General features: G+C 40.3%; 114 protein-coding genes and 8 pseudogenes (2 of these 122 cut by a window edge). 51 read left to right on the forward strand and 71 right to left on the reverse strand.

Annotated elements, in window-relative coordinates:
• The 5 genes from flgF to flgB all read right to left on the reverse strand — a co-directional run.
• A protein-coding gene (gene flgF / locus JEU79_RS23800) for a flagellar basal-body rod protein FlgF (RefSeq protein ID WP_198266424.1) crosses the window boundary here: on the reverse strand, positions 1–460 show its 5' portion. The gene continues 281 nt to the left of window position 1, outside the view; the window shows 460 of its 741 coding nt (coding positions 1–460); its start codon is at positions 458–460; its stop codon lies off the left edge, out of view.
• A 205-nt stretch (positions 461–665) separates the two neighbouring features.
• Positions 666–2,051, reverse strand: coding sequence for a flagellar hook protein FlgE (gene flgE, locus JEU79_RS23805; RefSeq protein WP_198266425.1), 1,386 nt, complete (start codon positions 2,049–2,051; stop codon positions 666–668).
• A 36-nt stretch (positions 2,052–2,087) separates the two neighbouring features.
• Positions 2,088–2,759, reverse strand: a complete 672-nt coding sequence (locus JEU79_RS23810) for a flagellar hook assembly protein FlgD (RefSeq protein ID WP_198266426.1) — start codon at positions 2,757–2,759, stop codon at positions 2,088–2,090.
• A 71-nt stretch (positions 2,760–2,830) separates the two neighbouring features.
• On the reverse strand, positions 2,831–3,244 hold the full coding sequence (gene flgC, locus JEU79_RS23815; RefSeq protein ID WP_198266427.1) for a flagellar basal body rod protein FlgC: 414 nt from the start codon (positions 3,242–3,244) through the stop codon (positions 2,831–2,833).
• 23 nt (positions 3,245–3,267) lie between these two features.
• The gene (gene flgB, locus JEU79_RS23820; protein WP_198266428.1) at positions 3,268–3,684 is read right to left on the reverse strand and encodes a flagellar basal body rod protein FlgB; all 417 of its coding nucleotides are present in this window, start codon (positions 3,682–3,684) and stop codon (positions 3,268–3,270) included.
• A gap of 241 nt (positions 3,685–3,925) precedes the next feature.
• Here flgB and JEU79_RS23825 point away from each other — a divergent pair, with 241 nt between their 5' ends.
• From JEU79_RS23825 to JEU79_RS27865, 5 genes and pseudogenes are all read left to right on the forward strand, one after another.
• The gene (locus JEU79_RS23825; protein ID WP_198266429.1) at positions 3,926–5,926 is read left to right on the forward strand and encodes a bifunctional aldolase/short-chain dehydrogenase; all 2,001 of its coding nucleotides are present in this window, start codon (positions 3,926–3,928) and stop codon (positions 5,924–5,926) included.
• A 251-nt stretch (positions 5,927–6,177) separates the two neighbouring features.
• Entirely contained in the window at positions 6,178–6,549 is a 372-nt protein-coding gene (locus JEU79_RS23830; RefSeq protein WP_198266430.1) for a hypothetical protein, read from the forward strand.
• 31 nt (positions 6,550–6,580) lie between these two features.
• Positions 6,581–7,741, forward strand: a pseudogene (locus JEU79_RS23835) (IS3 family transposase).
• A 358-nt stretch (positions 7,742–8,099) separates the two neighbouring features.
• Entirely contained in the window at positions 8,100–8,513 is a 414-nt protein-coding gene (locus JEU79_RS27860; RefSeq protein WP_281401111.1) for a DUF3047 domain-containing protein, read from the forward strand.
• Positions 8,510–8,776 carry a DUF3047 domain-containing protein gene (locus JEU79_RS27865; protein WP_281401115.1) on the forward strand — a complete coding sequence of 89 codons (267 nt, stop codon included), beginning with the start codon at positions 8,510–8,512 and terminating at the stop codon, positions 8,774–8,776. The genes JEU79_RS27860 and JEU79_RS27865 overlap by 4 nt, the downstream gene beginning before the upstream one ends.
• Before the next feature lie 275 nt (positions 8,777–9,051).
• Here JEU79_RS27865 and JEU79_RS23845 read toward each other — a convergent pair whose 3' ends face one another.
• The 6 genes from JEU79_RS23845 to JEU79_RS23870 all read right to left on the reverse strand — a co-directional run bounded on the left by JEU79_RS23845 (position 9,052) and on the right by JEU79_RS23870 (position 14,662).
• Positions 9,052–10,929 (reverse strand): methyl-accepting chemotaxis protein, encoded by a 1,878-nt coding sequence (locus tag JEU79_RS23845; protein WP_198266431.1) that lies wholly within the window; start codon positions 10,927–10,929, stop codon positions 9,052–9,054.
• Between the two features lie 137 nt (positions 10,930–11,066).
• Positions 11,067–11,750 (reverse strand): hypothetical protein, encoded by a 684-nt coding sequence (locus JEU79_RS23850; RefSeq protein WP_198266432.1) that lies wholly within the window; start codon positions 11,748–11,750, stop codon positions 11,067–11,069.
• Positions 11,751–11,934: 184 nt separating this feature from the next.
• Positions 11,935–12,492: a flavin reductase family protein gene (locus tag JEU79_RS23855; RefSeq protein ID WP_198266433.1), complete on the reverse strand. Its 558-nt coding sequence runs from the start codon at positions 12,490–12,492 to the stop codon at positions 11,935–11,937.
• 12 nt (positions 12,493–12,504) lie between these two features.
• Positions 12,505–13,422: an oxygen-dependent coproporphyrinogen oxidase gene (hemF, locus tag JEU79_RS23860; protein WP_198266434.1), complete on the reverse strand. Its 918-nt coding sequence runs from the start codon at positions 13,420–13,422 to the stop codon at positions 12,505–12,507.
• Between the two features lie 232 nt (positions 13,423–13,654).
• Positions 13,655–14,083: a hypothetical protein gene (locus JEU79_RS23865; RefSeq protein ID WP_198266435.1), complete on the reverse strand. Its 429-nt coding sequence runs from the start codon at positions 14,081–14,083 to the stop codon at positions 13,655–13,657.
• 168 nt (positions 14,084–14,251) lie between these two features.
• Complete coding sequence (locus JEU79_RS23870; protein ID WP_198266436.1) at positions 14,252–14,662, reverse strand: HIT family protein; 411 nt, start codon at positions 14,660–14,662, stop codon at positions 14,252–14,254.
• A 297-nt stretch (positions 14,663–14,959) separates the two neighbouring features.
• Between JEU79_RS23870 and JEU79_RS23875 the strand changes: the two genes are divergently transcribed.
• Complete coding sequence (locus JEU79_RS23875) at positions 14,960–15,955, forward strand: IS30 family transposase (RefSeq protein ID WP_198266437.1); 996 nt, start codon at positions 14,960–14,962, stop codon at positions 15,953–15,955.
• Here the strand turns inward: JEU79_RS23875 and JEU79_RS23880 are convergent.
• The 3 genes from JEU79_RS23880 to JEU79_RS23890 all read right to left on the reverse strand — a co-directional run bounded on the left by JEU79_RS23880 (position 15,946) and on the right by JEU79_RS23890 (position 21,168).
• Positions 15,946–19,101 carry an efflux RND transporter permease subunit gene (locus tag JEU79_RS23880; protein WP_198266438.1) on the reverse strand — a complete coding sequence of 1,052 codons (3,156 nt, stop codon included), beginning with the start codon at positions 19,099–19,101 and terminating at the stop codon, positions 15,946–15,948. The genes JEU79_RS23875 and JEU79_RS23880 overlap by 10 nt on opposite strands.
• The gene (locus tag JEU79_RS23885; protein ID WP_198266439.1) at positions 19,098–20,387 is read right to left on the reverse strand and encodes an efflux RND transporter periplasmic adaptor subunit; all 1,290 of its coding nucleotides are present in this window, start codon (positions 20,385–20,387) and stop codon (positions 19,098–19,100) included. The genes JEU79_RS23880 and JEU79_RS23885 overlap by 4 nt, the downstream gene beginning before the upstream one ends.
• 208 nt (positions 20,388–20,595) lie before the next feature.
• Positions 20,596–21,168, reverse strand: coding sequence for a 2-thiouracil desulfurase family protein (locus tag JEU79_RS23890; protein ID WP_198266440.1), 573 nt, complete (start codon positions 21,166–21,168; stop codon positions 20,596–20,598).
• A gap of 206 nt (positions 21,169–21,374) precedes the next feature.
• Between JEU79_RS23890 and purT the strand changes: the two genes are divergently transcribed.
• The gene (purT, locus tag JEU79_RS23895) at positions 21,375–22,553 is read left to right on the forward strand and encodes a formate-dependent phosphoribosylglycinamide formyltransferase (RefSeq protein ID WP_198266441.1); all 1,179 of its coding nucleotides are present in this window, start codon (positions 21,375–21,377) and stop codon (positions 22,551–22,553) included.
• Positions 22,554–22,590: 37 nt separating this feature from the next.
• Here purT and JEU79_RS23900 read toward each other — a convergent pair whose 3' ends face one another.
• The 6 genes from JEU79_RS23900 to JEU79_RS23925 all read right to left on the reverse strand — a co-directional run bounded on the left by JEU79_RS23900 (position 22,591) and on the right by JEU79_RS23925 (position 27,118).
• Positions 22,591–23,205 carry a transglycosylase SLT domain-containing protein gene (locus JEU79_RS23900; protein WP_198266442.1) on the reverse strand — a complete coding sequence of 205 codons (615 nt, stop codon included), beginning with the start codon at positions 23,203–23,205 and terminating at the stop codon, positions 22,591–22,593.
• Positions 23,205–23,435: a DUF350 domain-containing protein gene (locus tag JEU79_RS23905; protein WP_198266443.1), complete on the reverse strand. Its 231-nt coding sequence runs from the start codon at positions 23,433–23,435 to the stop codon at positions 23,205–23,207. The genes JEU79_RS23900 and JEU79_RS23905 overlap by 1 nt, the downstream gene beginning before the upstream one ends.
• An 89-nt stretch (positions 23,436–23,524) precedes the next feature.
• A complete protein-coding gene (locus JEU79_RS23910) occupies positions 23,525–23,785 on the reverse strand; it encodes a PilZ domain-containing protein (protein ID WP_198266444.1) in 261 nt (86 codons plus the stop codon).
• A 44-nt stretch (positions 23,786–23,829) separates the two neighbouring features.
• Positions 23,830–24,561: a tRNA (adenosine(37)-N6)-threonylcarbamoyltransferase complex dimerization subunit type 1 TsaB gene (gene tsaB / locus JEU79_RS23915; RefSeq protein ID WP_198266445.1), complete on the reverse strand. Its 732-nt coding sequence runs from the start codon at positions 24,559–24,561 to the stop codon at positions 23,830–23,832.
• Positions 24,562–24,657: 96 nt separating this feature from the next.
• On the reverse strand, positions 24,658–26,655 hold the full coding sequence (gene yoaA / locus JEU79_RS23920; protein ID WP_198266446.1) for a DNA repair helicase YoaA: 1,998 nt from the start codon (positions 26,653–26,655) through the stop codon (positions 24,658–24,660).
• Positions 26,656–26,761: 106 nt separating this feature from the next.
• Positions 26,762–27,118, reverse strand: a complete 357-nt coding sequence (locus tag JEU79_RS23925; protein ID WP_198266447.1) for a hypothetical protein — start codon at positions 27,116–27,118, stop codon at positions 26,762–26,764.
• A 123-nt stretch (positions 27,119–27,241) separates the two neighbouring features.
• On the opposite strand from JEU79_RS23925, the gene JEU79_RS23930 reads away from it, so the two are divergent.
• On the forward strand, positions 27,242–27,703 hold the full coding sequence (locus JEU79_RS23930) for a hypothetical protein (protein ID WP_198266448.1): 462 nt from the start codon (positions 27,242–27,244) through the stop codon (positions 27,701–27,703).
• A gap of 130 nt (positions 27,704–27,833) precedes the next feature.
• On the opposite strand, the pseudogene JEU79_RS23935 reads toward JEU79_RS23930, so the two are convergent.
• A pseudogene (locus JEU79_RS23935) lies at positions 27,834–28,989 on the reverse strand (IS3 family transposase).
• A 108-nt stretch (positions 28,990–29,097) separates the two neighbouring features.
• Here JEU79_RS23935 and JEU79_RS23940 point away from each other — a divergent pair.
• Positions 29,098–29,391: a hypothetical protein gene (locus JEU79_RS23940; protein WP_198266449.1), complete on the forward strand. Its 294-nt coding sequence runs from the start codon at positions 29,098–29,100 to the stop codon at positions 29,389–29,391.
• Positions 29,392–29,471: 80 nt separating this feature from the next.
• Here JEU79_RS23940 and JEU79_RS23945 read toward each other — a convergent pair whose 3' ends face one another.
• Both JEU79_RS23945 and JEU79_RS23950 read right to left on the reverse strand, forming a co-directional pair.
• Positions 29,472–30,236 (reverse strand): PP2C family protein-serine/threonine phosphatase, encoded by a 765-nt coding sequence (locus tag JEU79_RS23945; protein WP_198266450.1) that lies wholly within the window; start codon positions 30,234–30,236, stop codon positions 29,472–29,474.
• A 116-nt stretch (positions 30,237–30,352) separates the two neighbouring features.
• Positions 30,353–31,417 carry a methyltransferase domain-containing protein gene (locus tag JEU79_RS23950; RefSeq protein ID WP_198266451.1) on the reverse strand — a complete coding sequence of 355 codons (1,065 nt, stop codon included), beginning with the start codon at positions 31,415–31,417 and terminating at the stop codon, positions 30,353–30,355.
• A 414-nt stretch (positions 31,418–31,831) separates the two neighbouring features.
• On the opposite strand from JEU79_RS23950, the gene JEU79_RS23955 reads away from it, so the two are divergent.
• A complete protein-coding gene (locus JEU79_RS23955) occupies positions 31,832–32,959 on the forward strand; it encodes a hypothetical protein (RefSeq protein WP_198266452.1) in 1,128 nt (375 codons plus the stop codon).
• A gap of 173 nt (positions 32,960–33,132) precedes the next feature.
• Here JEU79_RS23955 and mutM read toward each other — a convergent pair whose 3' ends face one another.
• The 7 genes from mutM to JEU79_RS23990 all read right to left on the reverse strand — a co-directional run bounded on the left by mutM (position 33,133) and on the right by JEU79_RS23990 (position 38,758).
• A complete protein-coding gene (mutM, locus tag JEU79_RS23960; protein WP_198266453.1) occupies positions 33,133–33,948 on the reverse strand; it encodes a bifunctional DNA-formamidopyrimidine glycosylase/DNA-(apurinic or apyrimidinic site) lyase in 816 nt (271 codons plus the stop codon).
• Between the two features lie 45 nt (positions 33,949–33,993).
• Positions 33,994–34,284 carry a hypothetical protein gene (locus JEU79_RS23965; RefSeq protein WP_198266454.1) on the reverse strand — a complete coding sequence of 97 codons (291 nt, stop codon included), beginning with the start codon at positions 34,282–34,284 and terminating at the stop codon, positions 33,994–33,996.
• Between the two features lie 152 nt (positions 34,285–34,436).
• Positions 34,437–35,369, reverse strand: a complete 933-nt coding sequence (locus JEU79_RS23970) for a DUF4340 domain-containing protein (protein ID WP_198266455.1) — start codon at positions 35,367–35,369, stop codon at positions 34,437–34,439.
• Positions 35,369–35,620, reverse strand: coding sequence for a hypothetical protein (locus tag JEU79_RS23975; protein ID WP_198266456.1), 252 nt, complete (start codon positions 35,618–35,620; stop codon positions 35,369–35,371). The genes JEU79_RS23970 and JEU79_RS23975 overlap by 1 nt, the downstream gene beginning before the upstream one ends.
• Positions 35,620–36,852 carry a GldG family protein gene (locus JEU79_RS23980; protein WP_198266457.1) on the reverse strand — a complete coding sequence of 411 codons (1,233 nt, stop codon included), beginning with the start codon at positions 36,850–36,852 and terminating at the stop codon, positions 35,620–35,622. Before JEU79_RS23980 ends, JEU79_RS23975 begins: the two co-directional genes overlap by 1 nt.
• A gap of 11 nt (positions 36,853–36,863) precedes the next feature.
• Positions 36,864–37,637 carry an ABC transporter permease subunit gene (locus JEU79_RS23985; protein WP_198266458.1) on the reverse strand — a complete coding sequence of 258 codons (774 nt, stop codon included), beginning with the start codon at positions 37,635–37,637 and terminating at the stop codon, positions 36,864–36,866.
• Positions 37,634–38,758: an ABC transporter ATP-binding protein gene (locus tag JEU79_RS23990; RefSeq protein WP_198266459.1), complete on the reverse strand. Its 1,125-nt coding sequence runs from the start codon at positions 38,756–38,758 to the stop codon at positions 37,634–37,636. The genes JEU79_RS23985 and JEU79_RS23990 overlap by 4 nt, the downstream gene beginning before the upstream one ends.
• 191 nt (positions 38,759–38,949) lie before the next feature.
• On the opposite strand from JEU79_RS23990, the gene JEU79_RS23995 reads away from it, so the two are divergent.
• From JEU79_RS23995 to JEU79_RS24005, 3 genes are read left to right on the forward strand one after another with little or no spacing between them, the layout of a single operon-like run.
• Entirely contained in the window at positions 38,950–39,591 is a 642-nt protein-coding gene (locus JEU79_RS23995) for a 5-oxoprolinase subunit B family protein (RefSeq protein WP_198266460.1), read from the forward strand.
• Positions 39,585–40,277 (forward strand): LamB/YcsF family protein, encoded by a 693-nt coding sequence (locus JEU79_RS24000; protein WP_198266461.1) that lies wholly within the window; start codon positions 39,585–39,587, stop codon positions 40,275–40,277. The genes JEU79_RS23995 and JEU79_RS24000 overlap by 7 nt, the downstream gene beginning before the upstream one ends.
• Complete coding sequence (locus JEU79_RS24005) at positions 40,270–41,034, forward strand: 5-oxoprolinase subunit C family protein (protein ID WP_198266462.1); 765 nt, start codon at positions 40,270–40,272, stop codon at positions 41,032–41,034. Before JEU79_RS24000 ends, JEU79_RS24005 begins: the two co-directional genes overlap by 8 nt.
• Positions 41,035–41,050: 16 nt before the next feature.
• Here JEU79_RS24005 and JEU79_RS24010 read toward each other — a convergent pair whose 3' ends face one another.
• The 5 genes and pseudogenes from JEU79_RS24010 to JEU79_RS24025 form a co-directional block, all read right to left on the reverse strand.
• The gene (locus tag JEU79_RS24010; RefSeq protein WP_198266463.1) at positions 41,051–42,175 is read right to left on the reverse strand and encodes a TIGR00341 family protein; all 1,125 of its coding nucleotides are present in this window, start codon (positions 42,173–42,175) and stop codon (positions 41,051–41,053) included.
• A gap of 114 nt (positions 42,176–42,289) precedes the next feature.
• Positions 42,290–43,444 (reverse strand): annotated as a pseudogene (locus JEU79_RS24015) (IS3 family transposase).
• Positions 43,445–43,558: 114 nt separating this feature from the next.
• Positions 43,559–43,867, reverse strand: coding sequence for a hypothetical protein (locus tag JEU79_RS24020; protein WP_198266464.1), 309 nt, complete (start codon positions 43,865–43,867; stop codon positions 43,559–43,561).
• Between the two features lie 27 nt (positions 43,868–43,894).
• Positions 43,895–43,990, reverse strand: a pseudogene (locus JEU79_RS27180) (IS1595 family transposase); the annotation flags it as partial.
• Between the two features lie 95 nt (positions 43,991–44,085).
• Positions 44,086–44,622 carry a hypothetical protein gene (locus JEU79_RS24025; RefSeq protein ID WP_198266465.1) on the reverse strand — a complete coding sequence of 179 codons (537 nt, stop codon included), beginning with the start codon at positions 44,620–44,622 and terminating at the stop codon, positions 44,086–44,088.
• A gap of 435 nt (positions 44,623–45,057) precedes the next feature.
• Here JEU79_RS24025 and JEU79_RS24030 point away from each other — a divergent pair.
• Positions 45,058–45,297 (forward strand): annotated as a pseudogene (locus tag JEU79_RS24030) (redoxin domain-containing protein); the annotation flags it as partial.
• On the opposite strand, the pseudogene JEU79_RS29040 reads toward JEU79_RS24030, so the two are convergent.
• From JEU79_RS29040 to JEU79_RS24055, 7 genes and pseudogenes are all read right to left on the reverse strand, one after another.
• A pseudogene (locus tag JEU79_RS29040) lies at positions 45,280–45,498 on the reverse strand (S4 domain-containing protein); the annotation flags it as partial. The pseudogenes JEU79_RS24030 and JEU79_RS29040 overlap by 18 nt on opposite strands.
• A 746-nt stretch (positions 45,499–46,244) precedes the next feature.
• Positions 46,245–46,472 (reverse strand): PhzF family phenazine biosynthesis protein, encoded by a 228-nt coding sequence (locus tag JEU79_RS29045; RefSeq protein ID WP_425511202.1) that lies wholly within the window; start codon positions 46,470–46,472, stop codon positions 46,245–46,247.
• Between the two features lie 349 nt (positions 46,473–46,821).
• Positions 46,822–47,583 carry an IS21-like element helper ATPase IstB gene (gene istB / locus JEU79_RS24045; RefSeq protein WP_425511204.1) on the reverse strand — a complete coding sequence of 254 codons (762 nt, stop codon included), beginning with the start codon at positions 47,581–47,583 and terminating at the stop codon, positions 46,822–46,824.
• 13 nt (positions 47,584–47,596) lie between these two features.
• Complete coding sequence (locus tag JEU79_RS28215) at positions 47,597–48,367, reverse strand: Mu transposase domain-containing protein (protein WP_343074942.1); 771 nt, start codon at positions 48,365–48,367, stop codon at positions 47,597–47,599.
• A gap of 14 nt (positions 48,368–48,381) precedes the next feature.
• Positions 48,382–48,972, reverse strand: a pseudogene (gene istA, locus JEU79_RS28220) (IS21 family transposase); the annotation flags it as partial.
• Complete coding sequence (locus JEU79_RS28225; protein ID WP_343074944.1) at positions 48,947–49,123, reverse strand: hypothetical protein; 177 nt, start codon at positions 49,121–49,123, stop codon at positions 48,947–48,949. The gene JEU79_RS28225 and the pseudogene istA, both read right to left, overlap by 26 nt.
• 223 nt (positions 49,124–49,346) lie before the next feature.
• Positions 49,347–49,511, reverse strand: a complete 165-nt coding sequence (locus tag JEU79_RS24055; RefSeq protein WP_198266467.1) for a hypothetical protein — start codon at positions 49,509–49,511, stop codon at positions 49,347–49,349.
• A 515-nt stretch (positions 49,512–50,026) separates the two neighbouring features.
• Here JEU79_RS24055 and JEU79_RS24060 point away from each other — a divergent pair.
• The 3 genes from JEU79_RS24060 to JEU79_RS24070 all read left to right on the forward strand — a co-directional run bounded on the left by JEU79_RS24060 (position 50,027) and on the right by JEU79_RS24070 (position 51,472).
• Complete coding sequence (locus JEU79_RS24060) at positions 50,027–50,680, forward strand: transposase family protein (protein WP_198266468.1); 654 nt, start codon at positions 50,027–50,029, stop codon at positions 50,678–50,680.
• Positions 50,677–50,919 carry a hypothetical protein gene (locus JEU79_RS24065; RefSeq protein ID WP_198262510.1) on the forward strand — a complete coding sequence of 81 codons (243 nt, stop codon included), beginning with the start codon at positions 50,677–50,679 and terminating at the stop codon, positions 50,917–50,919. The genes JEU79_RS24060 and JEU79_RS24065 overlap by 4 nt, the downstream gene beginning before the upstream one ends.
• Before the next feature lie 88 nt (positions 50,920–51,007).
• On the forward strand, positions 51,008–51,472 hold the full coding sequence (locus JEU79_RS24070; protein WP_198266469.1) for a hypothetical protein: 465 nt from the start codon (positions 51,008–51,010) through the stop codon (positions 51,470–51,472).
• Here the strand turns inward: JEU79_RS24070 and JEU79_RS24075 are convergent.
• On the reverse strand, positions 51,464–51,706 hold the full coding sequence (locus tag JEU79_RS24075) for a hypothetical protein (protein ID WP_198265406.1): 243 nt from the start codon (positions 51,704–51,706) through the stop codon (positions 51,464–51,466). The two genes, JEU79_RS24070 and JEU79_RS24075, sit on opposite strands and share 9 nt — an antisense overlap.
• A 25-nt stretch (positions 51,707–51,731) precedes the next feature.
• Here JEU79_RS24075 and JEU79_RS24080 point away from each other — a divergent pair, with 25 nt between their 5' ends.
• Together JEU79_RS24080 and JEU79_RS24085 are read left to right on the forward strand one after the other, a co-directional pair.
• Positions 51,732–51,872: a hypothetical protein gene (locus JEU79_RS24080; protein WP_198266470.1), complete on the forward strand. Its 141-nt coding sequence runs from the start codon at positions 51,732–51,734 to the stop codon at positions 51,870–51,872.
• 72 nt (positions 51,873–51,944) lie between these two features.
• The gene (locus tag JEU79_RS24085) at positions 51,945–53,027 is read left to right on the forward strand and encodes an IS4 family transposase (RefSeq protein ID WP_198266471.1); all 1,083 of its coding nucleotides are present in this window, start codon (positions 51,945–51,947) and stop codon (positions 53,025–53,027) included.
• A gap of 18 nt (positions 53,028–53,045) precedes the next feature.
• Here the strand turns inward: JEU79_RS24085 and JEU79_RS24090 are convergent, their stop codons facing one another.
• From JEU79_RS24090 to JEU79_RS24115, 7 genes are all read right to left on the reverse strand, one after another.
• The gene (locus JEU79_RS24090) at positions 53,046–53,504 is read right to left on the reverse strand and encodes a PhzF family phenazine biosynthesis protein (protein WP_198266472.1); all 459 of its coding nucleotides are present in this window, start codon (positions 53,502–53,504) and stop codon (positions 53,046–53,048) included.
• A 91-nt stretch (positions 53,505–53,595) separates the two neighbouring features.
• Positions 53,596–53,838 carry a CopG family transcriptional regulator gene (locus JEU79_RS24095; RefSeq protein ID WP_198266473.1) on the reverse strand — a complete coding sequence of 81 codons (243 nt, stop codon included), beginning with the start codon at positions 53,836–53,838 and terminating at the stop codon, positions 53,596–53,598.
• On the reverse strand, positions 53,816–54,106 hold the full coding sequence (locus tag JEU79_RS24100) for a BrnT family toxin (RefSeq protein ID WP_198266474.1): 291 nt from the start codon (positions 54,104–54,106) through the stop codon (positions 53,816–53,818). The genes JEU79_RS24095 and JEU79_RS24100 overlap by 23 nt, the downstream gene beginning before the upstream one ends.
• Before the next feature lie 875 nt (positions 54,107–54,981).
• Entirely contained in the window at positions 54,982–55,443 is a 462-nt protein-coding gene (locus tag JEU79_RS24105; RefSeq protein ID WP_198266475.1) for a MarR family winged helix-turn-helix transcriptional regulator, read from the reverse strand.
• On the reverse strand, positions 55,436–55,567 hold the full coding sequence (locus JEU79_RS27870) for a hypothetical protein (RefSeq protein WP_281401112.1): 132 nt from the start codon (positions 55,565–55,567) through the stop codon (positions 55,436–55,438). The genes JEU79_RS24105 and JEU79_RS27870 overlap by 8 nt, the downstream gene beginning before the upstream one ends.
• An 84-nt stretch (positions 55,568–55,651) precedes the next feature.
• Positions 55,652–55,921 carry an SRPBCC family protein gene (locus JEU79_RS24110; RefSeq protein WP_198266476.1) on the reverse strand — a complete coding sequence of 90 codons (270 nt, stop codon included), beginning with the start codon at positions 55,919–55,921 and terminating at the stop codon, positions 55,652–55,654.
• A 305-nt stretch (positions 55,922–56,226) separates the two neighbouring features.
• Positions 56,227–57,054: a rhodanese-like domain-containing protein gene (locus tag JEU79_RS24115; RefSeq protein WP_198266477.1), complete on the reverse strand. Its 828-nt coding sequence runs from the start codon at positions 57,052–57,054 to the stop codon at positions 56,227–56,229.
• Positions 57,055–57,256: 202 nt separating this feature from the next.
• Between JEU79_RS24115 and JEU79_RS24120 the strand changes: the two genes are divergently transcribed.
• The gene (locus JEU79_RS24120) at positions 57,257–57,925 is read left to right on the forward strand and encodes a YkgJ family cysteine cluster protein (protein ID WP_198266478.1); all 669 of its coding nucleotides are present in this window, start codon (positions 57,257–57,259) and stop codon (positions 57,923–57,925) included.
• Positions 57,926–57,932: 7 nt separating this feature from the next.
• Here the strand turns inward: JEU79_RS24120 and JEU79_RS24125 are convergent, their stop codons facing one another.
• Positions 57,933–59,222: a hypothetical protein gene (locus JEU79_RS24125; RefSeq protein WP_198266479.1), complete on the reverse strand. Its 1,290-nt coding sequence runs from the start codon at positions 59,220–59,222 to the stop codon at positions 57,933–57,935.
• Between the two features lie 194 nt (positions 59,223–59,416).
• Between JEU79_RS24125 and JEU79_RS24130 the strand changes: the two genes are divergently transcribed.
• Positions 59,417–60,310: a LysR family transcriptional regulator gene (locus JEU79_RS24130; RefSeq protein ID WP_198266480.1), complete on the forward strand. Its 894-nt coding sequence runs from the start codon at positions 59,417–59,419 to the stop codon at positions 60,308–60,310.
• 6 nt (positions 60,311–60,316) lie between these two features.
• On the opposite strand, the gene JEU79_RS24135 is transcribed toward JEU79_RS24130, so the two are convergent.
• The 4 genes from JEU79_RS24135 to JEU79_RS24150 form a co-directional block, all read right to left on the reverse strand.
• Positions 60,317–61,426, reverse strand: coding sequence for a serine hydrolase domain-containing protein (locus JEU79_RS24135; RefSeq protein ID WP_198266481.1), 1,110 nt, complete (start codon positions 61,424–61,426; stop codon positions 60,317–60,319).
• A 15-nt stretch (positions 61,427–61,441) separates the two neighbouring features.
• Positions 61,442–62,599, reverse strand: a complete 1,158-nt coding sequence (locus JEU79_RS24140; protein ID WP_198266482.1) for an NADAR family protein — start codon at positions 62,597–62,599, stop codon at positions 61,442–61,444.
• Between the two features lie 174 nt (positions 62,600–62,773).
• Positions 62,774–63,745 (reverse strand): chemotaxis protein, encoded by a 972-nt coding sequence (locus tag JEU79_RS24145; RefSeq protein WP_198266483.1) that lies wholly within the window; start codon positions 63,743–63,745, stop codon positions 62,774–62,776.
• A gap of 157 nt (positions 63,746–63,902) precedes the next feature.
• On the reverse strand, positions 63,903–65,441 hold the full coding sequence (locus tag JEU79_RS24150; RefSeq protein ID WP_246540706.1) for a cobyric acid synthase: 1,539 nt from the start codon (positions 65,439–65,441) through the stop codon (positions 63,903–63,905).
• 58 nt (positions 65,442–65,499) lie between these two features.
• Here JEU79_RS24150 and cbiB point away from each other — a divergent pair, with 58 nt between their 5' ends.
• The 4 genes from cbiB (at position 65,500) to JEU79_RS24170 (ending at position 70,327) form a co-directional block, all read left to right on the forward strand.
• Complete coding sequence (gene cbiB, locus JEU79_RS24155; RefSeq protein WP_198266484.1) at positions 65,500–66,486, forward strand: adenosylcobinamide-phosphate synthase CbiB; 987 nt, start codon at positions 65,500–65,502, stop codon at positions 66,484–66,486.
• Between the two features lie 125 nt (positions 66,487–66,611).
• Positions 66,612–67,559: an IS1595 family transposase gene (locus JEU79_RS24160; protein WP_198262526.1), complete on the forward strand. Its 948-nt coding sequence runs from the start codon at positions 66,612–66,614 to the stop codon at positions 67,557–67,559.
• Positions 67,560–67,571: 12 nt separating this feature from the next.
• The gene (gene cobD / locus JEU79_RS24165; protein ID WP_198266485.1) at positions 67,572–68,729 is read left to right on the forward strand and encodes a threonine-phosphate decarboxylase CobD; all 1,158 of its coding nucleotides are present in this window, start codon (positions 67,572–67,574) and stop codon (positions 68,727–68,729) included.
• Positions 68,730–68,812: 83 nt separating this feature from the next.
• On the forward strand, positions 68,813–70,327 hold the full coding sequence (locus JEU79_RS24170) for a right-handed parallel beta-helix repeat-containing protein (RefSeq protein ID WP_214660671.1): 1,515 nt from the start codon (positions 68,813–68,815) through the stop codon (positions 70,325–70,327).
• Between the two features lies 1 nt (position 70,328).
• Here JEU79_RS24170 and JEU79_RS24175 read toward each other — a convergent pair whose 3' ends face one another.
• From JEU79_RS24175 to JEU79_RS24185, 3 genes are all read right to left on the reverse strand, one after another.
• Complete coding sequence (locus JEU79_RS24175; RefSeq protein WP_198266487.1) at positions 70,329–71,627, reverse strand: eCIS core domain-containing protein; 1,299 nt, start codon at positions 71,625–71,627, stop codon at positions 70,329–70,331.
• Positions 71,628–71,808: 181 nt separating this feature from the next.
• Positions 71,809–72,234, reverse strand: a complete 426-nt coding sequence (locus JEU79_RS24180; RefSeq protein ID WP_198266488.1) for a hypothetical protein — start codon at positions 72,232–72,234, stop codon at positions 71,809–71,811.
• 35 nt (positions 72,235–72,269) lie between these two features.
• Entirely contained in the window at positions 72,270–74,426 is a 2,157-nt protein-coding gene (locus tag JEU79_RS24185; protein ID WP_198266489.1) for an FAD-dependent oxidoreductase, read from the reverse strand.
• 363 nt (positions 74,427–74,789) lie between these two features.
• Between JEU79_RS24185 and JEU79_RS24190 the strand changes: the two genes are divergently transcribed.
• On the forward strand, positions 74,790–75,230 hold the full coding sequence (locus JEU79_RS24190) for a hypothetical protein (protein ID WP_198266490.1): 441 nt from the start codon (positions 74,790–74,792) through the stop codon (positions 75,228–75,230).
• 36 nt (positions 75,231–75,266) lie between these two features.
• Here the strand turns inward: JEU79_RS24190 and JEU79_RS24195 are convergent, their stop codons facing one another.
• On the reverse strand, positions 75,267–76,787 hold the full coding sequence (locus JEU79_RS24195; protein ID WP_198266491.1) for a fumarate hydratase: 1,521 nt from the start codon (positions 76,785–76,787) through the stop codon (positions 75,267–75,269).
• Positions 76,788–76,934: 147 nt separating this feature from the next.
• Here JEU79_RS24195 and JEU79_RS24200 point away from each other — a divergent pair, with 147 nt between their 5' ends.
• From JEU79_RS24200 to JEU79_RS24210, 3 genes are all read left to right on the forward strand, one after another.
• Positions 76,935–77,798 (forward strand): HDOD domain-containing protein, encoded by an 864-nt coding sequence (locus tag JEU79_RS24200; protein WP_246540707.1) that lies wholly within the window; start codon positions 76,935–76,937, stop codon positions 77,796–77,798.
• A gap of 212 nt (positions 77,799–78,010) precedes the next feature.
• On the forward strand, positions 78,011–78,814 hold the full coding sequence (locus tag JEU79_RS24205) for an MBL fold metallo-hydrolase (RefSeq protein WP_343075028.1): 804 nt from the start codon (positions 78,011–78,013) through the stop codon (positions 78,812–78,814).
• Entirely contained in the window at positions 78,811–79,056 is a 246-nt protein-coding gene (locus JEU79_RS24210; protein WP_198266492.1) for a TIGR02647 family protein, read from the forward strand. Before JEU79_RS24205 ends, JEU79_RS24210 begins: the two co-directional genes overlap by 4 nt.
• A 97-nt stretch (positions 79,057–79,153) precedes the next feature.
• Here JEU79_RS24210 and cobO read toward each other — a convergent pair whose 3' ends face one another.
• The gene (cobO, locus tag JEU79_RS24215) at positions 79,154–79,756 is read right to left on the reverse strand and encodes a cob(I)yrinic acid a,c-diamide adenosyltransferase (RefSeq protein WP_198266493.1); all 603 of its coding nucleotides are present in this window, start codon (positions 79,754–79,756) and stop codon (positions 79,154–79,156) included.
• A gap of 239 nt (positions 79,757–79,995) precedes the next feature.
• Between cobO and queC the strand changes: the two genes are divergently transcribed.
• The 12 genes and pseudogenes from queC to JEU79_RS24275 all read left to right on the forward strand — a co-directional run bounded on the left by queC (position 79,996) and on the right by JEU79_RS24275 (position 90,572).
• Positions 79,996–80,691 carry a 7-cyano-7-deazaguanine synthase QueC gene (gene queC, locus JEU79_RS24220; RefSeq protein WP_198266494.1) on the forward strand — a complete coding sequence of 232 codons (696 nt, stop codon included), beginning with the start codon at positions 79,996–79,998 and terminating at the stop codon, positions 80,689–80,691.
• A gap of 30 nt (positions 80,692–80,721) precedes the next feature.
• Positions 80,722–81,867, forward strand: a complete 1,146-nt coding sequence (locus tag JEU79_RS24225; RefSeq protein ID WP_198266495.1) for a 6-carboxytetrahydropterin synthase — start codon at positions 80,722–80,724, stop codon at positions 81,865–81,867.
• Between the two features lie 229 nt (positions 81,868–82,096).
• Entirely contained in the window at positions 82,097–82,756 is a 660-nt protein-coding gene (queE, locus tag JEU79_RS24230; protein WP_198266496.1) for a 7-carboxy-7-deazaguanine synthase, read from the forward strand.
• A complete protein-coding gene (locus JEU79_RS24235) occupies positions 82,756–83,076 on the forward strand; it encodes a hypothetical protein (protein WP_198266497.1) in 321 nt (106 codons plus the stop codon). Before queE ends, JEU79_RS24235 begins: the two co-directional genes overlap by 1 nt.
• Positions 83,077–83,097: 21 nt before the next feature.
• Complete coding sequence (gene trmJ, locus JEU79_RS24240; protein WP_198266498.1) at positions 83,098–83,853, forward strand: tRNA (cytosine(32)/uridine(32)-2'-O)-methyltransferase TrmJ; 756 nt, start codon at positions 83,098–83,100, stop codon at positions 83,851–83,853.
• Positions 83,854–83,922: 69 nt separating this feature from the next.
• Entirely contained in the window at positions 83,923–84,072 is a 150-nt protein-coding gene (locus tag JEU79_RS24245; RefSeq protein WP_198266499.1) for a hypothetical protein, read from the forward strand.
• 42 nt (positions 84,073–84,114) lie between these two features.
• Positions 84,115–85,064 (forward strand): annotated as a pseudogene (locus tag JEU79_RS24250) (IS1595 family transposase).
• Positions 85,057–85,725 (forward strand): hypothetical protein, encoded by a 669-nt coding sequence (locus JEU79_RS24255; RefSeq protein WP_198266500.1) that lies wholly within the window; start codon positions 85,057–85,059, stop codon positions 85,723–85,725. Before JEU79_RS24250 ends, JEU79_RS24255 begins: the two are co-directional and overlap by 8 nt.
• A gap of 285 nt (positions 85,726–86,010) precedes the next feature.
• Complete coding sequence (locus JEU79_RS24260; RefSeq protein ID WP_198266501.1) at positions 86,011–86,475, forward strand: peroxiredoxin; 465 nt, start codon at positions 86,011–86,013, stop codon at positions 86,473–86,475.
• A gap of 140 nt (positions 86,476–86,615) precedes the next feature.
• On the forward strand, positions 86,616–86,936 hold the full coding sequence (locus tag JEU79_RS24265) for a hypothetical protein (RefSeq protein WP_198266502.1): 321 nt from the start codon (positions 86,616–86,618) through the stop codon (positions 86,934–86,936).
• A gap of 47 nt (positions 86,937–86,983) precedes the next feature.
• Positions 86,984–87,715 (forward strand): 5,6-dimethylbenzimidazole synthase, encoded by a 732-nt coding sequence (gene bluB, locus JEU79_RS24270; RefSeq protein WP_198266503.1) that lies wholly within the window; start codon positions 86,984–86,986, stop codon positions 87,713–87,715.
• 160 nt (positions 87,716–87,875) lie between these two features.
• Complete coding sequence (locus JEU79_RS24275) at positions 87,876–90,572, forward strand: EAL domain-containing protein (RefSeq protein WP_198266504.1); 2,697 nt, start codon at positions 87,876–87,878, stop codon at positions 90,570–90,572.
• A gap of 65 nt (positions 90,573–90,637) precedes the next feature.
• Here JEU79_RS24275 and JEU79_RS24280 read toward each other — a convergent pair whose 3' ends face one another.
• Positions 90,638–91,366 (reverse strand): glutathione peroxidase, encoded by a 729-nt coding sequence (locus JEU79_RS24280; protein WP_198266505.1) that lies wholly within the window; start codon positions 91,364–91,366, stop codon positions 90,638–90,640.
• A 193-nt stretch (positions 91,367–91,559) separates the two neighbouring features.
• On the opposite strand from JEU79_RS24280, the gene JEU79_RS24285 reads away from it, so the two are divergent.
• The 5 genes from JEU79_RS24285 (at position 91,560) to JEU79_RS24305 (ending at position 98,280) form a co-directional block, all read left to right on the forward strand.
• Complete coding sequence (locus JEU79_RS24285; RefSeq protein WP_198266506.1) at positions 91,560–92,519, forward strand: hydrogen peroxide-inducible genes activator; 960 nt, start codon at positions 91,560–91,562, stop codon at positions 92,517–92,519.
• Between the two features lie 4 nt (positions 92,520–92,523).
• Positions 92,524–94,890, forward strand: a complete 2,367-nt coding sequence (locus tag JEU79_RS24290; RefSeq protein ID WP_246540708.1) for a DNA polymerase II — start codon at positions 92,524–92,526, stop codon at positions 94,888–94,890.
• Between the two features lie 371 nt (positions 94,891–95,261).
• Complete coding sequence (locus JEU79_RS24295) at positions 95,262–96,005, forward strand: carbonic anhydrase (protein ID WP_198266599.1); 744 nt, start codon at positions 95,262–95,264, stop codon at positions 96,003–96,005.
• A gap of 100 nt (positions 96,006–96,105) precedes the next feature.
• Positions 96,106–96,561, forward strand: a complete 456-nt coding sequence (locus tag JEU79_RS24300) for a YaiI/YqxD family protein (protein WP_198266600.1) — start codon at positions 96,106–96,108, stop codon at positions 96,559–96,561.
• A gap of 231 nt (positions 96,562–96,792) precedes the next feature.
• On the forward strand, positions 96,793–98,280 hold the full coding sequence (locus tag JEU79_RS24305; protein WP_214660672.1) for a hypothetical protein: 1,488 nt from the start codon (positions 96,793–96,795) through the stop codon (positions 98,278–98,280).
• Positions 98,281–98,298: 18 nt separating this feature from the next.
• Here JEU79_RS24305 and JEU79_RS24310 read toward each other — a convergent pair whose 3' ends face one another.
• Positions 98,299–98,907, reverse strand: coding sequence for an NADPH-dependent FMN reductase (locus JEU79_RS24310; protein WP_198266508.1), 609 nt, complete (start codon positions 98,905–98,907; stop codon positions 98,299–98,301).
• 158 nt (positions 98,908–99,065) lie between these two features.
• Between JEU79_RS24310 and JEU79_RS24315 the strand changes: the two genes are divergently transcribed.
• Positions 99,066–99,956, forward strand: coding sequence for a phosphoribosylaminoimidazolesuccinocarboxamide synthase (locus JEU79_RS24315; RefSeq protein WP_198266509.1), 891 nt, complete (start codon positions 99,066–99,068; stop codon positions 99,954–99,956).
• 60 nt (positions 99,957–100,016) lie between these two features.
• Complete coding sequence (locus JEU79_RS24320; RefSeq protein WP_246540709.1) at positions 100,017–101,348, forward strand: DUF1015 domain-containing protein; 1,332 nt, start codon at positions 100,017–100,019, stop codon at positions 101,346–101,348.
• Positions 101,349–101,385: 37 nt separating this feature from the next.
• Here JEU79_RS24320 and tsaA read toward each other — a convergent pair whose 3' ends face one another.
• From tsaA to JEU79_RS24365, 9 genes are all read right to left on the reverse strand, one after another.
• Positions 101,386–102,102, reverse strand: coding sequence for a tRNA (N6-threonylcarbamoyladenosine(37)-N6)-methyltransferase TrmO (gene tsaA / locus JEU79_RS24325; protein ID WP_198266511.1), 717 nt, complete (start codon positions 102,100–102,102; stop codon positions 101,386–101,388).
• An 11-nt stretch (positions 102,103–102,113) separates the two neighbouring features.
• The gene (locus JEU79_RS24330) at positions 102,114–103,244 is read right to left on the reverse strand and encodes a 5-(carboxyamino)imidazole ribonucleotide synthase (protein WP_198266512.1); all 1,131 of its coding nucleotides are present in this window, start codon (positions 103,242–103,244) and stop codon (positions 102,114–102,116) included.
• Positions 103,245–103,310: 66 nt separating this feature from the next.
• Positions 103,311–103,814 carry a 5-(carboxyamino)imidazole ribonucleotide mutase gene (gene purE / locus JEU79_RS24335; RefSeq protein WP_198266513.1) on the reverse strand — a complete coding sequence of 168 codons (504 nt, stop codon included), beginning with the start codon at positions 103,812–103,814 and terminating at the stop codon, positions 103,311–103,313.
• Between the two features lie 107 nt (positions 103,815–103,921).
• Complete coding sequence (gene fba, locus JEU79_RS24340) at positions 103,922–104,986, reverse strand: class II fructose-bisphosphate aldolase (protein ID WP_198266514.1); 1,065 nt, start codon at positions 104,984–104,986, stop codon at positions 103,922–103,924.
• 66 nt (positions 104,987–105,052) lie between these two features.
• Positions 105,053–106,504, reverse strand: coding sequence for a pyruvate kinase (gene pyk / locus JEU79_RS24345; RefSeq protein ID WP_198266515.1), 1,452 nt, complete (start codon positions 106,502–106,504; stop codon positions 105,053–105,055).
• 73 nt (positions 106,505–106,577) lie between these two features.
• A complete protein-coding gene (locus JEU79_RS24350; protein ID WP_198266516.1) occupies positions 106,578–107,759 on the reverse strand; it encodes a phosphoglycerate kinase in 1,182 nt (393 codons plus the stop codon).
• A 212-nt stretch (positions 107,760–107,971) separates the two neighbouring features.
• Positions 107,972–108,976: a type I glyceraldehyde-3-phosphate dehydrogenase gene (gene gap / locus JEU79_RS24355; protein WP_198266517.1), complete on the reverse strand. Its 1,005-nt coding sequence runs from the start codon at positions 108,974–108,976 to the stop codon at positions 107,972–107,974.
• 88 nt (positions 108,977–109,064) lie between these two features.
• Positions 109,065–111,056 carry a transketolase gene (gene tkt, locus JEU79_RS24360; protein WP_198266518.1) on the reverse strand — a complete coding sequence of 664 codons (1,992 nt, stop codon included), beginning with the start codon at positions 111,054–111,056 and terminating at the stop codon, positions 109,065–109,067.
• Positions 111,057–111,319: 263 nt separating this feature from the next.
• Positions 111,320–111,883 carry a thioredoxin family protein gene (locus tag JEU79_RS24365; protein WP_198266519.1) on the reverse strand — a complete coding sequence of 188 codons (564 nt, stop codon included), beginning with the start codon at positions 111,881–111,883 and terminating at the stop codon, positions 111,320–111,322.
• Positions 111,884–112,077: 194 nt separating this feature from the next.
• Here JEU79_RS24365 and metK point away from each other — a divergent pair, with 194 nt between their 5' ends.
• From metK to metF, 3 genes are all read left to right on the forward strand, one after another.
• On the forward strand, positions 112,078–113,238 hold the full coding sequence (gene metK, locus JEU79_RS24370) for a methionine adenosyltransferase (RefSeq protein ID WP_198266520.1): 1,161 nt from the start codon (positions 112,078–112,080) through the stop codon (positions 113,236–113,238).
• A 69-nt stretch (positions 113,239–113,307) separates the two neighbouring features.
• A complete protein-coding gene (gene ahcY, locus JEU79_RS24375; RefSeq protein ID WP_198266521.1) occupies positions 113,308–114,714 on the forward strand; it encodes an adenosylhomocysteinase in 1,407 nt (468 codons plus the stop codon).
• A gap of 115 nt (positions 114,715–114,829) precedes the next feature.
• Positions 114,830–115,343, forward strand: the 5' portion of a protein-coding gene (metF, locus tag JEU79_RS24380) for a methylenetetrahydrofolate reductase [NAD(P)H] (protein ID WP_198266522.1). Its footprint extends 338 nt past the window's final position; 514 of the gene's 852 nt are visible here — the first part of the coding sequence; it begins with the start codon at positions 114,830–114,832; the stop codon falls past the right edge of the window.

Genomic DNA, 115,343 nt, shown 5'->3' on the forward strand with positions numbered 1-115,343 from the left:
TATTTTCAGCACCTTCAGGTACAATAGAAATCGTGCCGTCAGCCATAATATCAATTTTTTTTGCCGGTGGAATCACAACGGGGCCACCATCACCTAACACAGGATGACCGGCTCCAGTCGTTAGCATGCCAGTTTCATTTATTTTAAAATTACCAGCGCGGGTATAAGTTTCATTACCATTTTTATCAAGCACGGCAAAAAAACCCTCACCCGTTATGGCCACATCCAAATTATTGCCTGTGCTAATCATACTACCTGATTTAAAATCAGTACCCGGATTTTGTGTCATTGAATAAACCCGTGTTGGTAGACCCGGCCCAAAAACAGGCTGACTGCGTGCCGCTGCAAAATCAGCACGAAATCCGGCAGTACTGGCATTGGCAAGATTGTTCATATGCAGTTGTTGATTCAGCATATTCTCTTTTGCCCCTGACATGGCTACAAATATAAAATTATCCATCGTTTACAGCACCCTATTTCATCATGACTTTTTTTTGACACTTATTCATTAGCTATTATTTATAATGCATGATTCAGGCCAACCAACAACAATAATCAGGCAAAAAAAAACGAATAATTCAACTCTACTGCGCTGCTACTATCTGTAACATCAAGTAAAGAAAAATTATTCGTCAAAAAAATTATACTGAGAGAGAAATGAAAATTTACAACTGAATAACCGTTTGAGTAATGGTATCAGCGGTAGTAATTGTCTTGGCATTTGCCTGGAAATTACGCTGTGCCGTAATGAGATTAATAAGCTGTGCTGTCAAATCCACATTGGAATCTTCCAAAGCCCCTGAATTAATCAATCCCGCATTACCATTGCCAGGCGCATTAATAATGCCCTGTCCAGAAGAAAAGGATTCCCCCCAATAATTATCACCTAATTGAGAAAGACCCTGAGTATTCGTAAAGGTTGTTAAAAAAACTTGTCCTAAGTTGTTTGATTGGCCATTAGTAAATCGTGCCGAAATAATACCCGACTGATCCACACCAATACCTGATAACTGTCCTGTGGTATAACCGTCCTGGGTCAAGTTCGTCACGCCAAAGTTAGCACCGTATTGCGTTAAACCATTGAGGTCAACTGAGATAGGCTGGGTCTGCAATGCCCCACCTGTCGGTGTCATAACAGGATTGGTCAAATCGCTACTGGCTAAATCCACAGTAAATGAAAAAGTACCGCTCGTACCACTTAATGAAGACGAATCAAGTGTACCATTGTTTAAAAAAGTAATACTTTCTAAGGGACTAATCGTCACATCAAGCGCAGGTACAGATACAGCACCATTATAGAGCATTTGTGGCTGGGTTGGCGAACCAGCCTGAGTCGCACCGGCATCAATATTTTGAAAAATATTACCATTGGCATCCACTTGTTTAATACCCACATCCCAAGTATTCGTCGCTGTTTTTCTAAAAAATAGCGACGTTAGCATTGGATTACCCAAGGAATCATAGGAAGTAAACGATGTCGTATGATTATAACTTTGTGGATCGACCGTACCTGCTGAATTCATAGAAAAAACATTAGCTGGCACACCACCACCTGAGTCAATATTAGCGATAAGCGTACTTGCAGTCGTTGGGTTAGGGGCAATATTGGTAGAAATAATCTGCAAATCGACAATTGAGCCCGTATTGATATTATTCGTCACCGGATCAACACCATAACCTTTTAAACTTGAGCCACTATTATCAACAATCACGCCATTTTTATCTGTTTTAAATTGACCATTACGGGTATAAATTCGATTACCTGAGACGTCATCCATGGAAAAAAAACCTTCCCCGGTAATCCCTAAATCTAAATTATTTTCAGTGAAAATAATATTGCCCTGAGTAAACTGCTGAGATGCAGCTGCCAATCTGACACCACTACCAATCGCAGTACTGACTGAACCAAATTTACTGGTGGCATAAACATCGGCAAATTCTGCCCGCGATTGTTTGAAACCAATAGTGCTCACGTTAGCAATATTATTGCCGGTAATTTTTAAATCTGCCTGAGCTGCATTTAAACCACTTAAACCAATACGAAACGGCATGATAAACCTCCTGCCTTTATTATTTAGAAAGCATTTCTATCTAATTTCTTTAACTGCTGAAAAATCAATACTGCCCAAACCGGCAAGATTCAATTTCATACCCTGTCCATTCTGTCCTATTGTCACACTATCCACTTTAGCACTCACCAATACTTCTTGAGCCACTTGCTCACTGCCAACATCTGCTGTTGCTCTGACACGATAGCCTCCCGGTGGCAAAGAATTGCCGTTTTGATCCGTGCCATCCCAAGTAAAAGCAATTTCACCAGCGGCTTGAGTGCCCATTGGAATAGTTTTTACCACTTGTCCGGCAGCATCGGTGATTTCAAGTGATAGATTTGTCGTCGAAGAGCTTAGATCTATTTGACCTTTCACTATCTGACCTGTTTCCAATTGTGCAATGCCACCGGGAGCTAATACACTCCGACCTACGAGACTAGAAGCTTGTAAGGCAGAAGATGACATCATGTTCTGACTGAAACTATCAAATGATTTTTGTAATTCTTCTGCGCCAGCTGCTGTTTCAAATTGTGCCAACTGACTTAAGAACTCACCATTTTCCTGTGGTTCCAAAGGATCCTGGTTTTTAAGCTGTGCTATGAGCAGTTGCATAAATTGATCTTCTTTTGACGGCTCAACTTTTGGCTCATTGACTCGACTTAAACCCAGATTATCATAAAGTTTTACATCGCTATTAATTGCTGGCATTTTCATTCCCCTTGCCCTGACAAGCTAGGCCGTCATTCAGTATGTAAAGTATTGCTTCAAGCATCATATTCTTACTTGCCTAAATTAATCGTTTTCATTAATAATTGTTTAGTCGTATTCAGTACTTCAACATTGGTTTGATAAGACCGTGAAGCATCAATCATATTTGCCATCGCTTCAATCGGATTGACATTGGGCATATACACATAACCCTCATCATTTGCATTGGGATGGTTAGGTTGATATTGCGCTTTTAAGGGCTCTTCACTTTCAACAATACGATCAACCTTCACTTTGGCAATCGCAGGGTTATTGGAATATTGATCCACGACGGTTTTAAATATAGCCTGACGCGATTTATAGGTGCCTTCGACACTACTGGCGGCACTATTCACATTGGCCAGATTGCTGGCCACTAAATTCATGCGCACAGTTTGTGCAGTCATGGCCGAACCGGAAATTTCAAACGTATTAAAAAGTCCCATAATATTTTCCTGATTTATCCAGCCTATTGGCCTTTAATTGCTTTTGTTAAGCCCTGAAACTTACCACTCAAAAAACGTAAGCTGGCATTATAATGTATCGCATTTTTAGTAAATTCTGTTTTCTCTATCGCTGCATCAACGGTATTGCCATCCAACGAGGGCTGAGTGGGATTGCGGTATAAAATATCATTTGAAAATGCCCCCCCTTGAGTTATTTGTATATGCTTACTATTGGTTGTTGCCATTTTCAGGGTTGATTTTTTAAACTCAGAACCCGTTCCCATGGCATTCGCCATTGCCCCTTTAAAATCAATATCCTTGGCTTTGTAACCCGGGGTGTCTGCATTGGCCAAATTGGATGCAATGATCTCTGAACGTTTGGAGCGCAAAATAAGCGCATCATCAAAAGCACCTAAATAATTATCAAAGCTGATTGGCATTGTCCTGTCCTACTGACTATTTTTTTCCTGATAGCCTAGCCGTTGCAAATGACATACCAGTTTTAATTATTTATTAATTTTCAATAAGTTAACTTTTATAGGACTATTTTAAAGCGCTATTTTAAAGAGAACAACGGCAAGCAATGTCCACCTGACGGCAAAGCGGTAATTGACAATTTTTTTCATTTCTTTATGCTCTTCTCTGAGCCCAATTTTTACTCGTCACTAAACGGAAAAATTTATGCACAATCGCTGGAATGAACAAGACGCAAGCAAACAAACTGATGGTATCCATCCTGATCTAGCCCTACGGGTTTACAGCTCCAGACTATTGGGGCAGGACAAAACATTGGTGCTTCATGGTGGTGGCAATACTTCTGTTAAAATTGAGCAAACAAATATTCTCGGTGACAAAGAAAACATTCTCTATGTCAAAGGCAGCGGCTGGGATTTAGAAAGCATTGAAGCCCAAGGCTATGCTCCAGTACAAATGTCGCATTTATTAAAACTCGCCCAGCTCAAAGAACTCACTGATGCACAAATGGTCAATGAATTAAAAACCCATTTGACCAATGCCAGCGCTCCGGGACCTTCAGTTGAAACCATCCTGCATGCTTTACTACCCTACAAGTATGTTGATCATACCCATGCTGATGCCGTAGTGAGCATCACCAATACCAAAAACGGCTTAGAACGCATTAAAAAACTCTATGGCAATAAAGTGGTCATCATCCCTTATGTCATGCCTGGCTTTGACTTATCCCGACTCTGTGCAGAAAATTTCCCCAAAGAAGTGACCAAGGACACCATTGGCATGGTTCTTATGAATCATGGTATTTTTTCTTTTGGTGACACCGCTAAACAATCTTATGAGCGTATGATCGATCTCGTTGCTATGGCGGAGGATTATCTCAGTAGCCAGCAAGCTCTGGATGTGAGCAGTCATTATGCAGAAACTTCATTAAATGATGATGACTTAGCCCCCATAGACATTGCCACGCTACGCAAAAATCTCTCCACAGAACTACAGCAGCCTATTGTTATTCATCAACAACGCACGCAACAAACACTGGCTTTTGCCAATCACCCCAAAATACAACAGATCAGCCAGCAAGGGCCTGCTACGCCTGACCATGTAATTCGCACCAAACAACTCCCCATGCTTGGGCTGGACTATCAATCCTATACCTCCGCTTATAAAGAATATTTTACCCAGGCAGCAAAAACACCTCATGACGGGCAGACAAAAACCATGCTTGACCCGCTACCTCGAATTATTCTCGATGCCAAAGGCGGTATGCTGACACTGGGGAAAAACATCAAAGAAGCCAATATTGTGGCTGATATCTATGAACACACTATTGATATTATTTTACGATCCACACAATTAGGTGGTTTTCAGGCACTGCCCGCTCAAGATATTTTTGATGTGGAATATTGGGAACTGGAACAGGCAAAGCTTAAAAAAGCAGGTACTTCTCCCCTATTTTCAGGTGAAGTTGCCCTCGTCACCGGGGCGCTTACCGGCATCGGCAAAGCCTGTGTGGATTCACTTTTGGCTCGCGGAGCCTGTGTCGTTGCACTGGATATTCAAGCAGACATTGAAACGGCCTATCAAGGCCCTGACTATCTTGGAATTACCTGCGATGTCACCGATGAAGTAGCCTTAGAACAAGCGCTTGAGCGTACTGTCCGTGCCTTTGGCGGCTTGGATATGCTCATTCTCAATGCCGGTATTTTCCCCGGTGGCTGTCGTATTGAAGATCTAAAACTCGCTGAATGGCGTAAAGTGATGAATGTAAATCTGGATGCCAATTTATCGCTACTGTCTAAGGTGCATCCCTTATTAAAATTGGCACCCAATGGTGGCCGCATCGTTGCTATGGGTTCTAAAAATGTGCCTGCTCCCGGCCCGGGAGCCGCCGCCTATTCATCTGCCAAAGCGGCATTAAATCAACTCGCTCGTGTAGCCGCTTTAGAATGGGGACAGGATAATATTCGCATCAATACCTTACACCCCAATGCCGTCTTTGACACTGCCATCTGGACACCTGAAGTCCTCGCCGCCCGCGCAGAGCATTATGGTATGAGCGTTGAAGCTTATAAAACCAATAACTTATTAGGCACAGAAATCACTTCTCATGATGTCGCCGAACTGGCAGCAGAAATGTGCGGCCCTTTATTTGCCAAAACCACCGCCGCCCAGCTCCCTATTGATGGCGGTAATGATAGAGTCATCTAACTCATGAAGAGTCATCTAACTCATGAAGAGTCATCTAACCTATAAAACGGTAGGGTGGGCACGGCTTTATCTGCCCACGCTGAAAGCAGGATAAAACTTAGACCCAGAGCTAATATCGAGACAGCGTGGGCAGATAAAGCCATGCCCACCCTACGATTTCGAGTAATTACCTGTCATCTAAACGTGCATTATAAAGACGGCCTCGGTATAATTAATTATCTTAAATCAACAGCATAATGGAAATAATATTCATGAAGTATTTTCCCGCAAAAAAAATATTCTTTGCCAGTATCAGTCTATCCTTATCACCACTAATAATGGCTGATGCCACGGTTATTTACGAACAAATCAGCAATACCCAAAAATCAGTTAATACCATGCAGCTTAAAGACGGTAAAATCCGTTTTACCCCTCCCAGTCAAAATAAAAACTATAGCTTATACGACAGCCAAACAGGTACTTTGACCCATGTTGACGTGGCTAATAAACAATATCTAAAAATGAATGAAGATGATATTGCCCAACAAGCCAATCAAGCTAAAATGCAAATGGAAAAAATGCGTCAGCTCATGTTGGAAAAAATGAAAGTAATGTGGCTATACTTAACCGGACACACAACTTAAAATAACTAAAAGATAAAAAGTGTGACCTAAAATGAATGATCAAACAAAAAAACCGAATAAAAGCTATACATCAGAATTTAAAGAATCAGCTGTCAAATTAGCTAATGAGACGGATCAACCCGTTTCTCAGACTGCCAGGGAGCTAGGTGTTAATGTAAATACTCTACATACCTGGATCAGTAAATATTCCAAACCGGTGAAGACGGTAGCCAATAGAAGTGATGAACACATTTATGATGAAGTAAAACGTCTGAAAAAAGAATTGGCAAAAGTGATTCAGGAGCGTGATTTATTAAAAAGGCCACAGCGTACTTTGCAAGGGAAACTTTGTGAAGTACGCATGGATAACTGATCAGGCTAAAGATTACCCGGTAACGATTCTGTGCCGTTTTATGGATGTTTCCCGTAGTTGCTATTATGATTGGGTTAGCTCTCCTAAAACGGATAGAGAGAAAGAAAATGAAGCGCTTACTGAGCAGCTAAAAAACTGTTTGAAGACAGTCGCAAGACTTATGGAACCCGTCGTCTTAAAAGAAAACTGGCTGAAAAAGGCGTTCATATAAGCCGCCGGAGAATTGGTCGATTAATGAAAAAAGCCGGTTTGTTTTGTAAAACGAAGAGACGCTTTAAAGCGACGACTAATTCCAAGCATAATAAGCGTATATCTCCAAATTTACTGGAAAGAGAGTTTACTGTCTCTCAACCTGATCGCTACTATGTGGGTGATATTACCTATATTGCCACCAAGGAAGGCTGGTTATATTTAGCGGTTGTCATTGACTTATTCTCTAGGCAAATTGTTGGCTGGTCGATGGATGAGCGAATGAAAGCCAAGCTAGTCAATGATGCTTTACTGATGGCCATATGGAAGCGTAAACCAATGGATGGATTGCTTTGGCATACTGACCGAGGTAGCCAATATGCCTCTGATAGTCATAGAAAAATATTGTCGGATCATAACATAATTCAGTCTATGAGCCGCAAAGGAAATTGCTGGGACAATGCTGTATCAGAGAGCTTCTTTCATAGTTTGAAAACTGAATTGACGCACCATTGTCGATTCAAAACCAGAGTAGAAGCAAAGCAGGCAATATTTGAATATATTGAGGTATTTTATAATCGGGAGCGACTTCATTCGGCTAATGATTATTTGTCACCAGTCGATTATGAAATACAGCAGGAAATAGCTTAAATCGATTGATTGAAGAGGGGTAAAAGGCGACATAAATGCCGCCCATTACCGTTGACGGCCATCGGCTCCTCAGCCTGTGCCGTGAAGATATTGTAACAGGATCATTACCGTTGTGAAAATACCTTGGGTGAATGGAACGGCTCTATCGTTCCAGAGGGCAAAGCCCTTTCTCTTCTTCATCTATTTAAAGTTAACATGAGAAACTAAAATGATAGGAAATACAAAATGACAAAAATCACTTGAAACAGCCAAAAAAATATTTAGAAAACTGTCCGGAAAAGTGTTGACACATCAAATTGACAGCCTGTAGTTTATAGAGGACTATTGAATTTTCCTCTTTCAAATTAAAAGAATCACAATGTCTTTATTTATATTTTTTATACTACTTTACTCAAGCAGCACATTTGCTCAAACAAACAACAATGTAATCAATGCAAACGAAGCAGTAAATAAGTCCCAAAAAGTGATTATTGGTGAGTTTTCTCAACAGTCTTTAACAGGCTGGGAAGAAAAAGAATTTGCCGGAAAAACACGTTATAAACTGATTAAAATCGCCGGTCAATATGTCCTTAGCGCTCGAAGTCAACAGGCTGCTTCCGGTTTATTTAAAACAATCCATATTGACTTGAATAAAACCCCTTATCTCAACTGGTCTTGGTCAATTCAATCCTCACTGAACAATATTAATGAGCAAAGCAAGTCCGGTGATGATTATGCGGCACGCATCTATATTGTTAAGAAACATTTTTTTTCTGGAAAACGAAAGCCCTGAACTATGTCTGGTCAAGCAATCAAGCAAAGCTATCCCATTGGGATAATGCATTTACTTCACAAGCAAAAATGCTAGCTATACGCGGAAAACAAAGCCTGTTAAATCATTGGTATACAGAAAAAAGAAATGTAAAAGAAGATTTTAAGCGTTTTTTTGGTGAAGAAATTGATTCGATTGATGTGGTTGCTCTCATGTCAGACACAGACAACTCTAAACTCTCTGAGCAGGCATTATATGGGGATATATATTTCACTGCGGAATAACTTAATTAGCCTGAGTTCTGAATAATCCTAAAATAATCAGTTGAATCGTAGCGAGAGTGACTTAGGTGCTGAAGATTAAGGGTTTTACAGGTTATTTTGGCTTTATTCGTAGTCACCCTAAGGGTGAAGTCAAAATATTCTGGAAAATCCTTAAGATTCAGTGCATAAGGCGGTCGCAGTAGGTTCAACTGATTTTTTTAGGATAATACATACGAGCAAGTTAGTTATTATCCAGAACACTGGTTAATTGGATTTTTCTTTTTAGAAATAATCACTTATACTTTAAATTGCTCAATCAAAGCATGTAAATCAACGGCTAATCGAGCTAGATTATCACTTGCCTGAGCCGTTTCATCTGAACGATGCGACGATTGTAAAGAGATATCATGAATAGTATCAACATTGCCATTAATTTCTTCTGCAACACCACTTTGTCTCTCAATGGATGCGGCAATGATATTATTCATACTTTCTATATTTTCTACCGAAGAAACAATACCCAAGATAGCATCACCCACCATTGAAATTTGTTCGACGCCATCATTTGATTGCTCTCGACTCGTTGCCATTAATTTCACTGCATGCTTAGAGCCCGACTGTAGCGTTTCAATCATCTGTTGAATTTCTTGGGTGGCCTCTTGAGTCCGTCCTGCAAGTGTTCTTACCTCATCGGCAACCACCGCAAAGCCTCGACCTTGTTCACCGGTTCTGGCCGCTTCAATGGCGGCATTCAGCGCCAATAGGTTTGTTTGCTCTGCAATGCTACGGATCACCGCTAACACCGAGCCTATTTGCTCACTATCTTGCTCAACTTTATTAATAGCATCTGACGCATTTTTAATACCATCAGAAAGGGTATTTATTATCTTTGTAGAGGCATTAACGATTTCTGCACCATTTCTTGATTTGGTCTTGGTTTCTGTTGCAGAATCCGCAGCAACCGAAGCATTTTCTAACATTTCCAGCACACAGTTTTTCATTTTTGCAATAGCCGATGCAACTTCTGATGTTTGTACCTGTTGTTCTTGAGACCCCTTATGCGTTTCCAGAGTAATTTTAGATAATTCTTCTGAGGTCACATTAATTTGTTGGGCGGAACTATTAATTTCACTAATAATGACTTGAAAACGTTCTAACATAGTATTAAATGCATGACCGGTTTGACCAATTTCATCTTCTGATTCAACCTCAACTCGTAAGGATAAATTGTTTTCCGTCGTTGCCTGATTCATAGTTTTTGCCAAACTATGCATAGGTTTAAGAATTCCATTGGCCAACCAGGCCAAAACAAACATCACCAATAATGCTAAAGCAATGCCAATAATGTTCGTAGTCAGAATAAAGTTATCCAGATCACCCACTTCTTCTTTAATCGTCGCATTTAATTCCTGTGAAAGCTTCTCTAGTATTGTTTCACTATCATGAACACTGGCACGCATGGCGCCCAACAAGCCCTCTTTACTATTAAGGCCTTTAATTTTTGAATTATTAACAAAATTAGTAAATTCACTTTTATATGATGCCATTAATGCCTTTAGTTTTTCTTTGACTGCATCCGAATAATTACTTTTTTCCAAGGTTTGAGAAAAAACACCAACATTTTTTTCAAACTTTGCCAGATATTTTAGATCTAGGCGCAACATAAAATCTTTTTCATTACGTCTGAGTTGCAACATATCGGCTCTTAGTGCCGCATCAGATAAGGTTTTTATCTCACTTTCCACCTGATGCACTGATTTACGTAACAAACCATAAAGCCCGTCTTTGGGATGCAGTCCAATTTTTTGCTGGATTGAAATGAGTTCCAGAAAATTATTTCTGTATTGATTAAATGAGTCTTTAATCGTGACGACCGAGCTAGTATCTAAACCCGCATTATCGACTGCTATGGTAAGCTCTTTAACCTGATCATTAACAAGGTTTGAGAAGTTTTTCTCAAATTTATCCTTATATTTTATGTCATTACGCGCCAGAAAATCCTTTTCATTACGCCGCAACATGAGCATGCCGGCCTGAACCTTAGTAATTTCAAGACTCACCTTGTCAAAAATTTCTAATTTATGAACGGTAAATTGACCTAATAGCAAAATTCCAATCATTGAGACTAAGGTCAATGCACTGGCAAATATAAATTTTTGTTTTATTGTAAGCATAATAAGCATTTCTTAATTAATAGAGAGATAAGAAGTATATCGGCAAGAAACTAAAGATCTTGAGCGATATTTAGCAAATTTTAAAAAGCGATCAACTCCCCTTGCAGCCATTATATTCTGAGTGATGGGCTTATGCATTAAATATTCTGACAGGTCTTTTTTATGACGCGGTTTAAGGCTTCATTGGGATTTATTTTTCGAGCGATTAAGCCCGTTTGTGTCATAAAAACCTGATAAGAAACCTTATCAATCATAGGTAAATAAACTGACTGCCCATATTCGGCATCCAGCATGGGTAGCCATTGATAATTTCTTTTAAATGCCCATAAATCAAACACTTCTTCGGCTTCCAGGGCAAATACACTGGGTAGATTATTACGTTGCTGGCGTATATCTCGGTAACGACCGGCAATACGATCTAATTGATAATTGGCATCTAAGCCTAATACATTTGCCCAAGCGTGCCATTTTATAATCCGTGCTTCCATTTGCCATTCATCACCTTGCAGGACAAATGACTTTTTCTGACAGCCTTGTAATTGTAAAACCTGAACCTGGAATTGCTGCTTTTGCAATGCTTGTACTGAGACCAGTGCAATCGGTGCTTCGTGGCTGAGACGGTGATAAATCAAGACATTACTGGCGACTAAAGAGAGGCTGATAAAAAAGAACAGAACTAAGAGCAAATAACTACTATTACGATAAGTCGCCCAAAGTTTTTTCTTTTTTATCAGGCGAAAAGTACGCACAATGAGGAATATCAGGAGCGCAAAAACAATTGCCAGAGCAATAAAGTAATATGACTCGTATGATAAATTCATGGTTAACCTAATGTGGAATGACTTAAGTATGGAAAATGAATATTAGCGTGCTTAACAATTGATGCGCTTCGTGCCTCAGCAGCATCCTACAGTAAATCACTCAATATATACATGATGGTGCTCAACGTAGGATGCTACTGAGGTGCGAAGTGCATCGTTAGCACTATAACTCAAGCCAATGACTTTATTTATACGGATCGCCTGCTGGCTTAACCAATTCAGCTTCTGTCTTGGCAGGATAATGGTATTTGCCACCAAAAAAAAGTAATGGTTCTGCTTGTTTATCTTGCTTATAAAGATCCAAAACTTCACCCACGACAATCCAGTGGTCACCACCATCATATTGTTTATTTATTTTACAAGAGAAAGAGGCGAGGCAGTCTTTTAAACGCGGGGCGGCATCGGTATCTGAAAAAAGATGTTCATAATGTACCTGACTTTCATCCATATCCATTTTTGCACCCGCAAAATAATTAGACACATCTTCTTGATGAATACCTAAAATATTGACTGAAAAACGAGTACCTTCTTTTAACAAATCTGAAAAAGCCGCTTTTTTTGACGGACAGACTAATAATTGAATAGGATCAAGAGACAAGGAACTCACTGCATTGGCTGTCATGCAACGTACATCCCCCTCATGCTCGATAATAAGCACGGTAACACCCGTGGCAAAAAGACCGATATTATTTCGATAGCCTTGAATCAACTCAGACTTTATTTGTGCAACATCTTTACTCATATATTTCTCTTTTTATTCCAGGCCTAGCCAATCTTGTGGTTTCAGGTAGCGATCATATAGGCGCGCTTCATCAGAACCCTTTTCAGGTTGCCAGTTATAACGCCATTTCACCAAAGGCGGTAATGACATCAGGATAGATTCAGTGCGTCCACCGGTTTGCAAGCCAAACAAAGTGCCACGATCATAAACAAGATTAAATTCTACATAACGTCCGCGACGATACAATTGAAACTCACGTTCAGATTCACCAAAGGGTGTTGCCTGACGTTTTTCTACAATGGGTAAATAGGCCGGAACAAATTGTTTGCCCACGCTTTGCATAAAAGAAAAACAATGCGCAAAGCTCTTTTCATTGAGATCATCAAAAAACAAACCACCGACACCACGCGTTTCATTACGATGGGGTAAGAAAAAATATTCATCACACCATTTTTTATATCTGCCATAATAATCAGGGTCAATTGCATCACAGGCCTGCTTGGCTTGTTCATGCCAGTGAATAACATCGTCTTCAAAAGGATAGTATGGGGTTAAATCAAAGCCACCACCAAACCACCAAATGGCGTCTGAGCCTTCTTTTTCAGCAATAAAAAAGCGCACATTGGCATGGGTTGTCGGAATGTAGGGATTATTGGGATGAATCACTAGAGAAACGCCCATCGCTTCAAAAGAGCGCCCTTCTAATTCTGGGCGTTTAGCCGTTGCCGAAGCAGGCATTGAATCACCGGTTACATGAGAAAAATTAACGCCTGCCTGTTCAAAGATAGCGCCACTTTCTAAAACACGCGTGCGCCCACCGCCACCGCCCTCACGTTGCCACTCTTCCTGAACAAAGTGCTTACTCTGATCGGCATTTTCCAATGCCTGACAAATATCATCTTGTAAAGACAGTAAAAATTGCTTTACTGCATTCGTATCCGGCTGACTCATTAATATCCCAATGTAGATTAATTTCTTTATAGCTCATAACCAACCTAATTTTAGATAGTTATCGCTTAATGTAAATAGTTATCTTTCTTATTTATATGTAAATAAGGGTGATGAGCAGCAAATTCAAATAAAATCTGCAATGCCATAACAAAAAAATGCCAGTTCGGCATAACCGAGACTGGCATTTTTAACAAAAATAATGATTGCTCAGCTTATTAAGCGAGCCGTATTATTATTGCTGTGGTGCAGGTGCTGCTGGAGCAACAGGTGCTGGCGCAGCGTATGGATTACCATAATATGGCTGCTGTGGCGCGTATTGCTGAGGTGCATAACCATAAGGTGCTGGTGCATACTGCTGAGGTGCATAGCCATAAGGCTGCTGATAGCCGCCGTATGGTTGTTGGTAGCCGCCGCCGTATGGTTGCTGATAACCATTACCATTACCATAACCACCACGATAATCATCATCGTCGTCCATCATGTCTTCCATTTCTTCCATCCAGTATCTTGGATCCCACTCATCGTAGGGATTACAGTTTGGAATTTTACCGTATGGGCCATAACATTCAGAATCGTTATTGTTACCCCAAAAAGCAGATGCATTTGAAGCAGCACCCAGGACAATTGCTGAAAAAACTGATATTGCGATTAACTTTTTCATTTTCTATACTCCCTACTCGGTTTTTTATTCTATCTAATACAATATTAATGTGTTAACACACTATAACATTAAATATCCGCCTTGTTCATTATGGTTTATAACCAATTTCCATGCGAATAATAGGTTAACTACTTATAGTATATCATAATATATGGCTTTTCTAATAAACTATGATAATAAAATGTATTTTAGCTGCAATTTTATCTTAGTCACTTCACTCTCTTCATAACTTTCTTTGGGTTCTGCGCCCCAAACCACGCCCGGCCAAAAAGCATCGTTTTCATAACGACCAATAATATGGATATGTAATTGTGAAACGATATTGCCAATCGCAGCGATATTGATTTTATCCACCTTAAAATCTGTTTTCAGTAATTGGGATAATTTATTACTGATCAGTGCAATGTTCTCTGACACACTCGACTCTAATTCATACAATTCTGTTTTATCTACTTTGGGAACCAAGATAAACCAGGGAACCAAGGCGTTATTCATGAGCAAGAGTAAAAAATCATCCGACTCTGATAAAATAAAACAGTCATTCGCTAAACGTGAATCTAGGGTGAATTTTTTTGCCATGCGTATAGCCTTATGTGGAATAACTTTATGTGAAATAAACTAAAATTTAAATATCTTAGATTCAACTCATAAGTGCAACACTATTTGGTTGTATTTGTGATATTTGCTGGTTTATCGCTGGCTCATGAAATTCCCGGGGTGGCCGAGCGTAGCGATGGCCACCCCGGGAATTTCATGAGACAGCGACGCGCCTGACGGCGCTACTAAAAAAATCATAAGTACAGCAATGATTTGCTCGAAAAAATGGCCAATTGCTTGTAAAATCGGCCATTTTCTCCTGCAAGAGTAAAGTGACTTATGAGAACTTACAAGCAATTGACACAAGAACAAAGATACTACATTTCGACTGAGATTAAAAATGGCATTTCCCAGTCTAAAATTGCTCAGGCGATTGAGGTGAGTAAATCTACTATATGCCGTGAAATTAAACGCAACGCTGGTTTACGTGGCTATCGATTTAAGCAAGCTCAAGAAAAAGCCGTTAAGCGTCGCTACAATGCTTCTAAAGCAATTAAAATGACGGATGACATGATTGCCCTTATTGATGAAAAGCTTTCACAGCACCAGTGGAGTCCTGAACAGATATCAGGTTGGTTACTGAATGACAAAATGCTACTTCTTAGCCATGAACGTATTTATCAACACATATGGGATGATAAGAAGCAAGGTGGTGATTTACATCAGTATTTAAGGCGTCAGGGAAAGAAATACCAAAAGCGTGGTAGTAACGGTAAAAGCAGTCGAGGACAAATAATTAATCGAATTTCCATTGATGACCGTCCTAAGATTGTTGATGATAAACGTCGTGTTGGTGACTGGGAAATTGATACAGTGATCGGTAAAGGACACAGTGGTGCTCTGGTCACGATTGTAGAAAGAAAAACGCTTTACACATTAGTAGCAAAAGTGAATGGCAAACAGGCTGATTGGGTGACACAAGCAACAATACAATTGCTTAAACCCTTTAAAGACAGGCTTCATAGTATTACCGCAGACAATGGTAAAGAGTTTGCTTATCATGAGCAGGTAAGCAAAGCTCTTGATACAGCATTTTATTTTGCCCACCCTTATTCTTCATGGGAGCGAGGGTTAAATGAAAATACTAATGGACTGATTAGACAATATTTTCCTAAAGATACAGACTTTAAAGAAGTGACTGATAAAGAGGTTTACAACATGATGGAAAAACTTAATAATAGACCTAGAAAGGCACTCGGCTTTCAAACACCATTCCAGGCAATGAAAAAATCATTTGCAAGAACTGGAATTTCCTGCGTTGCACTTCAGAGTTGAATCCGCGTATTACTTAATAGAGCATTCTGTCCATGAACCAATCGGTGCAATTTGAAATGTATTGACTCATGAATAGACAGAAATACTGGAATAATAATGAGTACCAACACCGTGGCGAATGCCAGTCCAAAAGCAATTGAAACCGCCATCGGGATCAAAAATTGGGCTTGCAAGGAGGTTTCAAATAGCAAGGGCGTCAACCCAGCAATGGTGGTTAACGAGGTCAATAAAACAGCCCTAAGACGTTGTACAGAAGCTTCAATCAACGCTTCTTGTACTTGCATTCCCTGATCCCGTAGACGTTTGTAAAAACTCACCAAAATAATTGAATCATTCACCACGATACCCGATAGACCAAAAATACCAAAGACCGATAATAAGGTCAGGTCAATGCCCTGAATCCAATGCCCCCACAATGCACCAACGAGTCCAAAGGGAATAATTGACATAACCACTAAAGGCCAACCATAGGAAGAAAACACCCAGGCCAAAACAATATAAATTAACATCAAGCCCAGAATACCACCCCATTTCATGTGTGCAATGGTTTCTTTTTGATCTGCAGAACGTCCTTCAAAACTATAATCAACCCAGTATTTTTGTTTCAGTTCCGGTAAGATTTTTTCTTCTAACGAGCTTAGAATTTGATTGGCATTATTCACTTGAGAATTAACTTCTGCTGAAACTTCCAACGCCAACTCACCATCTGCATGGCGTATCACTTCAAAGCCCTGTCTCACGGTCCATTGTGCAACACTCGCAAGAGGTACAAATTCACCCGCCGGAGTACGAATATTGATACGCTCTAGGGTATTGATTTGATCCCGTTCCTGCTTGGGCAATTGCACTCTTACTTCAACTTCATCAGCACCGTCTTGAAAAATCTGTACCAAATTACCATCAAATGCCGTTCTTAGTTGCTGGCCAATATCGGTCACCGTCAATCCCAGAATTTCACCAACAGGTTTAAGCGTATAAATTAATTGCTCTTTACCATAGGGCATATCATCATCAACACCATACACGCCCTCGATACTTCTCAATGCCTGTGATAATGAGGTGGCCGCTTGCTTTAATTGCTCACTATTTTTGCCATTGAGGCGGATAGCAATATCACTTCCCTGCGGCCCGGTTTTGCGTGACAAAATGGTAAGATTATCCATCCCAGCAACGTCTTTTAATTTACTTCGCCAGCGTTGAATAAATTCTGTATTGCGTACCTCACGATGATCCGGCTCCACTAATTGCAAGAAGATTGCCCTTAGTTGATCACCGCTTTTTCTGGTACTACCGCCGCTAAATGAACTGCCACTGATCATCACTGCCATATCAATATTTTTGCCACCAAACTCCTTATCGGTTTCGATAAGTTTATCTTCCATGTGCTTTAAATAGGCTTCCGTCGTATTTCTTGAGGTACCGGAAATAAAGCTCACATTAGCATAAACAATTTGTGCTTCCGGTGAGGGGAAGAAGGTAAAATTAATGCGTCCGCCTGCGACTAGGCCAATCGTCATCACTAAACTGGACAAAACCATAGACACGGTAATCGTACGATGACTTAAACACCAGCTAATGACCGGACGAAATTTTTTCTGGCGAAAAGAATCAAAGCCCGCATCCAAACGCTGTCGAATTGTAGGTGAGGTATTCTTTTCCATGGCAGATTCCGAAACTGATTGCCGTTTGATATTGGCAAAGGCATGGCGTAAATGACCGGGTAAGACAAAAAAGCTTTCCACTAAAGAAGCAAAAATAACACAGATAACAATTAATGGAATATCAAATAAAATATTGCCCATAATGCCGCCAATCATCATCAGCGGTAAAAATGCCGCGATAGTGGTCAGTGAGGAGGCAATCACCGGCACAAACATACGTCTTGCGCCACCCTCTGCCGCCATAAGCGGTGCTTCACCCGCCTGATAGTGCGATAGCGCATCTTCACCCACCACAATGGCATCATCAACAATGATGCCCAATGCCATGATCAGACCAAATAGACTGATCATATTAATCGTGCCGCCCACTGTGTACAAAACCGCCAAGGTCGCCATAAACGAAATCGGGATGCCTACCGCCACCCAAAAAGCCACCCGGGCATTGAGGAATAAATACAGGATCAGTACGACTAAAACCAATCCACCGCCACCATTTTTAAGCAATAAATAAATACGGTCACGAATCATTTGCCAACTGGCATCAAACACTTCTATTTTAATACTCGGAGGTAAGGTCGCCCGTTTTTCTTCTAACCACGTATTCAAAATATCAGCAGCTTTGAGCGCATTACCATTTTCCGTGCGCTTCAAGGCTAACTCAACGACTGGCAAGCCATCTTTTAAACGCAAAACACCTTCTGCATCGGGCTGGCGTTGAATCGTTGCGACATCACCCAAGCGTACAAAATCGGTGCTATTGGCAACGATAGGAATTTGTGCAAATTCCATTTCACTACGCGCCTGTTCTAAACTGCGTAACTCTTTAGCATTGTGTTGTCGCCCCAAGGTACCAGCAGGCATATCCTTGCTGAAAGCATTAATTCGAGCGCTCACTTCATCCAAAGTCAGTTCCAAATATTGTAGCTGCTCAATGGAGATTTCAATATTCACTTCCTCATCAGGCAGACCGTTAATTTCAACCTTATCAATACCACGCTTACTCAGCTCACGTTCAAATTGATTGGCCAGCACTCTCAGTTCTGATAAAGTGTCTACACCGGAGACCAGTATTTTCGCAACGCCTTCATAGCGAGTCAGGTTTTCCACCTGAGGTTTTTGCGCATCCTGTGGTAGATTGCGAAATTCATCAACTTTTTGTTTGACCTTGTTTAAAGCCAGGATCATATTACTGCCATCATGGAATTCTAACTGAATAGAAGACACATTTTGTGCTGATGTAGAGGTCATATTTTTAACATCATCTACATTTTTTAATGCCTGTTCTAGGGGAATAGTAATACCTTGCTCGATGTCTTCCGCACTAGCACCCGTCCAAATTACACGCACACTAATACGATCCAATTCAAAGGTGGGAAAAAACTGGACATTAAGGCGTGACAAAGCAAAAACACCGGAAAGAATCATCATCAGCATTAATAAGTTGGCAGCCACTTTATGATGGGCAAAAACAGATAAGATGGTCATTTTGCAGTACGGTCTCTGGCATCAGAAAGCACATCTTTTAGACCGCTCTCAACCTTTAGACCACTAAAGGCATTAGGCAAATGGGTAGCAAGAATCGCATCACCTTGCTTAAGCTCGGCGCTTTGGATTAATAACAATGGCTTTTGCAACGCATGGCCTGCAACGGGTTCATTGTCCGGATGATATTCACCCACTGTTTTGACCCGTACCAACTGCAGACGATTATCCTTAATGCGATACAGTCGATCACGTCCATACATCGCCTGATAAGGGACTTTAATTAAATTGTCGCGCTCAGGTCTTTGTAAGTGTACAACGACAATGGCTCCCATTCTAAAGTGAGCTTTTCCCGCACTCATAGAAAAAATCGCATCAACACCACTGGCCTGAGCCTCACCGGAGATACGATTTAAGCTAATAACCGTCTGATGACTACCATTATTGGCAGTACCACTCAAACTCTGACCGGCTTGCATACTTTGCTGGATCTCTGAGAGAATATTCACCGGCAATTTGGCACGAATTTCCAAATGTTCAGTGGAGTAAAAACTCAATAATTTTTCATTACTATTAACCCGATCGCCTTGGGCAACATTCACTTTTGCCACCAAGCCGGTAAACGGGGCAATAATCTGACTGCGCTCTAAGGCCAGACGATTTTTAGCTAAGTCTGCTTGTGCTTGCATCAAACGTGCTTCTATTTGCTCCTGCCGAGAGGGATGTTCAGCCACCAAAAACTGCACTTTATTATAAGATAAACGACGTAGCTCAACCTGTTGCATGGCTTGTTCAGTTTCAGAAATTGAGCCCAGTTTCTGACGTTTTACTTTCTCTGCCCGGGATAAGGCTTTTTCACTGAGGTGTAGTAATTTCTTTTCATTCACCAGTGAATCTAAATTGGTTTTATGCCGCAGGGCTTCACTTTTGAGTAGTGCCTGTAATTCTTTAACACGGCCTTCAGACTGTAACAGCAATGGTTCAAAGTCTGCAGGGTCCAGGGATAGCATTAATTGACCGGCTGTCACATAATCCCCTTCTTTTACTTTTACCTGAGCCACTTGACTCGCACCAGGCGCTGCTGCATTAAGTAATTCAGACGTTTCTACCCGACCATACAAGGTAATAGTGGGTGACAACGTTTGCTTATCGACCAAACTATGCTCAACACGCCAAACGTGTTCATCAATGGTAATTTCGGGAGTTTTATCTTTGGTTGCTATCATGGTTTTAAAAAACACCATGGCCAGCACAAAAATAATGATGGGGATAAATAATTTTTTTAACATATTTTCTTTTAACTTATTTTGTAACTATTCAGTAAATTATAAAGTACATATTTAGTATCAGGTTTTATCAGCATCAACTAGGGTGGGCATGGCTTTATCTGCCCACGCTGACTTTATACCCTTTACACTTTCAGCGTGGGCACAAAAAGCGTGCCCACCCTACCGTTTTGTACTAAGTAAGATGAATAAACGGATGAACGCTAAATAGTTATCTGTTTTTTAAACAAGTCATTAAACTATTCAGCAAAGTGAGGCAATCACTTTCATTTTTCAAATCAGCCTCTTCAATAATTTTTATTTCCGGCTTCAAGATCAATAAAGACTGCACAAAAAATCCGGATGATAGTTCAATTTGTTCATACTGCTGTTCCGTTTGATCATTCTCTTGTACCGTAAAGAGAGGCGTTGAGCGAAAACCACAACTCGGTGATTTAGACTTCACTATCAATGCACTTAGATCAGGGTATTGTAACAAGAATGTCTGAGCATAGGATTTTAACGCATCCGTCACATCCAATGTGTGATTATTGACACCAAGAACACGAATTTGTTCGCTTTTATTGCCAGATGACAGTTTCATCAATTGGATCTTAGGCCTAGGCACTCCCAACCCAATGGCGACTTCGGGGCAAAATGGTATTAATTCTACATTATTAGCAATGTTTGCAAACTGTTGCAAAAACACTTCAACAATCAATGCATGCTTCTTTTCCTTGCCATCATAACGAACCTTTTGCCCCAAAAGACAGGCACTCACCGCAATTTTTAATTTATCTGGCATAGCCCCCAATATACCCCGTTTACAAGCACTTTTCCACAAGCTAAGATTTCACCAAAAAAGCACCTAAGCCTTACAAATATGATAGAATTTAACGAGATTTAGAACACAAGTTTTAGAGCTCTAGGATACTGCTGAGGAACGCAGCACATCATCCTCATTAGCTTAACTGAATAACATTGACAGCAACTGAAAAAAAGGCATTCAACATGAAAATTGGCACTCCACTTTCCCCTTCAGCCACCCGCGTTTTATTTTGCGGTGGCGGTGAATTAGCCAAAGAAGTCGTGATTGAATTACAACGTTTGGGTGTTGAGGTCATCGTGGTTGATCGTTATGACAATGCGCCAGCCATGCAAGTCGCACATCGTAGTCATAGCATTAACATGCTGGATGGTAAGGCCTTACGTGAAGTCATAGAAAAAGAACAACCGCATTTGATCGTGCCAGAAATAGAAGCCATTGCCACCGCCACACTGGTCGAACTGGAACAAGCAGGCTTTAATGTCATTCCTTCGGCTCGGGCGGTTCATCTCACCATGAACCGTGAAGGGATTCGCCGTTTAGCGGCTGAAGAACTGGGTATAAAAACGTCTCATTTCAAGTTTGCACAAAGTAAACAAGACTATCTGGCCGCAGTTAAAGAAATTGGTATTCCCTGTGTCGTCAAACCCATTATGAGTTCATCGGGCAAGGGGCAAAGTACCATCCGTTCTGAACAGGACATTGAAAAAACCTGGCAATATGCTCAAGAAGGCGGTCGCACTGGCGAGGGCAAAGTGATCATTGAAGGCTTTGTGGATTTTGATTATGAAATCACCTTACTGACCATACGCCATGCCAATGGAACGGCATTTTGTGAACCGATTGGGCACAAACAAATTGACGGGGACTACCGTGAATCTTGGCAACCACAAGCCATGTCAGCCATTGCTAAAGAAAAATCCATACAAATTGCCCAAGCAGTAACCGACAGCTTAGGCGGCTGGGGTTTATTTGGTGTCGAGTTTTTCATTAAGAGTGATGAAGTGTATTTCAGTGAAGTATCCCCTCGCCCACATGATACTGGCTTAGTGACACTCATTTCTCAGGATCTATCCGAATTTGCCTTACATGCCAGAGCCATTCTTGGCTTGCCAATACCCAACATTCGTCAATATGGCTCCAGTGCCTCATCAGTCATTTTGGTTAACGGGGAATCTTCACAAGTTGAATTTTCAGGCTTAGAGACCGCCTTAGCTGAAACAGACACTCAGCTCAGACTCTTCGGTAAGCCCAAGGTAAAAACCCAACGGCGCATGGGAGTCGCATTAGCACTCGATGAAAGCATAGAAAAAGCACGTGCCAAGGCCGTACGTGCTTCCAAAGCCGTACAAATAAAATTATAAACAGATTTATAAGCTACAACTTAGGATTTTTTGGGTACTAGGATTTTTTGGGTACTACGCTCATCTTCATCAGGCGATCAATTCGACGGATATAAAAACGCGTTTCAAGTGGGGTGAAGGGAGAAACTTTATCCCAATCATTCATTGCATCGGAATGCTCTATTTTTTTACTTTTATTGATCGCACGGAGTTTTTTACGCGCTTTTAACACTCGAGCAAAACCAGCATTGTAACTGGCAAAGGTGAAGTTTAAACGCTCTTCCACTGACACGTTTTTCTTTTTCCAGCGTTTATATAATTGACGATTATAATAAATTGCAGCCGCTATATTCCAACGAGGCTGATCTATTTTACCAAAATTAGGCTGTTTTTTGAGGATTTCTTGATAGGTTGAGGGCATGATCTGCATGATGCCAATCGCACCGACCCGACTTTTTGCTTTCGGGTTTAAGCCTGATTCGGCAATACCCTGAGCTTTAAACCAATGCCAATCGACATCGGGGCCAAAGTAATGCTTGGCATTTTTTTTAAAATGCCGATCATATTTATTCGTCCAGTGTTTATGTTTTACGTGCTTATGAGTTCCAGCCAAAGCAATGGCAGGAATCAAAATAAGCAGTAAGCACAAAAAACTGCTTTTAAGCGCAGGCATTAATTCAGCCCTAAACCAATCACTAAGCCTAATGCAGTGCCGATGCCAATAAACATCCCCATCAGCATCAAACCAACGGCAATATTGCCCTCGGCAAGTTGTTCGGGAATACTAAAACTCACAATATGACTAAAAAGTTTACACCCAAACCACATAAAAAAAAGGGTCAACACCCCACCCATACAAGCGTATAAAACATTAAGAAACATAGGATCAATATTATCGGTCATGCAATTACCCATTTTTATTTATTATTATTTTTATTCGTAGAATCAATTTAACGCATTCAATTCAGCTCAGTCAAATTTATGTGCTCATTTTAAATAAACTTTAAGCCGATACCATTATCTCCAAGGCGAACAATGATCATATCTAGAATGGGAGCTTCAAAGGGGGTGTCAATTAATTGAACTTTTACCTGACTGCCAACCGGCGGTAGATTAGTCGTTTTTGACAGTAAATAAATGCCACCATCGGAAATGTCCTTTGTTTTCACTTCAACCGTACCTACATCCGGATGCGTTAGTTTAACGCTGGACATTAAATGTGTTCGAACAGATTTTCTTTGATTTTCACTCATTTTTTATCCTGTTAGCTCATTCTTTTGCTAATGATTTTAGCCATTTACACCATGGCTTTCTTGGTTTTTTTGGCCACATTGTCTCTTAAATAAATAGGGCTGACCTGCTCTGCACTCACTAAGTTAGCAGACTCCACATCCCTGAGCGCCAAATAGGCAACATCCCTTGCATGAGGATAAAAATACTCATTGCCCAGTTCAGAGCATTGCTCTCGAATAGTGCTTAGTGCCTCATCATAAACAGTCCAGCCATTGCCTATAGTAGTCCAACTAGAATCCAGACGAATGGATGCATCCAGTACTGACTCTAATGCCTCAGGCTTTAACACCCGCTCCTGATGATTAAGCGTCATAAATCCCGTTTTTATCTCATAACGACCAAAATAGATTTCATCCATTCGCGCATCATTAGCCACCAATAATTGACTATATTGTGCTGCATATGCTTGCTCTCGATAAACACCTTGCGCTAATGCTGCCAGAGAAGAAATTTGTGCGACAGGTAAATCAGCCCCATAAGCAATGGCCTGTATCACACCCGTTGCGACTCGCACACCGGTAAAAGCCCCGGGACCAATACCAAGCGCCAGAGCATCCATTTGTTTGATATCATATCCGGCCTCTGCCAGAACAGAATCAATCATCGGTAAAATCAATTGAGTATGTTGCCTAGGCGCCATTTCAAAACGTTCGACACAGGAAAAATCCTGTTGCTCTCCCTCTAATAATACGGCAGAACAGGCATTAGTGGAGGTTTCGATGGCAAGTATTTTCATGCAATTATTTCATAGCTTATTAATTTTAATCAGTATTGTTTTTTATTTTAGCAGAAATATGGGAATAACCATCGATGTTAGCGCATTTATTTACACTTAAACGCTAGAATTTGACTGCATACCCATGAATTTTTCCTGTAATTGCCTAAAATCAGTTTCTATGGGCATTGGTGGTAATGTTTCTCGCAAATAATACCCATAGGCTTGGGTAAAAAGTCGGGGATCCGCAATGACTAAAATACCCACATCGTCACTATCACGAATCAAGCGCCCTGCCCCCTGCTTCAAAGCAATACCAGTTTGTGGCAGTTGGTATTGATAAAAAGCATTTACACCCTGCTCTTGCATGGCCTTGATACGTGCTTGCAATATTGGCTCATACGGTGAGGCAAATGGTAGCTTATCAATGATCACGCAGGACAAGGCTTCACCTTTGACATCCACACCTTCCCAGAAACTACTTGTGCCTAATAATACCGCTTTGTTGGTATGTTTAAATTGTTCAACAAGTTGCTGTCTGGGGGCATCCCCCTGAACAAATAAATTAAAGTCCATTGTTTGCAATATTTCTTTGGCCTCTGCCATAGCACGATAGGAAGTAAAGAGAATAAAGGTTCGCCCTTCTAACCACTGAATAATCGGTAACACACTACGGATGAGTGCTGAGGTATAGAGTGCGTCATTAGGCAAGGGTAAATTTTGAGGTGCGTACAGAATGGCCTGAGTTGAAAAATCAAAGGGGCTCTCCAGCTTCAATACTTCACAATCATCCAAGGCCAATTGCCGAGAAAAATAATCAAATTCAGACTTATCCTGCTCTTCCGCAAACTCTGTATTCATCGCATTATGCGACTTAATGCTTAAGGTCGCCGAAGTAAAAATCCAGTGTGCATCCGTGCTATGTAATTGTTGCTTAAATTCTTCACCCACCGACATGGGCGTTAGCTGAATCATCAAAGAACGTCCCTGGCATTCAAACCAATGAACCATATTATCGGGTGTACTACCGGTTAATAACTCAAAATTAGTCAATAGTTGTTCACTACGTTTAAAGCAGCTTTCTAATTCTGCACTGCTTTTTTCCAAACCGGTAGCAGTAGACTCAAGATAGAGTTTTAGTTTTTTTAAGCCATAGAAAATTTCATCACATAAGGGCTTAATTGATTCACTGATTGCAGACCAACTTCCCCGTTGCTGGTAGCGATTTAACACCATAAACAAATCATCCAGCATACGTTTAATATCATCACTCAAAGCAATAAATCGCGGCAGGGGCAAGGATAATTGCGCAATGTGTTTACGCGAGTCCTGTAATAATTGTTTAATTTGTCGGGCTGATATTTGCCGGGAAAAAAAGTGCGAAGCAATATCCGGCAATTGATGGGCTTCATCAATAATATAAGTTTGCGCAGCAGGCAGTAACTCACCTAATGAATCGGTTTTTAATTTGAGGTCGGCCATCAGCAAGTGATGATTAACGACAATAATATCAGCATCAAAGGCTTGCTCTCTGGCTTTTAAAACATAGCATTCATCATGAAACGAACAGTTATTACCCAGACAGTTATCACTATTGGATGTCACTATAGACCAGGTCATTGAATCTTCTTTAACTTGGGCAAATTCAGCAATATCAGCAAATTCAGTCTGCTCTAATTGCTGCTGTATAGACATTATTTCTAACTGCGTTGACTCATCATACCAGGCCTCTTCACGGGCTTTTTCAAGGCGATAAAGACACACATAATTGCTACGGCCTTTGAGTAAACTAAAGTTTAATTGACGTTGTTTGACGGGTTCGAGCATCGCTGCTATCAGAGGTAAATCTTTACGGTATAATTGGTCTTGAAGATTTTTTGTTCCCGTACTAATAATAATTTGTTGAGATGACAAAATAGCGGGAATCAAATAGGCAAATGTTTTGCCCGTCCCTGTACCGGCCTCACATAATAAAATACTTTTATGTTGCTTGGATTGCAGACATTGCTCAATTTTCTGCGCCATAAGCAATTGTGCATCGCGGGGAGAATAGTGCTGTAATTGTTGAGCCAATAGCCCATCGGAGGAAAAAATATGCGACAGGTCGATGGTCATTTTTGAGTGCGTTTCTGAGTGCGTTTCTGACTACATTTCTGAGTACGTTTTTGACTACATGGTTGAGAGAGAAGGCACTTTTTCAATTTGTTTTTTTCTATTTGAATTATGCTTCGCCCGACCAATCAAGACTCCAGGCTAGGGTGGCTATTTTTTTAAAACGAGCCAGAGTCATCGCACCTTTTTTAGCTTTTTTACTTTGTTTGTCAATGACATTTTCTGACAATGTTGCTCGGTCAATTTCATAAATTTCAAATGGTTCGTAGTCATCATTCAATAATACTAATACAACACTATCCCAGTCTTGTTCAATTTTAAGCTGGCCAATACGGTGAGTATTTTTAGCATCGCTAAAAATAGTACGGCCTTTAATTTGAATTTTATCACCCTGCAAGTCACCGGATTGTTCGGTGCCTATGGCTTCATAACCAATTTGATCCGCTGCAGGTGCGAGATGTAACAAACGTATCGCATCGTAGGTAGAAAGTTCCCCACTGACACCAGCAAGCCGATAAACAAAGGTGTTGATAAATGCGATAAATTAAGCTATTATTCTTGTAAAATCAACATTTAAGGGGATATCTAAATGGATAAAATATCTTCTGATATAAAACAACCAAGAATTCCAGTTGAAATTAACGATATTCAGGTTAATTTTTGCAAAAATCCATTGTGCCAAAATTATGGTGTTCCTGCCAGCACAGAAAGCCAAGTTAAACTCCATAAATCACAAAAAGACTGCTACAAATTATCAAGTGGTAGTCGAAAGCCAGTTACTAAACTGATTTGCAAGTCTTGTAATGAGTTATTCCCAGTTAAGAGCAATCAAGGAATTTGGGATGAATTACAGCGAATTGAAGAATATTTAAAAGAAACTCCAGAGGTGTCATGCCCTGATAATTCATGTAAAAATAATCTCATTAGTATTAAGTTAGGAAAAGAATTTTACCAGTCTTTTGGGAAAACAAAATCAGGTTCTATACAGTGGACCCCATTGTCAAGACAGCTTTCTCAAATATTAAGATATAATTCTGTTGGTTATTTATAGTATTAGTCTTATCCACATATCCACAGGTCTGCCAGTAGTCCAGAGACGCTTGCGATATATCTCAGGGCTACTGGCTTGGCCTGTGGATATGTGGACAAGGCGGTTGCCAGTAAAGTTGATTATCCTCTCATCATGCTGCCCGTTTTAAGTCTGGAACAACTTCTTTCATCACGCCATAGATCTCTGCAGGCGTTTTTCCACCGTGTGTACTGTGTGGTCGTTCATGGTTGTAAAACTCAAAATATTCCTTTAATGAGCTCTTTAGCTCATCAATACTTTGGTAATCCTTGAGGTAAATTTCCTCATATTTTACACTTCGCCAGAGTCGTTCAATCATAATGTTATCCATTGCTCTGCCTTTGCCGTCCATGCTGATTTTTATATCATTGGCCTTTAGAACACCTGTAAATGCTCTGCTAGTATATTGAGCACCTTGATCCGTATTGAAGATTTCTGGCTTTCCATATCGTCGCAGTGCTGTTTCCAGACTACTGATACAAAAGCTTTCTTCCATGCTGGTTGACACTTCCCAGGACAGCACAAAACGGCTACTCCAGTCCATAACAGCACTTAGGTAGACAAATCCATGTGGCATCCGTAAATACGTGATATCTGTGCACCAAACCTGGTTATTCCTATTAATATCAATTCCTTTGAGCAAATATGGATAGAGGTTATTTACTTTGCAAGGCTTGCTGGTATTGGGTTTTGGTGCCACTGAAACCAATCCCATGATCCGCATAAGCCGTTGAACTTTTTACGATTAATTTTATAACATTTCAATCTTAATGCATTACGAATTTGACGACTGCCATAGAATGGATGTTTTATGTACAACTCATCAATCAAATTCATTAATGTTAAATCTTTATTTTGCAGAGGCTTTTTAGGTTGATAGTAATAGCTTGAACGGTTCAGGCCGATAAGCTCACATTGTTTTTTGATGCTCAACTGAGGGTGCTCTTTTTCTATGCAACACCGCTTTTCTGCTCTACTCAGTTGAACATCTTCAACTTTTTTGACAGCCAGTCAGCCTCTACTTTTAGTTGACCTATTTGGCTGTACAGGTGTTCTTTTTCCTTTTCATGTTCAGCATCTTTATTCTCTAATTTTTTTGAAAAAGTATCGGCTGCACCATCAAGCATCTGCTTTTTCCAGCTATTGACCTGGGTGGTGTGCACTTCAAATTCTGACGCAATTTCTGCGACTGTTTTTTGACCTTTCAAAGCCTCAATGGCTACTTTTGCTTTAAATTTGTTGTTGAATGTTTTTCTTTTTGTGCTCATTTTTTTGTTCCCCGTTAGGTTAGCTCTTATATCTTAACCTATTGTCCAGTTTTCGGGGTCCACTATAATGGCATCAATAATGAATTTTTAACTCAGTTTCAATTTAGCATGAAATATAAGCCGGATGTATTCCATCTGGCATTAGAAAAAGGGGCAGATATTTTTATTGAGGATACCAGAGATGATAAAATTCTAAAAAAAATCCCTGCCTGGCATCAGCAGATTATTGATGCAGAAACCTTTATTGTCTTACCTGTATTGGTAAAGAAAAAAGCCATTGGCCTATTCTATGGTGATCGTTTTAAGTCTGGTGAGCTGACTATTAAAACAGAAGAATTGAAGTTGATGCAAAAATTAAAATTTCTAGCGTCAGAAGCCTTAATAAAAAGATATAAGTGCTAGAGGGCGTAGGGTGGGCATGGCTTTATCTGCCCACCCTACGGTCAAAATTATCAAATAATTCTAGAATAAACGAATAAACACTAACTAAAAGAAATAAGAATCACTGAAATATTATCTTCGCCACCCGCTGCATTCGCTGCATTAATTAAATGTTCAGGAATGCTTTCAGCTGAGTTTTCATATTTGATAAGAATGTCCAGGACTTGCTCATCACTGACCATTGTGGTCAGGCCATCCGAACATAATAATATTTTCTCACCCTTTTTTGCTGGGTGCAAAGAAACATCCGGAGCAACTTCAGGATAGGGGCCAAGTGCCTTAGTTAATACATTGGCTGGGGGTTCATCACCTTCAAAACATTTATCTTTCCAAAGCTGTAATAGCGAATGATCAGTGCTGAGTTGCGTCAGTGATTGCTTGTGATAGGTGTAAGCACGACTATCGCCGACATTGAAAATAATAGACATTTTACGTTCAGGCAGATACCAGCAACCGACAATAGTCGTTCCCATGCCCTTGCCCTTAAGCATACCGCGATCCGTATTGGCCTGACAAATCTTTAAATTGGTTTTTTCAATGGCGGCTGTGACGGCTGAAACTTCAGCAAACTCTACATCACTGCGGCTGGGTTGAGCTTGGCTTGGTTGGGTTAATGCTTGCTCAACGGTGTCAGCAGCCATTTTGCTGGCAACTTCACCGGATTGATGTCCACCCATGCCATCAGCGAGAATAAAAAGATTATTATCTGAATTCAGGCGTATATTATCTTCATTATGCTTTCTGGATCGACCCGTGTCAGTTTTACCATGAGCCTTACATTTTATGGATAGGAAACGTGATAGCATAAATTAGTTTAATATTCCTTAAGTTAAAGAAGGTAAGTTAAAATTCATTAGTAAAACAATCATAGTCTAGTTTGAAAAATATGCACGGATTTCTTTGTTCTCTGATGAAGATTATATTAACAACAGCCTCCACTGGAATCATTGCTCGTGGCGTTTGTACCTGATTGACTACTCTCAAAGGGAATATTGGTGCCACAACCTGCAAAAATTCCAAAGTGCTTGCTCATATCGCCATAAAATTTAAAGTGAGGTTTAAAGCGAGTTTCCTGTAACATTCTCCAGGTATTGCCACAAACGGGAAAGTGGCGTCCTTTTTCAATGGCATGATGAGCATCCAGGACAAATATCTCTTCGTGATGTGGAATGCCCCCTTGATAGACAACACTTTGACCATAATCTTCACAGGCACTTTCCAGATTATCCAACTTAAATAAACGATAAGTGGCAGAATAAAAATTAATATGGCCGATGAGTGTTTCGATTTGGGCATTATCAATGGCCAGAGGCCGATCTTCCACCAGACGTGGATCTTTAAATCCACACTGTTTGGCCAGATTTAAAAAATCATTCCAATATAAGGCACCGCTTAGGCATTCTCCATAGAGCACAGGATCTTTAACCAATGCTTCAGGAACACGACGATCACTATAAACATCAGAAAAATATAACTCACCACCGGGCTTTAATACTCGATAGGCTTCTTTTAAAACGGCTTCTTTATCCGGTGATAAATTGATCACGCAATTAGAAACAATGATATCAAAGCTATTATCTGCTAAATCTAATTCATCAAGACGTTCAATGTAACCTTTTTTAAAGGCGATATTAGCTTGCTTGTAGCCGAAGACCTCGGTGTGATAATCGATGTACTGATTAGCGATATCAAGTTGTTCATCGGTCATATCAATGCCCAGAACATAGCCTTCTTCACCCACTAATTGCGAGAGAATATAGCAATCACGACCTGAGCCACTACCTAAATCCAATATGCGCATGCCCTCAAGCTTTTGTGGTCGTACTAGTCCGCAGCCATAATAACGAGAGGCAACCTCGGCATGGATCTTACTCATGGCCTGTTTTAAATGCTCGGGGAGATCAGTGTCGGTGCAACAGGCATCTGTTTTCAAATCACCTGAGGACTGCAATACCTTACCATAATAATCTTTTACTTCATCAAACATACCAAGCTACCCTACCGCCATTAAAAAGGAAGTGGAAATCATATACAAAAACGCCTTATAAAGAAAGTAGCAGGTGACTAATCAGCCTTGTGTGGCTTGAATAAAGTGCAATGCTCTTCTATTCTTAATAGAGGTTAAAGTAAAAAAATCTTACGTCGATAAATTAATTCAATGTACACAGTGAAGGTTAGACAATAGTGAAACAATATTTATGACAATCCCTCCATTTTATTGGACTCTTTTAGGTGAAATTGGTTTAGTTATTATTGGTGTTTTAGTGACAGTGATTATCTTTGTCATAAAAGATCGGAAAAAACTACGTGAATACTCGTTTTATCTTAAAAAAGTCATCAAAAAATTAAAGAAAAACTTCAGGATAAAGAAAGTGACCAGGATCAGGAGCGCGTTCTTGAATTGCTACAGGCTCTGGTTGAATACGTGCGGGAACAGTATCAGATAAAATTTGGCAATGCGATTGTCGTAGCCGCTGAAGAAGATAGTGAAGGAAATATTGAAGGAAACAGTGAAGAAGCTGTAAAGGCAATAGATGATAAGCCATCAGTTGACAAATTTGTCTTTATTGCTGGCTTTCAAACGATGATTGCAGAACTCAGCGCACTGGAAAACAGTAACGATCCTGAGACAACCTGGCATAAAATTCAAAGTGAATTAACCCCGCTATTTGAAAATTATCTTGAGCCTATTCTTGCTCAAAGTGATATGTCAGGGGCATCAGGTGGTGACTTTAAGGAACAATTGGATAATGCGCTTAAGCGTGTTGATAATCTGGAACAGTTTAAGCAATTATATTTTGAATTACAGGCTAAGCTCAGTAAGAGTTTGGCAGATATCGAATCATTAAATCAACAAGTTATTGAGCAGGCTGAGGGCAGTGATAATTTTGATGCAATAAGACAGATCATCGAAAAAAATAAAACCCATTATGTTGAAATGGGTCAAATGATTGGCATGGATAAAGAACAACACCATGAAAGTGTTGCGGGTTCGATGGATTATAGTGAGGCGATTATCAATGAGCGCAAGGATGAAATTAAGCGCCTTAAAAATAAGATTGCCCAGCAGTTTGAAGACATTTGGAAGTTACAAAATAGGGCATCAGGCAATGCAGAAGGCGATAATTCTACACCACCTGATGTGGCAGAACTCAGTGCCGGAATTGACACGATTTCACGCAACCTAAAAGATGCGGAAATGTGTATTGAAACAATGGATATGGAAATTCAAACCCTCACGGCTGAAATTACTAGCCTGAAAAGCCAATTGAAAGAGTCCGGTGGTGAACAAACGACAGATCAGTCTGCTCAAGAAGCAGAAGCCGTCATTGCTAGACATGCTCAGGAAAGCAAGGAGCTGATGAGTTGTATCACCGGTCTGGAAGATGATAATCAGGAGCAATATAATCGCATTAAAGCCTTGGAGGAAGAGTTGGGCAGTAGTGCGGAGTTTAAGGAAAAATACCTGAAATTAGAAGCAGAGTATTCGGCAATGGAAGCAAAATATCTTGAGACAATGTCTAAATAATAGTGTATTTTGTTTCTCAATCTCCCCCCTACGTTTGTGTAAGTGATAGATTGTAGAACAGTAGGATGCTGCTGAGGAACGAAGCGCATCACAAATAGTACAAACAGAATAATACCGTTAATTATTACCCAGAACTTAGGTCATGCACACTTATGACTTGAATTTAGGAATCATTAGTTCTGACATTGTGTGCAATACACAGTACTACGATTGCCTAGGCGGATTTCTTTGAGAGGTTTTTCACAGCGTATACAGGGCTGATCTTTACGGCCATAGACCAAAAGTTCTTGTTTAAAATAACCCGGCTTTCCCGTTCCCCCAACAAAATCCTTGAGTGTCGTCCCCCCTTGCGAAATAGCCTCTGCTAGGATGCGCTTGCTCTCACGGCAGAGTATTTCATAACGTTTCATGCTGACTTTTCCCGCTGCTCGCTTGGGGTGAATACCACTGGCAAAGAGTGCTTCATTGGCGTAAATATTGCCAATGCCCACGACAATTTTACTGTCCATCAGAAATTGTTTAACCGCGACTCTTTTATTGCGCGAGAGCTGAAATAATAGCTCAGGACTAAAGTCTTCTGATAGTGGTTCAGGGCCAAGATGGTTTAATAAGGAATGCGCTTCAATGGGCTCACTTGTCCACAAAACTGCACCAAAACGGCGTGGATCTTTTAAACGCAGTGTATTGCCATTGGCAAAGCAGATTTCTACATGGTCATGTTTGTCATAAGCTATTTCAGGTGAAACAATACGCAGGCTACCGGACATACCCAGATGAATGATCAAAGTACCGGAGGCGGTGCTGAGTAATAAATATTTGGCGCGACGATGAATGGCGATAAATTGTTGTTGCAGTAATTGTTTGGGTAAATCGCTAGGCACTGGCCAACGCAGGCGAGGATTGCGAATATTAACACGGGTAATGGGTGAATTTAATACGTGCGCTGAAATGCCCCGGAGTGTGGTTTCAACTTCAGGCAGTTCAGGCATAGAAAACTAGAGTAAATTGATTCTGAGAATAACTAAAACCTACTCTTACTCTTCAAAGCGACCTAAAGGACGATTGAAAGTATAATTAAGTGGCTCTTCGACTAGAACTTCACCCGTTTCACCAAAATTCTCGCCTGGCACACTGAATAATAAGCCAATACCCTGTGTTGCCATTCCTAATACACTGCCTACAGCGCCTAATGGTCGGGCAAGAAATAAATCGACAATGATTTCCTGATCGGTAACACGTTCATCATCATAATAGCCATATTCAGCAAAACTAGTAGATGATAGAGAGATTAATAGTGCGAACAGCATAGTATTGATTGTTTTCATTGTCTTTCCTGGCCTTGGTTTTCTCAGAGGAGCTCTTTTATAGAGATTGTTGCTTTATTATACACCAATATTAGTCAAGTCATTTCTCTAAAGCAAGCTTAAGAGCTTGAAAGTATTAAATCATTCACGTTTTTTGGCAAAAAAGTTGATAATTAGGGGCTTAAGGGGAGAAATTCGCTTAATTGTTTGAGTGTTTTGGCGCTGATCCAATATGCAATTTGTAGATCAGTACGTAACAGCTTAATTTGTTTGTCTTCCTGGATAATTAAATATTGAATCGCCCCACTTTTAGCCGGATTAGCATTATTTTCTGCCAGCTCATAGCGAATGATAATGCGGGGGCTATTTAATAACTCGGCATTAGTAAGGCTAAGATTGACATGAGTCTCAACACGCCTAGCCTGTGCATGCTGCCAAAACTGAATCAGTTGGACAATGCTATCAGAAGAGGTATCAGGTAAATCAGGAGTGAGTACCCACTTACCCTCCTTTATTTGTAATTGCTTGTCTGACCATTCGATGCGGGTGAGTTTAGCTTGTGGTGGTAATAAATGGGGAGAAACAAAAGAGTCCAGATTAGCTCTCAGCTGATAGAAAATAGCAGCATTAATGAGGTGTACGTTATTATCACCCGTGTTGATATTAGCCGTTATATTCATGGCATAGCGTTGCTTTTTGATTGGGTCGTCGCTACCCAGTATCAATTGTGTTTCGTTGAGCCAAACGGAAATAAGTGGCTTATCGAGTTGATAACGGGATAAGTCCTGTTCGCTACTTTGAAATTGTGTATAGCTGCGCTTTTCTGCTAAGGCAAGCACCGTATTGACGCGCAAAGGATTGGCGGGTAGGTAATAAGGTTCTTGTAAGTACCAGCCGGACTTTTTTTTGCTTAACTTAATACTGTCCAGATCCTTGCGCTCGATAATAATGGTATTAATCTCAGCACTTTTTAAGTCGCTCAGATAATGCAGAACGGTGGTTTTTAGCCCCGGCTGAAACCAGGCAATTAAGGATAAGCCAATAACTATCAGCAATAAAATAATATTGGTTCGGGCAAGCTTGCTGGAAAGAATGGCTACAGACATTAGCGATTACGCCTTTTAAACCAGATAAGGCTGCCACTGAGGACTAATAAGCCTGGAATCACAAAAAGAAAAAATGCGCCTAATAGGGACAGCTTTGCCGGTGACATCTCCAGAATAATGTCATCTTTGACCTGAGTAGGAATGTTGATAAATTGCTCATCATGGCTCAGCCAATTAAAAATATTCATGCCCATGGCCAAGTTACCGGCATTGCCTAAAAAGGTGTTCGATAAAAAGTCACCATCACCCATCACAACAATACGTTGCTCTTTAATATTGCTAGTGAGTGGGGTTTGGTCAGCATCTTTAAATTTTGTTGCGGTCTCAATTTGACGGCTGAGTACCATGCCGATGGTGATCGGACCGATAATATCGAGTAAATCACTGAAATGCACTTTTTCTTAAGTGGAGAGGTTTCTATCCAGCTACGCTCGATCGTGCTTAAGAACGGTAGCATTGTGAAGCTTTTATTTAAGGAGATATTCAAGCTATTGCTTTCATCTAGCGCTTTATCTTGTTCATTGGCTTGTTCTTCTTCATCCAAATAAGTGGGAAGTCGCTCAATGCCGGCAGCTTGAGGGTAAAGTGTTACCGTGGTGAAGCCATTGTTAATGGGATGTTGAGGATATTCAGTGACAATCGCATAATCAGGCTGAGTAATACCGTATTGTTGGGTGGTGGGATCAACGACAACGCCATCGAGAAACTCAATACCTAATAATTCGGATAAGGGTAATAAGCCGTGCATGGGCTGATTTTTTTCAATGTTTAAGGGCTCGCCCAGCCAAAGCAAGTTACCTCCTGCCTTGACATAATCAATGAGTAAGCGCACTTCACCGGGTAAAAAAGCAGCCTGAGGTCCGGCAATGACCAGCACCGAAACATTGTCCGAAATGTGCATCTTTTTGGCCAGATTCAGTTGTTCAATCAAAAAGCCCTGTTTGATTAAATGATTACTAAAGCTACTGAGATCAAAGTTAGCCTCGCCATCGGGACTGCGTTCACCATGTCCCTGAGTAAAAACAATTTTTCGTTCCTGGGCACGCATCAGGCGGTGTATCGTGTTACTGAGATCTTGCTCTGATAGTTCAGTGAGGTGTTCCTCACGCCCTTGATAAGAAACGATCATTTCACCATCGACAACAATATTTAAGCGCCGGATTTTTTCCGGATCAGCATTGGGATTGACGAAACTGAGGCTCATGTCTTTTTTAAGGTGCTGGTAGCGACCGACTAACTCACGTACGGATTGTTTAATTCGAGTATTAGAAGTATATGAAACAATATCAATCGGTGCTTCGAGGGAATCCAGTAATTGTAAACTCACTTCGTTCAGTGAGTTTTGATTGTTAATGGTCCAATCTGCCAAGTAGACATAGCGATTGCTTAAATAAGCCAGTAGACCAATGATGATCAGAAACAATACCATGAATAAACGGTTTTGCCAGATCAAGTTGCGTGTTGAATTGTGGTTAATTTCCATAAAATTTATCGTTAGTGAGGCAGGCGTAAACGTTCAAGACGACGAATAGCCAGTACCAGAAAAAGTCCAATAAAGAGCAGATAATAAGCAATGTCTGCGCTGGAAAACACCCCTTTAAGCAAGGGTTCAAAATGGCCTAAAATTGAAAACCAGCTGAGAACATTGAAGCCATTTTCAGCCAGTGCTAATTCAGCCTCAGCGCCATTGCCTGCCCAATTAATAATCCATAAAAACAACAGTAAGCCGAAACTACTCACAGCAGCAATAGCCGGTTGCCGAGTGAGTGTAGACATGTACAAACCGGCTGCTGCAAAAGCAGATAGCACAAGCAATAGACCTAATAGAGCAGAAAATAACTGTCCTAAGTCAATCGCAGCGCCTAAGAGTAATGACAAGGGCATGAGAGCAATCATAAAGACTAGAATAAACAAGAAGCCCAGAATACCCAGATACTTGCCTAAAATAATTTGTGTCATGGAGATTGGCGCACTGAATAAAAGTGTTAGGGTTTGGTTTTTTTGTTCCTCACTGACCAGCCGCATGGTTAACAAAGGTACAATCAGCAATAAAACAATCGCAACACCACCTAGTAGGGGAGCAATGACAAGATCGGTAATGCCGGGAGAGTTGTCCAGTACCGATAATTTGGCCTGTAGCTGCATATAAGTTTCTAATTGACTCAGAAATTGATAGCAGGTAATCAATTGCATGACGGTGAGCATTGCCCAGGCAAGTGGTGATAAAAATAAACTTTTTAATTCCCGAAGGGCAATCAGTTTAATCATGGCGCAGCACCTGAGAGAGCATCTGAACTGATGTCTGAACTTGGCACCTGAGATGATTTGTTATTGGCTTGCAGACTCTTATCAACACCAGTGAGAGACATAAAAATATCTTCCAGCGTTTGTTTTTGTGGATATAATTCATACAAGCCCCATTGCTCTTGCTGAGCTAAGGCCACTAATTGCTGGGAAGTATGAATAATGGCGTTTTGATTTTCTGTGCTTGATTCTGTGCTTATTTCTGCTCTTGTTTCAGTAGAACTGGGAAAAGCACAATCCAGAGTGAATATATTCCCTTGTTGTTCTACCTTGATGATGCTGTCTAAAGCAGTAATCTTGGCTATGTCTACGGGATTACTACAACGCATCTGTAGCGTCTGAGTTTGCATATGCTGATTGAGTTGGGCAATAGAGGCATTAAATACCAGTTTACCCTGATTTATAATTTGCACATGATCACAAATAGCTTGAATTTCAGGTAAAATATGGCTGGATAGCATGACACTATGGGTTTTACCTAGATCTTTGATCAGTTTGCGAATTTCAACCATTTGAATAGGATCAAGGCCTACCGTGGGTTCATCCAGAATAACAATATCCGGTGAGTGGATAATTGCCTGAGCAATGCCGACACGTTGCTGATAGCCCTTGGAAAGATTGTTGATGACTCGCTGGCCATGTTTTGTCAGACCACAACGCTCCTTAGCCATTGCGAGTGCTGCACTTATTTGAGGTTTAGCGACTTGATTTAATTGTGCGCAGTATTTCAGGTATTCATCAACGGATAATTCTTTGTATAGTGGTGGTGTATCCGGTAAATAGCCAATTTTGGCCTTGGCCTCAATGGGCTTGTCCATTAAATCCATGCCGGCGATTTTAATCTGACCATGAGTGGGTGCCAGATTGCCGGTGAGCATTTGCATGGTGGTGGATTTGCCAGCACCATTGGGACCCAAAAAGCCCAACACCTCACCCCGATGCAAGTTAAAACTGATGGCATCGACAGCAATAATCGCTGCGTTATTTTTATTGGTATTAGAAAAATGTCGCGACAGCTGATTTACTTCAATGAGGATTTCATTGTGGCTATTATCACTATCTGTTGGGGTGTTTAATGCTGGCATTATGGTTATTTTCAGCGTGTTATTATTTTATAGGTTAATATTGTAGCATGAATTTATCGGTCTAAATGGGATGCTGCTATACTTTTCACCAGAGCAAATTGTAAAATACTTTTGGTAAAGCCACCTGGTGGTCTTTTTGCCCGAAATTCAGGCCGATTATGGCTCATTTTTGTTTTGAGTAGTAAAAAAATATGCACTTAACGATTATAAACGAGACAGTGATTGAATATAAATTTTCAAACACAATATCTTTGGATCTCAGCGAAACAATTTTAAAGATTTATCGCTACTTAATGGAACATTTAGATTTTCAAACGCTGGGGCTGTTAAAAATCACTCCTTGTTTTAACTCCATAGCCATTGCTTTCACCAGCAGTAGCCCTCTTTTTGATGCACCGGATTTTTTGCGTGAAACCTTGTTACAAGCCCACGAATCAACAGAAAAAAATATTTATAAAACCCATACGATTAAACTGATTTATGATGGCCTAGATCTTGATTATGTTTGCCAAACACTCAAACTAAGCCAAAAAGAATTTATCCAACGCCATCAAAAAAACACTTATACCATTGCCATGCTAGGCTTTAAGGGTAACTTTCCTTACTTGCTGGGTTTGGATAAAGGCTTAGTACTACCCAGAAGAGCGAGTCCTAGAAATCGGGTGAGTAAAGGCTCAGTTGCTATAGGTGGCGATCAATGTGGTATTTATGTCGAGGATTCACCCGGAGGCTGGCATATTATAGCCAATACCCATTTTACTGATTTTGCTTGCCTCGAAGCGGGTGATAAAATTGTTTTCAAGGCAATTATTACAGAAGGAAAAAAATGCTGATTAATTGTGACATCGGAGAGCGAGGCCTTGCTCATGAAATTGATGATCAACTGATGGCGGTCATTGATATTGCTAATATTGCTTGTGGTGGTCATGCTGGTGATGAACAAAGTATTGCTTATTATTATTCACTGGCAAAAGAGCATGGCGTGAAGCCGAGTGTGCATCTGAGTTATCCCGATAGAGAAAATTTTGGTAGAAGGGTTATTTCCATTGACGATCAAGCACTTTTAAAATCTTTAGATCAGCAATATACACGTCTCTATGAGGTTAAAACCTTAAAGCTTCATGGTGCGCTTTACAATGAAGCCAATAGTAATAAAAAGCTTGCGCTGTTAATCATTAATTGGGCAAAAGAAGCAGGTATTAATGAAATTCTTTGTCCACAGCACTCTGAAGTTGCTCGCTATTGTTCAGCAGGTGAAGATGATCCAATTGCAGTTATGCATGAGGTCTTTTTGGATCGGCGCTATGTTTATGAGCACAATCGATTAACCTTAAAAAGTCGCAAAGAGCAGGATGCCTTGCTGAATGATGTAGATGAAGCTATTGAGCAGTTTAAAAACTTTCAGCAGAATCGTTTAGTGATTGATAAGCAAGTCCATAAAGTTAATGCTGATACAGGTTGTATACATTCTGATTCAGAACATGCCCTAGACTTACTTCGAGCAATCAAAGGTGTTTAAACTGGCAAAAAATTCACTCGCCTTTGAAGGTGGTCATAGTGATGAATTATCTTTTCAAACTTGTAAAATATTATTAGACCAGCCCGAACACTTTAAGGCAATGGAAATCATCTATGCAGATGAAGCAGTATTTTCACAGACGTGTATATTTGTTCTCGGTGGCGCTCACTATCGTGATATCACCTTAAATGGTGTGACAATAGAGCAAAATACGGTCTATGCTGCCAATGAAAATGATGTTTTGAGGTTTATTCACCTTGAACAAGGTTTTCGCCTGTATTTAATAGCCAGTGCTTATGAGCAGAGGCAAATTGGACGAAACCGTAGAGAGTTTACCCATTGTTTTGCTCCAGCACCAGAGAAAATCAGGCTGATAAAAGGACCTGAATATGACTATTTAGCCGATCCAGAAACATTTTTGGCTAGTTCCTTTGTCATATCTGCAAATTCAGATTTAGGTGGACTGAGGTTAGAAACTGCGACAAAAGGAGTTGCGAAAATCCAAGCCAGACAATTTGATATTACTTCTTCAATTGTGGATGACGGCCTTATTCAATTAACTGCCAATGGCCCGATTGTATTATTGAGAGAAAGACAAGTCACGGGTGGTTATCCGAGAATTTTTAGTGTGATTAAAACCGATCTTGATTTTTTAGCACAATATAAAATTGGCTCAGTGGTGCATTTTGAATTAATAAAACTTTCAACAGCCAAAGCATTATTGCAGCAAAGAGAACAAGAATTATTAAGCTTATAGGGACACAGCTTGATTATCATAAAACAAATTTCATACTAATTCTGATCTGATGTTTGCTGGAAAATTGCTGTTCAATTTTTGCTTTCAATAGTTGTAATTCCTCATTACTCAAGGTCTGTTTTAAAACAATGGTCAGATTGATAATATTCATATTATTCTGATATTCTATGACGGCATTTTCTACTAATATTGGCTTTTTATTAATTACTATTTCTTGATTTTGTAAACTTTTTGAAAATTGATAACGCTGCAGGCTATCACTATAGGTACGATACAAGGGATAGGAAAGCAGAATTAAACTGATAACAATAAAACCAAGACTTTTTTTATTTTTTACTGTATTTGAAAAGCCAAGAAATTGAAAAGTGAGCACACTTGATAGCGTAATACCAATCAGGTTAGTAATGAACAGTAACAAAGCCCCTTCAAAAATATAAAGTTCACCACGACCCAGTCCAATACCTGCAACTGCCAATGGTGGTACTAATGCAACCGCTATGGCAACGCCTGCAATGCTATTTAAAAGTTCTTTATGTGCTTTAGTATAAGCAGCCGCAATACCGGAAATAATTGCTACTCCCAGATCGATCAGGTTCGGATGAATACGTGATTTAATCTCGTTGCTTAAGTCAACCTGAGGTAACACTAGCGTTAATAATGATGAGGCTAATACTGCCAGACTAATGCCTATAACAATTTTTATCATAGAGTTTATTAATAGCTTATTTTCACCTCTTAATAAACCCATTGAAAATGAAATGAGCGGTGACATCAATGGTGCTAACAACATGGCTCCAATGACGATTGCGACACTATTTGCAAACAAGCCTAAACTTGCCAGCAACGTACTTAGCAGTATTAAAACAATATAAAGTGAATTAATCTGGGCATCTATTCGTAATTGTAAAAAAAGATCTTTAAAACGCTCTTCAGAAGCCACTGAGAAAAAGGGTAAACGTTGCTTGAAATATTTCCCCCTTTCATTCTCATCAGGTAAATTATCAATGCGAATAGCTTCTTTGTCAGTATTTAAAATAGGGTTAAGTTGCCAGAATTTTACAGTGGACCCCATTGTCAAGACAGCTTTCTCAAATATTAAGATATAATTCTGTTGGTTATTTATAGTATTAGTCTTATCCACATATCCACAGGTCTGCCAGTAGTCCAGAGACGCTTGCGATATATCTCAGGGCTACTGGCTTGGCCTGTGGATATGTGGACAAGGCGGTTGCCAGTAAAGTTGATTATCCTCTCATCATGCTGCCCGTTTTAAGTCTGGAACAACTTCTTTCATCACGCCATAGATCTCTGCAGGCGTTTTTCCACCGTGTGTACTGTGTGGTCGTTCATGGTTGTAAAACTCAAAATATTCCTTTAATGAGCTCTTTAGCTCATCAATACTTTGGTAATCCTTGAGGTAAATTTCCTCATATTTTACACTTCGCCAGAGTCGTTCAATCATAATGTTATCCATTGCTCTGCCTTTGCCGTCCATGCTGATTTTTATATCATTGGCCTTTAGAACACCTGTAAATGCTCTGCTAGTATATTGAGCACCTTGATCCGTATTGAAGATTTCTGGCTTTCCATATCGTCGCAGTGCTGTTTCCAGACTACTGATACAAAAGCTTTCTTCCATGCTGGTTGACACTTCCCAGGACAGCACAAAACGGCTACTCCAGTCCATAACAGCACTTAGGTAGACAAATCCATGTGGCATCCGTAAATACGTGATATCTGTGCACCAAACCTGGTTATTCCTATTAATATCAATTCCTTTGAGCAAATATGGATAGAGGTTATTTACTTTGCAAGGCTTGCTGGTATTGGGTTTTGGTGCCACTGAAACCAATCCCATGATCCGCATAAGCCGTTGAACTTTTTACGATTAATTTTATAACATTTCAATCTTAATGCATTACGAATTTGACGACTGCCATAGAATGGATGTTTTATGTACAACTCATCAATCAAATTCATTAATGTTAAATCTTTATTTTGCAGAGGCTTTTTAGGTTGATAGTAATAGCTTGAACGGTTCAGGCCGATAAGCTCACATTGTTTTTGATGCTCAACTGAGGGTGCTCTTTTTCTATGCAACACCGCTTTTCTGCTCTACTCAGTTGAACATCTTCAACTTTTTTGACAGCCAGTCAGCCTCTACTTTTAGTTGACCTATTTGGCTGTACAGGTGTTCTTTTTCCTTTTCATGTTCAGCATCTTTATTCTCTAATTTTTTTGAAAAAGTATCGGCTGCACCATCAAGCATCTGCTTTTTCCAGCTATTGACCTGGGTGGTGTGCACTTCAAATTCTGACGCAATTTCTGCGACTGTTTTTTGACCTTTCAAAGCCTCAATGGCTACTTTTGCTTTAAATTTGTTGTTGAATGTTTTTCTTTTTGTGCTCATTTTTTTGTTCCCCGTTAGGTTAGCTCTTATATCTTAACCTATTGTCCAGTTTTCGGGGTCCACTATATTTCTCAGGTGCATTTATTTTCACAGCATGTTTAATGACCTTAAATTTCAAGGGAAAGTTGCATGACTTTGCTCATCAAGGATTACATCGGGTGTTTTCTTGCTGGCGTCAGTGGGAGAATTTTCTACATCAATAATTACTTGCTTACTTTTTATATTAGAAACTGCATGAGGCAGAGAATCTTCTTTGTTAATATTAAACACCAGCGAAAAAAGAAAAAGAAAATATTCGACAGCTGAAAATGGCGACAGAATAATTAATGATAATTGCTCAGAACGCATCGAACTGGTTTGCTGGAGTACTCTTGAAAGGCGACTACCGCGATTTTGATTAACAATAAAGAAACCACTGGCCACGGTTTTTATTTGCTTTTCTTTTCATTTAAATAAGGCTTGTCGGCACTGTTTGTCAGTGCCATAATCATTAAAAAGCTCAAATAAACTATAACCTTCTTGAAACTGAATTTTATTTTTTGACATCATTCTACTCCACACATAATCTATACTTTAATTATAGTATAATTATAGTATAATTATAGTATAATTATCGAAATATGGCGGAGCTTTGTGGGTAATCAAGTTTCTTTTTCTGTTTCAATGCTCAACTTATCTAGGGACAGTGAAAAAAACTGTTTAAGACCCAGAAAAATATTTTGTATGAATGCACCGACTGATGGACTGGGTTGCCAACTTTCAAGCAATGGAATCATACCGATCACCGCTTTAAATTGAATGATTTTCCCATTACACTCAAGTAAATTTATAGCCTGTGTGTCATCTCTTAAAGCCACTTCAATATTATCTTGCAAGTTGCTTGATAACTGGTAGGAGTGACGTAATAATTTTTGTGTTGGCAAAGGCAGGAATGCCAGAGTACATTGCTGACCATTAGCACTATGGGTATAGGCAAATTCAAGTAGCTGATTCACGAGCATCATATCACCACAAAGAATCAGGTGATTCGCAATTGAAAAATATTCTAAGGGATTGTTGAGAAATTTACTCTTTTCTATTGAAACAATTTCAGTGCCAAAATCGTTGTTTGTAATCGTTTCGATGATATCGATTGAAAGTTCATCAAAAATAAAGAGCGCCTTATGTAAATATTTCATATTGAACTGTACTTTATAAGTCCTTAGTCAAAGAAAAGCCAACAATGACACAGTCATTATTGGCTTTCAAGGAGTTTTAATCCTAAAATAATCAGTTGAATCGTAACGAGAGCGACTTAGGTGCTGAAGATTAAGGGTTTTACAGGTTATTTTGACTTTATTCGTAGTCATCCTACGGGTGAAGTCAAAATGTTCTGGAAAAAATCCTTAAGATTCAGTGCATAAGGCGGTCGTCGCAGTAGGTTCAACTGATTTTTTTAGGTTAATACTGTCAGACTATGATCTGATAGCCAAATCAGTATTCCCTTCATCTAAAATAACGATTACAACAATCGCTATTTGTCGATTTACTATATTAGTCTTTGGTTATATTCTAAAGACAACTTAAAGATAAAAATTTCTTTAAAACTTAGACAAAATTATTGGAGAACTATTATGGAAAACTCAAATGAAACAATGATTCAATTTCCTCGTTTAAATGAACCTGCTCCAGCTTTTAATGCAGTAACAACACATGGCCATAAAAGCAACCAGGATTATCTGGGAAAATGGTTGATTCTTTTCTCTCATCCTGCTGATTTTACACCGGTCTGTACCACAGAATTTATTGCTTTTGCAAAACGTGCTGAAGAGTTTAAATCAATCAATACCGAACTCCTAGGACTGTCCATTGACATCTGAAATCAAATCTCGATCTGAATACAAAATCTCTAATAATTTGTTGCCACGTGAAATACCTTTTGCAGAAGCCCTAACTTCCACCAGACTGCCGACGTTTAGCTTGTAGTTATACTGAGTAACTGACTGACCATCAACAAATACACATCCTGTTTTAAGCCGTTGTTTAATCTTACTGCGAGTCCAGCCCTTTAGCTGTGTATCGAGAAAAGGGAGGAGAGTTGTTTTTTATTTGCTGTAAATCGGTCAGACATGGTAGGTCAATCTTTCTTTTTAAATTAAAGGGGACGGAGGGATAAAAGTTTATTTCCCCTTTCCCTCTTTGATAGGAATAGGGTTAAAAATTACAATCGTACTTAATTTCTTGACTGCATAACGTCTTTAATAAGCGGATTTCCAAAAGAGAAGCGCAGCGCCTCTTTTGGAAAGTCCGAGTGAGCTTGCGAACGGCTTAATTTTCTTGTTAGAAATTTTTTGCATTTAAAAACAGCATGATTATTGAAAGAAACATAAAAATAATTGTGGCGTTTTGCGCTTCTTTTTTGTATTTCTTTCTAATGCTATACCAATAAATGAAATTTACAATCACTAAAAACAACACCATGATAATATTTATATTTTTAAACATATTTTTTAAAGCTGGTGTTGTTAGATATATAACTGATCCATAGATAATTTACGCTATAAGCGCAGATAGAAGTATTTTAATTGTTTTTCTGCTTTCTTTTTCCATGCTTTTTCTGGTTTTAGTTCTAATAATTTTGGATGCGTGTTTATTCTATTTTGTATTTCTAACGCCTTGCTCAGCGGCAATTTAAAGTGGCACGTTTTTGCACAAGCAAAAAAAGTGACGCTTTAAATTATCCGCTGGAGCTATTTGTTATGTTTATATTTCTATTTTACCAACCATATATTTAGCTGCTTTACCAGATATGCAAACTCTATCATTTAAATAGATGCAATTTACTTCCCCGCCTCGAGTGGATACTTGCTTTGCAAACATTTCTTTTTACCTGTTTTTTAGACCAATAGGGTATAAGTTGTGTGAATGCCGAACCTGTTACTGGATCTTCATTGATTCCATATTTCGGCGCAAAAAATCTTGTAATAAAATCATATTGACTCCCCAGGGCTGTAATAGCCACACCCCTCAAGTCTAATTCAGAAAGCAACGATAGATTGGGCTTGGCTTTTAATATTTCTTCTTCATTTTTAAAGCTGAGTTATCCCCACGAATTTTTTAGTAACTCGTTGAAATTTTAGAAATTGATCGACTTTCATGGCGAACTATGATCAAATTAGTTCACCACAAAGCAATTTGGAGAACGCCATGAAAGCAACACAATTATTACATAAAAAATTATTATCTGCATGCCCTGATATGCATAAAATCAGATTAAAGGCACTCATTGACAGCGGTCTCGTGAATTTGTAAAGAGTTGGCCATTTGAAATTGTTTCGGCCAGATCACCTCAATGACTCCCAGATCAAGTCATGATCTGGGATTTGAATGACTTCCCTTTAACTTTCAATCTGATCTTTCATACGATAGCTTTTTCCTTCAATAACCACTGTCTGAGCATGATGCAGTAATCTATCCAGCAATGCTGAGGTCAATGTGCTGTCATTGTTAAAGATCTCTGGCCAGTCCTTAAAGGCACGATTGGTGGTGATCACCGTTGAGCCCACTTCATAACGACCAGAGATGATTTGAAACAGCATATCGGCTCCATTCTTATCAATGGGTAAGTAGCCCAGTTCATCTAAAATGAGGATTTCAGGTTTAATGTATTTGCGCATTTCCAGTTTCAAACGACCCGATTTCTGTGCCACAATGAGTGAGTTAATGGCATCCACCGTATTTGTAAACAAGACCCGTTTTCCATTGAGACAGGCATGATGACCTAAGGCGGTGGCCAGATGCGTTTTTCCTAAGCCAACGCCACCCAGTAAAATAATATTAGTGTGTTGCTTTAAAAACTGTAGCCGAAAGAGATCCTTGATCTGCAGTTGATTAATTTTCTTTGGCCAGTTCCAACTGAACTGCTGTAGTGTTTTCACAAATGGGAATCGAGCCGTTTTCACTTTACGTTCAATTGCTCTTTCCTGTCGCCTATTATTTTCCAACTCAATTAACTGAGTCAGGTAATTAACATGAGACCAACTGTCTTTATTAGCCTTTAAAGCCGTCTCTTCATAATGCTCGGCAATACCAGGCAACTTAAGGTATTTCAACTGTTCAAGTAGTCTTTCGACTTCTTTATCAGTGGGCATATCAAGCATCATTTGAATGGCTTCACTTTTCTTCTTTGTTTGATTGTTTTGTTTCAAACTGGATGGTTGAGTCATAAGTTGTTCCTTTGATTTCTTTAGGTTGATAAATATTGATGTCGGGTTTTTCTAACGTAATGTCGAGTAAGTCTTCACTGCGGGTTAAATGCAAAGCACCTGCTTCGGGTAATTTGTTGAGTCGCTGTTCCAATAAATTGGCCACATACTCACTACTGAAGGCTTCAAAGACAAAGGCATCCAGCATGGCTCGTTCAGTGGCTTCAATGCCATAGATTTCACTGAGGCCAACAATCTTTCGCACATGAACTTTAGGGTTTAAACGCTTCTGAGCCAGCTTTTGATAGTAATCACTGGCACGAGGTGACAGTGCAATAAAGCGTTGAAACAGTTTTTGATCTTCTGAACGTCTGCGCTGGGCTAGCAATTCTTTGGGATGGTCCGGATCTTCAAAATCACGATGGCGCTCAAAGCTGCGAATGTGTCGGGCAATGAGTTTTTCCTGATCATAAACACAAAGTCGCTCGGGATAGATTTTTAAGGTCAGAGACTGGCTGGCATATTCTGCGGGCACTGAATAGCGGTTAGAATCCAGACTGATGCGAAACAGTTTGGTCGAGCGGACGGTTTCAATCCGTGCAATGTCATATCGGTTAATGGGCAAAGAGCGCATGGCCTGCACATCTTCAGGCAAACAATCCACTGGCTTTTTTCGGGTTTCGCCATGGATGCGCACATTAGCAATGTCAGCCATCCAGATTTTAATGGCTGGATTCAAGATCTCAAACTGAGTCAACTCCAGGCCATTGAGGAAGTTTTTTTGACATAACCCACCCCGTTTTCAACCCGACCTTTTTCATTGCCCTTACGAACGCCACAGGCTTTAATTCTAAAATCATAATGATGTGCAAAGTCTAAGTATTTAGGGTTAAAAACAATATCTTCTCCTGCAGGGCGAGAGAGAACGCCCGTCTTCAAATTATCAATCATGACTTTTTCCGGCACGGCACCAAAGAACTCAAAAGCATGTTGATGACAGGCCAGAAAGTGTTCCATGCTTTGTGATAAAGTGAATTCTACGTACATCATTCTGGAATGGCATAACACCATCACAAAGAAGTTCAGCTTGCGAGTGGTTTCACCCACTTGAATGGTTTTGTACAGGCCCCAGTCAACCTGAGCAGCTTCACCTGGTGCAAAGGCTAAGGTTAAAAAAGCGGGCTTTCGTTTGGGTCGAACCTGATGAACATAACGTTTGACCACAGAGTAGCTCCCGTCATAACCCTCCTCCTGTACTCGTTGAAAGAGCTGAGTCGCCGTATAAGCATGCTTTTCCAGCAAACTGACAATATCATCCTTATAGGGATCGAGTTTGCTGTTTTGTGCTGCCGGTTTCCGTGGTCGATAATGTTTTTCCTGTAGCCAGCTCTCTACTGTGCGGTGATCTCAGATCCATCTTTTGTGCAATCTGACCTACGTTCAGCTTATCCTGTTGATACTGTTTCATACGGCACCAGGCTTCATAATCAATCATGATGGCCTCCAGCATTTAATTGTTTGAGTATTTGTTTTATGTGGACAGGTGAAGATGAGGTTTGTCTAACGGGGTCAGATTTGGCTGATGGGGATAAAGATAGGACTTGATACAAAGGATGTTTATAAGTGATTAGTTTGGCCTGTGAGTTCTGTTCGTGCCTGAGTGAACTTTAATGTCCCTATATTCAACTGTTTCATTAAGCTCGGTTGTGAGTAATAACTCAGCCCATTTTGATCGGCAACGGTAAGTAAAAATAAATAAAATGCCATTGATTCACAAGAGCAAGACTCAAAGTGGCCATCACGAACCAGGCGGTGATCGATCCAACTGAACTGAGAGGGATTTGACGTAATTGCCCTGGATTGGGCATAGGATGCTCGGTCATTGTTTTCTCCTTGTTTTAGGTGAGTGTTGAGTAAAAGATCCTCGCCTAATTCTCGCAGTTTCAGACCACTCTCGACTATGTCATCTTGTAACGTACTACCGATAAGATGTGCAATTAATCCTATTAAAACAGTGGGTTGAGACTTTAAGATCTCTTGTAACGCATTGGCGTTAAGATCGTCTGTTTTTCTCTTTTATATCAATCGCTTGCGTGATTAAGGTATCTTGTAACGGTAATGGGTTATCCAATGATTGTTGTACTATTTTCCAGTATTTTGGATTTTGGGAACGCCATTGCTGAACACCAGCAATTCTCGCTGAGATGAACAATTGAGTTGTAGTGGTGCTTACCAAGCAGAAATAAAAAAACTTTTCGCAGTAACTTTAGCAAAATTAAAAAAATCGAATAAAAAGCTTGCATTTTGAGAAACAAGAGATCAAACTCTTGTTTTTCAATTGGTTGAATGACTTCATGTTAAAAAATATTTCCCTTTTATATGCTTGGTACTGTGAATTTTGGCCTCTTTAAGTCAGCAAAAAAAACATTTAAGTTTTTCTGCCCTGAAACAGGCCATCTCACTGCACTTTCATGCAATCAAAGATAGCCGAGTACAAGGAAAGTGTGATTACAGTCAACATGATGTGCTTATGAGTGCTTTTGCCTGCATGTATTTTCAAGATCCCTCTTTAAGTGAATTTCAGAAACAGATGGAAGAGGAACAGAATCAAAATAATTTACGCACTCTTTTTAATGTTGAAAAAATTCCTAAAAATAGTCAACTAAGAGACATTTTGGATCTCATACCCTCTAAAACATTTGCACCTGCATTTAAAGATTTATTTGAACGACTCAGACGACATAAGCATCTTGAAGAGTATGCCATATTACCCAACACATTGCTTTGTGTTATTGATGGCACGCAATATTATTCCTCTAAGCAAATCCATTGTGACTGTTGTCTTCATAAAGAACATAGAACGGGTGAAATAACCTACAGTCATGCTGTTTTACAAGGTGCCATTATGCACCCCGATAAAAAACAAGTGCTCCCTGTCATGCCTGAAGCAATACAAAATACGGATGGTACAAAAAAACAGGATTGTGAAAGTAATGCAGCCAAACGTTTTATAGCCAATCTAAAAAAGCACATCCAAGACAAGGATTTATGATTTGTGGTGATGGTTTGATGTCACATCAACCTATGATAGAAGATATAATTGAAGAAATGATGCATTATTTATTGGTTGCCAAACCTGGTGATCACACATATTTATTTGAATGGCTTGAAGCATTTTCTGAACTCCCATCAATGGACTGGATTGACGAAAAAGGGCACCAACATCATTATCGATGGAAAAATAATGTCCCTTTACATGGCGAAAAAATGCCATTGAAGTTAACTTTTTGAATATACCCTCACCAATACCGCAGGGAAAATTATCTACCGAAATAGCTGGGTCACCGACATAAAGATCAGTGAACATAATATTCAAACAATGACCCAGGCGGGTCGATGTCGTTGGAAAATAGAAAACGAATGTTTCAACACATTAAAGAACCAAGGCTATCACATTGAGCATAATTATGGTCATGGGAAGAAGCACCTGAGCTTTAATATGTATCTGTTAACCTTGCTGGCTTTTTATTTCCATCAAATTTTTGAATTAACCGATGGGGCTTATCAAGCTTGTCGTAAAAAGTTTGGCTCTAAAAAATTAATGTGGGAAAAGTTCAGAGGGGTTATTACCTTTTTTGTGATGGACTCCTGGGAACATTTAATGGATTTTTTATTGTACAGAGACGATTATGAGGAGATGAGACCTGTAAAAATAAGAAAACAAACCTATTTTAGGGAAAATGCGTCGATTAAACGCAGCATCTCCCGTGCCTGCTATTTAGAAAGAAAGAACAAAAAAATTTTAAAAAGCATCAGGCAAACAAAAATGCTGTTTTCAGCTTAATTCATAAGAATAAGTTACTTCACCGAGTTTTGCTGGCTGAACACGCTGGACATTGACAGTGCCACAGAAGTAGTTTTTATTTTGAGGTTTTTGCAGCCATTTTTTTTGACTGGCGGCCTTACTGGCTTGTCGACACTCAGGTGCTGAGCAGAATTTCTGACGACCTTTAGAGCGGGGGTTGGGTTTGAAAAAAGTGTGGCAGTGCAAGCACTTGCAAGTTCCTGAACGTGGCATTGAGTATTTCCTCTACCTGAGATAGTTGAGGAAAAGCAAGAAAAAGTACAGCAAAGAAAAACGGAAGAAGAAGACAGAAGAAAATCCAAGTAGAACAAAAGATTTTTTTAAAAATTGGGAAGAAAAAGCAGAAGAAGAAATGACATTTTCAAATGGCCAAGATTAGGACACTTTCAGGAGACCCCTGACAGCACTCATCGCAGGTGTTAATTCAGCAATATCTGAGCATCAGGTAACAGTGACTGGCTTGGGCAGAAACTTGAGGGCTCATTCAAAAACGAAAACAAAGCATGATATCAAAAGAATGGACAGATTAATTGGCAATATACACCTGCACAATGAACGTAAAGATCTCTATCAGTATTTGACATTGCAATTGGTTGGTGAACAAAAGCACCCTGTTCTTATAGCTGATTGGTCGCCAATACCAGGTAGTGAAATTTTTCAACTACTCAGAATATCCATACCAATGGGTGGTCGTTCACTTACTATTTATGAAGAATGTTTCGAAGAAAAGAAATTGAATAATACTCAGGTTCATAATACTTTTCTGGATGAACTTGAAGCAATATTGCCAGAGGGTTGCCAACCCATTATCTTATCCGATGCAATTTTTAAAACACCCTGGTTTGAAACAATTGAAGCAAAGGGATGGTTTTGGGTTGGTCGAGTTCGGGGCAATGTACAGATCTCATTAGAGGGTGAAAAATTTGAAGGTTGTACTACTATAATGAAGCAAGCGACCACAACGCCAACAGGATTAGGTACGATCTTCTATAGCAAAAGCACAGCATTTCCTTGTGAGGGTACTTTATTTCATGGGACTGAAAAGGGAAAACATAAAAGAAAAAAACGTGGAGGAATTTCTCAAGATGCAAAGAGCCTTTACTATTCTAAAAAAGCAAAACAACCCTGGCTATTAGTTTCTCATTTACCTAAAGAAATCAACAAGCCAAAGAAAGTCGTTAGGCTGTATAAATTTCGCATGCAAATTGAAGAAGGTTTCAGAGATACAAAAAATCAACAGTATGGTATTGGTCTTGCACAAGCAAAATCTAAATCTGCAAAGCGATATAATAATTTATTATTAGTCGCAGCACTGACACAGTTTTTACTTTGGTGTATTGGCAAAGTTGCTGTGAATAAAAAATATCACTATGACTTACAAGCCAATACAATCAGGCATAGAACTGTGCTTTCTAACGTTTATATTGGGATTCAAATTATTCGAGATAAACGGTATAAAATTAAAAAGAAGGAAATTAAAATGGTTTTTGAAAATATTTCAAATTTTACGCAACAAGTTGTTGACATTTGTTAAAAAATTCGTGGGGATCCCTCAGTTTTTAAAGACCACAATATAGTCTTCTGATTTCAGGCTCTCAACAGGTTCTATTTCAAATGCCTTTATTATTTGTTCAGGTGTTGCACATATTTCTGGTTCTTGAGATGGGAAATTCATTTCCAGCCAGTCATTATTTTTTATAACTGTTAAATCTCCGCTTTTTGATGAAAATGAAATTGTATTTTCTTTGTAACTCAATATATTAAATATGACATATGCTGATGCTAGTGTTGCATGTCCGCACAGATTTACTTCATGAGCTGGTGTAAACCACCTTATTTCATAACCCGTATCAGTTGGGATAAAGTAAGCTGTTTCTGACAAATTATTTTCGACTGCTATTTTTTGCATTAGCTCATCAGGTAGCCACTCTTTTAATGGACATATTGCAGCGGGGTTCCCTTCAAATTGTTGATTTGCAAATGCATCAATTTGATATAGTGTTATTTTCATTTTTCACTCTTTTTTAACATAACGCTCATGCTAACCGGCCATTTATACAAAGTGCAGCGAAGCGAAACGGCGTATAAATGGTCGGGTTGAGCTACTTGTTAGCACTTTTTTGGTGAGCCACATACTCATCGAGTAATTGCCGAATTATTTTTTGATACTGCATGTGATGTTTTTTTGCAGTGTCTTTAAAATAAGCAACACTCTCCGAACTAAGTGAGATTGTGACTTTAGTGTTTTGTTGTTTGAGTGCAAGTTCTGCCGGTGATGGTAAAAAATCAGGTATTAGATTTAAATCACCGATTGGCTCGTTACTATATTGAATTGTTTTGTTCATAGATCTTTTTACCTTTGCGCCAATAACCTGCACCAAATATACGGATGCAACCAGACCGATAAGTAAACCTAACCGTAAGAATGCCACTGCCTTGTTCATTTAAGCCGAAACAATAATATCGTTTTTCAGCTTGGCTATGCTCCAAATCCTCAGCAATAACACGGTTTGTATCTAAGAAAGCATGTTGCGCCTCGTAGAATGTAACACCATGTTTTTGTTGATTATCTTGGTTTTTTGTTTCATTCCATTCGAAGTCCTGTTCACTCATAGAATAAATATAACACTGATATGGCTAAATAGCCATACTTTTGTTTTTATGGGTGCTAACGTTATAAATAACCGGCGACCAAAAACGCGTGGAGCGCGGCTTTTGGACGTCCGAATGAGCGACAAGCGAATGGTGTTAATTGCCTTGTTATGTGAGACCAAATATTTAACAACAGACTTTGCTCGCTTCAAATTTTAGTTTATTTGTTTTTGTTGCTTCTTTGTTTTTTGATTTTAAATTTACCACAACTGTCGATAAAAGAACTGAACAAATTGTGTTTTAAACTACTTAACTTCGGGTTTAGGTAAAACAAAGGTTATGCCTAACCCCCTTAATTTGATGACTTGGTAAGCTTTAAAAGAGCGGCATCATTAGCACGAAACTTAAATTTACCTTTTTATGCTTTTCTTTTTTAATTACACATAACGTCTTTAATAAGCGGATTCCAAAAAGAGAAGCGTAGCGCCTCTTTTTGGAAGTCCGAGTGAACTTGCGAACGGCTTAATTAACTTGTTATATGGTGATGCCATATTTAACCTTTTTAGTTTTCTTTACGCTTAACTCGCATTCTTTTGGTTTTAGAACTTAAAACTACCACCGTTTACACTTGACTTAAACCTTGTAAGTGGTGTTTTTAAACCTCTTTGCTTCACGCTACCGCCACGCCAAAAATAATTAGCGAAGGAGGTAATATATTTAGTTTTATTATAACTTTACAAGTGCAAATGGTTTTTGTTTTTAAATGATTTTAATTGCACTTATTGTTTTTTATTTTTTACATATAACGCTCTCATCAGTCGCTGACGAAAGTGGCGGGGCTTTTGCGTTTTATTGCAAAAGGCGCGACACTTTTGGCAGTCTGCTGGATGAGCTTGTTATAAGCCATTATTTTTTATTACTTTAACTATAATTGACTTATATTGTTTAAGTTCTTGTGCAGACAAGCTAGAAAAGAATTCGTCATCTGCTTTTTCTATAGCTACTATAGCTTTATTTATTGTATTAATTCCTTTTTTTGTAAACTCAATATTTAATGCTCTGGCATCCCTTTTTGATTTAACCCTAATTATTAAATTTTTGTTTTCAAGATTTTTCAATGACTTTGATACCGTCATTTTTTCTATTTTTGAGTGCTCGACAAGATGAGCTTGAGTTGTTTCTTCATTATGTTCTTCAAACCATTTTAATGAAGCCATAATTGCAAATTGAGTTTGGTTAATTTTAAATACACTCAAAATATTAGATAATTTATTCTGCCATAAAGATGTTATTTTCCATAATAAAAAACCAGCGCTATCGTCTGGTTTTTTATGTTTAAATACAGTTTTTTTATCCATCTTGTGCTTTTTTAATTAAACTGTTTGTTTGTTCTTCCATTCCATTGGCTACATCTTCTGCAACTATTTTTCTCCATATAAAGCCTAGATATCCTTCAACACTCATAGTTGTTTTAATTTCCAATTTATTGCCATGCTGTATAAACTCATGTTTACCGTACATTTTTGCCAGTGGAAATTTAGTTAGATCTGTAAATAACTTATTTTTCTATACTTCAATTAATTCTATTGATACTTCTGATACGCCTTTGGGCTTTAGAATAAAGGTATTACCTGCTTTAAATTCACCTTTAATTTTTGCATATTCAATATCATTTTGCCATGTGTTCCAGCTATTTATATCTGTCCATACTGTCCATATTTTTTCTACGCCTACATTCTCAACTGTTTGAGAGTAGGATTTGCTCCATTTATGATAATGAGCAAATATGCTGTATCCAATAATGATAACCAGCAGGGTCAGTAATACTATTTTCATTTTCAGCGTTCCATATTGTTAAAAACAAATATGGTAAACCAGTTTACTATATAGCGCAAGTTTTGGTTTATGGCTTATAACAAGTAATTGACACGCCCCTGTTTAATTAAAAAAAAATTTATCCTCTCACTCAAAAATAAGCTCAATAGTTTGTAACTCCTTTCAGGATAATAAACTATCAAACGTGATAAAAAGTTTATGACAAAAAAATACCATCAAGCAATAATTTAATTTACATCAATTATCGCAATCTGGAAAATGGCCGAAGTTTAGGGCTTGGGAATTATGATCGCAACAGTAAAGAATTATAAAGCCAGGACTGAGTTCGCACGCTCTAGGCTACCCAAATTATAAGATAGTGCTCGACCCTTCTTGCGTAGCAATTCCTGAGCAATGTGGGATAGTTTTCCGTTATAGCAATAGGTCAGAACAATATCTTCACCCAGCTTGCTTTGTACTTCGGGATCATTCAAAGTTTCCAGAGGTATATTAATCGCACCTTCAATATGTGATTCCGCATAATCTTCCTCATTGCGTACATCAACAATGGTTGCACCCATTCTCATTAAGCGTGACACATGCTCCGGCGTAATCGGCTTGGTTTCTGCACCACCCATTAAAGTGATGAGTTTTTCATAAGCCCAGGATAAGGCACAAAAATGATTGGTAAAAACAATCACTTGCATAAAGATAAGAATACCACCAAGAATATATGCCAGTTGCGCTTTACTACCCAGATGACTGATGGATAAAGTGACCTCAGAAAGAGGAATTTGCTGTGCTGTGGGGTCAAAAAGAAAAAGTAAAGCAATCGAGCCATTCATAAAGCCCGCGCCTAAGCAGGCTAAACGCCGTTGTAGCGGATTGGAAGGTAGTTTTTCTGCTTTAAAAATATGCCTGACAACATGGTTGTAAAATAGGTCAAAGGGGTGTTGGTCAGGAAAAAATGCGGCAATAAAACCCAGTGCTGCAACACTACTTAATAAATAGATATTGTGGGTAATGATTCCCAAGGTGCCAAGAACCATACATAGAAAGGGGGTGAAACGTAGCCCCATGGTTAAGTTGCTTAACTCACAGCGGGTAAAGCTTTGAAAGCCTTGTTGGAATAAATTTCTCTGGCCAAGACTCATCTGATGTTTTTTGTACACGGTGTATTACCTCGTTCAATAAACCACTCCCTTGGTCGTTGATTTCTTTTTAGTGTTACCCTTGATTGTAGCCTATTTTTTATTATATTAATGTCAGAATTATACCTACATTTAATAATTTTTTTAAAATTAGCGATTCTTATAGTGCTAGGTTAAAATACGGCCTCAATTCCAAGGGTATAAGATGAGCAACGAAGCAGAAAATAAGCAACAAAAACAGACCAATGCGGCCTATCCTGCGCCTCAACGGGTAAAATTTTCTAGCCATGAGCAACGATTACCCTGGTTGAGCACCTTGATGGATGCTTATTTGATCACCGATCAAGGTATCAGCGAGGCGATTAAACGTGAAGAAAAACAAGGCAAAAAACTGGCCTGCGCCCGTGGTTGTGCCACTTGCTGCCAGTCGCATGAAACCATCCCCGTTTATCCTTTAGAACTCATGGGCATGTCATGGTATGCCACTGAGGTCTTAGCGGGAGAATTACGCGAAGCACTTAAAACACAGTTGAGGAACTTGGAGACACTAAAATCCTGTCCGTTTTTAATTGACAGTGCCTGCTCAATACACGCTGTTCGCCCAATGGCCTGCCGCAGCTTTAATGTCTTTAACAAGCAATGTGAAGCCGGTGAAGATGCCTATTACACCCGTCGTGATGATGTGCTCACTCCGATTAAAAAATACTCTGATGATGCCTTTGATATCATGTTGCCGTTTTATGGGGTGAAAAATAAAACCGAGCGCCGTAAGATGATTAAAGCCGGAGGACAGCATCAGATGGCTAAAGTAATGCGTGAGCTAAACTGGTCTACTTTAGCCGATAAAATGGATATTTTTGAGAAAAATAAATAGCAAACCACTAAATCATAGTGGTGCTAACAATGACTTTTTCCTTAAACACATTATTTTTTTGACAAATGTCCGGCTTATCTGAAAAAATAGATATAACTTTTAATTGATATTGCCCTTCTGGAAAGCTTTCCCTAGTTGTTAGGGTAAAACCTGCCAGCTGTTTTTCCTCAATGACTTGATTGTTATGCACTATTGTTTCGCTTGTATTTATAAATGTCTGCGCATTAATTTTTCCAACTAATTCTGATGGAATCTTTAATAAAGTTAACATGGAAAAAGCACTATTATTGATACCTAAAAATTGATGCTCTCTATGATCAGCTGCATGGTTTTTTACACTGTCTTTTTCTAGATAACTTAACACATCAAAATTGTCATTATAAACACTGCTTAAATTCGCTAAAGAATATTCTGCGCCTATTTTTATCGACATAGTTTTCACCATCGAGCTTTTGACAATAATAATAGGTACTTCAGTATGATTCGGGTAAAACAAGTGTTCTACCTTCAGTGACATTGATTTTAACCCCAAGCCCAAATTAACATAAGTCATAAATTGTTTAATAATGCGTATAGGGCCTTCAATATAACCAACAGCATAGCCCTCTATTTCTGTTTCGTTAAATTCAATGGTGTTATGAAACAAGAGAAAGTTAATATCCACTTTACCCGTAAATTGAGCTTGCCTCATTACAGGCTGCCCTGCGAGAAACATTTTTTCCATTACTGCTACATGATCTTTTGAATAAATCATACTATAAACCGGTGACTTAATTCTTTGCTCAAAATGATCGTATTTCATATAATATTTTTTTGATTTATCCGATAAATGAGTCGCCTGATAGCTCACATAAATCCATCTTGGATGAATCGAACTTCCAAGCACTATTTTTAATTCCAGCACCTCTGAACTATTAATTTTTGTTGCTGCTTTCTGCTCTTTTTGCCCTGTATCTCGAGCCATAAAAACTAATTGATCATTACTATCAAAGATATTTTTCCCTGTTTTATCATCCACATCATAATTCTGCATTTCATGACGATTAGAATTAAGCACTGTTGTCCATACCCAATTATCATTTGCATCTTTTTGATCAATCTGAAAGGGAATAACTTTCGCTTTACCATTTTTAAATGCATACACACGAATACCTTTAATCTCTCTGCCTAACAAAGGCTCCATCTGTTCTCCCTTAATGACAATAGGTGAAAGCATATTGATATTTGAATGCATAGACCAGGCACTGTGCGAAATAATAAAAATGACCAGTACCAATATAAATTTATAATTTTTCATTTTTATATCCTTATAATAAATTATCATTTCGCCCTAATAATCAGCCTGACTATTGAGGCTCATTTTTAAAATGGCATAAAATTATTTTTTTTGTCTTAATTTGTTTATTACTATATGCTTCTGAAATATTGAAAACAATATGATAAAATGATACAAGTTAGTTCTCAATAAGTGAACAATAAGGCAATGCAATCATGTTGGATGATTTAAAGCGCATGGTAATTTTTACCCATGTTGTTGATACAGGGAGCTTTTCAGGAGCCGCTAAACGCTTAGGCGTAGCTAAATCTGCCATCAGCAAACACATTTCACTTTTGGAGCAGAGCACTGGCATACGCTTACTCAATCGTAATACCCGTAGTCTGAGTTTGACTGATATTGGTGAAGGCTATTACCAAAGTTGTATCAAGTTAGTAGAAGTAGTGGAAGAGGCACAAGGGCGGATTTCCTCTGCTCAGGAAGAACCACGGGGCAACCTGAAAATTTCCAGCCCATCCAGTTTTGGTATTGATCATGTCTCACCTTTACTGCATCAATTTTTACAACAGTATCCTTTATTGAATGCCGAACTATTATTAGATGATAATATGATTGATATGACAGAAGCGGGAATTGATGTTGCTATTCGTATTGGCTGGTTGCCTGATTCAAACTTAAGAGCGAAAAAAATAAAAGATTCGCCACGCTTATTGTGTGCATCACCCGAATACCTAAAAGGAAAAAAAATTCCTACCAGCCCTGCCGATTTAACTCAACTGGAATGGATAATCTTTACTCTTTTACCCACACCCTATCAATATGAATTGCTCAAAAAAAATCAGGCTAAGGCTCAAAATAAAACGATACATATTAAAGGTAGGATAAAAACCAATAATGCCAGTGCGGTGAGACGACTCATGCTTGAGGGAGCAGGTATTGCAGCATTATCTGATTTTCTTATTGAAGATGACCTTAATAAGGGTAATTTAGTACAATTACTGCCAGACTATAAATTATCTGATGTCGGTATCTATGCTGTTTATCAAAATCAACACCTGCAACAAGCCAAAATACGAACCTTTATCAACTATGTTGTTGATAAATTATAAGTAACATTAATTTTCCGCAAGCACTCTTAAAAAATCTTTAACCAGATACAATGGATGCCCTCCCATGCTGGTATTACAAAAGATGCTAATAATAATTGGTCGACCGTAAAAATCAGGATAATACACAGTCCAGGTATTAAAACCGGGGCCATTACCACCATGACCATAAGAACCACCATGCTCAGCTTCAGGGTCAATCATTAAACCAAAGCCATAGCTAGGTTTATTAAAATGTGGACTCGCATCATGCAGTGTCGAGGTTGCTTCCATCATTAAAGCCAGTGAGTTTTTATTCACTAATTGGCCATTAAATAGCGCGGCATAAAGTTGGTTTACCTCCTGGGTAGTTGACACAATCAAGCCTGTTTTACACCACCAGGGATCATACACATCCGTTATATTTTGCATACTAGCATCAGCACTGAGATCACGACTATAGCCATGAGTAAGCGATGTCACTTGAGCTGTTTTTTCTGAGCTCTTATTTGCAACTTTCTCTGCAACCCTCTCTGCAACATAGGTATTTTTCAAACCTATTTTTTGCACTATATATTCATCAATCACACTAGCAAAGGATTGCTTTGTCACAGCTTCAATCATCAATAGCAATAACATATAGCCGGTATTTGAGTATTGCCAGCCTTCACCTGGCTCAAAATCCAATTCTCCGCGACAGGTTAAATCAATGACCTTATCAAATGACCATGATTTTTCAGATTGATGTTTTGTTGCCGGAACATAAGCGGGCAAATCAGTATAGTTAGGAATACCACTGGTGTGATTAAGCAGGTGTTTTATATGGATGCTATCAGGCAGTCTTATGCCAGGACAAACAGTCTCTGACAGATATTTATTAATGGGATCGTTTAACTGAATAAGTGCTTTTTTAAACAATTGCATAACAACAATAGCAGTAAATGTTTTGGTAATGCTATAAATATAAAAACCCTGCTCGGGGGCTAATGACAAACGGGGGTTTAACTGGCTATAACCACTGGCTGAATTCCAATCTGTATACTTAGCATCATAAATACTGACGTTTGCGCCCAAACAAGGCGCAAAATACTGCCAATACTCTAAGGTTTTCTGGAGTTCCGCAGCATTTGGATGAGCCATGTTTTATTTTTTACCTTAGTCCCAATATTCGGTCTTAATGGGGTCGCCTAAGTCAGCATTAATCAAGCGCTGTCTAACTTCCAATAATTTTTCGATTAATGCCGGTTCTGCTGCTTCATAAGCCTGGGCATCAGGGACTCGGCGTACTACAACGCCTAATAGCTCAGTAATGGCGTTACCAATCGAGTTTTGGCTAATGGTAACGATTAATTTTCCCTGTTCATTTCGATAAATCAGCTGTTTGAAAGCCGGTTGCCAACGAATAGAATTGGCATATTTAGCATCATGTACACACAGATCACGGACTTTTTTAGCGCTGGCTAAGAAGTCATTATTAAATAAGAGTGTGTCTTCAATTTGATCGGGGAAGTAGGTTTTTGCCGGAATCGGTGCATTACGGGTTGAAACCTGGGTGAAGAAAGTGCGATAAAAATCCAGAAAGCCTTTTAGAATGAGATCATATTCTTTCCAGAATTGCGTGCTTTTGAGCATATCCACGCCACCCTGAATCTCCCAACTCGGCAAGCCCTGAGGATAACCCGTCAGGGATAATTGTGATGCCTTACCTTCAACCGGACGCAGTATTTGCAAATCCAATGACGCAAAGAAATTACGGTAAACATTGCGCATGTGCGCTTGAAACAGGCTGTTTTGACCACCATCGGTGAGATTGGGGTTTTTCGGATCGGCCATTTCGGCATTTCGCAATTGATCCATATTGAACACGATAAAATGATTGTGCAGCATACGAATGCTCGGCACACCCGGTGCAGTTAATGGCCAGGTTGCATCCAGACTCGCTTCACCCGCAAGTACTAGCGCATCTTCTGGATCGGGATATTTTTCCAGCATGTATTCAATCATGATCTGGTTCATGCGATTCCAGACACTTTTGGTCTGCTCCGGCAATTGTGTGCGACGTACCGGTCTACCGAGTGGATTGAGTATGCATTTGGAGGAATTAAAAATAATAGAGGCATCAAATTCATTGCTATGACCCAATGCTTTACGATACATCAATAAGTGTTCAGGATTACTGAGCAGACCATTATTCTGCGAGAGATCTTTCAGATTTTCGGTGCTATTAAAAAATTCATTGGGCTTCATGCCCTCAGGCACTTCTAGCGGAATGGGACGAAATGGGGTGATGATCTCTCTTGGGCCTGCCTTCATGTATTTTCCTTATCGGCTATGAATAAATAATGAGACAGACATATTACCATTCTCTTCTGTTTTATGTCTTGATTTTTATCATAAAACAGAGAATAGAATTTATAGGTTTTGGGCGTTCGAAAGTAGTGTTTCCATTCACAAGTGGCTAAGGTCTCGTGGCTTTGGGAGAAGTCCTTATTTATTTCCCAACTGCTTCACATCACCCTCAAGGTTTTTATTAATGACTTCTGAGAGGTGCGTGGGATCAAACTTAGGCACATAATCATCAGCACCAACATTTTTGCCCAGGTTTTGATTTGAATCTGCGGATAATGATGAATGCATAATAACCGGAATACCATCAAAACGGCTATCGGCTTTGATTTTTTTGGTCAAGACAAAACCATCCATTTCAGGCATTTCAACATCGGTTAAAATTAATTGAATGAAGCTCGATACTGGCTTCTGAGTGACCTCAGCCCGTTGGGCTATATCTTTGAGTTTGTTCCAAGCCTCCAGACCATTGTTGGCACTGACATGAGTAAAGCCCATGTGGTCTAGCGTACGTGAAATTTGTTTTCGAGCGACTAATGAATCATCGGCAAAAAAGATGGTGGCTTCACGTTTTTCCGCAGCGGCCACATCGTTAAACCATTGTTCTTTGGAGGTATCCTGTGCGGTATCGGCCAGCACTTTTTCAACATCCATAATCATCACAATACGATTGTCTTCAAGCTCTGTCACGGCTGTTACGACACCGCCCATTTGCTCAGAAAGCATTTCCGGCGGTGTTTTTACTTTGTTCCAGTCAAGACGCAGTATAGTATCTACCGAGTCTATCAAGTAGCCCTGCATCATATTGTTGTATTCTGTGACGATCATGATTTTGGGTGGCTCTTTTATTTGCAAACCACAGAATTTTGCCAAATTCACCACTGGAATCAGATGTCCTCGAAGGCTAATCATGCCCTCAACTGACGCGGGCATGTCCGGTGCCTGAGTAATTTCAGGTATAGACATCACTTCACGCACTTTGAACACATTGATACCAAAGACTTCTTCACGTCCCGTCTGCATATCTTCGCCCAAACTGAAAAGCAATAACTCCAGTCGGTTGGTTCCCGCTAAATTAGTTCGTTCATCAACAGATTTAATAAAATTAGTCATATTAAGCTCGGAAATTCTCTATTAAAAACACAGACAGGTATCATCTCTTAATCTCTAGTATCGGCAAATTGGAGAATATGTTTAATTCTTCCAATAAATTACTAGTGCTTTCGAAGTATAGTATAAAGATAGTATTTTTCCAGATAGGGCTACTTCTTTAGATTTTACTGTGACTTTTTTCTTTTAATAACTGATATATCAACGAAAGATCAAGGTTTTGCTCCAATGTATCAGCAAATAAATCAATACCCTGCTCCTGAAATGCCCGATAATCGTATTCTGTCTGTTTTTTTAGCCCTGCCCATGACAATAGGTGCTCACAAGCCTGAGGATGGTCAAAAATACCATGTAAATAAGTCACAATAATCTGTCCATCAGCAGAGCTTGTACCGTCAAACTTATTCTGAATTTGGATGAGCGCCGAGGCATCATCAATACCGATGGTTGTCCCGGCATGTATTTCATAGCCCGTTAATTTAACCGACGGCTCACTCTGAAAACAGCCTTCAACCTGTCGTAATTGTTTTTTTGCTTCCAGTGTCGTTTGATAGTCGAAATATCCCAGACCGTTACTACTGCCTGACTCGCCTTCCAAGCCCCGCGGATCATGAATCTCACTGCCCAACATCTGTAAACCGCCACAAATGCCCATAACTTTACCACCATAGCGCAAATGTCTGGCCAGCGCAGTTTCCCATCCATTGTCCCGTAACCACTGCAAATCAACACGGACACTTTTGGTGCCCGGTATAATGATTAGATCTGCTGCTGGGATTGTTTGACCGGCACGAATAAATAATAATTCGACTTGAGGATGCAGTCTTAGCGCATCAAAATCAGTATGATTAGCAATTCGCGATAAGACCGGCACAATTATTTTTAAAGAAGTAATTTTTAAAGAAGTAATTTTTTTGGCATCTAGCGATAGGCTTTTATCTATACCGGATTTATTTTCTTGATAGGCAATCGCATCTTCTGCTTCAATGTGTAAATTGTGCAGATAAGGTAGCACACCGAGCACTGGTGTTTGAGTTTGCTCTTCCAGCCATTGGTTTCCCGGCTCTAACAAAGACACATCACCACGAAACTTATTAATGATAAAACCTTTAATACGCTCTTGTTCAGAAGGCGATAGCAATTTTAAGGTACCATAAAGATGTGCAAAAACACCGCCCTTATCAATATCAGAAACCACAAAAACCGGGCAATCAACCGCCTCAGCAAAGCCCATATTGGCGATATCGTTTTCGCGTAGATTAATTTCTGCTGGACTGCCCGCACCTTCAACAAGAATCAAATCATATTGCTCACTCAAGCGCTGATACGATTCTAGTACATACTTCATCGCGTCTTTTTTAAACGCATGATAGCCACGTGCATCCATTTCTGTGACCGCCTGACCATGAATAATCACCTGCGCACCGGTATCAGAATTGGGCTTAAGTAAAATGGGATTCATGTCCGTATGTGGTTTGAGATGACAGGCCTGTGCCTGTACTGCCTGCGCACGACCGATTTCACCGCCGTCACTGGTGACCGCGCTATTGAGTGCCATATTTTGAGGTTTAAAGGGTACAACGCGAATGCCCTGACGATAAAATAGGCGACATAGGCCGGCCACTAATACGCTTTTGCCTGCATCAGAGGTGGTTCCCTGAATCATCAGTGTGACGGCCTGTTTCTTCTTGTTATGCATGTTAGAATAGGGTTTCGTTAACAAATAATTGTTTTTGCTTTAATAAAAAAGGTGAGTAATGCTTATTGTACTATTATGTGCCCTGCTTCTCGATTATTTCCTGGGTGAATTCAACAAATACCATCCATTGGTTGCATTTGGGCAACTCGCTGAGTGGCTGGAAGAAGGTTTGAATGAAGATTCTTTTGAAGCCAATGTAGAACTCAGTTCGGAATTTATTTTAGAGCCTGCTCATGAATGCACACCTTTTATGAAAAGAGATGCCCAGAAAAATCGTCTTAATGGTTTTCTGGCGGCCATGCTTTGCCTATTACCTGCAGGACTACTCGCATATTATCTCATCAGCGATAGCTTATTTGGCTACCTGCTGGAAATCATTATTTTATATTTTGCCATTGGCCTGAATAGCCTAAAACGTCATGCCCATGACATTTTATTACCTTTGGTTAGTCACCAACTAGAGCAAGCACGCCACTCTTTGTCCATGATTGTCAGCCGTGATACCCGTGACATGGATGAAGAAGGTATTTGCCGTGCCACCACAGAATCGGTGTTAGAAAATGGCAATGATGCAGTGTTTGCCACTATTTTCTGGTTTATTGTTGCTGGAGCACCGGGGGTGATCATTTTTCGCCTCACCAACACCCTGGATGCCATGTGGGGTTACAAAACTGAACGTTATAATGATTTTGGATTCTTTGTGGCAAAATTTGACGATGTTTTAAACTATGTCCCTTCTCGGCTGACGGCATTAAGCTATGCACTGATGGGCAATTGGAAAAATGCCATGCAGTGCTGGTCAAAACAAGGTTCACTCTGGGAAAGTCCCAATGCTGGCGTTGTCATGGCTGCAGGAGCAGGGGCCTTGGATGTGCAATTAGGCGGTGGCGATCACTATCATGGTGAATACAAATTACGCCCTGACTTAGGCTGTGGCACTCAAGCCACAGCGCAAACAATTAAAGAAGCCTGTGAGTTATTAGATCGCAGTACGATTATCTGGGTCATCGTTGTCGCTTTAGTCAGCATTCCAGGCTGGTTATAATTTATCTTTTGATTAAAAAACTTTACTTGATTACCCACAAAGCTCCGCCATATTTCGATAATTATACTATAATTATACTATAATTATACTATAATTAAAGTATAGATTATGTGTGGAGTAGAATGATGTCAAAAAATAAAATTCAGTTTCAAGAAGGTTATAGTTTATTTGAGCTTTTTAATGATTATGGCACTGACAAACAGTGCCGACAAGCCTTATTTAAATGGAAATTTCCTGATGGATTTGTTTGCCCAGAGTGTGGCAATAAGACTTATTGCACTCTAGAACATCGCCATCTTTATCAGTGCCACCATTGTCATCATCAGACATCAGCAACCTGTGGGACAATATTTGATAGTACCAAACTGCCTTTATCTAAGTGGTTTTTAGCGATTCATCTTATGACTCAATTGAAGACAGCGGTTTCAGCATTAGAATTAAAGAGACAGCTTAAGGTAAGCTACAATACAGCCTGGAGTATGAAACAAAAGATCATGCAGGTTATGAAAGAACGTGATGACAGTAAACCTTTATCAGGCATCATTCAAATTGATGATGCCTACTGGGGTGGTGAGCACAGAGGCGGCTCCAGAGGTCGTGGTTCAGAAAATAAAACACCGTTCGTTGCAGCCGTTTCTACTAATGAAGATGGACACCCGATTGCAATGAATTTAAATGTGCTTAAAGGGTTTAAATCCAGTGAAATAAAACGATGGGCACAAACTCATTTAACACCTGGAAGTACTGTTTACTCAGATGGGTTAAATTGTTTTCCTGCGGTTAAAGAAGCTGACTGTAAGCATGTTCCAATCGTCACGGGTGGTGGTGCGGCAAGTGTTGATAAAATTGAGTTTATCTGGGTTAACACTATGATAGGTAATATTAAAAACTCTATGAAGGGAAGCTATCATTCCATTAACTCAAAACATTTACCTCGGTATCTTGCTGAATTTTGTTATCGGTTTAATAGACGCTTTAACTTAAAAGACATGATGCCAAGGTTTTTATGCGTGGCGATGAAAACGCCACCTATGAATGGAAAGCTCCTAAAAATGGCGGAGCTTTATGGGTAATCAAGAAACTTTATGCTAAAAAACTGCAATTCTGCTGACGCACCTCCCAAAATTTCATCGCCAAAGCCTTCATCTCTAAAGCATGGTGGACGACTCAATCAGGCCGTTAAACAATATGCCTTAGAACACAATCAAGTAGAAAATAACGATAGTTGGCTGGACTTATCAACAGGTATTAACCCTAACGGCTGGCCTGTACCTACTCTCCCGGAAAACAGTTACAACCGATTGCCTGAAGATGATGATGGATTAGTTGAAACTGCCTGTGAATATTATCAGACCCAAAAAATTTTACCGGTTGCCGGTTCTCAGGAAGCAATTCAATTGTTACCCTTTATCTTTCAACACTATCAACTATTACCCGACCAAGCTAAAGTTGGCATTATCAGCCCTTGCTATGCCGAACATGAATTTCAATGGAGAAAAAATAATTTCACTATTGTCCACCTCAACACACAAAATATCACTCAGCACATAGATAACTTAGATGTTTTGCTGGTGATAAATCCCAACAATCCAACGGGCGAATTGATTAGCAAAAAAAACTTACAAAAATGGTTGCTAAAACTACGACAAAAAAATGCCTATCTCATCATTGATGAAGCCTTTATGGATAGCATCGCAGAACAAAGCTTGATCCAAAAAGAGAGTCCTGAAAATCTGATTGTCCTACGTTCGGTGGGTAAGTTTTTTGGGCTGGCTGGGGTTCGCTGTGGATTTGTGATTGCACCAGAAAAAATTCTAAACTTACTGCATTATCATCAAGGCCCCTGGTCTGTGAGTGGCCCGGCACGATGGGTAGTAAAGCATGCCTTAGCCGATCAATCATGGATAAAAAGCAATAAAAGCATGCTTGAACAGTCTGCTACTCGTCTGGAAAATACACTAAGAAAACACCTGACTAATGACCTAGCCACGTTTAATATTTCTGGTACTGTTTTATATCAAACGCTTTATATCGACACCGCAGAACAACTTTTTGAACAATTGTGTCAGCAAAAAATTCTCGTGCGCTTGTTAGATAAAAGCTGCCACTGTGATTCATGTCTATCACAATCTAAGCATCCTCACGCCACCCACCAAGGATTGCGTTTTGGCTTGCCTAAAAATCACCTACAATGGCAGCATTTAGAATCGGCATTAACAAATATCTTTTCTGCTCATTTTTAGACACACTACTAATATTTCCGAAATTTATTCCGGTATACTCAAGAAACCAATCATCAAATCGAGTATAAATTATGAGCATTGCCTTGCCAAAGCATTCTGTCATACTTTCTCTATTACTTATTTTTTTCATCACCCCGGTATACGCAATAGAATTCTGGGTAAGCAAAAATGGCAATGATAATAATAGCTGTACTTCTGAACAGACTGATGCCTGTTTAAGCATTCAAAAAGCCATTAGCTTAGCAAGAGCAGGGGACACCATAAACATTACCCCCGGCACCTACATAGAAAATTCTGCGAGCAGCCCCTTTGTCAGTAAATGTGTTTGGATGGATAGTACTTATGCTAGCCTCTGTCTGGAAACCAGTGGCACGCCTAATAATCCCATCATCATTCAAGCTGCTCCAGGGCGTTCTGGCGAAGTGATTTTAGATAGCCAATTAGAGCGTATTGGCATTCATACCATGACCTCTGACTATATTCACATCAAAGGCTTAACCATTAAAAACAACTATGTCATCGGTATTGCCTCATGGGGACAAGTACAAAATACGGTTGCGAATATAGATACACTCAGTATCGGTATCGTGATCGAAAATAATAAAATCATTAATACCGGCGGCCCCTATGGGATGAACATGTCGGGCATTGGCATGTGGGGTTCTAAAGATTGGGTGGTTAAAAACAACCTCATCGACACAGCTTATACGATTGACAGTACTCGTGGTGCGGCCGGCATACAGGCTTATGGTACTATCAATGCGCTGATAGAACATAATGAAATAAAAAATGTCAGTAATGGCATATTCTGGAAAGATCATTTTATTAAAGATCTTGCCACCCGCTCACCCTGGTTTGAATCAGAAATTCGCTACAACAAAATTAAAGCTGATGTTTATGGTGTGCTCATTGGAATACGCGGTGCTAAAAGTCCCGAAGCAGGCGAGAATTATATACATCATAATATTATTTATGGTTTTGGTAATAGTGGTGCTGGCATAAGATCAAATATGGCGGGTGCATTTGCTGTCAGCGCTCCAATACGCATCGAGCATAATTTAATTGATGGTGGCGATAGCCTTTCTGACGCCATCTCACTGGATGCAAATTCCCAGGTTACTTTTCTGGGGAACATCCTTATCCGTTCTAAAACAGATATCGCATTAATTCGCTACTCGGATACTAAAGTCGTCAAATTAACCTCATCCGATTACAATATTTTTGACGCATCTTTTCATCTAGCGGCTGACCGATACAGTAAGGGAAATTCAAAAGACTATTCAACGCTCTCCGATTGGCAAGCTGCAACTTCAAGTGACGCCCTGACAGTCGCAGTTAATCAGCCTGATCAAAATAGCATTATTGCAACGCATTCAGGACTCTTTGCCCAGTTAGATGATACCGACTATCGCTATAAAACTAATTCATTGGCCAATAACTTCATGCCCAATAATGACAATGCCGGCCCTTACCAACTAAGTAATGAAGTTATTGGTCGAATTGTGGCAGCACCTATAGAAACTAATACTATTAATCTGCTTCAAAAAGCAGCGGTTTTGCAAATAATATTGAATAAAAGACGAGTAGAAAAAAAATAAGTTACTGCGCCACTGCAGCCCTCTCTCTTAAGAAGTCTTGTGCTGACATGCGCTGCCCACCCTTTGTTCGTACCGATACTTCTGCCCCACGTCGTTCTCTACCACTACTACCACGAATGATAATGAAAATATGGTAAGCTTCATCTCTACTACGAAATGCCGAAATTAATCTATTCGCGTTTTGATCGACCCAGTTGCGCCTGATACTGGGATCATTAAACAAATCTTGCAGGAATTCAGCCTCCGCTTGAATCCCCATAGGATGAACGCGATTCCATTCTGCCCCCACATCTGCCATGCCTAGACGACGGTTATAATTCCTTACATTAAAACGCTCCGTTAAAAAATGGATCATAAGCGATTGAAAGCCAATATCATCACTGGCCATTAAATCATCCAGATCCACATAGCCCAATTGCAGGCTATCGATTAATAGTGGACCGCCTGCAACATAACCTACACCAGAAATAAGTCGCATAGGTACAATATCTTCTTGATCAATAAAACCCTGAATCCTGCGATCAAACGGGCTGAGTGCATCGACATTAACAATATTATAACGAAGTACTCCAGCATCAAGTCGATATTCCATTCCAGAGGATAGGCCATTCATTCGATCAATAATTTCCTGCCGCCGTTCAAAAGCAGATGCTTCCCCTCGCCCCGGTGGACGCATTTGAATTTCCCTTTGCAAGCTAGGCATATTCCCTGTCTGACTTGATTGTGTTCTGCCTGTTTGCTGTAATACATGTGTTAACTCATGTGCAGTTAAAGTACTTCTATTAGCGGCTTTACCCACCCCAAAATAAATATCTTGTTGATGGGTAAACGCCTGAGCATTGAGGACATGATTTAATTGTGCAGCCCCTGGATCAGTATGAACACGCACTTGAGAGAAATCAGCACCAAAGCGTGGTTCCATATAATGACGTACGTTATCCGGTAGTGGACGACCGGTACTATTACGATTCAACACACCTGTTAACGGTGTATATGAGCGACTCATTTTTTTCTGAAGCGTTTGGTTTTTTTCTGATGAATTACGATCTAATGCATTATTAATTGAACTGCTCGAAGGCTTGAAATATTCTTGCCCCATCACCATAGAAGCGGTGCGATCAGCCTCTTGCTCATACTTATCATTAGGGGTGTTTACTTTCAGTTTTGTTTGTATACTGCCAAGCCTGTATTGCGTATGCAGAATGTGATCAACTGCTCGAGCCTGGCCTTTGATTTTACGCTTTGTAGGGGAAAATATTGCTGATTGTGTGTCTTTTACTTTGTGAGCGAAACTATACATAATCAATTTCCTTGCAATGATGCCTTGTTGTGTATCTTCCTATTATTAGTGTAGCTCAAATTAAGACTTTAGCCCAAGGCATATTAAAGAATTTCTGGTGACATTAAACCAAATCCCTTGCGTCACGTCATGAATTATATTTTTTCTAATCAGTGTACCTTTTATACCTGCTGATTTTTTATTATAAACGACGACTTAGGCCAGCGATACGAGCAAAGGTATAGGAAACGCTTAATCCGAGACCAGCTCCAATGAAGAAAAACCACACATATTCTTGCACCGTATAGTCATCACGAAAACCAACTATTGCACTCAAAGCAAAAATGACCACAGCACTTCCTAAAAGCATCCCTGACAAAGATAATGAGGTTAAACTCAAACACTTAAATTGCATAAGAATAAAATAGATCGGCATGCCCAATATTGCTGTGACTGCATAGCTGACAGGTATAGCAAAATAAAAGAACATTAAGGCAATCATATAAAAATCTTTGAAACTATTTATTTGTTCTGAACCGCCTAGAATCAAAGAGCCTATAAAATACACTATTGGTGCTACAAGCGGAGCAATAAAAAATGCTTTAATGGGCTTTATAATTTTCTGCATAATAATTTTTCAGATACTGTTCTCAAATGTTAATTTTACCCACCTCGACGCCATTGATGGAATTTTTCTAACCAGCCCAATATTTTTTCTGGCTTATGTGCCTGCTTCCATTGACCAGCCACATATTTATTGGCCTCTGCCAGTGTGGGGTAAATGTGAATGGTTGATAATATTTTATTCAGGCCAATACCATGACGCATGGCAGATACATATTCAGCAATTAAATCACCGGCATGTTCACCAACAATAGTAACCCCCAAAATTTTATCTTTACCGGGAACGGTTAATACTTTTATAAAACCATGGGCTTCTTCATCTGCAATTGCACGATCCAGATCATCAATTTCAAATTGACTGAGTTCATAAGCAATGTTTTGCTCTTTTGCTTCCAGTTCATTTAAGCCTACACGTGCCACTTCAGGATCGGTAAAGGTTGCCCAGGGGATCACTGAATAATCTGCCTTAAAGGCTTTAAAACCACGAAACAAACTGTTCACTGAGGCATACCAAGCCTGATGTGCCGCCGTATGGGTAAACTGATAGGGGCCTGCGACATCGCCGCAGGCATAGATATTAGGGAATTTTGTTTGTAAATATTCATTAACAGCAATTGTACCTTGTTTGGCTAATGGTATATCCAACACTTCTAAGCCAAAACCTGTTACGTTAGCTTTACGTCCTAACGCAATGAGCAGCTGATCAAAAACAATACTCACTTCCAGGCTATTTTTATCTGTACAAATCAGGGTCTTTTGGCCATCAATCAGTTCAAAGCGCTGTGCCTGATGTTGTAGGCGCAAATCAACCCCTTCTTGCTTAAATCGTGCTTGAACAATCTCCGATACTTCTGGATCTTCACGCTTCATTAAACGACTATTGCGTTCTACCTGTATGACTTGACTGCCCAAGCGGGCAAAGCTCTGTGCCAGCTCACAGCCAATAGGCCCGCCACCGAGAATTAAAAAACGCTTGGGCAACGCTTCTAAGTCCCACAAATTATCTGAAGTCAAATAGCCGACCTCATCCAAGCCTGGTAATGCAGGGACAAAGGGACGCGCACCGGTGGCTATTACAATGTTCTTTGTTGATAGCGTATGGCCATTAATTTCAACACTAAAAGGCGAGGTGATTTTGGCCTCACCCTGCAGGCATTCAACGCCTAGCTTTGAGTAACGTTCGACGGAGTCATGGGGTTCAACCAGGCTAATGACTCGACGCACCCGTTGCATAATATCTTTAAAGTCAAAGTCTGTTTCACTCGCCTTAAAACCAAATTCTTGGGCCCTTGAAACATGGGATTTGAATTTTGCCGAGCGAATTAATGCCTTTGAAGGCACGCAACCGGTGTTGAGACAATCGCCACCCATTTTATTTTTTTCTATCAAGGTCACTTTAGCTTTCACAGCAGCGGCAATATAGGAAGTAACCAAACCGGCTGCACCGGCACCAATAACAATCAAATTCCGATCAAAAGTTTTAGGTTTGCTATAGCCTTTATAAACCTGATTTGCCTTAATAATATTTAATATTTTTTTGGCTAATAAAGGAAAAATACCTAATAGTGTGAAGGAAATGATTAAGGGCAAAGATAAAATCCCTGATGCCGATTCCAACTGCCCTAATTGAGTGCCGGCATTGATATAAACAGCAGTCCCAGCTAACATCCCTAACTGACTCACCCAATAAAATGTGCGGGTTTTTATCGGTGTTAATGCCATTACAAGGTTGATCATAAAAAAAGGAAAGGCTGGAACCAGTCTCAGGGTAAAAAGGTAGAATGCACCTTCCTTTTCAATCCCTTCATTGATTCGTTGCAGGTGCTTGCCAAAACGATTTTGTACACTATCTCGCAATAAAAAGCGCGCCACCAAAAATGCCAGTGTTGCACCAATGCTACTGGCAAAAGAAATTAAAATTAAACCCCAGGTAAAGCCAAACACTGCACCACCCATCAAAGTCAGTAGCGTTGCCCCCGGTACAGAAAGTGCCACAGATACAATATAGATGACAAAAAAGCTCATTGAAACTAACCAGGGATTTTGCTGATAGTAGTCATTAAATTGCAATTGATTGGCTTTTAAGTAAGAAAAACTTAAATATTGGGATAAATCAAAGGCAAAAAAGGCGCTTATCGCAATGGCCACCAGACTTAGAACAAGTATTTTTTGATAGTTGTTTTTATTTGTAGACATGCTTTTTGTAGACATAGAGTGCCTTTTATTTATAGGTTAATTTCTCTAAGAAATTTTAATCACTATTATGTTCAATAAATAGCCGTATTACTACAGATAAGCCTTCGGTTATTACTTAACTTAGCTTCTCCTTATAAAGAACTAGCGATTAATTGACATCCATCAAGAAATACATTGAATAAAATCGACAAAACACTCCTATTTATTGTATAAGTAGATATGTTATATGAGTTGTATAGGTATAGATGTTAGATAGTGCCCACCCTACCGGTCAAAATTATCAAATAATTCTAGAATAAACGGATGGACACTAGATAGGTAGAATAATAGTAGCGAAATCACATAATCAAACAGGAATGAATCATGTTTAGCTGGTTTTTAAAATTACTTGGCATCGAAGAAGACAGACCAAGCGCACCGAATAATGCTTATCTACAAGCTACCAAAAAAAATGACACGGCATCAAGTGAGTTGACTCAATCGAAATCGGAAGTTGAAGTAGAAACAAAAGCTGAAATAGCACCAGAAATACAGCCGTCAGTTGCTACACCTGAGCAACAAGCATCCCCCGAAGCAGAAGTTCGAAAAGAAGACACCGTAAAATCACCTGAACCAGATGATAAAGTAGCAACGCCTGAACTCAAGTCTTTAGCGGATGAATATCCAACTTTAAAAACAAATTATATCAAAATACTAGAGGAAGCAGGCCTCACCAATAAGGCTGCAATTAGTGTCGCTAGCGATAAGGACCTATTAGCCTTAAAAGGCATAGGCAAGGCTAGCTTAAAGATATTACGCGGTTAGAAATATTACGCAGTTAAAAATATTGCACAGCTAAAATCAGCCTTTTCTAATCAACTTCGACCATTTTTTCGGTCCACTCAGGTGGACTGAATCACCCCGCACATCAACACCAACCGTCACTGGCATGTCTTTCACTTCAAATTCATAAATGGCTTCCATACCCAGTTCTTTATAGGCAATCACCGTTGATTTTTCTATCGCCTTAGCAATTAAATACGCTGCACCACCCACGGCAATTAAATATACCGCGCGATGTTTTTTAATGGCTTCAATGGCAATAGGACCTCGCTCTGCCTTACCGATCATGCCAATTAAACCGGTCTCAGCTAACATAGTTTTTGTGTATTTATCCATACGAGTCGCCGTTGTAGGCCCTGCGGGACCAACGGATTCACCTGCGATAGGATCAACGGGGCCGACATAATAAATAAAGCGATTTTTAAAATTCACCCCCTCTGGCAGTGACTCACCTTTGGCCAGCGTATCGACAATGCGTTTATGAGCTGCATCTCGCCCGGTGAGCAATTTGCCATTAAGCAATAATTGCTCGCCTGTCTTCCAATTTTGTACGTCTTCATGGGTCAAGGAATCTAAATCCACCCGCCGTGCCGTGGGTGAAGCAGTCCAGGTCACTGCAGGCCAATCTTCCAGAGCAGGAGGGGTAAATACGGCAGGACCGGAGCCATCTAAAACGAAATGGGTATGTCGGGTCGCGGCACAATTGGGAATAATGGCCACCGGTAATGACGCAGCATGGGTTGGATAATCCAGCACTTTGACATCAACAACCGTTGTTAGCCCGCCTAAGCCCTGTGCACCAACCCCAAGAGCATTAATTTTTTCATATAATTCCAGGCGTAATTGTTCCGGACGACTGAGTTCAGCACCATTTTGAGATCGCTGTATTAATTCTTGAATGTTGACCGGTTCTAAAAGTGATTCTTTAGCCAGTAGCATGGCTTTTTCTGGTGTACCGCCAATTCCTACACCCATAATCCCCGGCGGACACCAGCCTGCGCCCATCTCGCTCACCGACTTGATGATCCATTCAACCAGATCATCACTGGGATTCAAGGCGGCAAATTTGGCCTTGTTTTCGGAGCCGCCACCCTTGGCAGCCAGTTTTACGCTGACCTTGTCGCCTGGCACGATGCGTGTATGAATAACTGCCGGGGTATTATCTTTGGTGTTAATGCGCGCCCCCGCAGGATCGGATAACACCGAAGCACGTAAAACATTATCAGGATGTGTATAAGCGCGGCGAACGCCTTCATTGATCATCTCATCCAAACTCATATTGGCATCCCATTGCACCTGCATACCAATATCTAAAAACACCACCGCAATGCCCGTGTCCTGACAAATGGGGCGATGCCCTTCAGCACAGAGACGGGAATTATATAAAATCTGGGCAATGGCATCTTTGGCTGCTTTTGACTGTTCCATGTCATAGGCTGCACCTAATGCCTGAATATAATCTTTGGGGTGATAATAAGAGATAAATTGAAAGGCATCAGCAATGCTTTGGATAAGATCGTCTTGTTTGATGGTCGTCATGATGATTCTGTTCCCCACGGTGTTGAGCTAATATGATCATAGCATAATGTGATCAATAAATTCAGTTAGGTAATTTTTTTATAAACAGCTATAGTTATAGCAACGTGTTCCTAAATAATAAGAAAAATAGAGAAAATAAGGATATTTGTGTCTGAACAACACTTACAAATCATTCATGATTATGTGGATAAAATGCCTAGTTTATCCACCACCGTCACCAAAGTGCTGGAAGTTTGTGATCAGCCTAATGTCTCGGCCAATGATCTGAATAAAATCATTTCCCTCGATCCGATATTAACGGGCAATGTCCTCAAGCTGATTAATTCCGCCTATTATGCCTTACCCAATCAAATTACCTCTCTAACCCGTGCGATCATTGTTTTAGGGCTCAATACAGTAAAAAATCTGGCACTGAGTACCGCTGTTTTAGGCACCATGAAAGAAAGTAATCAGTCCAGTTTTTCTATGGATGACTTTTGGATGCACTCAATTTGTGTCGGGGTTGCCGCCAAGGCCATTGCAGTGGAACTAAAAGTACCTGCCAATCAACGTGAAGAGTATTTTCTGGCAGGCTTATTACATGATTTGGGTAAAATACCCATGGCGCATTGTTTTAGTGATGAATATGACTGCTGTCTGGCAAGTGCCTATGAGCAACAAATACCTCTGTATGAAGCGGAAACAGCCATTTTCAGTTCTAACCACCAACACTTTGGCAGTATTATTGCCGGCAAATGGAAGTTAGGCGATAGTATTGTCGAAACCATGAAATACCACCACCAACCGGAAAAATCAGACCAAGCTCACAGGCTGTTAATTTCCAGTGTGGCAATTGCTGATCTTTATGCTAATATTTTTAGCATTGGCTCTGCTGGCAATCACTTTGAGTCAGAAGAACAAATTGCCTTACTTTTTGAGCAAAATCCGCTATCATGGGAGACTTTAGTGTCATTACATGAGACTATTCAAGAAGCAATTGAAAAAGCATCTATTTTTCTTAAACTGGCTTAACATTAATTAAGAAAACAGTTAAAACAACAATTAAAATAACTGTTAAAATACAGAATATAAAAAGCTCAGGCTTATAGGGTACATAAGTTCAAGGTCTAAATGTGAAAATGTTAATAAAGTTCTGGGGTGTCAGGGGTTCAATCCCTTGCCCCGGAAGCTCTACCGTAAAATATGGGGGAAATACTCCCTGCCTTGAGATCTTCTTCCCTGAAGTGAATAGACTGATCATCATTGATGCTGGTTCAGGCCTTAGAGAACTGGGCAATGAGCTCATGAACCGTCCACCACCCGTAGAAGCACACCTATTTTTGACCCACACCCACTGGGATCACATTATGGGTTTTCCTTTTTTTGTGCCTGCCTATATCCCCGGCACCCATATTCGTGTTTATGGTCCGGTAACTTACGAAGAAGATACCTTAGAAAAAGTCGTGGGTGGGCAAATGACCTATCGTTATTTTCCCATTCGTGAAGCAGAGCTGGCAGCCAATATTCAATATTTCAGCCTCAAAGAAGAAGAAATTGATTTAGGTGATGGTATCATCATTAAAACCAAATACTTGAACCATCCAGTATTATGCTTGGGCTATCGCATTGAGTATCAGGGCAAAGTCTTTTGTACCGCCTATGATACCGAAGTTTTCCGTAATGTATTCATCACCGATCCCGATGATCCGGACTATGATGAAGAAATGGCCAGAGAAGGTGACTTGGTTGCCAACGAACAAAATGCTATGATTGAACAATTCTACGAAGGTGCCGATCTGTTAGTACATGACAGCCAATACACTCAAGAAGAATATGAACAAAAATACACCGGCTGGGGACATGGTTATGTCGAATATGTTTGTCAGGCGGCTCAACAAAAACAAGTCAAAAAACTGGCCTTATTTCACCACGATCCACTTCGTACCGATGAACAATTGGACGAATTAACAGAAAAATTCTGTAATAAGGAACATTGTGGTGATATGGAAGCGTTTTTTGCCAAAGAAGGTATGGTTATCGAACTATGATTAAGACTTATCCAGAAGATTTATTTGATGAAATTAAACTATTGTCCAAATTCCCTGAAGAATCACACATAGAAGGTTTAAAAATTCATCACGACGCTGACCCAATATTAGTGAAGTCCGCACAATCACTTTTTAACAAGGGTATTATCACCCAATTAGATGGTGGCTATCTAACCGATAGCGGTCGTGAAATGGTCGAACACTTGCATACGGTACTAGATACCATAAACCAGCAAGCCTAAGCACATCAATCATTAGCAGAGCCTTCAGCTATTAAGAGCCTTCAGCGTATTAAGAGCCTTCAGCCATTAAAAAGCCTTCAGCTCTGCCAGTGATTCACTACCACTCAATGCCTTCCTGTGCTTTAATGCCTTGATTAAAGGCATGTTTCACCGGATTGATCTCACTCACTGTATCGGCTAATTCAATGAGCTCTTTGGCTGCTGCTCGCCCGGTAATAATGACATTTTGTATCTTGGGACGATTGTTAATGGCCGTCACCAATTCAGCAATATCAAGATACTTATATTTGAACATATAGGTAATTTCATCCAGCACAATCAAATGACAATTCGGATCACTGAATAATGGCTTGATCTGTTGCCAGACATCAAGCGCCGCCTGTTTATCCTGCTCAAAATTCTGCGTATTCCAAGTGAAGCCCGTATCCATGGTATAGCTCACTAAATTCTGAGTGCCTGCAAAAAATCGCGTTTCACCGCAATCCCACTGCCCCTTAATAAATTGCACCAGAGCACATTGGTGACCATGCCCTAAACTTCTGAGCAAAGTGCCCAATGCCGAGGTGGTTTTCCCCTTGCCATTGCCAGTGATCACTATCACCACACCCTGCTCAATGGTGGCTTTCTCAATTTTGGCATCCACCACTTTTTTATGCCGCTTCATGCGCTCATTATGGCGCTGTGCTTTTTCTTCGCTCATTTCTCTCTCAACTTCATTAAATCCGGAGTATTCCGTTAGCCTAATTGCGCTTATAATAGGCTTTTGAATGATATTTCTCAATCGCTAAATGTTAAGGCAGTGTGAGTAGACCCATGACACTTGGAAATGCCTTGCTGCGCCCTGAAAGAAGTGCCCTTGGGGTGCATTTCCAAGTGTCATGGGTATATATTTGCAGTATACTGATTTTTAGTCAATTAAGTGGTCGCAAGGTGAGGTTTATGAGTAAGGCTTTAGTCGTTTTGTCCGGTGGCCAGGATTCCACCACCTGTCTGTATTGGGCTATTAAAGAATTTGGTCGGGAAAATGTCAGCAGTCTCAGCTTTGACTACGGACAACGCCATAAAATTGAATTAGATGCCGCCAAAAAAGTGGCTGAAATTGCCGCCATTGCCCATACCATTCTACCCATTGATACGTTTGCAGCACTGGGTGGTAATGCTCTAACCGATAGCATTGAGGTGGCAGATGAAGCAACAGAAAGCAACGATTCAGACAAAACTACGCTACCCAATACTTTTGTCCCTGGCCGTAATCTAATATTTCTCACCTTTGCCGCTGCTTATGCCTATCAGCGTTCCATCGAGCATTTGATCACCGGTGTGGCACAAACGGATTATAGTGGCTATCCGGATTGTCGGGAGAACACTCTCAGCTCTTTGGAACACACCTTGCGACTGGGTATGGAATACAATATTACCATCCATACACCACTGATGAACCTGAATAAATCCGATACGGTGCTCTTAGCTGAAAAATTGGGAGCAATGGATGCTATGGCCTATACCCATACCTGTTATAATGGCGAACAACCACCCTGCGGTCACTGTCAGGCCTGTTTATTACGCGCCAAAGGTTTTGCCGAAGCAAAACGCACTGATCCGCTCATTGAGCGTTGCCAATATTTTAGCAACTAGCATTTAAACCATTAAGACTAAGACCAAGTTATGAGCGAGCAAATTTTTTATCTGGCCACCGTCCCCTTTGAAGCCGCCTGTCAGATAGACATACTACCCGAAGCACACCCTGCAGCCCAATTACATGGCCATAGTTATACCGCATCTGTGCGCGTTCCTATCAGCGCCACTCAAAGCATTGATGAACCGGTGAGCTTTCTCAAAGCCCATTTACAAAATACCATTGAACCGCTTAACTATACTTTTTTAAACCAGCAATTAGACATCCCCACCGATGAAAATCTAGCGCGTTGGATTCATAACAAAACCGACTTGCAAGGCATTGATCGCGTTGCCATCCAAAGCACTCATGATTGCGGTGTGGATCTGGATAATCAGGGTCATGCCCATATCTGGAAACGTTTTCGTTTTGAGGCCGCACACCAATTGCCCAATGTACCCAAAGGCCATCCCTGTGGCAATATGCATGGCCATGGCTTTGAGGTAATTTTACATGCCAATCAAGATCTCAATAACAGCGCAACCTCTAAGGCTTCAGCTGCCAACGCTTCACCGTCAGAAACAGAAAACATCGCTGACATGGGGGTGGATTTTGCGCAAATTGATCACTTCTGGCAAACATTACATCAACAACTAGACTATACCTGTCTGAATGATATTCCCGGTCTGGAAAATCCCACCTCAGAAGTTTTGGCCCGTTGGATATGGCAACAACTAAAACCTGATTTTGAACAATTATCCTGGGTAACAGTCTATGAAACCCATACTTCCGGCTGTCACTATAATGGCGACCATTACCGCATCTGGAAAGAACAACGCTTTGAAAGCGCCTTGAGGCTCAAGTGTGTTCCAGAAAATGACAAACGCAGGCAATTACATGGTCATAGCTATCTGATTCGTCTACATTTGACCGCCCCCTTGGATGAAGTGATGGGCTGGACAGTGGATTATGGTGATGTGAAAAGTTTATTTAAACCTATTTATAAACAATTGGATCATCATCAACTGGATTTATTGGATGGCATTGAAGATGCTGATGTCACTAGTTTGCTCTACTGGATAAAAGCACAAATGGCAGATAGCTTACCCCAACTGGATCGTATCGACTTATTTGAAACACCCGGCTGTGGAGCAATCCTATATTGGGGCGAAGAAGGCCCGGCATTGCCTGATTAAAATAAACAAGGTGCTTCACAATATTACCTATTGATAAGCATAAAATTGTAGGGTGGGCATGGCTTTATCTGCCCACGCGGAGGAATACTTATAAGCTTGTAAGTCTGTCCTGCGTGGGCACAAAAGACGTGCCCACCCTACGCTCTGAATGCAAGTTACTAGAATTTTACCAGTACGCAATAATATGAAGAAGCATAAAAACATTGAGCGATTATATAGATAAAACAACATGAGCTATTCCGTCAAAGAACTTTTTTACACCTTGCAAGGCGAAGGCGCTCAAACAGGGCGTGCCTCAGTATTTTGCCGCTTCACAGGTTGCAATTTATGGAGCGGCTTAGAAAAAGATCGTCATAAAACCGTTTGTCCTTTTTGCGATACTGATTTTGTCGGTACAGATGGCGAGGGCGGTGGAAAATTTGCGAATGCTCAAGTACTGGCTGAGCGTATTATTCAAACTTGGACTAATACTAACAATGGGGGAACAAATCATCCCTCACGTATCAAGCCCTATGTAGTCTTCACCGGCGGTGAACCCTTGTTACAACTGGATGAAGCCTTAATCCACCACCTGCATGAGGCAGGTTTTGAAGTTGCAGTGGAAACCAATGGGACTATCATCGCCCCCCAGGGAATTGACTGGCTTTGTGTCAGCCCCAAGCAAGGCGACAAGCTCCTACAACGCAGCGGCAATGAATTAAAATTGTTATTCCCACTGAAAAATATGCCACCTGCTGAGTTTGAAGCGCTGGACTTTCAGCACTTTTTTTTACAAGCTATTGATGAGGGTGATGACATCAACCACTTGCCTGATGTCATTCAATACTGTCTGGATCACCCTCAATGGCGTATATCTCTGCAAACACATAAATTATTAGGGCTTAAATAATGGATACCTTAACGGTTATTATTATCGGCGTTACTGTATTACTCATTTTGGATTTTTTTCTTATTTCATATTTACGTAAGAAGCGTAAGGATCGTTTTAAAATAATCATTGAAGAGGGCATCATCACGCAAAATAGTGAGCATATTCCCTCAGAGTTTTTATACGATCTGCAACAACTGTCACGCATTAATAAGCCTGACATACTCATTATTAATGGCAGTGGCCTATTGTCCAAGCAACCCGAAATGGAATTTAAAGGCAATGCCAGCGATGATTTGAAAGAAAAAATCAAACAATCATTAATTCTGAGCTTACAATAAATTAAATAAGATTGAGACAGTATGACAGCAACAAGCACTCATTCGGATAATCCTCTTGATAATGTCCGTATCATTTTAATCAATACACAGTTTGCCGGTAATATCGGCGCTGTTGCCCGCGCCATGAAGAACATGGGGCTATCACGCCTTTATCTGGTCAATCCCATCTGTACTTTAGGCAAAGAAGCTTATATCCGCGCCACCAGCGCAACAAATATTTTAGAAAAAGCCATCATTGCCGATACCCTAAGTGAGGTAATCAGTGATTGTCACTTAGTGGTGGGTACTAGCACCCGTGATCGGGGCATGAGTCTACCCTTATTAACCGCCAGAGAAAGTGGCGAACGCATTGCGGCAGAAGCAATTGATGCTCAGGTAGCTATCATTTTTGGTCAGGAAAGTTGCGGTTTACAAAGTGAGGACTTACAGCAATGTAACTTTCATGGCTATATTCCGGCTAACCCTGATTATTCATCACTGAACCTTGGGGCAGCGGTGCAAACTTTTTGCTATGAAATTTTTCAGGCCACAGAAGCAAAACGCACCCAACCCAAAGAATATATCTATGACTATCCTGAGCATCAGGACATGGAATATTTTTATGAACACCTAGAAAAAATTTTAACGGATGTGGATTTTATTGTCACTAATCATCCGGGACAGATGATGCAAAGACTACGGCGTTTATTTAACCGTGCTCGACCCGATCAAAAAGAATTAAATATTTTACGTGGCATATTATCCGCCATCGAAAAAAAATCTAACGACCAGTCTTAGGGTTACATTCTACTAATACGCCCTTTGATCATGAACGGATAAAAACTGTTCTTATGAACTAAGGCGCCTATGGATGAATATCTGATATTTGCGACAATTGGAGGCTTATTGATGCTGACGCTCTTCGTCAATAGCATCGCAGAAGCCTATGAGCAAAAACAACGTGAAAAACGCATAAAGATTCTTGATTACCCACAAAGCTCCGCCATATTTCGATAATTATACTATAATTAAAGTATAGATTATGTGTGGAGTAGAATGATGTCAAAAAATAAAATTCAGTTTCAAGAAGGTTATAGTTTATTTGAGCTTTTTAATGATTATGGCACTGACAAACAGTGCCGACAAGCCTTATTTAAATGGAAATTTCCTGATGGATTTGTTTGCCCAGAGTGTGGCAATAAGACTTATTGCACTCTAGAACATCGCCATCTTTATCAGTGCCACCATTGTCATCATCAGACATCAGCAACCTGTGGGACAATATTTGATAGTACCAAACTGCCTTTATCTAAGTGGTTTTTAGCGATTCATCTTATGACTCAATTGAAGACAGCGGTTTCAGCATTAGAATTAAAGAGACAGCTTAAGGTAAGCTACAATACAGCCTGGAGTATGAAACAAAAGATCATGCAGGTTATGAAAGAACGTGATGACAGTAAACCTTTATCAGGCATCATTCAAATTGATGATGCCTACTGGGGGGTGGTGAGCACAGAGGCGGCTCCAGAGGTCGTGGTTCAGAAAATAAAACACCGTTCGTTGCAGCCGTTTCTACTAATGAAGATGGACACCCGATTGCAATGAATTTAAATGTGCTTAAAGGGTTTAAATCCAGTGAAATAAAACGATGGGCACAAACTCATTTAACACCTGGAAGTACTGTTTACTCAGATGGGTTAAATTGTTTTCCTGCAGTTAAAGAAGCTGACTGTAAGCATGTTCCAATCGTCACGGGTGGTGGTGCGGCAAGTGTTGATAAAATTGAGTTTATCTGGGTTAACACTATGATAGGTAATATTAAAAACTCTATGAAGGGAAGCTATCATTCCATTAACTCAAAACATTTACCTCGGTATCTTGCTGAATGTTGTTATCGGTTTAATAGACGCTTTAACTTAAAAGACATGATGCCAAGGTTTTTATGCGTGGCGATGAAAACGCCACCTATGAATGGAAAGCTCCTAAAAATGGCGGAGCTTTATGGGTAATCAAGTAAAGATTTTACGCATCAAGCAAGGCCTGGATGAACTCAGTGACTTGCTTGATGGTTTAAAAAACTGTGACATCGATGATGGCATCAATCAATTGCTTGCCAATGAAATTATGGTGCGCCTGCAAACCATTCAATCTTTAGACCGCCACTTTCGAGGTATTCAAATGCTCATTGAAGAAGCAAAAGAATCTCAGGGAAATCCACAAAAGAGCAATAGCAATACGAATGTCAAAGATGAGACCGAGTTCAAAAAGAAATTGATCAAAATGGGTCGTCTGATCCGCATGCTCAATTCACGCATCTGGTATTCACACATCAAGCCCGAAAAGTTAAGACAGCATATCAATGATGTTAAGCTTTTACGCTGTGAAAAAATATTCCAATTTCATTCCGATCTCGCCAATGATGCCGTCGAAAAAAAGAATGCCATGCTAGCCAAAGAACAATACTATCATATTCAACATGCCCTCAAAGGTTCCGGCTTGAATTCTCACCCTAGAATAATAGAGCTGATCGAACAAACTGAATTCATGTCACTACAAGTCACTAAAACCATTGCAAATAAACTGCAGCAAGAAGAAAAAGAAGCGCAAGAAGCAAGTGAAGTTGAGGAAAAAACAACTGAGCCTACACCGGATGCTCAAGCTAGACAATAGACTCTAAACTTACATGTTATACTTATACATTTATAATAATATCTATTATCCTAAAATAATCAGTTGAATCGTAGCGAGAGCGACTTAGGCGCTGAAGATTAAGGGTTTTACAGGTTATTTTGGCTTTATTCGTAGTCACCCTACGGGTAAAGTCAAAATGTTCTGGAAAATCCTTAAGATTCAGTGCATAAGGCGGTCACAGTAGGTTCAACTGATTTTTTTAGGATTATCATGAGATTAAGATTCCCTAATTCACTACATAATAACCCCTTAAGGAAATAATAAATGTTAAATACGCATGACGTCGCACCGAGTTTTAGTACTGCTAACGAATTGAATGAAACTATTAATTTAGCCGATTTTATTGGACAGAAGAACGTTGTTTTATATTTTTACCCAAAGGATGATACTACGGGCTGCACCATCGAAGCGAATCAATTTACTGCACTGGCTGATGAGTTTGCTCAATTAGATACGCTAATTATTGGTGTCAGTAAGGATGATTGTGCTTCTCATCAGGCCTTCATAAAAAAATATGCATTGCAGGTCATGTTATTAGCCGATACATCGGGTGAACTCTGTAATGCTTATGGTGTATGGCAAGAGAAAGAAAAAAACGGTATTAAAAAAATGGGCATTGTCCGCTCGACGTTTATCATCGATAAGCAAGGAAATCTAGCCGATGTTGAATACGGTGTTTCAGCCGATGGACATGCACAAGCCGTACGGGAAAAAATCCGCACACTTTAAATTCAATTATTATGTTTATGGCACGGCAATCCCGCCTATGGCTAGCATTGGTAATTTATTTATATCCATCTATACTTTATTGAACTGGCATTATGATTTAATCATAAATAATTACTTAATTTTTAATGGATCATGACTCAATGAGTGAATTGGATACTAATCGACTCTTATTACAATTTGAACAAGCGATTCGGGAAATTAACCGAGAAGAAATTAATCCTAAAATAGCTGAACTCAAAGTAGGTGACTTAAATCCTGTGATCCGTATGGTAGCCAAGTCACGCGCCCAATATTTGCAGGGCTTGTTTGAATTATCTAATAAACAAGATGGCAAATTGCCCGATGCAACACAAATCAAACAGTTAAAAAATATGCGTGAAACCTATGAAGAATTGCTCGAAGCATCCATTGCTCTGGAAGTTGCTATTGAGCGTGGTTATCTCGATGTTGATGACAGTTGAACTATAAAGCGTGTAAAATGGTGCTTTTTCAAATGTAGGCATCGACAATGGGAATCCCCAATCCTGAACATCAGCTTGATCATACTTTTTCTGAAGAAGAGCGAGCTGCAGTCTATAAAACTATTTACTCTCGTCGTGATGTGCGGGGGCAATTCAAACCCGATCCGATCCCCGATGACGTGTTAGCACGCATTATTCAAGCTGCGCACCATGCACCTTCTGTTGGTTTTATGCAACCATGGAATTTCTTACTGATCCAACGTCCTGAAACAAAAAAGAAAATACATGATATTTTTTTAGCCGCCAATGAACAAGCGGCCGATATGTTCGAACCTGAGCAAAGTGTGCAATACAAAAAGCTTAAACTCGAAGGTATTATTGAGTCCCCCATAAATTTAGTCATTACTTGTGATCGTGATCGAGGGGGCTCGGTCATACTGGGACGCACCCACGATAAATCCATGGATTTATTCAGTAGTGTTTGTGCAGTACAAAACCTTTGGTTGGCGGCGCGGGCAGAAGGCGTTGGTCTTGGCTGGGTCAGTATTTTTAATAAAAAAGCTTTAAAACAAGCCTTAAAACTGCCTAAATCAGTCAGCCCTGTGGCCTATTTATGTCTAGGTTATGTCGAACATTTCTATACTGAACCAGAGTTAGAGGTAAAAGGCTGGCGCAAACGTATTCCTGCTGAGGAGCTACTCTGCTTTGAAGAATGGGGTAATACTGATACCACGGGTAATGAAGGATTATATCAGGCGCTAGCAGATAGCAATAATTAAAAAAGCACTGGATTGCAAAATATTATCTAATGTCTGCATTATTTTGTAGATAAATGACATATTTCTACTATATTTAAGTTTGTTAGTTATCAAGCCTCTGATGGCTGATAATGGTTTTTGGCTGATACACTTAGTTTATAGCCAAGGTATAGGAAACATAATGACCAATCCGTCTGAAAAAGAGACTAATAAGCTACTATTTTTTAACGTTTCTCAACCAAAATCTGCTGCGACTAAAACACCCGTTGGTGACAATGTCGAGCCATGGAAAGTCATGATCATTGACGATGATCAGGCCGTACATGATGTCACTTGCCTAGTATTACAAAATTTTTCCTTTGCGGGACGTAAATTACAAATTGTCAGCGGTTATTCCGGTGAAGATGTACAGCGCCTCATGGCCGAGCACACCAATACTGCAGTACTTTTACTCGATGTCGTAATGGAAACAGACGATGCAGGCTTGCAAGCGGTCAAATATATTCGCGATCAATTAAACAATAAATTTGTACGTATTATTTTACGCACTGGCCAGCCGGGCCAGGCACCAGAAAAAAAGATTATTTCAGAATATGATATTAATGACTATCGAGAAAAATCTGAATTAACCGCCCTCAAAATGAATACCGCACTGATTTCAGCACTACGCTCCTATCAAGATTTAAAAACCATTCAGAAACTAGCACTATCCAATGATATGTTAGAGCATATCGTCGAAGAACGTACCTTGAAATTAAGCCAGATTAATCAATCTCTGGAAAACGAAGTCAAGCAACGCACCGAAAGCCAAATGCAGCTCGCAGAAGCTCAGCGTATTGCCCGTATTGGTAGCTGGGAATGGGATCTTAGTAGCAACACCATGAACTGGTCTGATCAAATCTATCACATGTTAGGTCTGAAAATAGCTGAAATTGAGTCATCCTATGATGCCTTTATAGAAAGGATTCACCCCAAAGATAGAACGACTGTCACCGAACGGCATCAACAGGTGATTGCTGACAATAGTCATTTTTTTGAGATTAATCATCGGATCATTAAGCCCGATAATTCCATCAGCTATATTTGCCAGCAAGGTGAAATTTATCTTAATCCAAACACTCAGCAAGTACGCCTGGTCGGTACTTTACAGGATGTCACCGAGCGCCATGAAGCTGAAGAAGCCATGCGTAAATTATCATTGGCAGTAGAGCATACGGCTGATTCTATTATGATCACCGATATTCAGGGTCTTATTGAGTATGTGAACCCTGCTTTTGAGGGCATCACTGGCTATGAGCGCACCGAAGTACTCGGTAAAACCCCCAGTATTCTTAAATCCGGCAAGTTAAAAGAAGCTTTTTATCAGCATATGTGGAAAATCATACTGGCAGGGAAAGTTTTTAGTGATGTGATTGTCAACCGCCGTAAAGATGGTACGCTCTATTATGAAGAAAAAACCATTACCCCGCAAAAAAATGCTCAAGGGGAAATCACCCATTTTATTTCTACCGGTAAAAATATTACCGAACGTATGGAAGCGCAACAACATTTAAAATATCTGGCCTTTCACGATGCGCTAACCGGACTGCCCAATCGTACTCTCTTAAAAGATCGCCTAGAGCAAGCAATCCCCCGAATGAAGTGGCATAAACGTAATATTGCCGTCATGTTTCTCGATCTGGATCGTTTTAAAATTATCAATGATACCCTGGGACATAACATCGGTGACTTACTACTCAAAGAAACCGCTGAACGCTTTGAAGAATGTATACGTCAGGGTGATACAGTTGCCCGTCTAGGAGGGGATGAGTTTGCTATTATGCTCAATGATCTTTCTTCCAATGAAGACGTACCCGTGTTTGCTAAAAAGCTAATCGAATCACTCACTCAACCATTTATCATTGAAAATCAGGAGTTATTTATTTCCACCAGTATTGGTATATCCATGTTTCCCAAAGATGGTGACGATACTCAAACCTTATTAAAAAAAGCCGATATCGCCATGTATCAGGCAAAAGGGAATGGTGGTAATCACTTCTGCTTTTATACTGAAAAAGATAACTCCGAAGCATCGGAACGCTTGGCTCTGGAATCGAAATTACGCCGTGCTTTAGACCGGGGTGAATTTTTTCTACATTACCAAGCACAATTAAATTTAAAAACGCATCGTATTATTGCTCGTGAAGCACTATTACGCTGGTCTCATACGGATTATGTGAATATCAGTCCGGTCCAATTTATCCCCTTATTAGAAGAAACGGGTTTGATTGTGCCCATTGGTGAATGGGTATTACGCGCTGCCTGTCTGGATGAAGTGGCACGTCAAAAAATGGGATTTGAACCTCATCGTGTTGCTGTCAACCTATCCATCAGGCAGTTTCAACAAAATGATTTTGTCAGAACCGTTGAAACCATACTCCATGAAACAGGCATTGAACCGCGCTATTTAGAATTGGAAGTAACAGAAGGTTTGTTAATTAACAATGTATCCGAAGCCGCTAAAATCTTACATCAACTACATGAGCTTGGTGTCATGTTAGCCATTGATGACTTTGGCACAGGTTATTCATCGATGAATTATCTCAAACGCTTACCCTTTGACACACTAAAGGTTGATCGTTCTTTTGTTCGCGATATTATTCATAACCCCGATGATGCGGCAATTGTGACGGCGATCATTACGCTGGCGCATAATATGGACATGGAAGTAGTGGCCGAAGGAGTGGAAACTTACGAGCAATTGGATTTTTTACGTCAGCAGGGCTGCGACGTTATTCAGGGCTACTTATGCAGTAAACCGATTCCCTTTGAAGATGAACAATCTTTTGAAAATATAGGCAGTGCTATTATGGCTTACTTAAACAATAGCAATGAATAAAAAATCGTAGCTTGATTTCGCTCGTTAATAGCAAAATCAAACCATGATTAATTAGGAGTTAGGTATTAAGCAAAATAGCTTTCTAAATCATCTGCTGTACCAATCAATTTGCCATCAATAAACACCTGAGGTGTGGTATGAGCACCCGTGATGGCTGACAAAGAAATATTAGTCACTTCCTGATTTAGTTCAACTTCTTCATAAGGTAGACCCTTGCTAGCTAATAATTCTTTAGCACGCGTACAATGTGGGCAGCCCTTACGCGTGATAATGCTCACTGTTGGTAGTGCCTTCGCATCTGGGTTCAAGTGCTTTAACAAAGTATCCGCATCAGAAACGCCAAACGGGTCGCCGTCTACTTCTGGCTCAATAAACATTTTTTCGATGATGCCATTATCAACAATCATCGCATAACGCCATGAGCGGTCACCGAAGCCCAGGTCACGCTTATCAACCAGCATACCCATGCCTTTTGAGAATTCGCCATTGCCATCAGGGATCATGGTGAGTTTTTCGGCACTCTGATCATCCTGCCAAGCATTCATCACAAAGGTATCATTAACCGATAAACAATAAATATCATCAATACCATTGTCTTTAAAAACTGGAAACAATTCATTGTAGCGTGGTAAATGGCTAGATGAACAAGTCGGAGTGAATGCACCGGGTAGAGCAAAAACAATCACTCGCTTGTTATCAAATAAGTCACTGCTGGTCACATCAACCCACTCACTGTTTTGACGGGTTTTAAAAGTAACTGCTGGTACGTCTTGGCCTTCGCGATTCTCTAACATAATATTTTCACCTGTTTAAAACTTCTTAACAAGAAGCTTGTTATATAAAATTTGCTACTCAATTTGTAGCTGATGGGTGTAGTTTATGCAAAATTTATAAATTAATAAAACAGATTAATTAGAATGTTATAATTGAAAAAATCGATTATACTATTCATACGAGCTAAATTTGCTGTCTCTAGGGAGTTTAATCATGCGCCTACCCAGTCTAAAGCACCTGCATTATTTAATTAATGTTCATAAATATCAACACTTTGGAGATGCGGCCAAGGCTTGTTTTGTTAGCCAGTCAACACTCAGTAGTGGTATTGCAGCGCTGGAAAACGTCTTAGGTGTACGTCTCATTGAGCGGGATAATAAAAAAATATTATTCACTCCCCTGGCAGAGGAGGTGGTCCAGCAGGCTCAGCACATCTTATTAAGCGTAGAAGACTTAACTGAGCAAGTACAGTCCTTTTCCCGCCCCTTTGGTGGTACCTTGAAGCTGGGCGTGATACCCACCATTGCCCCGTTTCTCATTCCACAAATACTGATGATGATCAAGCAGGAGTTTCCTGAGTTAAAGGTTTTCGTCCGTGAAGCGCAAAGCGCTACGGTGTTACAACAACTCAACGAAGGCACACTGGATTTGGTCTTACTTGCCATGCCCTACCCATCAACTGGCGTAGTCATGAAAAGTTTTTATGAAGATCGCTTTTATTTTGCCCAGCATAAAGATTCGCAACTTAACCGCCAAACCAAAACTGAGTCACTCAATGCAGATTATTCCAATTTAGAAGATCATAGCCTGCTATTGCTAGAAGATGGACATTGCCTACGTGATCATGCTTTATCCGCTTGTCATCTACAACGAAGTGAAAAAATAAATGAGTTTGCAGCCAGTAGTTTGCATACTTTGGTGCAGATGGTTAATAACGATTTGGGCGTTACTTTTTTACCTGAAATGGCCATTGCCTCAGGTATTTTAAACAATACTGATATCGTTACCAGTCCACTGGCGGACACTACTAACGACTATCGTGAGATTGGTTTTGCCTGGCGCATTCAATCTAATCGAACCGAAGAATTTGAACAACTATATAAGCTGGTTAAAAAACAAATTAGCCATTTTTTGCCCGCTCCATTTAGGGAAAAGTCAAAGGTGACAAAGTAATACCATGTCACTTTCTACATCTGAGCCTGCATCTAAACATCAGTCTATCGATGCTTTTCTTCTAACACGTCAATGGCGTGATAGTGCCAAGGGTATCGTACTGGATTTCTGGTTTGCCAGTGATAATGGCCCTATTCACGTACTCATTGAAAATCAACAGGCCATCTTTTTTATTTGCCAGGCAGATAGAGTTCAAGTCAGCCATGCTTTATCTGCCTTAGCTGGCGTATCCATCAAAGACTTAAAATTAAAAACATTTTCTCATCAAGCTGTCGCAGGCGTTTATTTTAATTCACAACAAAGCCTGTATCAGGCAAGAGACATTTTAAAACAATTAGACATCAGTCATTATGAAGCCGATATTCGACCGGTAGAACGTTATTTAACCGAACGCTTTCTCAGTGGTCCTGTCAGTATTTATCCCAATACAGCCTCATCAGGGCACAAAAGTTCTGGTCAATTATTTCTTAACCCTAAAATCAAACCACTTGAGAAAGTTCAAGAGCAAAGTCTATTCAAAGTCATGTCACTGGATATAGAAACAGCCTATGATAGCCAGGATTTGTATTCTATTTCTTTACTCTGCGAAGGTTGGCATATTATTTTAATGTTAGGGACAGGGGAAAATGATACTAAAGACATTGAATATTATTCAAGCGAACAAGATTTAATGCTGGCCTTCATCGAATATATTGCTCAACAAGATCCTGATATTTTTATCGGCTGGAATGTGATAAATTTTGATTTTATTTTTTTACAAAAAAAAGCTGATAGTTTAAAAATTTCATTAGCCATTGGCCGTGCTGAAAGTCTGCCGGTATGGCGTAAAGCACAAACAGAACAAAGTCATTATTTTTTATTGATTCCCGGACGTGTGGTGTTGGATGGCATCGATACACTCAAAAGTGCCACCTGGAACTTCCCCAGTTTTTCATTGGAAGCCGTGGGTAATGAGCTATTGGGCCGAGGCAAGCTCATCAAAAAAACCGACCCCAAAAAATCTGCCAGCAATTACGATCCACTCAGTGCCGCCAAAGAAATCAAGCGTTTGTTTCATGAAGATAAATTGGCCCTGGCGGCTTACAATCTTGAAGACTGTCAATTAGTCATTGATATTTTTCACCATACGCATTTAATTGACTTTGTCATCGAGCGGGCACGTTTAACTGGACTGGAAATGGATCGCACTGGCGGTTCAGTCGCCGCCTTTGACAATCAATACCTGCCACGATTACATCGCAAGGGCTTTGTTGCACCGGACATTCATGATCGTGATGAAAATATTTCCGCACCGGGTGGCTATGTCATGAATTCAAAACCTGGCATTTATGATAGTGTTCTGGTACTCGATTATAAGAGCCTATACCCCAGTATTATCCGTACTTTTCGGGTTGATCCTTATGCCCGAGTAAAAGCACAAAAGCTTGATGCTGCTGACTGCGTACCCGGTTTTAATGGGATTAGCTTTGCCCGTGATGATTTTATCCTGCCTGATATTATTAAATCCTTATGGCAAGCACGGGATCAAGCGAAAAAAGATCACAACTCTGCCTTATCACAAGCAATAAAAATCATCATGAATTCTTTTTATGGTGTACTCGGTACAGCAGGCTGCCGGGTGCATGATGCACGATTGACAAGCTCTATCACCTTGCGTGGTCATGAGCTCATGAAACAAACGGCAACAATGATCGAAGCGGAAGGCTATCAGGTTATCTATGGTGATACCGATTCCGTCTTTGTTTCTTTAGGGGGCGCTAAAGAAAAAACCATTGCTGATAAAATTGGGCAGCAATTAATTACTAAAATAAACTTACACTGGAAAAATGAACTCCAGGAAAAATATCATATCGAATCATTTTTAGAAATGGAATATGAAACCCATTATATTCGTTTTTTTATGCCCACCATACGAGGTTCTGATCAGGGCAGTAAAAAACGTTATGCAGGCATGATTCAAACCATTAACAATGGCGAAGTCAAAAATAAAATTATATTCAAAGGACTGGAGACGGTACGCACCGACTGGACCGCCTTATCTCGAGAAGTTCAGCAGGAAATTTACCAACGAATTTTTAATGATTTACCTTATGAAGCCTATTTAAAAGACATTATCCAGAAGTTAAAACAAGGTGATTTTGATGACCAGCTCATTTATCGTAAACGTTTACGGCAAAAATTATCGGATTATAAGAAAAACATTCCTCCCCATGCTCAAGCGGCACTCAAAGCTGAAGCTTATGCCATAGCGGATAGTTCAAAAGAGGCTAATCATGACGCTCATAAGAATCGCTATGAATATGGTGGCTTGATCGATTATGTCATCACCACTAGGGGCCTGAGCCTATTGAATATAATCAACATTCTTTAGATTATGAACATTATATAGAAAAACAAATTGCTCCAGTGGTTGATGCTATTTTAATGGTCGTCGATTCATCATTAGAAAAAATCATTCAAACACAATATGAACTCTTTTAATTTTAACTTGCATATTTATTAACCATCTATACCTACTGTTGCAAAAAAGAACTTAAGGTATTCACTAGGTAAAATGACTATATATCATAATTGATTTTATTTTTTGTTTAATTGTTCACTAATAACACTCTATACAAGCATTATAATCTCATCTTATACCTATTTATTTCCTTGTTTAAGCTTGAAAATGCGCCATCAAAAGATAATACTATTTGGTGCAATTTTTATAATTCTATTAACAATACAAACAAAGGGAATATTATGTCTAAGTCTCTCATTTTGGCACTATCACTTTTAACTACTACTTTATCTGTAAGTTCAGCGTTAGCATCTAGCGGTTCGCATTGGGGATATGAAGGAAAAATGGGTCCTGCAAACTGGGCTCAATTAACACCTGAAAACGGTGCTTGTGCTGGCAAAAATCAATCACCGATTAATTTAACCGGTTTCATTGAATCTGATCTAAAGGCCATTGATTTTTCTTACCGGGCCGGTGGCAATGAAATTCTCAACAATGGTCATACTGTGCAGGTCAATTATGCTAAAGGCAGCAGCATGAAAATTGATAATATTCAATTTAACCTGCTACAGTTTCACTTCCATGCCCCTAGCGAAAACCACATCATGGGAAAATCTTATCCTTTAGAAGCACATTTTGTTCATGCGGATAAAGAGGGCAACTTAGCCGTCGTCGCACTCATGTTTGAAGAAGGTAAGGAAAACTCAGCCTTAGCAGGTGCATGGTCACAAATGCCTGCTCATGCCGGTGATAAATCAGTCATGAAAACTACTGCTGATGCCAATAAAATATTACCTGCCAGCAAAGACTATTATCGCTTTAATGGTTCATTAACCACACCACCTTGTTCAGAAGGCGTCAGATGGTTTGTGATGAAAGAGGCTGTCAGTGCTTCAAAAGAGCAAATCCATGCTTTTGAAAAAGTCATGCATCATGGCAATAATCGCCCAATCCAAGCAACCAATGCTCGTCCTCTCTTGAAGTAAAGCGCTACATAGCAAGATCATATTTTTTCTAAGCTTCTCCGCCATGGAATATCATGTATAATTCATGGCAAGGATATTTAGTCAATAAATGAGGTCAAAAATGCAGATTTGGGTTGATGCAGACGCCTGCCCCGTGGTCGTCAAAGAAATTTTATTTCGCGCTGCCAAGCGCACAGAAGTATTGGTGACACTAGTCGCTAATCAGCATATACAAACACCGCCCTCTGACTTTATTAAATTCATTCGTGTTGCAGCAGGCTTCGATGTCGCAGATAATGAGATCGTTAAACGCGCCAATGTGGGCGATTTAGTCATCACCAGTGATATTCCTCTGGCCGCTGAAATCATAGAAAAGGGTGCTCATGCACTTAATCCCCGTGGCGAACTCTATTCTGCCAGCAGTATTAAATCCATTTTAAATATGCGTGATTTTATGGACACCATGCGCAGTAGTGGTGTACAAACCGGTGGGCCTCCACCACTCAGCCAAAGTGATCGACAGGCCTTTGCCAATCACCTAGATACTTTTATCACACGTCACATTCAATCACGTTAAAATACAGACTATCTGACGGGTTTCACTATCCATATTCCAATTATCATCTCGAAAATTAATGGTGAGCCAACACGAGTAATCTCTTCTTTGGGGATGAAATTGTTTAGAAGCACAGTAAAAGTTTGATCATAATTATTGCAAACCTTGCCCATTCACACAGTTTTTCTCATTGATATTATTTACAATGAATACATATTTTTTTTAGTTCAGTTGTTTAGGAGTGTGCGACTAATGCAAATACGACTATTTTTATCTATCTTCAGCCTATATTTTATAGCTTCCTCCGCAGTGTTTGCTGATGCAAAAATGACCGTGATTTTGTCATCCTTTGCCAATAATATCACCCCCACAACGCCCATTATTGCCACTCAATGTGAAGGAGTAAGCCCATCAACAGTTTCAGGCGCTTGGTCTGAACGAGTCTTACTCGACAAACCTTTTCTTGAATATTTTGTTTCACCATCAGGACTGCCAAACAATGCGGGGACTCGCAATTCCCCCTGGGACTTGGAATCTGTTTTATCTGCACAACAAAATATCCCCGGTGGCTCAGTCGTCTGGTTAATGGCGGGTGAATATTATAAGCCTGATGCCACCGATAGTCAGTCAGCACAATTTAGTGTAAGGCTTTCCGGCGAAGAAAATAAGCCCATCCATCTTCGTGCAGAAATTGGTTCACATGTGAGCATTGATGGTGGCTTTCTAATTTATTATGCCTCATGGCTGTGGATATGGGATCTGGAAATGACACCCCGGAATGAATGGCGACCCAAAGATTATCATATTCCCGGCAATGATCTCAGTCAGTTTCCAAATGCACGGGAAAGTCTTAATATTTTAGGTGGCAATCAATCAAAATTTATTAATTTATCCATTCATCATAATTCGGTAACCGGTGTGAGTCATTGGAAAAGTACCGCCAATAGTGAATTACATGGCTCGCTTGTTTATGATAATGGTCACCTCGGTGACACCAAAGGTGCGGGACCTGGGCTATACCATCAAAATATCACTGAAACAGAGCGTTTAGTCACTGATAATATTCTTGCTGGTAATTTCTCTACCGCCATGCAGGTGCGCGGCTCTGGCGGCCCGGAAAATAAAGATGAACGCTATACTCATTATTTTCGTTTTGAAGGGAATGCCTGGTTTGCTCCCAGGGAACAATCAGGTCGTAGAAACTACCTGCATACCTCACACACTAAAACCAGAAACTTTCACTTTAATGAAAATTTCGTCCATGGTTATGAGATGAGAATGCCTAATGATTATTGGAACTACCCCGACGTTGGCTACATCCCTGAAAACAATCAACATTGTGATAATAATCATTTCACACGCACTTTAATCACCGATAGGCTAGCACCTGTTTGCCGTCTTTTTGGCAATAATAAAGAAAAGCTACCCAATGAATCTGAGTCTATTTTGCGCCCCAATAAATATGATCCCAGACGCGCTAATTTAATGGTAACCAATCATCTTCGTGTAGATGAGATATCCGTCAGCCTAGGCTGTTTTGCTAAAAAAGGTGATCGTATCAGGATATTAAATTCACTGGATTTTTATGGCACGCCCATTGTTGATGAAGTATACAATGGGCAGTTTGTTAATATTAAATGGCCTAATGTCCCTTGGGATATGTATTCTAAAGTCGATCCCATCGACCTCACCACCTTCCATAAAGAGTTTTGGGCCTTTGTGGTGATGAAAAACGAATAGGGATTCTTTTATTCACCACTACATACCATTGCCAAATTTATCGGTTTCAGTAGCACCACTATCTCGCACCAGTTTTAGAGCCTTACCGTATTCCTGCAAAATATTCAAAGCCCATATCAGGCGTTCACGAATATAGGGATCGGAGCGTTCATCATTTTTGCTTTTGTCCTCATTTAATACTGTTTCTACGTCTCGAATAATGACATGCTCAGGGATATAGCATAGACGGGAGTTTTTATAGCTACTCATACGCAATTCAGCCACTGGATAACTACCACCTATACCCGATGAAACGGAAACAATCATGGCTGGTTTATGAGAAAACTCATTTTTTCCGAATAATAGGAAGAAGTTTTTCAAGCCAGCAGGCACTTGACCATGCCATTCGGGCGTAATAACAACCAAGGCATCACAAGAACGGAGTTGTTCTTGTAAGGGTGTTAATAAATCGACCCAGTTCTGCGCTCCATCCCACACACCTTCATCCCATAGGGGTAGAGGATTGTCTTCTAGGCTATAGAGCCAGGTCTCAACACCACTGACATTGAGCACGGTTTGGATATGATTGGCTACTTTTAGACTTTGTGACTGGCGTCGATGACTACCACTGATAATCGCTATTTTCATACTTCTTCCTTCCTAAAACGGATTGTCTATCAAGTATTGATGGGTACTCAGAGTCGCATATTCAAGTTATGCCTGATTTTTGTTAGCCAATGTTTTATAATTGTCAGCCTATTTTCAAGCTATTGATGAATACATTAGCAAAAACATAAGTGGATAACATGGTTCCTATACTCTTTGATACCGATTTAAAAAGCCTGCCTCTGATCCATCGAGGCAAAGTCAGGGATATTTATGCGGTCGGGGATGATCATATGCTGATTGTCACCACCGACCGCTTATCTGCCTTTGATGTTATTTTACCTTCTGCTATTCCAGGCAAGGGGGCTATTTTAACCTCGGTGTCTAATTTCTGGTTTCAATACTTCAATGACACCGTGCCCAATCAAGTCTCGGATATGTCCTTAGAAGAGGCTATTCCTGATGCCACTGAGCGTGATTTAGTTGCTGGGCGTGCAACTATCGTCAAGAAACTTAAAGCCTTGCCCGTGGAGGCGATTATACGTGGTTATATCATTGGCTCTGGCTGGAAGGATTATCAAAATACCGGTTCTATTTGTGGTATCCAATTGCCTCAAGGCTTGCAACTCGCAGACAAGCTACCTGAAGCCATCTACACACCGTCAAGTAAGGCTGCGGTTGGTGAACATGATGAAAACATTGATTTCGACGCAACGATAGCACTTATTGGTGAAGACTTAGCGCAGCAAATCAAAACTGTTAGCCTTGAATTATACACCCGTGCGGCCGAATATGCTTTACCACGTGGCATTATTATCGCTGATACTAAGTTTGAATTTGGTGTCGATAGTGATAATAATTTAACCTTAATTGATGAAGCGCTCACCCCCGACTCATCTCGCTTCTGGTTAGCTGAAGCCTATCAGCCCGGTTCAAGCCCACAAAGCTTTGACAAACAATATGTACGTGACTATCTGGAAACACTGGATTGGGATAAAACAGCACCCGGCCCTGAATTACCTGACGATGTGGTAAAAAACACCTCAGACAAATACGCAGAAGCCTTAGACAGATTGACCAAGCCCCAATAAGCCCCTTAAACAATTTAGTTAAGCATACTGAAATTAATATTTGCTATGCCGGAGAAAAAAATGAATTTTGATAAAATCGGTCTACAAGTGCCAGAAATTTTATTACCGAATAAAGACGTTGATTTATATAAATGGTCAGTCGTTGCCTGTGACCAATATACCTCTCAGCCTGACTATTGGGAGCAAGCCAAAACCACAACTGAAAACCAACCTTCAACGTTGAACGTTATTTTTCCTGAAGTCTTTCTTGAAGATAGCGATGGTGATGAACGTATTAAAAACATCAACAATAATATGCAACAATATCTTGATGATGAGATTTTAGTCCCTATGAGCCAAAAGGGCTTTGTTCTAGTGGACAGAAAAACCTCACAGGCTCCATCAAGAAAAGGCCTGGTGGTTGCTATCGATCTAGAGCAATATGATTTTAATAAGGGCTCACAAACCTTGATTCGTGCTACTGAAGGGACGATTGTTGATCGTCTGCCACCACGGATTAAAGTACGTCAGGATGCCGCTATCGAATTACCACATATCATGGTTTTAATCGATGATCCTCAACGGACAGTCATCGAGCCTCTGTTTGAACAAAATCCCACAGCACTTTATGACTTTGAATTAATGATGAATAGTGGTCACCTCAAAGGCTATGCCATTGATACCCCTGAATTGATCCAACAAGTTGCTGATGCACTTGAAAATCTTGCTTCACCCGAAGTCTTTGCCAAGAAATATAATGCTGAGGGAAAGGACGTACTGCTTTATGCAATGGGTGATGGCAATCATTCCTTAGCCACGGCCAAAGCGATTTGGGAAAAAATTAAACAGGATGTGACTGACACTCAAAGCGTTATGGATAATCCCGCTCGCTATGCCTTAGTTGAGCTTGTTAATATCCACGATGAAGGTCTGCAATTCGAACCCATTCACCGGGTCATTTTCAATGTTAATCCGGAACAATTATTAAAAGATATGCAGGCGCATTTTTCCGGTAACTGCAGCATTTGTCGTTGTGACAATGAAGCTGAAATGAAGCAACGTGCTCAAGTTGCTAATATTGAAAATATTCATATCGTGCCTTTCAATGACATTTCAGGCTATGGCTATATTCAAATTGAAAACCCTGTTTTTACCTTAGAACTAGCGACCATCGAATCATTTCTTAATGATTATCTGGATAATAACGGCGGCAAAGTTGATTTTATTCATGGCGATGATGTGGTCAATGAACTGGGCGTTAAAGAAGGCAACATGGGCTTCTTCTTCCCTCCGATTTCTAAACATAGCTTATTCAAAACTATTATCTTTGATGGTGCTCTACCCAGAAAAACTTTTTCGATGGGTGAAGCCGATGAAAAGCGTTTTTATTTAGAAGCTAGAAAAATAAAATAACACCTGAAACAGCGTGGGCAGATAAAACTTGCCCACCCTACAATCCTTCCAAGCTCTTAACCAACACCTTGGTATCATTAATCGTCCACTTTAAATCATAGTCATAAACTTTGGTTGAGTATGTCTTATCAATTTTTTTATAATAATAAGCCCGATGATCCAAGCCCAATAGTTGTTCGATAAACTCTTTGATATGGGGATATTTAAGACTGGCTTGTGCGCGGCCTTTTTCAGCTTCGGCAGAAAAGCAAATATTCAGTACTTGTTCATTAATCCGATCTGTAAAGCCACCCTTCGCATCGGGAATACTATCAGCATAGGGAATATAGGGTTTAATATCGATGATGGGGGTTTGATCCAGCAGATCTGCACCTTTTACATGAATCAATAACTTACCATTTTTTTGCTCTATCGAATCCATTTCAACTAGAGATAGGCCAATGGGGTTGGGACGAAAGCTAGCCCTTGTTGCCAGCACACCGAAACGTTCTTTACCGTCTAACCTGGGTGGTTTCACAGTCGTATTCCAGCCCTTGCCGACATGACGATGAAAAATAAAACTTAACCAAAGATGGGAAAATTCATCCAGTCCTCGTGTTATTTCAATGTCGTTATAAGGTGCAATGAGTTCAATGCTTGCAGTGGCAGCAGCGACTAAACGTGCTTGTCTAGGAATGGCAAATTTATCTTTATAACAGGAATGAACAATACCGATTGTATTAAAGGTAAATTGTCGTTCCGTGTTATCCGGCATTTTTTATCAGTCTAAGGCTTGGGTAATACATTAGCTAATCGGCGTGTTTCCTGCAATAAGTCAGAAGTAGAATTACCCAGACAGGTAAAATGCCCCATCTTACGACCCGCTCGTGCTTCACGCTTACCATAGAGGTGTAGTTTTACATTAGGATTGGATAATAACTGTGCCCAATCCGGCTCACCATTACTCCAGATGTCACCAAGAATATTAAACATCACCACCGGAGATAAAAGCTCAACACTCCCGGCAGGCAGACCACAGAGCATTCTCACCTGTTGTTCAAACTGAGAAGTTTTACAGGCGTCAATACTATAATGACCACTATTATGAGGTCTTGGTGCCACTTCATTAATCAATAAACGTTCATCTGTAGTAAAGAAAAATTCCACCGCCATAATGCCACAATAGGCCAGTTTTTCAGCAAAGTCTGAGGCATCATTAATGGCCATATCAAGAATACGCTTAGGCATACTACTGGGCACAGCCGTGTATTCCAAAATACCATTAACATGGTGATTTTCACCAATGGGATAGCAGGTAATTACACCATCATGACCACGTGCCAAGACCACAGAAATTTCCGAGGCTAAATTAACTTTTTCTTCCAACACACAATGCACTGAGCCCATTGCTTCAAATGTACTTACCGCTTCGTCTACGTTGTTTACTATGGCCTGACCCTTGCCGTCATAACCAAAACTGGCCACTTTTAAAATTGCTGTACCACCAATTTGTGATAAAGCAAATTCAATATCTTCTTTTTCGTAAATAGGAAAAAATCGTGCCGTTTCAAAACCGTTATCGGCCAGAAAAGTTTTTTCTGCAATACGATTCTGTGCTATTTCAACGGCTGCTGAAGAAGGTCGTACAGGGACAGATTGCTCCAATTTCTTTAATGTTTCAGCAGGGATATTTTCAAATTCAGTGGTGATCGCATCACAATTTTTAGCCAGTTGTTCAATGGCCCAATGATCACTATAGGATGCATGAATATGCTCATCTGCAATGCGACCTGCTGGACTATCCGGATCGGGATCGAGCACAATTACATGATAGCCCATAGCGTGTGCCGCCATTACAAACATTCTTCCCAGTTGGCCACCGCCAAGCATGCCAAGTGTTTTGCCTGGTAGAATCATGATTTAATCCTCATTTGTCGAACTTATAAATTTTAGAAAGCATTCAAACTATTATCCTAAAAAAATCTACAATGCAGGTAAATCCATTTTTAAAACAGTTTCAGCCTGTTTATCTCTAAAGGCTTGTAGTTTATCAGCAATTGATTCATCTGTAACAGAGAGTATAGACGCAGCATACAAACCTGCATTTGCTGCACCTGCCTCACCAATCGCAAAAGTTGCCACAGGTATGCCTTTAGGCATTTGTACAATAGAAAGCAATGAGTCCATACCTTTTAAGTAACGAGAATTCACCGGTACTCCCAAGACAGGGATGGTGGTTTTTGCTGCTAACATACCCGGTAAATGTGCTGCACCACCTGCACCGGCTATGATACATTTTATCCCACGTCCACGCGCCTGTTCAGCATATTGAAATAACAGATCCGGCGTCCGGTGGGCAGAAACCACCTTAGCTTCATAAGCAATTCCCAAATCTTTAAGTTGCTGACAGGTATTTTTCATTACCTCCCAATCACTATTGCTTCCCATGACTACGCCAACAACCGGCGTGCTGTTTTCATTACTCATTTTCGTTCCATATATGACTAAAACAGAAAAAGGACGGCGATGCCGTCCTCTTTCATGTTAGAGAGAATTCTCTCTTCTCTTAATATAGCTCTATAAAGTTGAGCTTATTAAGAAATTTTAGGATCAAGTTCACCACTTGCATAGCGACTGATCATAGTTTCTAAAGTTTGAACCTTAATCTTAGATGCGTGACCTGCAGCACCAAATGCTTCATAACGTGCCTTACAAATACCCTTCATTGCCGCTGTAGAAGCCTTAAGGAATTTACGAGGATCGAAGTTTGCAGTATTTTCAGCCAGGAACTGACGAACAGACCCCGTAGAAGCCATACGTAAATCCGTATCGATATTTACTTTACGTACGCCATTCTTGATACCTTCAACGATTTCATCAACCGGTACACCATAGGTCTGACCCATGTCACCACCGAAGTTATTGATGATTTCTAACCAGTCCTGAGGCACTGAAGAAGAACCATGCATCACAAGGTGAGTATCAGGGATACGATTGTGAATTTCAACAATCCGATCAATACGTAAGACATCGCCTTCAGGTTCTTTAGTGAACTTGTAAGCACCATGAGAAGTACCAATTGCGATTGCTAAAGCATCAACGCCGGTTTCTTTAACGAAAGTGGCTGCTTCTTCAGGATCAGTCAACAACATATCAAGGTCTAATTTACCTTCAGCACCATGACCATCTTCTTCACCCATCATGCCAGTTTCTAATGAACCTAAACAACCTAGCTCACCTTCAACAGAAACACCACCAGCATGTGCCATTTTAACGACTTCAAGGGTAGTATCAACATTGTATTCGAAGCTAGAAGGGGTCTTCATGTCAGCCATTAAAGAACCATCCATCATGACTGATGTGAATCCAGACTGAATAGAACGTAAGCAAACTGCTGGCTCTGAACCATGATCCTGATGCATAACAACAGGAATGTGTGGATACATTTCAACAGCTGCTTCAATAAGGTGACGAAGAAATGGTTCGCCTGCATAGGAACGCGCACCGGCTGATCCCTGCATAATCACTGGAGAGTCTGTTTCATCTGCAGCTTGCATGATGGCGTGGACCTGTTCCATGTTGTTCACGTTAAACGCTGGTAGACCGAAGCTGTTTTCTGCAGCATAGTCTAGTAATTGACGCATTGAAATTAAAGCCATTTGGGCTCTCCTATTCTAGTTTATTTTCAGTGTTTATATTTTATTTACTTATTATACTTTATGATTTTACTCATCAAAGTCAGGTTCAATTAAATCACCTACTTTGACAATTTTCATGGCATTAGTTCCACCCATCACACCGGCTAGATCGCCTTTGGTGATTACCACCAAATCGCCATCTCTAACTGAGCCTCGACGTTTTAACTCATCAACCACTTCGCGATTTAACTCTGCATGATCAGTGGTTGTAATATCAAAACTGACGGGCACAACACCACGATACAATGTCACTTTGCGACGGGTATCAACATGCCCGGTAAAGGCAAAAATGGGAATGCCTGAACCAATGCGTGACATCCACAAGGTGGTTGAACCTGACTCTGTTAAGGCCACGATGGCTTTTACTTTAAGGTGGTTAGCAGTATACATTGTTGACATCGCAATGGCTTCATCAATGTATTTAAATTCGGTGTGAATACGATGATCTGACTGACTCGCCTGGCGTTGCTTTTCAGCTTCACGACAAATGCGATCCATAGCAATAATAGCTTTTGCCGGAAATTTACCGGCGGCTGTTTCAGCAGAGAGCATCACTGCATCAGTGCCATCTAAAACTGCATTAGCCACATCAAAGACTTCTGCGCGAGTAGGAATTTGATTTTCAATCATGGATTCCATCATCTGTGTGGCGGTAATTACCACACGATTCATTGTTCGACCTAGGCTGATTAAACGTTTCTGGATAGGTGGTAAGGCTGCATCACCAATTTCAACACCTAAATCACCACGGGCAATCATGATAACATCGGAAGCTTCGATAATTTCTTCAATGCAATTAAGTGCTTCAGCACGCTCGATTTTAGCGACCAGACCACCATGACCACCAGCCTCTCTAAAAAGCTTTCGTGCTAAATGAATATCATCAGCGCACACAGGGAATGAAACAGCAAGATAGTCTGCGCCCATTTCAGCGGCTGTTTTGATATCATTTTTATCTTTTTCACTCAATGCAGCTGCTGATAAGCCACCACCTTGAAGATTAATGCCTTTGCGATCAGAGAGTTTTCCACCAACCACCACACGACACACAATTTCTTTATCTTCAACATGATCAACCCAAAAAACTAAGCGACCATCATCGACTAATAGGTTATCACCACGTTTGACATCATCAACCAGCTCTTTGTAGCTGATACCCACTTTACTTTGATCGCCATCGCCATTGGCCAAACCAGCATCAAAGGTGAATTCATCACCCTCACCAAGCTCAATTGGACCATCTCGAAAACGTTCAATACGTATTTTAGGGCCTTGTAAATCGGCAAGAACGCCCACTTGACGGCCAAATGCACGCGCTCTTGAACGCAATTTTTCGGCGCGAGACAGATGTTCTTCAGCAGTACCATGGGAAAAATTTATGCGCACAACATCAACGCCTGCCTCAATGATTTTATCTAAAACTTTTGGATCATCTGTGGCCGGGCCAAGTGTTGCTAAAATTTTTGTCCGTCTAAACATTATGTGTCTGCTGTCTCTAAAAGGAGTGGCTCTTTAATAAAAGAGTTAAGCTGTTTCTTATTAGCTACTTATTTTATGCTTCTGCAGCGCGCTCTTCAAGAATGGCAACAGCCGGTAATTTTTTACCTTCTAAGAATTCCAAGAAAGCGCCGCCACCGGTAGAAATATAAGAAACCTTATCGGAAATATTATATTTATCAACTGCAGCTAGGGTATCACCACCACCGGCAATTGAAAAGGCAGGTGATTCTGCAATCGCCATTGCAATAGTCTTAGTGCCTTCACCAAATTGATCGAACTCAAATACGCCAACAGGACCATTCCAAACGATAGTACCGGCTTTCATAATAACGTCTGCTAATGCTTTTGCACTTTCAGGACCGATATCAAAAATCATATCATCATCAGTTGTCTCATCCACGTTTTTCAGAGTGGCTTCGGCTGTTTCTGCAAATTCTTTAGCACAAACAACATCAGTCGGTACAGGAATGTCACCACCGCGAGCAATAGCAGCAGCTTTCAAATTTTTTGCTGTTTCTACTAGGTCTTCTTCATACAAAGATTTACCGACATTGTGGCCATCAGCCGCAATAAAAGTATTGGCGATACCACCACCAACAATCAATTGGTCAACCACTTTAGACAGTGATTCCAAAACCGTTAATTTAGTCGATACTTTTGAGCCACCAACGATTGCAACCATTGGCCGCGCTGGATTATCCAGTGCTTTGCCTAGGGCTTCTAATTCACCTGCCAGTAGAGGGCCGGCACTGGCTATGGGAGCAAATTGAGCTGCGCCATAAGTAGAACCTTGTGCGCGGTGAGCAGTTCCAAAAGCATCCATAACGAATACATCACAGAGTGCTGCATATTTTTTCGCTAGCTCTTCAGTATTTTTCTTTTCGCCGACATTGAAGCGCACATTTTCTAATAACACTAGTTCTCCATCGGCAACATCAACACCAGCAAGATAGTCTTTGACTAAGCGTACTTCTCTGCTCATGAGTCCAGCCATGTGTTCAGCAACAGGCTTCATAGAGAATTCATCACTATATTCGCCTTCAGTAGGGCGACCTAAGTGTGACATGACCATGACTTTTGCACCGGCTTTTAATGCTAACTCAATAGTTGGCAATGAAGCTCTGATGCGCTTATCAGAAGTCACTTTGCCATCTTTAATCGGCACGTTTAAGTCCTGACGGATAAGTACACGTTTTCCTGATAAATCCAGATCGGTCATTTTAATCACTGACATGCTGATTCCTCTTTTAAATTTTTGTAAAATTTTAAATCTATAATAATTATTTCCATATTTTCTTTATCTAAATAGAACGGCGAGAAGACATGGGAATAATAACTATTTCTTTTATTGATAAAAAAGCAAAGAGCATGAGGCCTAAACCCGATGCTCTTTTGTCATGTAAAACTCAATAAAATTGAGCTCGACATGGGCTTTTTCAGTAATGCTTAGTTAGCAGCAACGTGCTCAACAAAGCGCAACATGTTACAAGTATAACCATACTCGTTGTCATACCATGCAACGACTTTAACGAAAGTGCCGTCTAATGCAATACCAGCGCCTGAGTCAAAGATTGATGAGTAGCCTACGCCACGGAAGTCTGTAGAAACAACTTTCTCATCAGTATAACCTAGAGTCTTGCTCATTTCGCCAGTTTCTGAAGCTGCTTTCATCGCTGCACAAATGTCGTCATAGCTTGCTTCTTTGTCTAGTTCAACCGTTAAGTCAACAACAGACACGTCAGAAGTAGGTACACGGAAAGCCATACCCGTTAACTTACCATTCAGCTCAGGTAAAACAACACCGACTGCCTTAGCAGCACCTGTAGATGAAGGAATGATATTCTCAAGAATACCACGACCACCGCGCCAGTCTTTCATAGAAGGACCATCAACAGTTTTCTGAGTGGCAGTTGCAGCGTGAACAGTCGTCATTAGACCACGTTTGATGCCCCAATTGTCGTTTAATATTTTCGCCACAGGTGCTAAACAGTTAGTCGTACAAGAAGCAGCAGAAACAATTGCCTGACCCGCATATTCGCTGTGGTTAACACCGTATACGAACATTGGAGTGCCATCTTTAGAAGGTGCAGATTGAACAACTTTCTTTGCGCCTGCATCGATGTGCTTCTGACAGCTTTCTTCAGTCAGGAAGAAACCAGTACAATCAATAACGATATCAGCGCCAACGTCGCCCCATTTCAGGTCTGAAGGATCACGTTCAGCAGTTAAACGGATTTTCTTACCGTCAACAATCATCGCACCGTCTTCTGAATCAACATCATGTGCAAAACGACCATGAACTGAATCGTACTTAAGCATGTATGCTAAGTAGTCAGCGTCTAATAAATCGTTAATACCAACGATTTCGATATCATCAAATTCGTTGTAAACTGCACGAAAAACCATACGACCGATACGGCCAAAACCATTAATACCGACTTTAATTGTCATTAATATTTCTCCTTAAAACTATTTATAATTTTTTTACTATGAATATTTTCAGAGCATCACTAGCAATAAGCCGGATGCTCTGAGTGAATTACATGACGGATTCAGCAGTAGCAACAATGTTTTCTACTGTGAAGCCAAACTCTTTGAAGAGTTCACTAGCAGGTGCTGATTCACCGAAGCGATCCAAACCGATAACCTTACCGTTCAGACCCACATAAGTTCCCCATGAATAAGTCACACCGGCTTCAATAGCAACACGTGCAGTCACTGCGGCAGGTAGCACAGATTCTCTGTATTCTGCGCTTTGTGCTTCAAAGCTATTAGTACATGGGATAGAAACAACCCGTACTTTTTTGCCTTTGGCAGTTAATTCTTTCGCTGCATTCACAGTAATGCCCACTTCTGAGCCAGTGGCCATTAGAATCACATCAGCCGTGCCTTCACAATCAGATAGTACATAAGCACCCTTAGCGATATTAGCCATTGCATCATCAGAACGCGCTTGATGATCAAGGTTCTGACGAGAGAAAATCAAACAGCTTGGACCGTCTGCTTTTTCAATCGCACAACGCCATGCAACGGCAGACTCAACAGCATCTGCTGGACGCCAGACTGACATATTTGGAATCATACGCAAAGTAGCGATTTGCTCTACTGGCTGATGAGTCGGACCATCTTCACCCAGACCAATTGAATCGTGAGTATAAACGAATAAGGCACGCTGCTTCATCAATGCCGCCATACGTAGCGCATTACGCGCATATTCTGAGAACATTAAGAAGGTTGCGCCATAAGGGAGGAAACCACCGTGTAAAGCAACACCATTCATAATGGCTGACATACCAAATTCACGGACACCATAGCTGATATAGTTACCGGCAGTATCATCCATAATAGACACGCTGTTTGACCAGGTAGTCAGATTTGATGGTGATAAATCCGCTGAACCACCAAGGAATTCTGGCAATACGCCAGCATAACCTTCAATGGAGTTCTGCGAAGCCTTACGAGAAGGAATTGAAGCCGCTTCGTCAGCGACTTTCTTAACGAAGGCATCAGCCGTTGCTTCCCAATTTGCAGGTAACTCACTGGCCATACGACGAGTATATTCAGCAGCAAGTTCTGGATAAGCCGCAGTATAAGCTGCAAATTTTTCGTTCCAGGCTGTTTCTTTCTCAGCACCTTTGCTACGTGCATCCCAACCGCTATAAACGTCATCAGGAATAACGAAGGGTTCGTGTGTCCAGCCAATGTTTTCACGTGTCTTAGCAATTTCGTCGTCACCTAAAGGTGCGCCGTGACAGTCGTGAGTTCCACATAAGTTTGGTGAACCCTGACCAATCACAGTCTTAGCACAAATCAGCGTAGGACGGTCTGTGACAGAGCGTGCTTCTAATGTGGCATTGCGTAATGCATCGGCATCATGACCATCAACATCACGAATAACGTGCCAGCCATAAGATTCGAAACGCTTAGGCGTATCATCAGTAAACCAGCCTTCAACGTGACCATCAATGGAAATACCATTGTCATCCCAATAAGCAATTAGTTTACCTAAACCCCAAGTACCGGCTAAAGCACAAGATTCATGCGAGATACCTTCCATCATACAACCATCACCCATGAAGACATACGTGTAGTGATCGACAATGTCATGACCATCGCGGTTAAACTGCGCTGCCATTGTCTTTTCAGCAAGCGCCATACCAACACCGTTGGTAATACCCTGACCTAAAGGACCGGTAGTGGTTTCAATGCCGGGGGCATAACCATATTCTGGATGACCTGGCGTTTTTGAATGCAGTTGACGGAACTGTTTCAGATCGTCAATGGATAACTCATAGCCAGTGAGGTGTAATAAAGAATAAATCAGCATGGAGCCGTGGCCATTTGACAAGATGAAGCGATCACGGTCTGTCCAATCGGGATTGGCAGGGTTGTGATTCATAAAGTCATTCCACAGCACTTCTGCGATATCAGCCATTCCCATAGGCGCACCCGGGTGTCCTGAGTTTGCTTTTTGTACTGCATCCATGCTGAGTGCACGAATAGCATTGGCTAGTACCTTACGTTCTGGCATATGTTTCTCCTGGAATAAAGGAATTTTTCAATTAAAAATTTGAGTCGCATTGTCTCTCATATCATCAGAGACAGCAACTTTTTGGGGCTTTTTCCCCAATAAAATCGGCCACCAAAAAAAGTGGTTTAAGGAATATAATGGAAATCAGGTATAAAGTACAACTTTATTTATTGATAGTTGATATAAGTCATTACTTATGTCAATGATAATGTAAGTACTCATTATAGCCATTTATTCTATCCATTTATTCTATCCATTTACATCTATCCATTTACATCTATCCATTTAATAGAACAGCCCATACTGGGGATTTGTTCTTTAGGCCCATGACCGGTCTGAGAAATTTGCTTCATGGAAGCAAATAAGTCCCGTTTTACATCACTCGCAGCCGTTTCTTTACGCGATGCATCCAGTCGGCCACGGTATTGTAATTGTAAGTCGGCATTATAACCGAAAAAATCCGGAGTACAGACAGCGCCATAGGCTTGTGCTGTTTTTTGCGTGCTATCTAATAAGTAAGGAAAGGAAAAATCAAAGTCTTGCGCGATCTGCTTCATGTTCTCGGGGGAATCTTCACTAAACTGCGTAGGATCATTGGACATAATCGCCACACTATCTATACCCATTGCTTTTAATTCGGCTGTATCACGCACTAGGCGTGATAAAATGGCCTTTACATAAGGGCAGTGATTACAGATAAACATCACTAACAAGCCCTTTTCGCCCGCACAGTCCTGTAAATTCCAAAGTTTGCCATCAACATCGGGCAAGGAAAAATCAATAGCGGGTTTATTAAATTCACAGATTGGGGTTTCCAGACTAACCATATTTACCTCTATATTATTTTTTATTGACCGACTTTTTACTCGGCAGTCCTGATTCATATCTCTAAAAGGTATGAATTTTATTCAATTTGGGCAAGCATTTTCTTTAATTTATTTAAAGTTGTCCTAATTAGGTCTAAACTTGTGCCTTAATACACAGATATCAACCTTATAATCGTTAAATAACAGGATATTTTATGGCCAGTAGCCACTTATTTACATCAGAATCTGTTTCTGAAGGGCATCCCGACAAGATTGCCGATCAAATCTCCGATGCCGTTCTTGACGCCATTTTAACTGAAGATAAGCATGCCCGTGTTGCCTGTGAAACCATGATTAACACCGGTATGGTGGTATTGTCAGGTGAAATTACCACCTCCGCTTATGTCGATATGCAACAAATTGTACGCGACACTATAAAGGAAATAGGTTACAACCATTCCGATATGGGTTTTGACTATCAATCTTGTGCGGTATTAACCTCTATTGATAAACAATCCGCCGATATTGCCATGGGTGTTGATATCACCGATGCCCACGAACAGGGTGCCGGCGATCAGGGGCTCATGTTTGGCTATGCCAGCAATGAAACTGAGGTTTTAATGCCTGCACCGATTACTTTTGCTCACCAATTGGTCAAACGTCAGGCACATGTCAGAAAAAGTGGCATTTTAAGCTGGTTACGCCCCGACGCAAAAAGTCAGGTAACGTTCCGCTATGAAAATGATGTGCCTGTGGGCATTGATGCCGTGGTTTTATCCACTCAGCATGACGATGAAGTCAGTACTGAGACCTTACGCGAAGCCGTAATGGATGAAATCATCAAGCCTATTTTGCCTGAAAAATGGCTTTCTAAAGACACTAAATTCCATATTAATCCAACCGGACGCTTTGTGATTGGTGGCCCAGTGGGTGATTGTGGCCTAACTGGTCGAAAGATTATTGTTGATACCTATGGCGGCATGGCACGTCATGGTGGTGGCGCTTTCTCTGGAAAAGACCCCTCAAAAGTGGATCGCAGCGCTGCCTACGCAGGTCGCTACGTGGCAAAGAATATTGTTGCTGCCGGGCTCGCCGCTCGCTGTGAAATTCAGGTGTCTTATGCCATTGGTGTCTCACAACCAACATCCGTTTCAGTCAATACCTTCGGTAGTGGCAAGGTCAGCGATGAAAAACTGGTTGAACTGATTGCAGAACATTTTGACTTACGTGCGGGAGGCTTAGTCGAGATGCTTGACCTATTGCGTCCTATTTACCGCGCCACAGCAGCCTATGGTCATTTTGGTCGTGAAGAACCCGAATTCACTTGGGAAAAAACAGATAAAGCCGCCGCACTTAAAGCGTCTGCCGGTATTTAACTCTACCGTTTAAATCAGTAGAGCAAACACAAAATTAGAGCTCTTAAAACTATAGTTTAAGGATATAACATGAGTACATTTACAGATTATAAGGTTGCCGATATCAGTCTTGCTGATTGGGGTCGTAAAGAAATTTCCATCGCTGAAATCGAAATGCCTGGACTAATGGCATTAAGAGAAGAATATGCGGGTCAAAAACCGCTTGATGGTTGTCGTATTATGGGTAGTATCCACATGACCATTCAAACCGCTGTGTTAATTGAAACTCTGGTCAATCTCGGAGCAGAAGTGCGCTGGGTTTCCTGTAATATATTCTCTACTCAGGATCATGCCGCTGCTGCTATTGCTGCTTCTGGAATTCCTGTTTTTGCTTGGAAGGGTGAGACCATTGAGGAATACTGGTGGTGTACAGAGCAAGCCTTATTATGGCCTGACGGTAAATTACCCAATATGATTCTGGATGATGGTGGTGATGCGACGCTATTAGTGCACAAGGGGGTTGAGTTTGAAAAAGCCGGTGCTATCCCAGCAACAAAAGCTGACGATAACGAAGAATATCAGGCTATTCTGGATGTTTTACGTCGTACGATTAAGCCTAGTGACACTGTTTGGCAGGATATCGCTGGTAGTGTAAAAGGTGTAACTGAAGAAACCACCACAGGTGTACACCGTTTATATGAAATGCAGGAAAAAGGTGAATTATTATTCCCCGCAATGAATGTTAATGATTCTGCGACCAAGTCTAAATTTGATAATCTTTATGGTTGTCGTGAATCGCTGATTGATAGTATCAAGCGTGCGACTGACGTGATGATTGCGGGTAAAATCTGTATTGTTCTGGGTTATGGCGATGTGGGCAAGGGCTGTGCTCAGGCCTTTCGTGGTATGGGTGCTACTGTTTGGGTGACAGAAATTGATCCTATTTGTGCTTTGCAGGCAGGAATGGAAGGCTATCGTGTTGTTGATATGAATGAAGTCGCCTCTATGGGTGATATTTTTGTTACCACTACGGGTAATGTCAGCGTCATCAATCATGACCATATGGCAGCAATGAAGAATGAAGCGATTGTTTGTAATATCGGTCACTTTGATTCTGAAATTGATATCGCTTCGCTGGAACAATACGAATGGGAAGAAATTAAGCCTCAGGTTGATCACGTGATTTTCCCTGATGGTAAGAAGATCATTATTCTTGCTAAAGGCCGTTTAGTGAACTTGGGCTGTGCCACTGGACACCCTAGTTTCGTTATGTCTGCTTCGTTTACTAACCAGGTGATGGCGCAAATTGAGTTTTTCACTAATGCTGAAGCCTATGAGAATAAGGTTTATATCTTACCTAAGATTCTGGATGAAAAAGTGGCTCACTTACACCTGATGAAAATTGGTGCTAAGTTGACTTTACTGTCTAAAGAACAGGCTGATTATATTAATGTGCCTCAGGAAGGACCTTATAAGGCCGATCACTATCGTTATTAAGAAGAGTGGAAACCTCTTTTAATAACGAGTGTTAATCGTTACTAAATAGAATTTTTATAAGAATGGAGTGCATTCAGGCTGCTCGGTAATAATATGAGTAGCCTGATTTTTACTAATGACAACAACTAAACAAACATCTCAGCCAATCAGCTTTGAGTTTTTCCCCACTAAAACCGCTGAAGGCGCAGAAAAACTCGCGCTAGTACGGGATAAATTAAGTGTGCTTGACCCGCTTTATTATTCTGTGACCTATGGTGCAGGGGGTAGTACTCAGGAAGGTACGCTCAATACCATTAAAAGTATTATGGATGCCGGTTATTCCGCTGCACCGCATTTATCTTGCATTGGTTCAACCCATGAAGGCATTAAGTCTATTCTTGATATTTTTATGGCGCGTGGTGTTAAGCGGATCGTTGCCCTGCGTGGCGATTTACCTTCGGGGCATCGTGATGTGGGTGAATTCCGTTATGCGAATGAACTGGTGGAGTTTATTCGGAGCGAAACCAATGATCACTTTCATATTGAGGTTGCAGCCTATCCTGAAGTGCATCCTCAGGCAAGAGATGCTAATACGGATTTAAAGCATTTTATTGCCAAAATGAATGCCGGTGCTAATAGTGCTATCACAC

The organism is sulfur-oxidizing endosymbiont of Gigantopelta aegis (assembly GCF_016097415.1).
In the GTDB taxonomy this organism is placed as follows: domain Bacteria; phylum Pseudomonadota; class Gammaproteobacteria; order GRL18; family GRL18; genus GRL18.

What these genes read in the sequence shown, in the direction of transcription:
- JEU79_RS23940 (WP_198266449.1), top strand. Translation starts at nt 29,098, where the DNA reads ATGAAATATAAGCCGGATGTATTCCATCTGGCATTAGAAAAAGGGGCA.
- JEU79_RS28225 (WP_343074944.1), bottom strand. Translation starts at nt 49,123, where the DNA reads ATGATTGATTATGAAGCCTGGTGCCGTATGAAACAGTATCAACAGGAT.
- JEU79_RS24290 (WP_246540708.1), top strand. Translation starts at nt 92,524, where the DNA reads ATGTCACTTTCTACATCTGAGCCTGCATCTAAACATCAGTCTATCGAT.
- JEU79_RS24160 (WP_198262526.1), top strand. Translation starts at nt 66,612, where the DNA reads ATGTCAAAAAATAAAATTCAGTTTCAAGAAGGTTATAGTTTATTTGAG.
- metK (WP_198266520.1), top strand. Translation starts at nt 112,078, where the DNA reads ATGGCCAGTAGCCACTTATTTACATCAGAATCTGTTTCTGAAGGGCAT.
- JEU79_RS24130 (WP_198266480.1), top strand. Translation starts at nt 59,417, where the DNA reads ATGTTGGATGATTTAAAGCGCATGGTAATTTTTACCCATGTTGTTGAT.
- JEU79_RS24025 (WP_198266465.1), bottom strand. Translation starts at nt 44,622, where the DNA reads ATGAAATATTTACATAAGGCGCTCTTTATTTTTGATGAACTTTCAATC.
- JEU79_RS24190 (WP_198266490.1), top strand. Translation starts at nt 74,790, where the DNA reads ATGTTTAGCTGGTTTTTAAAATTACTTGGCATCGAAGAAGACAGACCA.
- JEU79_RS24285 (WP_198266506.1), top strand. Translation starts at nt 91,560, where the DNA reads ATGCGCCTACCCAGTCTAAAGCACCTGCATTATTTAATTAATGTTCAT.
- purE (WP_198266513.1), bottom strand. Translation starts at nt 103,814, where the DNA reads ATGAGTAATGAAAACAGCACGCCGGTTGTTGGCGTAGTCATGGGAAGC.
- JEU79_RS24330 (WP_198266512.1), bottom strand. Translation starts at nt 103,244, where the DNA reads ATGATTCTACCAGGCAAAACACTTGGCATGCTTGGCGGTGGCCAACTG.
- JEU79_RS24075 (WP_198265406.1), bottom strand. Translation starts at nt 51,706, where the DNA reads ATGCCACGTTCAGGAACTTGCAAGTGCTTGCACTGCCACACTTTTTTC.
- JEU79_RS23865 (WP_198266435.1), bottom strand. Translation starts at nt 14,083, where the DNA reads ATGAAAAAGTTAATCGCAATATCAGTTTTTTCAGCAATTGTCCTGGGT.
- JEU79_RS23810 (WP_198266426.1), bottom strand. Translation starts at nt 2,759, where the DNA reads ATGCCAGCAATTAATAGCGATGTAAAACTTTATGATAATCTGGGTTTA.
- JEU79_RS23870 (WP_198266436.1), bottom strand. Translation starts at nt 14,662, where the DNA reads ATGGCAAAAAAATTCACCCTAGATTCACGTTTAGCGAATGACTGTTTT.
- JEU79_RS23980 (WP_198266457.1), bottom strand. Translation starts at nt 36,852, where the DNA reads ATGGAAATTAACCACAATTCAACACGCAACTTGATCTGGCAAAACCGT.
- JEU79_RS23875 (WP_198266437.1), top strand. Translation starts at nt 14,960, where the DNA reads ATGAGAACTTACAAGCAATTGACACAAGAACAAAGATACTACATTTCG.
- JEU79_RS24310 (WP_198266508.1), bottom strand. Translation starts at nt 98,907, where the DNA reads ATGAAAATAGCGATTATCAGTGGTAGTCATCGACGCCAGTCACAAAGT.
- JEU79_RS24090 (WP_198266472.1), bottom strand. Translation starts at nt 53,504, where the DNA reads ATGAAAATAACACTATATCAAATTGATGCATTTGCAAATCAACAATTT.
- JEU79_RS24125 (WP_198266479.1), bottom strand. Translation starts at nt 59,222, where the DNA reads ATGAAAAATTATAAATTTATATTGGTACTGGTCATTTTTATTATTTCG.
- JEU79_RS23855 (WP_198266433.1), bottom strand. Translation starts at nt 12,492, where the DNA reads ATGAGTAAAGATGTTGCACAAATAAAGTCTGAGTTGATTCAAGGCTAT.
- JEU79_RS24145 (WP_198266483.1), bottom strand. Translation starts at nt 63,745, where the DNA reads ATGACTAATTTTATTAAATCTGTTGATGAACGAACTAATTTAGCGGGA.
- JEU79_RS23890 (WP_198266440.1), bottom strand. Translation starts at nt 21,168, where the DNA reads ATGCCAGATAAATTAAAAATTGCGGTGAGTGCCTGTCTTTTGGGGCAA.
- JEU79_RS24210 (WP_198266492.1), top strand. Translation starts at nt 78,811, where the DNA reads ATGATTAAGACTTATCCAGAAGATTTATTTGATGAAATTAAACTATTG.
- mutM (WP_198266453.1), bottom strand. Translation starts at nt 33,948, where the DNA reads ATGCCTGAACTGCCTGAAGTTGAAACCACACTCCGGGGCATTTCAGCG.
- JEU79_RS23990 (WP_198266459.1), bottom strand. Translation starts at nt 38,758, where the DNA reads ATGCCAGCATTAAACACCCCAACAGATAGTGATAATAGCCACAATGAA.
- JEU79_RS24295 (WP_198266599.1), top strand. Translation starts at nt 95,262, where the DNA reads ATGTCTAAGTCTCTCATTTTGGCACTATCACTTTTAACTACTACTTTA.
- tsaA (WP_198266511.1), bottom strand. Translation starts at nt 102,102, where the DNA reads ATGCCGGATAACACGGAACGACAATTTACCTTTAATACAATCGGTATT.
- JEU79_RS23830 (WP_198266430.1), top strand. Translation starts at nt 6,178, where the DNA reads ATGAAGTATTTTCCCGCAAAAAAAATATTCTTTGCCAGTATCAGTCTA.
- JEU79_RS23975 (WP_198266456.1), bottom strand. Translation starts at nt 35,620, where the DNA reads ATGGGTGATGGTGACTTTTTATCGAACACCTTTTTAGGCAATGCCGGT.
- tsaB (WP_198266445.1), bottom strand. Translation starts at nt 24,561, where the DNA reads ATGAAAATACTTGCCATCGAAACCTCCACTAATGCCTGTTCTGCCGTA.
- istB (WP_425511204.1), bottom strand. Translation starts at nt 47,583, where the DNA reads ATGCTTGATATGCCCACTGATAAAGAAGTCGAAAGACTACTTGAACAG.
- JEU79_RS24135 (WP_198266481.1), bottom strand. Translation starts at nt 61,426, where the DNA reads ATGGCTCATCCAAATGCTGCGGAACTCCAGAAAACCTTAGAGTATTGG.
- JEU79_RS24185 (WP_198266489.1), bottom strand. Translation starts at nt 74,426, where the DNA reads ATGTCTACAAATAAAAACAACTATCAAAAAATACTTGTTCTAAGTCTG.
- JEU79_RS24320 (WP_246540709.1), top strand. Translation starts at nt 100,017, where the DNA reads ATGAATTTTGATAAAATCGGTCTACAAGTGCCAGAAATTTTATTACCG.
- flgB (WP_198266428.1), bottom strand. Translation starts at nt 3,684, where the DNA reads ATGCCAATCAGCTTTGATAATTATTTAGGTGCTTTTGATGATGCGCTT.
- JEU79_RS24225 (WP_198266495.1), top strand. Translation starts at nt 80,722, where the DNA reads ATGAGCGAGCAAATTTTTTATCTGGCCACCGTCCCCTTTGAAGCCGCC.
- JEU79_RS23910 (WP_198266444.1), bottom strand. Translation starts at nt 23,785, where the DNA reads ATGAGTGAAAATCAAAGAAAATCTGTTCGAACACATTTAATGTCCAGC.
- JEU79_RS24235 (WP_198266497.1), top strand. Translation starts at nt 82,756, where the DNA reads ATGGATACCTTAACGGTTATTATTATCGGCGTTACTGTATTACTCATT.
- JEU79_RS24260 (WP_198266501.1), top strand. Translation starts at nt 86,011, where the DNA reads ATGTTAAATACGCATGACGTCGCACCGAGTTTTAGTACTGCTAACGAA.
- JEU79_RS24120 (WP_198266478.1), top strand. Translation starts at nt 57,257, where the DNA reads ATGAGCAACGAAGCAGAAAATAAGCAACAAAAACAGACCAATGCGGCC.
- JEU79_RS23970 (WP_198266455.1), bottom strand. Translation starts at nt 35,369, where the DNA reads ATGTCTGTAGCCATTCTTTCCAGCAAGCTTGCCCGAACCAATATTATT.
- bluB (WP_198266503.1), top strand. Translation starts at nt 86,984, where the DNA reads ATGGGAATCCCCAATCCTGAACATCAGCTTGATCATACTTTTTCTGAA.
- hemF (WP_198266434.1), bottom strand. Translation starts at nt 13,422, where the DNA reads ATGAGTCAGCCGGATACGAATGCAGTAAAGCAATTTTTACTGTCTTTA.
- JEU79_RS23950 (WP_198266451.1), bottom strand. Translation starts at nt 31,417, where the DNA reads ATGTTTGATGAAGTAAAAGATTATTATGGTAAGGTATTGCAGTCCTCA.
- purT (WP_198266441.1), top strand. Translation starts at nt 21,375, where the DNA reads ATGAAAATTGGCACTCCACTTTCCCCTTCAGCCACCCGCGTTTTATTT.
- flgC (WP_198266427.1), bottom strand. Translation starts at nt 3,244, where the DNA reads ATGGGACTTTTTAATACGTTTGAAATTTCCGGTTCGGCCATGACTGCA.
- JEU79_RS24055 (WP_198266467.1), bottom strand. Translation starts at nt 49,511, where the DNA reads ATGACCGAGCATCCTATGCCCAATCCAGGGCAATTACGTCAAATCCCT.
- JEU79_RS24265 (WP_198266502.1), top strand. Translation starts at nt 86,616, where the DNA reads ATGAGTGAATTGGATACTAATCGACTCTTATTACAATTTGAACAAGCG.
- JEU79_RS24180 (WP_198266488.1), bottom strand. Translation starts at nt 72,234, where the DNA reads ATGCAGAAAATTATAAAGCCCATTAAAGCATTTTTTATTGCTCCGCTT.
- cobD (WP_198266485.1), top strand. Translation starts at nt 67,572, where the DNA reads ATGCTAAAAAACTGCAATTCTGCTGACGCACCTCCCAAAATTTCATCG.
- JEU79_RS24245 (WP_198266499.1), top strand. Translation starts at nt 83,923, where the DNA reads ATGGATGAATATCTGATATTTGCGACAATTGGAGGCTTATTGATGCTG.
- JEU79_RS23845 (WP_198266431.1), bottom strand. Translation starts at nt 10,929, where the DNA reads ATGCTTACAATAAAACAAAAATTTATATTTGCCAGTGCATTGACCTTA.
- JEU79_RS24350 (WP_198266516.1), bottom strand. Translation starts at nt 107,759, where the DNA reads ATGTCAGTGATTAAAATGACCGATCTGGATTTATCAGGAAAACGTGTA.
- flgE (WP_198266425.1), bottom strand. Translation starts at nt 2,051, where the DNA reads ATGCCGTTTCGTATTGGTTTAAGTGGTTTAAATGCAGCTCAGGCAGAT.
- JEU79_RS24105 (WP_198266475.1), bottom strand. Translation starts at nt 55,443, where the DNA reads ATGGATAAAAAAACTGTATTTAAACATAAAAAACCAGACGATAGCGCT.
- fba (WP_198266514.1), bottom strand. Translation starts at nt 104,986, where the DNA reads ATGGCTTTAATTTCAATGCGTCAATTACTAGACTATGCTGCAGAAAAC.
- JEU79_RS23880 (WP_198266438.1), bottom strand. Translation starts at nt 19,101, where the DNA reads ATGACCATCTTATCTGTTTTTGCCCATCATAAAGTGGCTGCCAACTTA.
- cbiB (WP_198266484.1), top strand. Translation starts at nt 65,500, where the DNA reads ATGCTTATTGTACTATTATGTGCCCTGCTTCTCGATTATTTCCTGGGT.
- JEU79_RS24315 (WP_198266509.1), top strand. Translation starts at nt 99,066, where the DNA reads ATGGTTCCTATACTCTTTGATACCGATTTAAAAAGCCTGCCTCTGATC.
- tkt (WP_198266518.1), bottom strand. Translation starts at nt 111,056, where the DNA reads ATGCCAGAACGTAAGGTACTAGCCAATGCTATTCGTGCACTCAGCATG.
- JEU79_RS24195 (WP_198266491.1), bottom strand. Translation starts at nt 76,787, where the DNA reads ATGACGACCATCAAACAAGACGATCTTATCCAAAGCATTGCTGATGCC.
- JEU79_RS24065 (WP_198262510.1), top strand. Translation starts at nt 50,677, where the DNA reads ATGATTTGTGGTGATGGTTTGATGTCACATCAACCTATGATAGAAGAT.
- JEU79_RS23965 (WP_198266454.1), bottom strand. Translation starts at nt 34,284, where the DNA reads ATGAAAACAATCAATACTATGCTGTTCGCACTATTAATCTCTCTATCA.
- JEU79_RS24305 (WP_214660672.1), top strand. Translation starts at nt 96,793, where the DNA reads ATGCAAATACGACTATTTTTATCTATCTTCAGCCTATATTTTATAGCT.
- JEU79_RS24275 (WP_198266504.1), top strand. Translation starts at nt 87,876, where the DNA reads ATGACCAATCCGTCTGAAAAAGAGACTAATAAGCTACTATTTTTTAAC.
- JEU79_RS24000 (WP_198266461.1), top strand. Translation starts at nt 39,585, where the DNA reads ATGCTGATTAATTGTGACATCGGAGAGCGAGGCCTTGCTCATGAAATT.
- JEU79_RS24175 (WP_198266487.1), bottom strand. Translation starts at nt 71,627, where the DNA reads ATGTATAGTTTCGCTCACAAAGTAAAAGACACACAATCAGCAATATTT.
- trmJ (WP_198266498.1), top strand. Translation starts at nt 83,098, where the DNA reads ATGACAGCAACAAGCACTCATTCGGATAATCCTCTTGATAATGTCCGT.
- gap (WP_198266517.1), bottom strand. Translation starts at nt 108,976, where the DNA reads ATGACAATTAAAGTCGGTATTAATGGTTTTGGCCGTATCGGTCGTATG.
- pyk (WP_198266515.1), bottom strand. Translation starts at nt 106,504, where the DNA reads ATGTTTAGACGGACAAAAATTTTAGCAACACTTGGCCCGGCCACAGAT.
- cobO (WP_198266493.1), bottom strand. Translation starts at nt 79,756, where the DNA reads ATGAGCGAAGAAAAAGCACAGCGCCATAATGAGCGCATGAAGCGGCAT.
- JEU79_RS23945 (WP_198266450.1), bottom strand. Translation starts at nt 30,236, where the DNA reads ATGCTATCACGTTTCCTATCCATAAAATGTAAGGCTCATGGTAAAACT.
- JEU79_RS23850 (WP_198266432.1), bottom strand. Translation starts at nt 11,750, where the DNA reads ATGAATTTATCATACGAGTCATATTACTTTATTGCTCTGGCAATTGTT.
- queE (WP_198266496.1), top strand. Translation starts at nt 82,097, where the DNA reads ATGAGCTATTCCGTCAAAGAACTTTTTTACACCTTGCAAGGCGAAGGC.
- JEU79_RS23930 (WP_198266448.1), top strand. Translation starts at nt 27,242, where the DNA reads ATGGATAAAATATCTTCTGATATAAAACAACCAAGAATTCCAGTTGAA.
- JEU79_RS24300 (WP_198266600.1), top strand. Translation starts at nt 96,106, where the DNA reads ATGCAGATTTGGGTTGATGCAGACGCCTGCCCCGTGGTCGTCAAAGAA.
- JEU79_RS24110 (WP_198266476.1), bottom strand. Translation starts at nt 55,921, where the DNA reads ATGAAAATAGTATTACTGACCCTGCTGGTTATCATTATTGGATACAGC.
- JEU79_RS24280 (WP_198266505.1), bottom strand. Translation starts at nt 91,366, where the DNA reads ATGTTAGAGAATCGCGAAGGCCAAGACGTACCAGCAGTTACTTTTAAA.
- JEU79_RS23995 (WP_198266460.1), top strand. Translation starts at nt 38,950, where the DNA reads ATGCACTTAACGATTATAAACGAGACAGTGATTGAATATAAATTTTCA.
- JEU79_RS24070 (WP_198266469.1), top strand. Translation starts at nt 51,008, where the DNA reads ATGACCCAGGCGGGTCGATGTCGTTGGAAAATAGAAAACGAATGTTTC.
- JEU79_RS24095 (WP_198266473.1), bottom strand. Translation starts at nt 53,838, where the DNA reads ATGAACAAAACAATTCAATATAGTAACGAGCCAATCGGTGATTTAAAT.
- JEU79_RS23885 (WP_198266439.1), bottom strand. Translation starts at nt 20,387, where the DNA reads ATGTTAAAAAAATTATTTATCCCCATCATTATTTTTGTGCTGGCCATG.
- JEU79_RS24255 (WP_198266500.1), top strand. Translation starts at nt 85,057, where the DNA reads ATGGGTAATCAAGTAAAGATTTTACGCATCAAGCAAGGCCTGGATGAA.
- JEU79_RS24100 (WP_198266474.1), bottom strand. Translation starts at nt 54,106, where the DNA reads ATGAGTGAACAGGACTTCGAATGGAATGAAACAAAAAACCAAGATAAT.
- JEU79_RS24140 (WP_198266482.1), bottom strand. Translation starts at nt 62,599, where the DNA reads ATGAAGGCAGGCCCAAGAGAGATCATCACCCCATTTCGTCCCATTCCG.
- JEU79_RS24115 (WP_198266477.1), bottom strand. Translation starts at nt 57,054, where the DNA reads ATGAGTCTTGGCCAGAGAAATTTATTCCAACAAGGCTTTCAAAGCTTT.
- JEU79_RS27860 (WP_281401111.1), top strand. Translation starts at nt 8,100, where the DNA reads ATGTCTTTATTTATATTTTTTATACTACTTTACTCAAGCAGCACATTT.
- JEU79_RS24365 (WP_198266519.1), bottom strand. Translation starts at nt 111,883, where the DNA reads ATGGTTAGTCTGGAAACCCCAATCTGTGAATTTAATAAACCCGCTATT.
- queC (WP_198266494.1), top strand. Translation starts at nt 79,996, where the DNA reads ATGAGTAAGGCTTTAGTCGTTTTGTCCGGTGGCCAGGATTCCACCACC.
- JEU79_RS24150 (WP_246540706.1), bottom strand. Translation starts at nt 65,441, where the DNA reads ATGCATAACAAGAAGAAACAGGCCGTCACACTGATGATTCAGGGAACC.
- ahcY (WP_198266521.1), top strand. Translation starts at nt 113,308, where the DNA reads ATGAGTACATTTACAGATTATAAGGTTGCCGATATCAGTCTTGCTGAT.
- yoaA (WP_198266446.1), bottom strand. Translation starts at nt 26,655, where the DNA reads ATGACCATCGACCTGTCGCATATTTTTTCCTCCGATGGGCTATTGGCT.
- JEU79_RS23905 (WP_198266443.1), bottom strand. Translation starts at nt 23,435, where the DNA reads ATGACCGATAATATTGATCCTATGTTTCTTAATGTTTTATACGCTTGT.
- JEU79_RS23985 (WP_198266458.1), bottom strand. Translation starts at nt 37,637, where the DNA reads ATGATTAAACTGATTGCCCTTCGGGAATTAAAAAGTTTATTTTTATCA.
- JEU79_RS23900 (WP_198266442.1), bottom strand. Translation starts at nt 23,205, where the DNA reads ATGCCTGCGCTTAAAAGCAGTTTTTTGTGCTTACTGCTTATTTTGATT.
- JEU79_RS23825 (WP_198266429.1), top strand. Translation starts at nt 3,926, where the DNA reads ATGCACAATCGCTGGAATGAACAAGACGCAAGCAAACAAACTGATGGT.